This window comes from Pseudomonas sp. GW823-FHT02E01 (assembly GCF_058797535.1).
Window position 1 is genome coordinate 169,849 of record NZ_JBXAJS010000007.1, and the last position, 82,084, is coordinate 251,932.

Annotated in this window: 73 protein-coding genes (1 of these 73 cut by a window edge); 39 read left to right on the top strand and 34 right to left on the bottom strand. The window is 60.7% G+C overall.

All coding sequences use genetic code 11. From position 1 onward, the window contains the following. The 3 genes in view from hemL to AC1RDQ_RS18745 are tightly spaced (at most 31 nt apart) and all read right to left on the bottom strand, a layout consistent with a single transcriptional unit that may run on beyond the window. Positions 1 to 595: the start of a glutamate-1-semialdehyde 2,1-aminomutase gene (gene hemL, locus AC1RDQ_RS18735; RefSeq protein WP_056728829.1), read on the bottom strand. Its footprint begins 689 nt before the window's first position; the window shows 595 of its 1,284 coding nt (coding positions 1-595); it begins with the start codon at positions 593 to 595; its stop codon lies off the left edge, out of view. Positions 596 to 605: 10 nt separating this feature from the next. Continuing rightward, complete coding sequence (thiE, locus tag AC1RDQ_RS18740; RefSeq protein WP_057713170.1) at positions 606 to 1,229, bottom strand: thiamine phosphate synthase; 624 nt, start codon at positions 1,227 to 1,229, stop codon at positions 606 to 608. Between the two features lie 31 nt (positions 1,230 to 1,260). After that, on the bottom strand, positions 1,261 to 2,058 hold the full coding sequence (locus tag AC1RDQ_RS18745; protein ID WP_057713171.1) for a hydroxymethylpyrimidine/phosphomethylpyrimidine kinase: 798 nt from the start codon (positions 2,056 to 2,058) through the stop codon (positions 1,261 to 1,263). 395 nt (positions 2,059 to 2,453) lie between these two features. On the opposite strand from AC1RDQ_RS18745, the gene AC1RDQ_RS18750 reads away from it, so the two are divergent. From AC1RDQ_RS18750 to AC1RDQ_RS18765, 4 genes are all read left to right on the top strand, one after another. Next, positions 2,454 to 4,838: a 7TM diverse intracellular signaling domain-containing protein gene (locus tag AC1RDQ_RS18750; protein ID WP_492587854.1), complete on the top strand. Its 2,385-nt coding sequence runs from the start codon at positions 2,454 to 2,456 to the stop codon at positions 4,836 to 4,838. A gap of 74 nt (positions 4,839 to 4,912) precedes the next feature. After that, positions 4,913 to 6,562: an acyl-CoA dehydrogenase family protein gene (locus AC1RDQ_RS18755; RefSeq protein ID WP_492587855.1), complete on the top strand. Its 1,650-nt coding sequence runs from the start codon at positions 4,913 to 4,915 to the stop codon at positions 6,560 to 6,562. Between the two features lie 164 nt (positions 6,563 to 6,726). Then, positions 6,727 to 8,226 carry an AMP nucleosidase gene (gene amn, locus AC1RDQ_RS18760; protein WP_223500225.1) on the top strand — a complete coding sequence of 500 codons (1,500 nt, stop codon included), beginning with the start codon at positions 6,727 to 6,729 and terminating at the stop codon, positions 8,224 to 8,226. 72 nt (positions 8,227 to 8,298) lie between these two features. Beyond that, positions 8,299 to 8,934 (top strand): pseudouridine synthase, encoded by a 636-nt coding sequence (locus AC1RDQ_RS18765; RefSeq protein ID WP_340314685.1) that lies wholly within the window; start codon positions 8,299 to 8,301, stop codon positions 8,932 to 8,934. On the opposite strand, the gene AC1RDQ_RS18770 is transcribed toward AC1RDQ_RS18765, so the two are convergent. Together AC1RDQ_RS18770 and AC1RDQ_RS18775 are read right to left on the bottom strand one after the other, a co-directional pair. Next, positions 8,929 to 9,138, bottom strand: coding sequence for a DUF2788 domain-containing protein (locus tag AC1RDQ_RS18770; protein ID WP_008022976.1), 210 nt, complete (start codon positions 9,136 to 9,138; stop codon positions 8,929 to 8,931). The two genes, AC1RDQ_RS18765 and AC1RDQ_RS18770, sit on opposite strands and share 6 nt — an antisense overlap. Positions 9,139 to 9,351: 213 nt before the next feature. Continuing rightward, on the bottom strand, positions 9,352 to 9,831 hold the full coding sequence (locus AC1RDQ_RS18775) for an Lrp/AsnC family transcriptional regulator (RefSeq protein WP_007937367.1): 480 nt from the start codon (positions 9,829 to 9,831) through the stop codon (positions 9,352 to 9,354). A 437-nt stretch (positions 9,832 to 10,268) separates the two neighbouring features. Between AC1RDQ_RS18775 and AC1RDQ_RS18780 the strand changes: the two genes are divergently transcribed. Continuing rightward, entirely contained in the window at positions 10,269 to 11,312 is a 1,044-nt protein-coding gene (locus tag AC1RDQ_RS18780) for a DUF6515 family protein (RefSeq protein ID WP_492587856.1), read from the top strand. Here AC1RDQ_RS18780 and AC1RDQ_RS18785 read toward each other — a convergent pair. Both AC1RDQ_RS18785 and AC1RDQ_RS18790 read right to left on the bottom strand, forming a co-directional pair. Then, positions 11,306 to 12,202, bottom strand: a complete 897-nt coding sequence (locus tag AC1RDQ_RS18785; protein WP_057713176.1) for a cation diffusion facilitator family transporter — start codon at positions 12,200 to 12,202, stop codon at positions 11,306 to 11,308. The genes AC1RDQ_RS18780 and AC1RDQ_RS18785 overlap by 7 nt on opposite strands. 42 nt (positions 12,203 to 12,244) lie before the next feature. Then, positions 12,245 to 12,664: a hypothetical protein gene (locus AC1RDQ_RS18790; protein WP_057713177.1), complete on the bottom strand. Its 420-nt coding sequence runs from the start codon at positions 12,662 to 12,664 to the stop codon at positions 12,245 to 12,247. Positions 12,665 to 12,773: 109 nt separating this feature from the next. Between AC1RDQ_RS18790 and hrpB the strand changes: the two genes are divergently transcribed. Beyond that, the gene (hrpB, locus tag AC1RDQ_RS18795) at positions 12,774 to 15,290 is read left to right on the top strand and encodes an ATP-dependent helicase HrpB (protein ID WP_492587858.1); all 2,517 of its coding nucleotides are present in this window, start codon (positions 12,774 to 12,776) and stop codon (positions 15,288 to 15,290) included. Positions 15,291 to 15,418: 128 nt separating this feature from the next. Here the strand turns inward: hrpB and AC1RDQ_RS18800 are convergent, their stop codons facing one another. After that, a complete protein-coding gene (locus tag AC1RDQ_RS18800) occupies positions 15,419 to 16,339 on the bottom strand; it encodes a LysR family transcriptional regulator (protein WP_057713179.1) in 921 nt (306 codons plus the stop codon). A gap of 227 nt (positions 16,340 to 16,566) precedes the next feature. Between AC1RDQ_RS18800 and AC1RDQ_RS18805 the strand changes: the two genes are divergently transcribed. From AC1RDQ_RS18805 to AC1RDQ_RS18825, 5 genes are all read left to right on the top strand, one after another. Further along, positions 16,567 to 18,057, top strand: coding sequence for an aldehyde dehydrogenase (locus AC1RDQ_RS18805; RefSeq protein WP_492587859.1), 1,491 nt, complete (start codon positions 16,567 to 16,569; stop codon positions 18,055 to 18,057). A 21-nt stretch (positions 18,058 to 18,078) separates the two neighbouring features. Next, positions 18,079 to 19,449: an aspartate aminotransferase family protein gene (locus AC1RDQ_RS18810; protein ID WP_492587861.1), complete on the top strand. Its 1,371-nt coding sequence runs from the start codon at positions 18,079 to 18,081 to the stop codon at positions 19,447 to 19,449. A 390-nt stretch (positions 19,450 to 19,839) separates the two neighbouring features. Next, on the top strand, positions 19,840 to 20,826 hold the full coding sequence (locus AC1RDQ_RS18815; protein ID WP_057713182.1) for an ABC transporter substrate-binding protein: 987 nt from the start codon (positions 19,840 to 19,842) through the stop codon (positions 20,824 to 20,826). Positions 20,827 to 20,834: 8 nt separating this feature from the next. Continuing rightward, a complete protein-coding gene (locus AC1RDQ_RS18820; protein WP_007990681.1) occupies positions 20,835 to 21,638 on the top strand; it encodes an ABC transporter permease in 804 nt (267 codons plus the stop codon). Next, complete coding sequence (locus AC1RDQ_RS18825) at positions 21,626 to 22,459, top strand: ABC transporter ATP-binding protein (protein ID WP_492587863.1); 834 nt, start codon at positions 21,626 to 21,628, stop codon at positions 22,457 to 22,459. Before AC1RDQ_RS18820 ends, AC1RDQ_RS18825 begins: the two co-directional genes overlap by 13 nt. Before the next feature lie 144 nt (positions 22,460 to 22,603). Here the strand turns inward: AC1RDQ_RS18825 and AC1RDQ_RS18830 are convergent, their stop codons facing one another. Together AC1RDQ_RS18830 and AC1RDQ_RS18835 are read right to left on the bottom strand one after the other, a co-directional pair. Next, positions 22,604 to 23,683: an endonuclease/exonuclease/phosphatase family protein gene (locus AC1RDQ_RS18830; RefSeq protein ID WP_492587864.1), complete on the bottom strand. Its 1,080-nt coding sequence runs from the start codon at positions 23,681 to 23,683 to the stop codon at positions 22,604 to 22,606. Between the two features lie 66 nt (positions 23,684 to 23,749). After that, complete coding sequence (locus AC1RDQ_RS18835; RefSeq protein ID WP_492587865.1) at positions 23,750 to 24,424, bottom strand: YciC family protein; 675 nt, start codon at positions 24,422 to 24,424, stop codon at positions 23,750 to 23,752. A gap of 178 nt (positions 24,425 to 24,602) precedes the next feature. Between AC1RDQ_RS18835 and AC1RDQ_RS18840 the strand changes: the two genes are divergently transcribed. From AC1RDQ_RS18840 to AC1RDQ_RS18850, 3 genes are all read left to right on the top strand, one after another. Continuing rightward, entirely contained in the window at positions 24,603 to 25,379 is a 777-nt protein-coding gene (locus AC1RDQ_RS18840) for a DUF2076 domain-containing protein (protein WP_492587866.1), read from the top strand. 120 nt (positions 25,380 to 25,499) lie between these two features. After that, complete coding sequence (locus AC1RDQ_RS18845; protein ID WP_007990686.1) at positions 25,500 to 25,979, top strand: LabA-like NYN domain-containing protein; 480 nt, start codon at positions 25,500 to 25,502, stop codon at positions 25,977 to 25,979. A 22-nt stretch (positions 25,980 to 26,001) separates the two neighbouring features. Next, complete coding sequence (locus AC1RDQ_RS18850; RefSeq protein WP_057713187.1) at positions 26,002 to 26,607, top strand: 3'-5' exonuclease; 606 nt, start codon at positions 26,002 to 26,004, stop codon at positions 26,605 to 26,607. A 137-nt stretch (positions 26,608 to 26,744) separates the two neighbouring features. Here the strand turns inward: AC1RDQ_RS18850 and AC1RDQ_RS18855 are convergent, their stop codons facing one another. Beyond that, positions 26,745 to 27,200 (bottom strand): Lrp/AsnC family transcriptional regulator, encoded by a 456-nt coding sequence (locus tag AC1RDQ_RS18855; RefSeq protein ID WP_057713188.1) that lies wholly within the window; start codon positions 27,198 to 27,200, stop codon positions 26,745 to 26,747. A 165-nt stretch (positions 27,201 to 27,365) separates the two neighbouring features. On the opposite strand from AC1RDQ_RS18855, the gene yedA reads away from it, so the two are divergent. Next, a complete protein-coding gene (yedA, locus tag AC1RDQ_RS18860) occupies positions 27,366 to 28,307 on the top strand; it encodes a drug/metabolite exporter YedA (protein ID WP_057713189.1) in 942 nt (313 codons plus the stop codon). Positions 28,308 to 28,372: 65 nt separating this feature from the next. Continuing rightward, a complete protein-coding gene (rhlE1, locus tag AC1RDQ_RS18865; RefSeq protein WP_057713190.1) occupies positions 28,373 to 29,713 on the top strand; it encodes an RNA helicase RhlE1 in 1,341 nt (446 codons plus the stop codon). A 117-nt stretch (positions 29,714 to 29,830) separates the two neighbouring features. On the opposite strand, the gene AC1RDQ_RS18870 is transcribed toward rhlE1, so the two are convergent. Continuing rightward, on the bottom strand, positions 29,831 to 31,072 hold the full coding sequence (locus tag AC1RDQ_RS18870) for a TIGR03862 family flavoprotein (RefSeq protein ID WP_057713191.1): 1,242 nt from the start codon (positions 31,070 to 31,072) through the stop codon (positions 29,831 to 29,833). Between the two features lie 292 nt (positions 31,073 to 31,364). Next, a complete protein-coding gene (locus AC1RDQ_RS18875) occupies positions 31,365 to 32,285 on the bottom strand; it encodes a histone deacetylase family protein (protein ID WP_057713193.1) in 921 nt (306 codons plus the stop codon). Positions 32,286 to 32,364: 79 nt separating this feature from the next. Between AC1RDQ_RS18875 and AC1RDQ_RS18880 the strand changes: the two genes are divergently transcribed. The 3 genes from AC1RDQ_RS18880 to AC1RDQ_RS18890 all read left to right on the top strand — a co-directional run bounded on the left by AC1RDQ_RS18880 (position 32,365) and on the right by AC1RDQ_RS18890 (position 34,500). Continuing rightward, positions 32,365 to 32,934: a GNAT family N-acetyltransferase gene (locus tag AC1RDQ_RS18880; RefSeq protein WP_150813523.1), complete on the top strand. Its 570-nt coding sequence runs from the start codon at positions 32,365 to 32,367 to the stop codon at positions 32,932 to 32,934. Between the two features lie 106 nt (positions 32,935 to 33,040). Further along, positions 33,041 to 33,910 carry an acyl-CoA thioesterase II gene (gene tesB, locus AC1RDQ_RS18885; RefSeq protein ID WP_090451550.1) on the top strand — a complete coding sequence of 290 codons (870 nt, stop codon included), beginning with the start codon at positions 33,041 to 33,043 and terminating at the stop codon, positions 33,908 to 33,910. Beyond that, positions 33,907 to 34,500: an HAD family hydrolase gene (locus AC1RDQ_RS18890; protein WP_008052432.1), complete on the top strand. Its 594-nt coding sequence runs from the start codon at positions 33,907 to 33,909 to the stop codon at positions 34,498 to 34,500. Before tesB ends, AC1RDQ_RS18890 begins: the two co-directional genes overlap by 4 nt. Positions 34,501 to 34,643: 143 nt before the next feature. Here AC1RDQ_RS18890 and AC1RDQ_RS18895 read toward each other — a convergent pair whose 3' ends face one another. From AC1RDQ_RS18895 to AC1RDQ_RS18910, 4 genes are all read right to left on the bottom strand, one after another. Then, complete coding sequence (locus AC1RDQ_RS18895) at positions 34,644 to 35,603, bottom strand: alpha/beta hydrolase (protein WP_218497975.1); 960 nt, start codon at positions 35,601 to 35,603, stop codon at positions 34,644 to 34,646. Then, entirely contained in the window at positions 35,604 to 36,497 is an 894-nt protein-coding gene (ypfJ, locus tag AC1RDQ_RS18900; RefSeq protein ID WP_057713197.1) for a KPN_02809 family neutral zinc metallopeptidase, read from the bottom strand. Positions 36,498 to 36,723: 226 nt separating this feature from the next. Then, positions 36,724 to 37,557, bottom strand: coding sequence for an aldo/keto reductase (locus AC1RDQ_RS18905; RefSeq protein WP_492587867.1), 834 nt, complete (start codon positions 37,555 to 37,557; stop codon positions 36,724 to 36,726). After that, the gene (locus AC1RDQ_RS18910; protein WP_492587869.1) at positions 37,541 to 39,289 is read right to left on the bottom strand and encodes an FAD-dependent oxidoreductase; all 1,749 of its coding nucleotides are present in this window, start codon (positions 39,287 to 39,289) and stop codon (positions 37,541 to 37,543) included. The genes AC1RDQ_RS18905 and AC1RDQ_RS18910 overlap by 17 nt, the downstream gene beginning before the upstream one ends. Positions 39,290 to 39,464: 175 nt before the next feature. Here AC1RDQ_RS18910 and AC1RDQ_RS18915 point away from each other — a divergent pair, with 175 nt between their 5' ends. From AC1RDQ_RS18915 to AC1RDQ_RS18930, 4 genes are all read left to right on the top strand, one after another. Further along, positions 39,465 to 40,241 (top strand): IclR family transcriptional regulator, encoded by a 777-nt coding sequence (locus AC1RDQ_RS18915; protein ID WP_057713200.1) that lies wholly within the window; start codon positions 39,465 to 39,467, stop codon positions 40,239 to 40,241. 179 nt (positions 40,242 to 40,420) lie between these two features. Next, positions 40,421 to 41,476, top strand: coding sequence for a Gfo/Idh/MocA family protein (locus tag AC1RDQ_RS18920; protein WP_492587871.1), 1,056 nt, complete (start codon positions 40,421 to 40,423; stop codon positions 41,474 to 41,476). A 2-nt stretch (positions 41,477 to 41,478) separates the two neighbouring features. Continuing rightward, positions 41,479 to 42,294: a sugar phosphate isomerase/epimerase family protein gene (locus AC1RDQ_RS18925; RefSeq protein ID WP_218497979.1), complete on the top strand. Its 816-nt coding sequence runs from the start codon at positions 41,479 to 41,481 to the stop codon at positions 42,292 to 42,294. Positions 42,295 to 42,443: 149 nt separating this feature from the next. Continuing rightward, positions 42,444 to 43,322 (top strand): DMT family transporter, encoded by an 879-nt coding sequence (locus tag AC1RDQ_RS18930; RefSeq protein WP_057713203.1) that lies wholly within the window; start codon positions 42,444 to 42,446, stop codon positions 43,320 to 43,322. 127 nt (positions 43,323 to 43,449) lie between these two features. Here the strand turns inward: AC1RDQ_RS18930 and AC1RDQ_RS18935 are convergent, their stop codons facing one another. Further along, positions 43,450 to 44,787 (bottom strand): MFS transporter, encoded by a 1,338-nt coding sequence (locus tag AC1RDQ_RS18935; RefSeq protein ID WP_218497981.1) that lies wholly within the window; start codon positions 44,785 to 44,787, stop codon positions 43,450 to 43,452. A gap of 505 nt (positions 44,788 to 45,292) precedes the next feature. Between AC1RDQ_RS18935 and quiC the strand changes: the two genes are divergently transcribed. Both quiC and AC1RDQ_RS18945 read left to right on the top strand, forming a co-directional pair. Beyond that, positions 45,293 to 47,194 carry a 3-dehydroshikimate dehydratase QuiC gene (gene quiC / locus AC1RDQ_RS18940; protein ID WP_492587873.1) on the top strand — a complete coding sequence of 634 codons (1,902 nt, stop codon included), beginning with the start codon at positions 45,293 to 45,295 and terminating at the stop codon, positions 47,192 to 47,194. 102 nt (positions 47,195 to 47,296) lie between these two features. After that, positions 47,297 to 47,974, top strand: a complete 678-nt coding sequence (locus tag AC1RDQ_RS18945; protein ID WP_492587875.1) for a TetR/AcrR family transcriptional regulator — start codon at positions 47,297 to 47,299, stop codon at positions 47,972 to 47,974. Positions 47,975 to 48,010: 36 nt separating this feature from the next. Here AC1RDQ_RS18945 and AC1RDQ_RS18950 read toward each other — a convergent pair whose 3' ends face one another. From AC1RDQ_RS18950 to AC1RDQ_RS18960, 3 genes are all read right to left on the bottom strand, one after another. Further along, positions 48,011 to 48,865, bottom strand: coding sequence for a shikimate dehydrogenase (locus AC1RDQ_RS18950; RefSeq protein WP_057716559.1), 855 nt, complete (start codon positions 48,863 to 48,865; stop codon positions 48,011 to 48,013). Positions 48,866 to 48,870: 5 nt separating this feature from the next. Next, on the bottom strand, positions 48,871 to 49,311 hold the full coding sequence (gene aroQ, locus AC1RDQ_RS18955) for a type II 3-dehydroquinate dehydratase (protein ID WP_057713207.1): 441 nt from the start codon (positions 49,309 to 49,311) through the stop codon (positions 48,871 to 48,873). Between the two features lie 140 nt (positions 49,312 to 49,451). Continuing rightward, on the bottom strand, positions 49,452 to 50,363 hold the full coding sequence (locus tag AC1RDQ_RS18960) for a LysR family transcriptional regulator (RefSeq protein ID WP_090451530.1): 912 nt from the start codon (positions 50,361 to 50,363) through the stop codon (positions 49,452 to 49,454). 226 nt (positions 50,364 to 50,589) lie between these two features. Here AC1RDQ_RS18960 and AC1RDQ_RS18965 point away from each other — a divergent pair, with 226 nt between their 5' ends. Both AC1RDQ_RS18965 and AC1RDQ_RS18970 read left to right on the top strand, forming a co-directional pair. Continuing rightward, complete coding sequence (locus AC1RDQ_RS18965; RefSeq protein WP_150813511.1) at positions 50,590 to 51,018, top strand: DUF4160 domain-containing protein; 429 nt, start codon at positions 50,590 to 50,592, stop codon at positions 51,016 to 51,018. Next, the gene (locus AC1RDQ_RS18970; protein WP_090451526.1) at positions 51,015 to 51,485 is read left to right on the top strand and encodes a DUF2442 domain-containing protein; all 471 of its coding nucleotides are present in this window, start codon (positions 51,015 to 51,017) and stop codon (positions 51,483 to 51,485) included. The genes AC1RDQ_RS18965 and AC1RDQ_RS18970 overlap by 4 nt, the downstream gene beginning before the upstream one ends. A gap of 30 nt (positions 51,486 to 51,515) precedes the next feature. Here the strand turns inward: AC1RDQ_RS18970 and trmA are convergent, their stop codons facing one another. Together trmA and AC1RDQ_RS18980 are read right to left on the bottom strand one after the other, a co-directional pair. Further along, entirely contained in the window at positions 51,516 to 52,595 is a 1,080-nt protein-coding gene (gene trmA / locus AC1RDQ_RS18975; protein ID WP_429522115.1) for a tRNA (uridine(54)-C5)-methyltransferase TrmA, read from the bottom strand. After that, positions 52,592 to 53,887: an NCS2 family permease gene (locus tag AC1RDQ_RS18980; RefSeq protein WP_008050771.1), complete on the bottom strand. Its 1,296-nt coding sequence runs from the start codon at positions 53,885 to 53,887 to the stop codon at positions 52,592 to 52,594. The genes trmA and AC1RDQ_RS18980 overlap by 4 nt, the downstream gene beginning before the upstream one ends. A gap of 222 nt (positions 53,888 to 54,109) precedes the next feature. Between AC1RDQ_RS18980 and AC1RDQ_RS18985 the strand changes: the two genes are divergently transcribed. Both AC1RDQ_RS18985 and AC1RDQ_RS18990 read left to right on the top strand, forming a co-directional pair. Then, positions 54,110 to 54,556 (top strand): DUF4879 domain-containing protein, encoded by a 447-nt coding sequence (locus AC1RDQ_RS18985; RefSeq protein WP_492587877.1) that lies wholly within the window; start codon positions 54,110 to 54,112, stop codon positions 54,554 to 54,556. A 67-nt stretch (positions 54,557 to 54,623) separates the two neighbouring features. Continuing rightward, complete coding sequence (locus AC1RDQ_RS18990) at positions 54,624 to 55,175, top strand: DJ-1 family glyoxalase III (protein ID WP_492587878.1); 552 nt, start codon at positions 54,624 to 54,626, stop codon at positions 55,173 to 55,175. Positions 55,176 to 55,181: 6 nt separating this feature from the next. Here AC1RDQ_RS18990 and AC1RDQ_RS18995 read toward each other — a convergent pair whose 3' ends face one another. Next, positions 55,182 to 56,432: an MFS transporter gene (locus AC1RDQ_RS18995; RefSeq protein ID WP_008050777.1), complete on the bottom strand. Its 1,251-nt coding sequence runs from the start codon at positions 56,430 to 56,432 to the stop codon at positions 55,182 to 55,184. A gap of 472 nt (positions 56,433 to 56,904) precedes the next feature. Between AC1RDQ_RS18995 and AC1RDQ_RS19000 the strand changes: the two genes are divergently transcribed. From AC1RDQ_RS19000 to AC1RDQ_RS19010, 3 genes are all read left to right on the top strand, one after another. After that, positions 56,905 to 58,341, top strand: a complete 1,437-nt coding sequence (locus AC1RDQ_RS19000; protein WP_057713213.1) for a cytochrome ubiquinol oxidase subunit I — start codon at positions 56,905 to 56,907, stop codon at positions 58,339 to 58,341. A gap of 3 nt (positions 58,342 to 58,344) precedes the next feature. Continuing rightward, positions 58,345 to 59,352 (top strand): cytochrome d ubiquinol oxidase subunit II, encoded by a 1,008-nt coding sequence (gene cydB, locus AC1RDQ_RS19005; RefSeq protein WP_056728750.1) that lies wholly within the window; start codon positions 58,345 to 58,347, stop codon positions 59,350 to 59,352. Between the two features lie 86 nt (positions 59,353 to 59,438). Continuing rightward, complete coding sequence (locus tag AC1RDQ_RS19010; RefSeq protein WP_090451518.1) at positions 59,439 to 59,606, top strand: DUF2474 domain-containing protein; 168 nt, start codon at positions 59,439 to 59,441, stop codon at positions 59,604 to 59,606. 64 nt (positions 59,607 to 59,670) lie between these two features. On the opposite strand, the gene AC1RDQ_RS19015 is transcribed toward AC1RDQ_RS19010, so the two are convergent. Continuing rightward, positions 59,671 to 60,795, bottom strand: a complete 1,125-nt coding sequence (locus AC1RDQ_RS19015; RefSeq protein ID WP_492587879.1) for a methyltransferase — start codon at positions 60,793 to 60,795, stop codon at positions 59,671 to 59,673. 175 nt (positions 60,796 to 60,970) lie between these two features. Then, positions 60,971 to 61,684: an autoinducer binding domain-containing protein gene (locus tag AC1RDQ_RS19020; RefSeq protein WP_057713215.1), complete on the bottom strand. Its 714-nt coding sequence runs from the start codon at positions 61,682 to 61,684 to the stop codon at positions 60,971 to 60,973. Positions 61,685 to 61,990: 306 nt separating this feature from the next. On the opposite strand from AC1RDQ_RS19020, the gene AC1RDQ_RS19025 reads away from it, so the two are divergent. Then, positions 61,991 to 62,767: a ferredoxin--NADP reductase gene (locus AC1RDQ_RS19025; RefSeq protein WP_090451514.1), complete on the top strand. Its 777-nt coding sequence runs from the start codon at positions 61,991 to 61,993 to the stop codon at positions 62,765 to 62,767. 40 nt (positions 62,768 to 62,807) lie between these two features. Here the strand turns inward: AC1RDQ_RS19025 and mscL are convergent, their stop codons facing one another. Beyond that, a complete protein-coding gene (gene mscL / locus AC1RDQ_RS19030; protein ID WP_090451512.1) occupies positions 62,808 to 63,221 on the bottom strand; it encodes a large-conductance mechanosensitive channel protein MscL in 414 nt (137 codons plus the stop codon). 643 nt (positions 63,222 to 63,864) lie between these two features. On the opposite strand from mscL, the gene radA reads away from it, so the two are divergent. Continuing rightward, positions 63,865 to 65,232 carry a DNA repair protein RadA gene (radA, locus tag AC1RDQ_RS19035; protein ID WP_492587880.1) on the top strand — a complete coding sequence of 456 codons (1,368 nt, stop codon included), beginning with the start codon at positions 63,865 to 63,867 and terminating at the stop codon, positions 65,230 to 65,232. A gap of 129 nt (positions 65,233 to 65,361) precedes the next feature. Here radA and AC1RDQ_RS19040 read toward each other — a convergent pair whose 3' ends face one another. Next, complete coding sequence (locus tag AC1RDQ_RS19040) at positions 65,362 to 65,730, bottom strand: PilZ domain-containing protein (protein ID WP_057713218.1); 369 nt, start codon at positions 65,728 to 65,730, stop codon at positions 65,362 to 65,364. Positions 65,731 to 65,890: 160 nt separating this feature from the next. On the opposite strand from AC1RDQ_RS19040, the gene AC1RDQ_RS19045 reads away from it, so the two are divergent. From AC1RDQ_RS19045 to yjiA, 3 genes are all read left to right on the top strand, one after another. Next, positions 65,891 to 67,957, top strand: a complete 2,067-nt coding sequence (locus AC1RDQ_RS19045) for a carbon starvation CstA family protein (RefSeq protein WP_057713219.1) — start codon at positions 65,891 to 65,893, stop codon at positions 67,955 to 67,957. A 15-nt stretch (positions 67,958 to 67,972) separates the two neighbouring features. Further along, positions 67,973 to 68,170 carry a YbdD/YjiX family protein gene (locus AC1RDQ_RS19050; RefSeq protein ID WP_007895266.1) on the top strand — a complete coding sequence of 66 codons (198 nt, stop codon included), beginning with the start codon at positions 67,973 to 67,975 and terminating at the stop codon, positions 68,168 to 68,170. A gap of 162 nt (positions 68,171 to 68,332) precedes the next feature. Then, entirely contained in the window at positions 68,333 to 69,304 is a 972-nt protein-coding gene (gene yjiA / locus AC1RDQ_RS19055; RefSeq protein ID WP_057713220.1) for a GTPase, read from the top strand. A 122-nt stretch (positions 69,305 to 69,426) separates the two neighbouring features. Here yjiA and AC1RDQ_RS19060 read toward each other — a convergent pair whose 3' ends face one another. From AC1RDQ_RS19060 to AC1RDQ_RS19080, 5 genes are all read right to left on the bottom strand, one after another. Then, the gene (locus AC1RDQ_RS19060) at positions 69,427 to 70,107 is read right to left on the bottom strand and encodes a GntR family transcriptional regulator (RefSeq protein WP_150813499.1); all 681 of its coding nucleotides are present in this window, start codon (positions 70,105 to 70,107) and stop codon (positions 69,427 to 69,429) included. Between the two features lie 25 nt (positions 70,108 to 70,132). After that, the gene (locus tag AC1RDQ_RS19065; protein WP_150813498.1) at positions 70,133 to 70,837 is read right to left on the bottom strand and encodes a FadR/GntR family transcriptional regulator; all 705 of its coding nucleotides are present in this window, start codon (positions 70,835 to 70,837) and stop codon (positions 70,133 to 70,135) included. Positions 70,838 to 70,894: 57 nt separating this feature from the next. Further along, positions 70,895 to 72,208 (bottom strand): C4-dicarboxylate transporter DctA, encoded by a 1,314-nt coding sequence (locus tag AC1RDQ_RS19070; protein WP_057713223.1) that lies wholly within the window; start codon positions 72,206 to 72,208, stop codon positions 70,895 to 70,897. A gap of 276 nt (positions 72,209 to 72,484) precedes the next feature. After that, positions 72,485 to 73,738: a serine hydroxymethyltransferase gene (glyA, locus tag AC1RDQ_RS19075; RefSeq protein ID WP_057713225.1), complete on the bottom strand. Its 1,254-nt coding sequence runs from the start codon at positions 73,736 to 73,738 to the stop codon at positions 72,485 to 72,487. A gap of 249 nt (positions 73,739 to 73,987) precedes the next feature. After that, positions 73,988 to 77,836 carry a bifunctional diguanylate cyclase/phosphodiesterase gene (locus AC1RDQ_RS19080; RefSeq protein WP_492587882.1) on the bottom strand — a complete coding sequence of 1,283 codons (3,849 nt, stop codon included), beginning with the start codon at positions 77,834 to 77,836 and terminating at the stop codon, positions 73,988 to 73,990. 289 nt (positions 77,837 to 78,125) lie between these two features. Between AC1RDQ_RS19080 and ettA the strand changes: the two genes are divergently transcribed. Continuing rightward, positions 78,126 to 79,790, top strand: coding sequence for an energy-dependent translational throttle protein EttA (gene ettA / locus AC1RDQ_RS19085; protein WP_090451500.1), 1,665 nt, complete (start codon positions 78,126 to 78,128; stop codon positions 79,788 to 79,790). 347 nt (positions 79,791 to 80,137) lie between these two features. Further along, entirely contained in the window at positions 80,138 to 81,475 is a 1,338-nt protein-coding gene (gene gdhA, locus AC1RDQ_RS19090) for an NADP-specific glutamate dehydrogenase (RefSeq protein WP_057713228.1), read from the top strand. On the opposite strand, the gene AC1RDQ_RS19095 is transcribed toward gdhA, so the two are convergent. Continuing rightward, positions 81,472 to 81,966, bottom strand: a complete 495-nt coding sequence (locus AC1RDQ_RS19095; RefSeq protein WP_057713229.1) for a GreA/GreB family elongation factor — start codon at positions 81,964 to 81,966, stop codon at positions 81,472 to 81,474. The genes gdhA and AC1RDQ_RS19095 overlap by 4 nt on opposite strands. Positions 81,967 to 82,084: the final 118 nt, after the last annotated feature.

The following is an 82,084-nucleotide window of genomic DNA, read 5'->3' on the forward strand; positions in this document are numbered from 1 at the left end:
CCACGTCCTGGCCGACTTCGGCGAGCATGGTTTCTACCGCGTCGATGTCGTTGAACGGCAGGGTCAGGGTGTGTTTGGCGAATGCCGCCGGTACACCGGCCGAGCTCGGTACGCCTTGGGTCAGTGCGCCGGAACCGGCCTTGACCAGCAGGCTGTCGGAGTGACCGTGGTAGCAGCCTTCGAACTTGATGATGCTGTCGCGGCCGGTGAAGCCACGGGCCAGGCGAATGGCGCTCATGGTCGCTTCGGTGCCGGAGCTGACCATGCGCACCATTTCCATCGACGGCACGAGGGAGCAGACCAGGTCGGCCATCTGCGTTTCCATCTCGGTCGGGGCGCCGTAGGACAGGCCGTGCTCAAGCTGTTTGCGCACGGCGTCCAGCACGTCCGGGTGGCTGTGGCCGAGAATCATCGGGCCCCAGGAACCGACGTAATCCACATAGCGCTTGTCGTCTTCGTCGGTGACGTAGGCGCCTTCGGCGTGCTTGAAGAACAGTGGCGTGCCGCCGACGCTCTTGAACGCGCGAACCGGCGAGTTCACGCCACCGGGAATGTGTTTCTGGGCATTGGCAAACAGCGTTTCGGAACGAGACATGATCGGGCTCTCAGACTTTTAGTAATTCATTGAATGCGCGGGCGCGGCGGGTTACTTCAGCCGTGCTCTCGGCGCCAAACAGGCCATGCACCACGGCCAGCAGGTCGACACCATGGGCCACCAGCGGCGCGGCGTTTTCCAGGGTGATGCCGCCGATCGCGCAGATCGGCAGGTGCAGTTTGCTGCGTGCCTGGTCGAGCAGGTCGAGACTGCAGGTCGGGGCGCCGGGTTTGGTGTTGGAATTGAAGAAGCGGCCGAACGCGACGTAGCTGGCGCCTTCTTTGACGGCCTGTTCGGCGAGGTCGAGTTGCGCATGGCAGGTCGAACCGATGATTGCATCGCGACCCAGCAGGGCGCGGGTCGGAGACAATGGACCATCAGTTTGACCCAAGTGCACGCCGACATTCAGGCGTGCGGCCAACTCAGCGTCATCATTGATGATCAACCGGGTGTTGTAGCGTTCGCATAAATCACGCAAGGCTTCGGCTTCGCGCAGACGACGGGCTTCGTCACTGCTCTTGTCGCGGTATTGCAGCAAGGTGACGCCGCCTTCCAGCGCCGCCTCCACGTACTTGAGCAGCTTACCGTCCAGCAAATGGCTGTCGGTAATGGCGTACAGGCCACGTAGTTTCATCGGACAAGCCTCACCGCATTACAAATAGAAGTTACGAGCAGAAATCCAGTGGCAAGCGGCGCGGCACGAACTGGCCTTTGCCTAGTTGCTCGGCATCACGCAGGGTGCGCCATGTGTAGTTAAGCGCGGTCTGCACGGCACTGGCGAGGTTTTCGCCCTGGGCCAGACGACCGGCCAGCGCACTGGCCAGGGTGCAACCGGAACCGTGATAACTGCCCGGCAAACGCTGGCAGGTAAAGGTTTCGCGCAGACCGTCGCGGCTGTACAGGCGATTGTGGATTTCGGTTTCGTCGCCATGGCCGCCGGTGATCAGCAGGTGTTTGACGAACGGCAGGAGTTTTTCTGCGCACTCGTCCGCGGTGCCTTCGGGCAGTTCGGCGAGGATGCGGGCTTCGGGAAGGTTGGGGGTCGCAATGATCGAAAGGGGCAGCAGGCGTTCGCGCATGGCGTAGCCGACCTCGTCCTTGCCCAGGCGTCCGCCGCCGCCAGCGCGCAGCACCGGGTCGCAGACCACCGGCAAGTGCGGGTGCGCCGAAAGCAGTTCGACCACGGTGTCGACCATTTCCAGGGAACCGAGCATGCCCAGTTTGACGGCGGCGACTTCGGAGTCGTTGAGCACGGCATTGGCCTGGGCCAGTACCCACTCACGGTCCAGGACGCGGAAGTCAGTGACATTGACGGTGTCTTGCACGGTCAGGGCGGTGACGGCCGGAGCCGCATGGCAACCCTGTGCGAGCAGGGCTTCGATATCTGCCTGCAAGCCGGCGCCACCACTTGGGTCGTGGCCGGAGAGACAGAGGACAACGGGGCGAGAGCTGTAGATATTCATGGTGCGCGAGCTTACCACCAAACCTGTTTTTCGGGTGTTGTGGCAGTGTGTTTGGTCGATACATTGTGGCGAGGGGGCTTGCCCCCGTTGGGCAGCGAAGCGGCCCCAGTGACCCGTCAGGTTCATCGAGTCGGCTGGTTTTACGACTGCTTCGCAGCCGAACGGGGGCAAGCCCCCTCGCCACAGTGATATTCCTTTCATTGATAATCGTTCGTTGGTGTTGCTGGAACGCCCGTTCTAGAGCCTTTGTAGGAAAAATTTCTGTGGTTCTCATTGGCCATCAACGGCTATGCTAGAGTGGATCCAAACCAATAACAGGTGATACCGGTTTTACGTCTGCTCAAAAGGAATGGGGGGCTTCCTGACAGAACCGGACAGGCCACGCTGGGGCTTCAATGCGCTATTTGCTGATGTTGCTGTTGTGTTTGCCCCTCCTGGCAAACGCCGTCGAGTTCGATGAGTTCACTCAAAGCCTCCCCTTGGGCCGAACCCTGCAGGTCTATGAGGACGCAGGTGGTCAGGCGACCATCGCGGATATCCGTGCGCAAGCGGCGGCCGGCAACTTCAAGCCGCACCACAAAGATACGCTTAACGCCGGGTACTCGCGTTCGGTGTTCTGGCTGAAAATCGACCTGCATTACCGTCCAGCCAATCCGGCGGCGCAAAGGACCTGGCTGCTGGAACTGGCCTATCCGCCCCTCGATCATCTCGATCTCTATTTGCCTGATGCGGCCGGCAACTATCAGTTGGTCAGGCAGACCGGCGATGCCTTGCCCTTCGCCAGCCGCGAGATTCGTCAGAACAACTATCTGTTCGACCTGACGTTCAAGCCGGACCAGGCCGAAACCGTATTCATGCGCTTGCAAAGCGAAGGCTCGATCCAGGCGCCGGTAACCTTGTGGTCGAGCACCGCCTACCTCGAAGAGCAGCCCGTGCGCCTCTACGTACTGGGGCTGATCTACGGCGTACTGCTGGGGATGCTGGTCTACAACCTGTTCATCTACCTCAGCGTGCGCGACACCAGTTACCTCTACTACATCTTTTATATCGCCTCGTTCGGCTTGTATCAGCTGTCGGTAAACGGTGCGGCCGTGCAGTATTTCTGGCCGGACAATCCGTGGTGGGCTAACGCTGCGACGCCGTTTTTCATCGGCTGTGCGGGGCTGTTCGGCAGTCAGTTCGCCCGCAGTTTCCTGCAGATGGCTACCCACAGTCGCTGGCTTGACCGCTTGTTGCTGGCGCTGGTTGCCTTCAGTGGGCTGGTGATCGGCCTGTCATTGATGACCAGCTATGCCCTGACCTTGCGCCTGGCCACGGCCCTGGCGCTGACATTCACCGTGGTGATTTTTGCCGCCGGGATCTTTGCCTGGCTGCGGGGCCTGCGGGTGGCGCGGTATTTCATCATTGCCTGGTCGGCGTTTTTACTCGGTGGCATCGTCAATACGCTGATGGTGCTTGGATACCTGCCGAACGTGTTCCTGACCATGTATTCCAGTCAGATCGGCTCGGCCATCGAAGTGGCGTTGCTGTCCCTGGCGCTGGCCGACCGCATCAACGCGATGCGCGAGCAGCAGGCTCAAACCCTGTTCGACGCCAGCCAGAAGCTTGAAGTCCTCAACCAGCAACTGGCTCACAGTAACAAGCTCAAGGACGAGTTCCTTGCCACCCTGACCCACGAATTGCGCACGCCCATGAATGGTGTGATCGGTTCACTGGAGCTTATGCAGACGGTCGAGATGGACCAGGAACTCGAGTACTACCAGCAGACGGCTTCGGGGTCGGCGCGGGACATGATGCGCATGGTCAACGGCATCCTCACCCTCACCGAACTGCAGGCCGGCAAACTCAAGGCCTCGGCCGACACCTTCAGCTTGCGTGGCGTGGTCGAGGCACTGCGCACGCAGTTCGAGGGCAACGCATCGAGCAAGTCGCTGGACTTCAAGGTCGATGTCGCGCCAGGTGTGCCGGATCGCTTGCTCGGCGACAACGTCAAGATCGCGCAGTGCCTGGAATGCCTGCTGGATAACGCCATCAAATTCACAAAGGTCGGCGGTCTGGCGCTACGGGTGACCGGCAAGACCATCGAGCCCGACCGGCTGGCGTTGACCTTTGCGGTGATCGACACGGGCATTGGTTTCACCGATCTAGGGGAGGCCACGATGTATCAACGGTTCTTCCAGCTCGATGGCTCGATGACCCGTGAATACGGTGGCCTGGGGGTTGGCCTGGCGATTTGCCGACAGTTGGTCGAATTGCTCGGTGGGCGACTGACTCATCGCTCCGAGCCAGGGCGCGGCAGCCGGTTTCAGCTGGATGTGGAAGTCGGGTTGCCGGCGGCCGAACGTCCGGTGACGCCGTTGATGACCCGGGATTTTCCGCGCCTGCGCTTGCCCCAGGATTGTGCCGTGCTGTTGGTGGATGACAACGGCATCAGCCAGTTGGTGATGCGCGGCATGTTGCTCAAGCTGGGCTTTCGCGTACGTACGGCCAACAGCGTCGATGTCGCGCTCGATCTGTTGCAACGCGAAGTGTTTGACGCAGTGCTGGTCGATTGTCAGTTGCCGCTGCCGGACGGTGAGTCGGTGTGCTGCCGGATCCGCGCGTTACCCGGTTATGCCGAGCTGCCGTTGTTCATGATCGCCCTGAGCGGTGACCGAGAACGCTGCCCGACCGGCGCAGTGATTGATCACTTGAGCAAACCGGTGAAATTCGAAGACTTGCAGGCCGCGCTCTACCGCCGTGTGCTCTGCCCGAAACAGGGCGAAAGCGCCGACAGTTAGGCGTATATGACACTTTGATCGGCCGAGGGGCGGTGCTTAACTGAAGTCCCTTGGCCGACCAAAGGAGCCCTGTCATGAACCTGCATCAGTTCGCCGAAACCCACGAAGTCACCAACCAGCCACCGTCACTGGACGGCGCCAACCTGTACCGCATTGACTTGCCGTTGCAGGAATGGTCGCGGCGCTTCGGGGCCGGTTGGGCCGAATCGCGGATCGACGCCTATGGCGCGCTGGCCGGTGGCCCGTTGATGGAAGCCGGGTTCCTGGCCAATCAGAACAAGCCGGTGTTCAACAGCCATGACCGGTTTGGTCATCGCATTGATCTGGTGGAGTTTCATCCGGCCTACCATCAATTAATGCGCACGGCGGTCGAACATGGCCTGACCTCGCTGCCCTGGGCGCACCCGCAGGACGGCGCCCATGTCGCCCGCGCATCCATGACCTATCTGCACAGCCAGGCCGAGGCCGGCAGTGGATGCCCGCTGACCATGACCTTCGCCAGCGTTCCGGCCATGCGCCTGCAACCGGACCTGGCGCAAAAGTGGCTGCCGAAAATCCTCGCCACCGAATACGACCCGCGCAATGTCGGCATGGTCCACAAGCCCGGAGTCACCATCGGCATGGCCATGACCGAGAAGCAGGGCGGTACCGACGTGCGGGCCAATACCACCAAGGCCTATCCGGTCGGCGCCAGCGGTCCGGGCCAGGCCTATGAACTTGTGGGGCACAAGTGGTTTTGCTCGGCGCCGATGTGCGACGCCTTCCTGACACTGGCGCAGACCGACAAGGGCCTGACCTGTTTCCTGTTGCCGCGCCATCGTCCGGACGACACGCGCAATCAGTTCTATATCCAGCGCCTGAAGAACAAGCTCGGCAACTGCTCCAACGCTTCCAGCGAAGTGGAGTTCCGTGGAGCATTGGCGTGGATGGTCGGTGAAGAGGGCCGTGGCGTTCCGACGATCATCGAAATGGTCGCCATGACCCGCTTCGATTGCATGGTCGGTTCCAGTTCGCTGATGCGTCAGGCGCTGACCCAGGCCAGCCATCACTGCGCTCACCGATCGGTTGGCGGCAAACTGCTCAGCGAACAGCCGTTGATGCAGAACGTGCTGGCGGATCTGGCGCTGGAAAGCGAAGCGGCCCTGGCGTTGAGCCTGCGCATGGGCCGGGCGCTGGATCATCTGGATGATTCGCAGGAAGCCAAATTCGCCCGCCTGGTGACGGCGGTGGGCAAGTACTGGATCTGCAAACGGGCGCCGGCGATGATCAACGAAGCGGCCGAATGCATGGGCGGCGCGGGTTATGTCGAAGACAGCATCCTGCCGCGGCTTTACCGCGAGGCGCCGGTGAATTCGACCTGGGAAGGCTCCGGTAACGTGCAGTGCCTCGACGTGCTGCGTGCCCTGTCGAAAGAACCAGGCGTGCTCGATGCGCTGTTCAGCGAGTTGGGCGATGGCCATGGCGACAAGCGCCTGGCTGCGCACATCCATCAATTGCAGGTGGCCTTCAAGGACACCAGCGACATCCAGTACCGCGCCCGGCAACTGACTGAAGACATTGCCCTGGGACTGCAGGCGAAGCTGTTGCTGGAAGCCGGTAATGCGGTGGTCAGTGATGCCTTCATCGCCAGTCGTCTGGATGGCGGCGGCCGAGTGTATGGCGCGTTACCACGAGGCCTGGACGTGGAAGCGATTGTCGCCCGTTCGACTCCGCAGGGCTTCTGATCAGCGCCGTAAACTCCTGTGGGAGCGAGCTTGCTCGCGATGACGGATCAACATTCAACAGTGATGTTGACTGATGCGCCGCTATCGCGAGCAAGCTCGCTCCCACAGTTGTTCTCTGTACTCAGTCAATGCCACTGTTCCCGTGAAGCGACGATGCAGGCAAGATGAAGGTCTGCAAGTCAGAACACAGGATGCTGATCGTGACCGAAGCTTTTATTGTCGTTCAAACCGCCGAGCAAGCCGTGGATCGGCTTGCACTCTTGCACAATCGTGCAACCACCGCGCTGAGCCAGGCGCTCAAGCGCTACCTCAAGGATCGCGTCGAGCCCGATGCAGAACAGCGCTCGATGTTCCGCTATCCCGAATTGCGCCTGACCTATCACTGCCAGGGCGAAGTCCCGCAGACCACCCGTGCCTACGCCAAGGTCCAGCTGCCGGGCACCTACAGCGTCACCGTCACCCATCCCTCGGCTTTCCGTAAATACCTGCTGGAACAGCTCGTTCCGCTGATGCACGACTTCACCGTGACCGTGGAAGTCGGTGTCAGCCAGCAGAACATCCCGTATCCGTATGTGGTCGAGCAGGGCGATGAGCTGGCGGGTTCCGGTGTCACTGCCCCCGTGCTGGCGCGGGTGTTCCCGAGTACCGACCTGTCGGCGGCGACCGACGGCATTGCCGACGGTCTGTACGATTGGGAAAACACCGATCCGCTGCCGCTGGCGCTGTTCGATGCCGCGCGGGTGGATTTCTCCCTGCGCCGACTGGTGCATTACACCGGCAGCGACTGGCGGCATGTGCAGCCGTGGATTCTGCTGACCAACTATCACCGCTACGTCGATCAGTTCATCGTCCATGGTCTGGAGCAACTGCGCAACGACCCGCGTTTCGTGCGCATGGTGCTGCCGGGCAACGTGATCATCGAAAAGAGCATGGATCACGGCGAAGCCTCGGCGATTGCCGCCGGGGTGGTCTGGCACCGCTACCAGATGCCGGCCTATCACCTGATTGCCAGCGATGGCCACGGCGTGACCCTGGTGAACATCGGTGTCGGCCCGTCCAACGCCAAGAACATCACCGACCACCTGGCCGTGCTGCGCCCGCACTGCTGGCTGATGATCGGTCACTGCGGCGGCCTGCGTCAGTCGCAGACCATTGGCGACTACGTGCTGGCCCACGCCTACATGCGTCGCGACGGGATTCTCGACCGGGTGGTGCCACCGAACATTCCGATTCCAGCCCTGGCCGAAGTGCAGATGGCGCTTCAGCAAGCGGCGGCCAACGTCACCGGCGAGAAGGGCGACGAACTGAAGAAACGCCTGCGTACCGGCACCGTGCTGACCTACGACGACCGTAACTGGGAGCTGCGCTGGGCGCAGGAACGGCCGCTGATCAACCTGTCCCGCGCCGTGGCGGTGGACATGGAAAGCGGCACCATTGCCGCGCAGGGTTATCGCTTGCGAGTGCCGTACGGCACGTTGCTGTGCGTCTCGGACAAGCCGCTGCACAGCGAAATCAAGTTGCCGGGCTCGGCCAACGCTTTCTATGAGCGCGCGGTCAGCCAGCACCTGAAGATCGGTATCGAGGCGGTGGATCTGTTGCGCACCGAACTCAACTCACTGCACTCGCGCAAACTGCGCAGCTTCGACGAGCCGCCGTTCCGCTAACGGTTTGTCATGGTCATTTGGCGGTCAGGGCACTAGCATTAGCAGCCCTGACCGTTAGATGTTGTTTTGCCCATGTCGCGTCCATCTCGTCCACCTTCCCGTCGCCCCGGCGCGAAACCATCCCCATCAGCCCCGCGCCGTGTCGCCAAGGCGCCACCAGCCGAGCCGAAGCTGATCCTGTTCAACAAACCTTTCGATGTGCTGACGCAATTCAGCGACGGCGAAGGGCGCGCGACCCTCAAGGATTACATCGATGTGCCGGGAATCTATCCGGCCGGACGACTGGACCGCGACAGCGAAGGCTTGTTGCTACTGACCAACGACGGCCAGCTTCAGGCGCGGATCGCCGACCCGAAACACAAGCTGGCCAAGACCTATTGGGTGCAGGTCGAGGGCGAGCCGAACACCGAACAGTTGCAGCGCTTGCGCGACGGCGTCGAATTGAATGACGGCATGACCTTGCCCGCCGAGGCACGGCAACTGGACGAGCCTGAGCTGTGGCCACGCAATCCACCGGTTCGCTTTCGTAAAAGCGTGCCGACCAGCTGGCTGGAGTTGGTGATTCGCGAAGGGCGCAACCGGCAGGTGCGGCGCATGACCGCTGCGGTCGGGTTGCCGACCTTGCGCCTGGTGCGAGTCAGGATCGGCGACTGGACGATCGAAGGGCTCGATCAGGGGCAGTGGAAAGAAGTACCGGCGCGCTTATAAAGTGCCGGATTCGATCAGGCCGATGACCACACTTTTGATCACGAATGCAGCAACACCAAGGCCGAGCACGAAGAACAGAATGAACGAGCCAAAGCGCCCGGCCTTGGACTTCTTCGCCAGATCCCAGACGATGAAACCCATGAAAATGATCAGGATCGTGACCAGTCCGGTCATCATCCACTCTTCGAATACTGCAGGATCCATCGAACATCTCCAGCACAGGCGAGGCTAAAAGGGCGCGGCGAGTATACGCCGCACTGGCTTCGTGCAGTATTGACCTGCGTCGGTGTGTCGCAGTCATTCGTCGCCTGTGCCGGCCCCATCGCGAGCAAGCTCGCTCCCACAAAGTTTTGTGTTGACCGCAGTATCGTGATCCATACAAAACCTGTGGGAGCGAGCTTGCTCGCGATGGCGTCCTCAGCTGCGCAGATGAGTCAAAGGCAGTTCGGTGCTATTCAACACCTGATTCAACACAAAACTCGAGCGCACGCTGGTCACGCCTTCAATCCGCGTCAGATGCCCCAGCAGCAGTTTCTGGTAGTGATCCATGTCCGGCACCACGACCTTGAGCTGATAGTCGGCATCCATCCCGGTCACCAGGCTGCATTCGAGCACTTGGGGCAGGGTGCGGATGGCCGCTTCGAAGTTCTCGAAACGCTCCGGCGTGTGACGGTCCATGCCGATCAGCACGTAAGCGGTCAGGCTCAGGCCGAGCATCTTGCGGTCGAGCAGGGCGACCTGGCGGGAAATGTAACCGTCGTCTTCCAGTTGCTTGACCCGCCGCGAGCACGGCGAAGGCGACAGGCCGATGCGCTCGGCCAGCTCCTGGTTGGAGATGCGTGCGTCGCGCTGCAATTCCGCCAGAATACTCAGGTCGTAACGGTCGAGCTTGCTCATCAATCGGTCCTTTGTCGTAACTATTGCGGAGGATTATGTATCTAGGGTTAAAAATTGCGCAAGTGATGTTTAATTCAGCAATCTTCGCAATCCTCTGCCGGCGCTCCCGGCCTATTCTTATCACCAGAATCACTGCTCGGACAAACAGTCCAGTGCGGCTCGCCGAATCAGGCCCGCCGCGGTCGCCACCCCCACCGGGGATGTGCCGGCCCCCGAGCTACACACTGTCCAGAAGACGGCGTGAGGTGAGCCGACGCCACAAGTGTCGAGCCAGGACGAAGTTCTCTAAAGGGAGGCCGACGGGTCTCCCTTTTTTCTTGCGTGGAATTTGACCCGCTGGCCTCAATAAATAAGTTGCGTGACAGATAACCTGTCGCAGAACCGGCCAGCGCTTTCCCAGTCTTAAGTACAGGCCCTTGCCCGCAATGAGGTAAAGCATGAAATCGCGCATCTGGCGTTTGGCCGGTGTTGGTTTGTTGTGTGTCAGTGTCTCGGTGCAAGCGATGGCCGATGAGCCGCAAAACCGTGGCCATGATGGCGGGCAACGCGGCCAGGGTGGGCATCAGGGCGATAACCAGGGCCGTGGTGGCGGTGACCAGCCGCATCCGCAAAACGGCCAGCAGCAGAATCAGCCCCGGGCGCAGAACAAGGACAACCGCCAGAAAGAGCACGGCGCCCAGAATCAACGTCAGGACAATGACCAGAGGCAGAGCCGTCCAGCACCGGATTTCAACAGCCAGGTGCGCTCGCCGCCGCCACCGCCGCAGATGCCGGCCACTGACATGCCAATCCAGCCCCGGCCCGACACCGTGCGCCAGACCCAGGAGCCGCAGCGCGGTTACTACCAGGACCAGCCACGTCGCAACGATGACAAACAGCGCTGGAGTGGTTACACCGTCGCACCGTCCTATGACAATCACGGGCAGGGGCGCCCGAGTGGGCGCGGCAACGGCTGGGGGCCTGGCCCCAGGTATCGTCCCGGTCATGTGATCGACCGCTTTCCCGAGCGCGACTACCGCGTGCCTTACCGTGGCATGGATTACTTCTATTCCGGTGGCTACTGGTATCGCCCGCTGGGCCCGCGTTACGTGGTGGTGCAGCCACCGCGCGGGATTCGTGTCAGGTACCTGCCCGATTACGCCGAGCAGGTATGGATCGGCGGGGCGCTGCTGTTCCTGGCGGCCGGTTCCTATTACGCCTATCAGCAAAGCACTCAGGACTACGTCGTGGTCGAACCGCCGGTTGGCCAACCGCAACCACCCGCTGGCAACAGCGGTTATGACGTGGAGGCGTATCCAGCCAACGGGCAGTCGCCGGAGCAGGTCAGTCGGGACGGTTACGAGTGTTATCAATACGCGGTGCAGCAGAGTGGTTTCGATCCACGAACCGCCACCTACCAGCCAGACCCGTCGGTGGTGCAAGCCTACCGACAGGCCCAGGGCAACTGCCTGAGCAGTCGCGGCTATCAGGTGACTTACTGATCCCGCGCGGCTTTCACCACTTCCTGAGGGTCGGCGTGCACCAGCACTTCGGCCCGCGGGTAGGCGGTGTGAATGGCGGCGGCAGCCTGATCGCTGATGCCATGGGCAACGGATAGCGTCAGCTCCCCCGGCAGCTCCAGATGCAACTGCACAAACCACTGGTTGCCGGAGATCCGCGTGCGCAGGTCATGGGCACCCAATACGCCGGGGACGCTGCACGCCAATTCCAGCATGTGCTGGCTGACCTCCGGCGGCAGTTCTTCATCCATCAACACGGCGAAGCTCTCCCGGGCGATCTGCACCGCGCTCCACAGAATGTAGACGGCGATTCCCAGGCCGAACCAGGGGTCGACCTGATGCAGTCCAAACCCGGCCAACACCAGCGCGATCAGAATGCTGCCGTTGAGCAGCATGTCCGAGCGGTAGTGCAGGGAGTCGGCGCGCACCGCGTTGGAGCCGGTGGCCTTGACCACCCGATGTTGAAACATCAACAACGCCAGGGTCAGCACGAGGGAAAACACAATCACGCCGATACTGATCCACGGTGCGCCCACGGGCTCGGGATGCTTCAACCGATCGTAGGCCTGCAACGCGATCAGTACCGCACTGCCGCCGATGAACAACGCCTGGGCCATGCCCGCCAATGACTCGGCCTTGCCGTGCCCGTAGCGATGATCATTGTCGGCGGGGCGCAGGGCGTAATGCACCGCCAGCAGGTTGAGCAATGACGTGACGCCGTCGAGTGTCGAGTCGGTGAGCCCGGCGAGCATGCTCACCGAGCCGCTCAACCACCAGGCGATGGCTTTGGCGACGATCAGGATGCATGCCACCGCCACCGAGGCACGGGTCGCCAGCCGCAGCAGGCGGGCGTGTTCGGAGCTGGAGGTCATAGGGGCCATCGTTCCTTGAAGAGTCCTTTCGCGCGTAGGGATTTACGCGGCGGGTTGCAGGCCGAACATCGCCAGTTGCTGGGCGTTGCCTTTGCTCTGGATCAGGCGTGGATCGTCCAGCGGGAAGCTGCGACCCAGTTCGCTTTCCAGAATAGTCTGCAACTTGCGGTTATCGACTTTGCCGTCGGCGCCGATGGCTTCCTTGAGTTTTTCCGGTGCAACTTGTGCGGTCTCTCCCGGCGCGTAGTAAATCGCGCCGGTGGCGAAGTCCACGGCAAACGCAATCAGGCCGGGAATGATGTAGAACAGCAGGCCCACGGCGTCGAGCGCGGCGATGGCCGGGTCGATCTTGCCTTCGATCTGGCCACGGCGATCCGGGTAGAAGATCGAACCGCAGGCGGTCACCTGAGTCAGCAAGGTTGCGACCAGAACACCGCCAATCAGGCGAAAGGGAGCACGCATATGAAATCTCCTGAGTAATCTCGAAACGAAACGTCGTCGGTATGAATTAAGACCCTGACGAACGCCTTGCAGTTCGCCGTTATACTCGCCGCTCTGTTTGGGAGCCAGCATGATTTCTTTGCCGATCGATGAAGTTTTACCCGCCTTGCGTGAAGCCCTCGCTACACGCCACGAAGCCGTGCTCGAAGCGCCGCCCGGCGCCGGTAAAACCACCCGCGTGCCTTTGGCCTTGCTCAACGAACCGTGGCTGGCCGGGCAGACCATCCTGATGCTTGAACCCCGCCGGTTGGCGGCGCGGGCGGCGGCGGAGCGGCTGGCCAGTGAACTGGGGGAGAAGGTCGGCGAAACCGTGGGCTATCGCATTCGGCTCGACAGCAAGGTCGGTCCCAACACCCGCATTGAAGTGGTCACCGAAGGCATCCTCACCCGGCGTTTGCAGGACGACCCGGCGCTTGAGGGCGTGGGCCTGCTGATCTTCGACGAATTTCATGAACGCAGTCTCGACGCGGATCTGGCGCTGGCCCTGAGCCTCAATGGCCGGGAACTGTTCCGTGACGATCAGCCGCTGAAAATCCTCTTGATGTCCGCCACGCTCGAAGGCGAACGCTTGGCCGGGTTGCTCGACGACGCGCCGATTCTGCGCAGCGAAGGGCGCATGTTCCCGGTGGCGATGCGCTGGGGCCGACCGTTCCAGTCCGGTGAATTCATCGAGCCGCGTCTGGTGCAGACCATTCTTGAAGCCTTGAACGACGAAACCGGCAGTGTGTTGGTGTTCCTGCCGGGGCAGGCGGAAATCCGACGTGTGCATCAGCAACTGGCCGATGCCTTGGGCGAAAACACTCAGGTTCTACTGTGCCCATTGCACGGTGAACTGGACCTCGCCGCGCAACGGGCAGCCATCGATCCGGCACCGGCGGGCAAGCGCAAAGTGGTGCTGGCCACCAACATCGCCGAAACCAGCCTGACCATCAATGGCGTGCGCGTGGTGATCGATGCGGGGCTGGCTAGGGTGCCGCGCTTCGACCCCGGCAGCGGCATGACCCGTCTCGACACCCAGCGCATTTCCAAGGCCAGCGCAACCCAGCGCGCGGGCCGGGCCGGGCGCCTGGAGCCGGGCGTGTGTTATCGCTTGTGGTCCCAGGATCAGCACGAGCAACTGGCGGCCTATGGCAGTGCGGAAATCCTTTCGGCGGACCTCGCCGGGCTGGCCTTGCAACTGGGACGTTGGGGCGTAAAACCCGAACAGTTGGTGTGGCTCGACGTGCCGCCTGCCGCCGCCTATGCACAGGCTCAAGATTTGCTGGAACGCCTCGGAGCGTTGGATGGCGAAACGCTGACCCGTCACGGTCAGGCCATGGCCGAACTGCCGGCGCATCCGCGCATCGCGCATTTGCTGTTGCGCGGCCAGGCGCTGGGACTGGCGGACATGGCCTGCGACGTCGCGGCACTGCTCGGCGAGCGCGATATCTTGCGCGGCGCCGGGGCGGACTTGCACAGCCGACTGGTATTGCTGTCTGGCGAAGAACGCGCCGCACGGGGTGCCCAGGGTGGGGTGCAGCGCGCACGGCAACTGGCGCGGCAGTATCGTGGTTACCTACGGGGCAAAGCAGCGGAGCCGGTCAGCGATCCAGATCACCCGCGCTGGCTCGGCGCATTGCTGGCGCTGGCCTATCCCGACCGGGTCGCTCAGCAACGGCGCGCCGGTGGTGCGGAATATCGCTTGGCCAACGGACGTGCCGCACTGTTCGCCGAGGCCGATAGCCTGATGAAGCAGCCGTGGCTGGTGATCGCCGATCTGGGCAGTCGCCAGGGCCAGCGTGAAGAGCGGATTTATCTGGCGACGGATTTCGATCCGGCACTCTTCGATTCAGTGCTGGCCGAGCAGGTTCGCTGCGTCGATCAACTGGATTGGGATGAACGTGAAGGCGTACTGCGGGCCGAGCGTCAGCGCAAGGTTGGTGAACTGATCCTCAGTCGTGAACCGCTGACCGGTCTCGATGAAACCGCCCGCAGCCAGGCGCTGGTCAACCTGGTGCGGCGCAAAGGGCTGGAGTTGTTGCCGTGGACCCCGGAGTTGCGTCAGTGGCAGGCGCGGGTCGCCTTGTTGCGGCAACTGGACTTGGCCAGCAAGGGCGAAAGCGAATGGCCGGATGTCAGCGACGCAGCGTTGCTCAAAAGACTTGAGCACTGGTTGATGCCTTATCTGGGCAAAGTCTCGCGACTCAGTCACTTCGCAAATCTCGACCTGTCGAGCATCGTCCACAACCTGCTGCCGTGGCCGCTGCCACAACGCTTGGACGAGCTGGCGCCCCATCATTTGAGCGTGCCGTCAGGCTCGTCGATTCGTCTGGATTACAGCGAACAGCCGCCGATTCTCGCGGTGCGCTTGCAGGAGTTGTTCGGCCTGGCCGAGACCCCGCGCATTGCCGGGGGGCGGCAGGTGGTCAAACTGCATCTGTTGTCCCCGGCGCGGCGGCCGGTGCAGGTAACGCAGGACCTGGCCAACTTCTGGCGCAGCACCTACGCCGAAGTGAAGAAGGATTTGAAGGGGCGTTATCCGAAGCATTATTGGCCGGATGATCCGCTGGTGGCCGAAGCAACTGCGCGGATCAAACCCCGTAAATAACGGTTAACACCGGACTCTGTGGCGAGGGGGCTTGCCCCCGTTGGACTGCGCAGCAGGCCCTGCTTTTCAGGTGAAGAGTTGGGGCCGCTGCGCGACCCAACGGGGGCAAGCCCCCTCGCCACATGAAGTTACTGCGATCTTTCGGATTTGGCGGTGAGCTGTTCGCGGCAGTAGTCCGCAAACAACTGCGCCGGTTTGGTCAGTTGCCCGCGTTTGAGCCACGCCGCCACCAGTCCCGAACCGGTGACGTCTTCAGCGATGTCCACGCACACCACTTTCTGCCCGTCGTAGGTGCACTCCGAATGCGGTTTGGTCACCAGGATCGAGAACCCGAACCCCTGGCCAACCATGCCCCGCACCATCTCGATCGATGGCGAGCTGAAGGCGATGCGTGGCGTCAGGCCCAGCTCATCGAACAGGCTGACGAAGTAGGTCCGACTCGGCTGCACGTCCAGAAGAATCATTGGCTCCAGGCACAGGTCCCGCAGCGACACCTGTGCCTGCTGGGCAAAACGGTGATCGGCTGGCAGCAGCGCGTAAGGTCGTTGCGCCGGCATCAGCGGTTCGGTCTCGATGGTGCCGTCCAGATCGTGCTCGTAAAGGATCGCCAGGTCGAAAGCGCCGGAGGTCAGGCCCTGCACCAGCTCTTGTTGCTCGCCGTCGCGGATGCGGATTTCCACCCCCGGATACAACGCCGAAAATCCGGCGATCAATTGCGGCAGGTATAGCGGCGCGACGGTTTCGAAGCAGCCGATATCGATCTGCCCGGAGACCACATCGTTGTCGGCCAGGGCGTTCTGTTCGAACTCCTTGGCCATGCGCAGCAGTTCCTGGGCCTTGCGGTAGAAGCGTGCACCACTGGGGGTCAATGACACGCCCTGTGCATGGTGACGAATCAGCAGCTGCACGCCGAAGCTGTCTTCCAGACCTTTGATGGCCGTGGAGATCGAGGGCTGGGCGATGTACAGCTTGCGCGAGGCCTCGGCGACGCTGCCGCACTCGACGGTGGTGATGAAGTATTTCAGTTGACGCAGATTGTAGGCAGCCACAGCGAACCTCGGGGGGAGAACGGATCAGGCATCCTGGCAATTTGCGCGCCACCCCTATCCGCTCGGGTAGCGATTTGTTGTGGTTGAACAATAACCACATGCTGCGCCAGAAGGGAGATTGGCTACGTAGTTTTTTCTTGGCCTGCGAACACATTTTTACTGGTTTTCCACCGCTTGGGCCTGAGCGACTATCCAATACACAAGAATGTCCTCTGGAGCATCTGAACGTGTTCGAGCTTGAGTATTGGCAACGCAAGGCCGCTTCCGTGCGGTTTCCCGACCAGGCCATGATCGACGGCCAGTGCCGCCCGGCGCAGTCGGGGCAGACTTTCGCCGCGATCAACCCCGCCACCGGCCAATGCCTGGCCAACGTTGCCGCCTGCGGCGAAGAAGACGTGAACTCGGCGGTACACAATGCGCGGCAGGTTTTCGAGGCAGGCACCTGGGCTGCGCGCTCACCGACCGAACGCAAGCAAGTGCTGTTGCGCCTGGCTGACTTGATCCTCGAAAACCGTGAAGAACTGGCGCTGCTCGATTCGCTGAACATGGGCAAGCCCGTCGCCGATGCCTACAACATCGACGTGCCGGGTGCCGCGGGAGTGTTCCGCTGGTACGCCGAAAGCCTCGACAAACTCTACGATCAGGTCGCGCCGAGTGCGCAGAACGTGCTGGCAACCATTACTCGCGAAGCCCTGGGCGTGGTGGCTGCGGTGGTGCCGTGGAATTTCCCTCTGGACATGGCAGCGTGGAAACTCGCCCCGGCCCTTGCCGCCGGTAACTCGGTGATCCTCAAGCCGGCCGAACAGTCGCCGTTTTCCGCCCTGCGCCTGGCTGAGCTGGCGCTGGAAGCCGGTGTACCTGCGGGTGTGCTGAACGTGCTGCCGGGGCTCGGCGAGCAGACCGGCAAGGCCCTCGGCCTGCACCCGGGCGTCGATTGCCTGGTGTTCACCGGCTCCACCGAAGTCGGCAAATACTTCATGCAGTACTCGGCCCAGTCGAACCTCAAGCAGGTGTGGCTTGAGTGCGGCGGCAAGAGCGCCAACCTGGTGTTTGCCGATTGTCAGGATCTGGACCTGGCGGCCGAGAAAGCCGCGTTCGGTATCTTCTTCAATCAGGGCGAAGTCTGCTCGGCCAACTCGCGGTTGCTGGTGCAGCGCTCGATCCATGACGAGTTTGTCGAACGCCTCAAAGCCCAGGCTGAACGCTGGTTGCCGGGCGATCCGCTGGACCCGTCGAGCGCCGCCGGGGCCATCGTCGACAGCCGTCAGACCGCGCGCATCATGAAGTTCATCCAACAGGCCGAACAGCAAGGCGCGACCAGGATCTGTGGCGGTCGGCAGTCGATCTTCAACGGCTCGGACAACTTCATCCAGCCGACGATTTTCACCGGCGTGACGCCGGACATGCCGCTGTTTCGCGATGAAGTATTCGGCCCGGTGCTGGCGATTACGGCATTCGACGACGAAGCCCACGCCCTGCAATTGGCCAACGACAGCGTCTACGGTCTGGCGGCTTCGCTGTGGACCGACGACCTCAACCGCGCCCACCGTGTGGCGCGACAATTGCGGGCCGGTACGGTGTCGGTCAACAGCGTCGATGCGCTGGACGTGACCGTGCCTTTTGGCGGTGGCAAGCAGTCGGGTTTCGGCCGCGACCTGTCCCTGCATTCATTCGATAAATACACCCAGTTGAAGACCACCTGGTTTCAATTGCGCTGATAACAAAACGGAGAACTGGCGATGACCACACCACGTGATACCCGCGACTACCAGGCCGCCGACGCTGCGCACCACATCCATGCGTTCGTCGATCAGAAAGCCCTCAATGACGAGGGGCCACGGGTGATGGTCCGTGGCGAGCGCCTGCACCTGTGGGACAACGATGGCCGGCGTTACCTCGACGGCATGTCCGGGTTGTGGTGCACCAACCTCGGTTACGGGCGCAAGGACCTGGCCGCCGCGGCAAGCCAGCAGCTGGAACAGCTGCCGTACTACAACATGTTTTTCCACACCACCCACCCGCAGGTGATCGAGCTGTCCGAGCTGCTGTTCAGCCTGCTGCCGGCTCACTACAGCCACGCGATCTACACCAACTCCGGCTCTGAAGCCAACGAGGTGTTGATCCGCACGGTGCGTCGTTACTGGCAGGTGCTCGGCAAGCCCGAGAAGAAAATCATGATCGGCCGCTGGAACGGTTACCACGGTTCGACCCTGGCCGCGACGGCGCTGGGCGGCATGAAGTTCATGCACGAAATGGGCGGCATGATTCCGGACATCGAGCACATCGACGAGCCGTACTTCTTCGCCCACGAAGGCAACCTGACCCCGGCCGAATTCGGTCTGCGCGCGGCTCAGCAACTGGAAGCGAAGATCCTCGAACTGGGGGCTGACAAGGTCGCGGGTTTTATCGCCGAACCGTTCCAGGGCGCCGGCGGCATGATCTTCCCGCCGGAAAGCTACTGGCCGGAAATCCAGCGCATCTGCCGCAAGTACGATGTGCTGCTGTGCGCCGATGAGGTGATCGGTGGCTTCGGTCGCACCGGCGAATGGTTCGCCCACGAGTACTTCGGGTTCGAGCCGGACACCCTGTCCATCGCCAAGGGCCTGACCTCGGGCTACATCCCCATGGGCGGCTTGATCCTGTCGAAGAAAATGGCCTCGGTGCTGGTGGAGCAGGGCGGTGTGTTTGCCCACGGCCTGACCTATTCCGGGCACCCGGTGGCGGCGGCGGTGGCGATTGCCAACCTCAAGGCCTTGCGCGATGAAGGCGTGGTGACGCGGGTCAAGGACGACATCGGCCCGTACCTGCAGCAGTGCCTGCGCGAAGTGTTCGGCAAGCACCCGCTGGTGGGTGACATCCAGGGCACCGGCATGGTTGCGGCGCTGCAACTGGCCGAAGACAAAACCAGCCGCAAGCGTTTTGCCAATGAGAACGACATTGCGTGGCGCTGCCGTACGATCGGTTTTGAAGAGGGCGTGATCATTCGCTCGACCTTAGGCCGGATGATCATGGCACCGGCGTTGATTGCCAGCCGTGAGGAGATTGATGAGCTGATCAGCAAGACCCTGAAAGCGGTGGATCGTACGGCGCAGGAGTACGGCCGGCTCTGACATTTGTAGCGTTCTTGCGGGCCTCTTCGCGGGCAAGCCCGCTCCCACAGGTTATGTGTAATGCCCAAATATTGCGGCTGGCACAAACCCTGTGGGAGCGAGCTTGCTCGCGATAGCTATTGCTCAAACAACACATTTCCCAAGTCTTGCTCCCACCCTGTGCATCCCCGCCCACAGCGCCCTTTCGCGGTGCGCGCTAACGAGTTTTTTCATCGTTCGCATCCACATATTTCCTCATTTTCCTAATCCCGCCCTTGGGCCAACATCGATCTCGCCAGCCCGCCGAATGCTGCCCACCGAAGGGTCCCCGAGAGACCACAGGTTGCAGCCGATTCAGGGCTCGCCGTACTGCCCATGACAAAACTAAATCAACAGCTTTGGGAGTGCTCCATGATCAAGTCCTTGCTTACCCGCGTTGCCCATCCACTGGCGGTCACCGCCATCGCCGCGACGGTCGCCACCAGCGCCCAGGCCGGCACCCTGTCCATCGGTCATACCACCTGGGTCGGCTACGGCACCCTGTACCTGGCCAAGGACCTTGGCTACTTCAAGGAAAACGGTTTGACCGTCGAATTGCCGGTGGTCGAGGAGGCGGCGATGTACATGGCCGCACAAGCCTCCGGCGAGTTGTCCGGCTCGGCGTCGACCATCGACGAGGTGCTCAAGTACCGTCCGCAATTCTGCTTCAAGGCCGTGGCCGCGCTGGACGACAGCCATGGTGGCGACGGCGTGCTGGTGGGCAAGGACGTCAAGAGCCTGCAGGAACTCAAGGGCAAGGCCGTTGCGGTCAACGAAGGTTCGACCTCGCAGTTCTGGTTGTCCTATCTACTGAAAAAACACGGCATGAGCATGAGCGACATCACCGTGCAGAACATGACGGCTGACGACGCCGCCACCGCGTTCATCGCCGGTCGCGTACCGGCTGCCGTGACCTGGGAGCCGCACCTGTCGATGGTTCGCGACAAGAAGCAGGGCAAGGTGCTGATCGACAGCAGCAGCACACCGGGGGTGATCGTCGATGTGGTCGCACTGAACTGCAGCGTGATCGAAAAACAGCCGGAAGACGTCAAGGCCCTGGTGGCCGGTTTGTACAAAGCTGTGCAGTACACCAAGGATCATCCACAGGAAGCCTACAAAATCATGGCCAAGGGTGTCGGCGGTTACCTGGCCGATCCGAAGGAAATGGAAGCGGCCGCACAGGGCGTGCGTTTCTACGATCAGGCCATGAGCGAAAAACTGCTGGGCTCGCCGGGTAAACCGGGTGACAGCGCACCGCTGATCAAGCTGGCCAACGAGACCGCCAGCGAGCTGCAAGGCAAGCCCTACAACGTCAGCAATGACGACCTGATCGACAACCGCTTCGTCACCCCGCTCTAGGAGGCTGCATGTTCAAGCGCAATTCATGGCTGAGCCGCTGCATCACGCCCAAGACCGGATTACCGGTCTCGGTGATCTGGAGCGCGAGCGGCCTGGCCTGGGTGCTGTTGGTCGGCCTGTGGGCCGGGTTGTCCTACGGTGGCGTGGTGCCGGGCATGTTCCTGCCGACGCCGGGCGCGGTGGTCGAGGCCGCCGTGCGGTTAGGCCGCGACGGCACCCTTGGCCAACATGTGTGGGCCAGTGTCGAAGTGGTGATGGTCGGTTTCATCGTGTCGTCCCTGGTGGCGGTGCCCCTGGGCTTGTTGATGGGCAGCTTTCGCATCGTCCAGGCCTTCCTTGAGCCGCTGGTGAATTTCATTCGCTACCTGCCGGTGACCTCGTTCGTACCGCTGTTCATCCTGTGGATCGGCATCGGTCTGGAGCAGCGTGTGTCGGTGATCATTTTCGGCGTGTTCTTCCAGCAACTGGTGATGATCGCGGACGTGTCCAAAGGCATCTCCAAGGACCTGATCAACGCCTCCTACACCCTTGGCTCTAACCGTCGTGACGCGGTGCTGCATGTGATTGCCCCGGCGTCCTTGCCGGGCGTGCTCGACACCCTGCGGGTGACCATGGGCTGGGCCTGGACTTACCTGGTGGTGGCTGAACTGGTGGCCGCATCCAGTGGCCTGGGTTACCTGAGCCTCAAGGCCATGCGTGGCTTCCAGGTGGATGTGATTTTCCTCGCCATCGCGATCATCGGCCTGCTGGGCCTGGTCACCGATCAACTGTTCCGTTTCCTTCGTCTGAGGATCACCGCATGGGCTCAGTAACCGCCGCCCCTCATCGTTTTGTCGCCCCCCAGGCCGCCCCGGTGAACGCGCCACGGCTGAAGGTGGACAAGGTCAGCCTGAGTTACAAGAAACCCGATGGCGGAACCTTTACCGCGTTACAGGAGGTGTCGTTCGAGGTGCCGGACCAGCAATTCGCTGTGCTGGTGGGGCCTTCGGGCTGCGGCAAGTCGAGCCTGCTGTATCTCACCGCCGGCCTGGCCGAACCGACCTCGGGTGAGATTTACGTTGGCGGCCAGCAGGTCGAAGGCCCCGGCGCGGACCGCGGCATGGTGTTCCAGAGCTACACGCTGTTCCCGTGGCTGACGGTGCGCCAGAACGTCGAGTTCGGCCTCAAGCGGCGTGGCATGCCGGCGGCGCAACGCAAGGACATCGTCGACTACTACGTCAATGAAGTGGGCCTGAGCGGCTTTGCCGACAACTACGCCAAGCAGTTGTCCGGCGGGATGATGCAACGTGTCGCCATTGCCCGCGCACTGGCCAATGACCCGCAGATCCTGCTGATGGACGAACCCTTCGGCGCTCTCGACAGCCAGACGCGCCTGCAAATGCAGCAGCTGTTGCTGCGGGTGTGGGGCAACAGCAAAAAGACTGTGTTGTTCGTGACCCACGACATCGACGAGGCGATTCTGTTGGGCGACCGGGTGTATGTGATGGGGGCCAGGCCGGGGCGGATCAAGCAGATTCTGGATGTGCCGATCGAGCGTCCACGCAACCTGGACATGGTCATGGAGCGCTCGTTCATCGAGATGAAGCGCGAGATCTTCGGGCTGCTGCATGATGATCTGGAGGAGGTGCATTAAACCCGATTCCAGCCCGTGCACCATCCCTGTGGGAGCGAGCTTGCTCGCGATTGCGATTTGTCATTCAGCATTGATGTCGACTGACACGACGCCATCGCGAGCAAGCTCGCTCCCACAGGTTTTGTGTCTGGCTGGGGTGAGGTGTCAGGGCGCAACCGGCAGCAGAAACCGCGCAATCACCGGCAGGTGATCGGAGATGCGCAATGTATCGTCCTGCCGCACCATCGCCTCCACCCGTTTGATCCGCGGACTGTAGAACAGGTAGTCGACGGTCCGGTCCGGGCCGTTCAGTCCGGGGTCGTTCGGGTAGTGGGTCAGCCAGCGCTCGCGGTCGATACCACTGGCTTCGTTGTTGGTCGGGATCATCGGGTACTTGTCCCACAGCAGGTGTAACAGGCTGTCGGCGGAGTAGGGCGCGCGTTGTGCATCGGGCAGGCGCTGATACTGGCCCAGCGGCAGCAGGTTGAAATCCCCACCGATCAACCACGGCGTGCCACGGCTTTCGAGTTTATCGAGGGCCCTGGCCACGGCGTTCACCTGGTTTTGCAAGGTGTTGTCGGCTCGATTGGCGCGCTCCAGATGGGTATTGAGCACCGCTATTTGCCCGCCATCACTCAATGGCAAGTAGCTCACCAGCAAGGCGTCTCTGGGTTTGAATTGGCGGCTGACCGGATTGCCCGAGGCGACTGGCAGTTGCAGTCGTTCGGCATGCTCGATCCGGTAACGGCTCAGGGTTGCCAGTTGCCGGCCGACACTGCCGAAGATGTGCGGATTCGGCACGAAGTCGGCCTTCCAGTCGAACGCGCTGGTGCCACACGGATACAAGTCGGCGAGCCGCTCTTGCAGCAGCTTGAACTGGTGCTGGTAATCGCTGGCCTTGGCGCCGTCGTCCAGTTCCTGCAGCAGCACGATGTCCGGTTGTTCGTCACGAATCACCCGCGCCACTTCGTCAAGGCTGAAAGCCATGTCTTCCGCTGTGGGACGTTCGTCGGTGCCCGCGGCCAGGTCATTCCAGAATACGTAGCGCTTGCCGGCCAAGTACTGGACGTTCCAGGTCATCACCTTCAACGCCTGCCCGGGGACCAGGGAGGGGGCCTGGGCACTGCAGCTGACGGGCAACACTTCTTTGGCATCGGGGCGCCAGGTCAGGCTGTAGATCATCGCGGCGATCAGGCCGATCACGATCAGCAGGCCCGGCAGGATGTAGCGCAGTAGACGGGTCATGGCTCGGCTTATTAGCGTTACAGGATTGTTCCCGAGCATACCCGAGAGCGAAGGTCGCGCCCAAGGTCAGAGCGAGCTGTCATTTCTTTCAGGCAACGGGTTGATCAGCATGAACAGTCGGAACAGCACCACGCTGGTAAATAGCTGCAGGAAACTGTGGGCGCTGTCGATCAGCATGGAGACCACCGGGTTCTGAGGTTCGGGGTACGCCGCCAGCGTCACGCCTTTGAGCAGCCACAACGGCCCCATCACACACAGAATGCACAGCAGGATGCGCAAGAAATGCCCTTGGGTCATGCGCAGGCTTTCCTTCATGGCCGCCAGTGGCGCCAGGCCGCGCAACACCAGCAGGTATTCGCCAAACGCCAGGGTCACCATCAGGTAGATACCCGGAAGGAAATACAGCGACAGGCCCAGCAGAATCAGCACGGTATTGAGCGCGGTCAGCAGTGCGAAGCGCGGCCACAGGCTCGCCGCCATCGCCAGCAGGTCGCGGTTGCGCGGCGACTCGCCGCGGCTGCGGGCGTCGAGAAACAGGATCAGCGCAGCGGTGTACAGCGGGTACACCAGCAAGCCGACTATCACGCTGATGCCGGGGAAACTGTCCGGCTCGGTGGAGTGGTCGACCACTTGTTGCAGCAGCGCCTCAAGCATCACCAGCGGCAGGCACAGCTGCACGATCTGGCCCAGATTGCGCTTGAAGAAATACAGCGAGTCACGCAGGACATCTAACGGATTCATCAGTGGGTATCGCAGGTTGGAAGCAGTGGCTCACTTTAACCGATCAAGCGCTCGTAGACGCAAACGTAAACGTTCGGTAAATGTCATTGAAACATCTTGTTTCAGCCTCCATTAAGGTCGGGCACCTTATCCTCATTGGATAAAGGCAACGATTTTCCCGGCAATCTACGAGGTCGCCATGAACAGCGAAGAACAAACCCTGATCGATGGACTGTTTTCCCGGCTGCAGCAGGCCGAAACGGACTCAGCCCCGCGCGACGCCCAGGCCGAGGCGCGGATCAAGGAACACCTGACGCGCCAGCCGGCGGCAGGTTATTTCATGACCCAGGCGATTCTGGTGCAAGAGGCGGCGATCAAGAGCCTCGATGAACAGAACAGGCAACTGACCCAGCAAGTCCAGCAGTTGCAGGCCGAACTGCAACAGGCCAAGGCCCAGGCGACCCCGGCTCCAGCGCCGAGCAGCGGTGGCTTTTTGTCGAGCATCTTTGGCGGCAACTCTCGTGAGCCACAGCCTGCACCCATCCAGAGCTCACCACCCTCGAGCGGTGGCTGGCGCGAGCCGGGACGCTCGTCGTTCGGTTCGCAACCGCAACAGCAGAGCTTCGGTGCGCCACCGCAGAACTTTCCCCAGCAGGGCTATGCACCACAGCAACAGGCTCCGGCAGCGACCGGCAGCAGTTTCCTCGGTGGTGCGCTGAAAACCGCCGCAGGCGTGGCGGGTGGCGTGATGCTGGCACAAGGCATCAGCAGCCTGTTCCATCACAATCAGCAACCGGAAGTCGTCGAAGTCATCAAGGAAGAGCCGGCCCAGGTCAACGACCAGGGCAACAATGGCTGGGGCGATGACCAGCGCATGGCCGGTAACGACTCCTACAGCAACGATCAGGGCGGGTTCAGCGACGCGGACTACAGCGATGACTCGTTATTCGGCGGCGACGACGATTCTTTCGTCTGATACGCCATTCGTCCGGAGCGCAACCGCGCTCCGGGCCGATTATTCGCGGAACAATCCTCAGGGCTGGCATACTGGGCGACTTTTCGGGCCTGGTGCCTGATTCAGCCCTGAGGAAAGCCGGTGAAAAAAATCGCAGTGTTCGCCGATGTCCAGAACCTCTACTACACCGTGCGTCAGGCTTATGGTTGCCACTTCAACTACGCCGCACTGTGGGCTGACATCAGCAAGCAGGGCGAGATCGTCGAAGCCTACGCCTATGCCATCGACCGTGGTGACAGCAAGCAGCAGCAGTTCCAGCAGATCCTGCGCAACCTCGGTTTCACCGTGAAGCTCAAACCCTATATCCAGCGCAGCGATGGCTCAGCCAAGGGCGATTGGGACGTGGGCATCACCCTCGACATCATGGATGCCGCCGATCATGTCGATGAAATCGTCCTGGCCTCCGGCGACGGTGATTTCGACATGCTGCTCGAACGCATTATCAGCAAACACGGCGTACAAGCAGTGGCCTACGGCGTACCGGGCCTGACCGCCAACTCGCTGATACGCGCCGCCAGCCGCTACGTGCCGATCGAAGGCGCGTTGCTGCTCAAGAATTGATTTTTACGGAGTTGAACCAGGTTTGGAACGCATCGCAGTCATCGACTTTGAAACCACCGGGATCTCACCGAGCAGCAGTTGCCGGGCCACGGAAATCGCCGTGGTGATCCTTGAACAGGGGCGCATCGTCGAGCGTTACCAAAGCCTGATGAACGCCGGCGTGCGCGTCCCGGCCTTCATCGAGCAACTCACCGGTATCAGCAACGCCATGCTGCGCACCGCGCCGTCGGCGGAGCAGGTGATGAACGAAGTGAATGAATTCGTCGGCTGCACGCCGTTGCTCGCGCACAACGCCGCGTTCGACCAGAAGTTCTGGGACTTCGAACTGGGGCGAATCAAACGCACCCGCTTGCAGAACTTTGCCTGCTCGCTGCTGCTGGCTCGCCGCCTGATGCCCACCGCGCCGAACCACAAACTCGGCACCCTCACCACGTTCGCCAACCTGCCCCACACCGGCAAGGCCCACCGGGCCATGGCCGACGCCGAGATGGCGGCCAACCTGACCACACATCTGACCGAAGAGCTGCGGCAGAAGCACGGCTTGCGCGAGCTGTCCCATGACTTGCTGTGCAAATTGCAGAAAGTGCCGGCGGCGAAAGTGGGCGAACACCTCAAGCGTTATCGCTGATCCCGAAAACACCGCAAATCCCCTGTAGGAGCGAGCCTGCTCGCGATGAACCCGAGAACAACACGGGGTGTCAGGTTTCCCGCGTTATCATTGGCGACCATCGCGAGCAAGCTCGCTCCCACAGGGACATCATTGCCTCAGGATTTGCCATTCCCTTCAATGTGCCCCAGCGGCACCCGCTTCTCTATCGCGCTCGACAACACAATCGACGTCTTGCTGAACCCGAACGTGGCGATCCGGTTGATCAGCTCTTCCAGCTCCGGCATCGAGCCCACCGCCGCTTGCATGATCACGCAGGGATCGCCGGTCACCCGATGGCATTCGGTCAATTGCGGGATTTTGATCAGGTCGTCGTAGGCTTTCTGGTTGCCGTGCTGGTTCAGGCGCAGTTCGATCACGCACTGGATGGGCAAGCCGAGCTTGGCCATGTCGACCTTCGCCTGATAGCCGGTGATCACGCCGCTGGCTTCAAGCTTGGCCACGCGCTCGGCCACCGCCGGGGCGGACAGGTTGACCTTGCGCGCCAGGTCCGCGTAGGACGCGCGACCGTTTTCCAGCAGGGCGCTGAGCAGCATGCGGTCGTACTTATCCATCGGGGTGACTCCTGAAAATAGCCGACTTTCGAAAACACGGTTTATAGCGCTGAACTCCGTGTTTTGAAAAGTGTACCGGCGCTTTAAACAGGTTTTGTAACTTATTTTCCGGCTCCAGCCTTTCTAGAATAGCCGTTCACTTGTACTTGCCTGTGAGCTGCCTCCATGTCCGGCCTTCGTCGCTTTCCTTTACCCTTGATCGCTGCCTTCTTCGCCTTGTATGTGATTTGGGGCTCGACCTACCTGGTGATCCGCATCGGCGTGGAGTACTGGCCGCCGTTGTTGCTCGCCGGTATCCGTTTCGTCATTGCCGGGACTTTGATGTACGCCTTTCTGCGCTGGCGCGGGGCGCCGGCGCCGACCTGGGCACAGTGGAAGGCTGCCGGGATCATTGGCGTATTGCTGCTGGCGTGCGGTAACGGAGCGGTCAGCGTGGCCGAACACACCGGCGTGGCTTCTGGAGTGGCCGCTTTGGCGGTGGCAACGGTGCCGCTGTTTACCTTGCTCTGTGGCTATTTCTGGGGCGCGCGTAATACCCGTCTCGAATGGGCTGGCGTTGCGCTCGGAATGATCGGCATCGTCATGCTCAACCTCGGCTCCAACCTGCAATCGAGCCCGTTGGGTGCAGCCCTGCTGATTTTTGCGGCGGCCACCTGGGCCTTCGGCTCGGTGTGGAGCAAGCATTTACCGTTGCCTCAAGGGGCGATGGCCAGTGCCGTGGAAATGCTGGTGGGTGGCGTGGTGTTGCTGATCGGCAGTGCGGTCAGCGGTGAGCATCTGGACAAGGTTCCGCCGATTGAAGGCTGGGCTGCGCTGGCGTACCTGACTGTGTTCGGTTCGATCATCGCCTTCAACGCCTACATGTACCTGTTGAAGCACGTGCGTCCGGCCGCTGCCACCAGTTATGCCTACGTCAACCCGGCGGTGGCGGTGTTGCTGGGGATCGTGTTTGTCGGTGAGACCATTGGAGTCGAGGAAGCACTGGCCATGCTGGTGATTATCAGTGCCGTGGTGCTGATTGGCTTGCCGCAGTGGCGTCGTAAGCCGCAGCAGCCGGTGGAGAAGGTCGTGCCGACGGTAGTGCCGACAGAATCCCGCGTGAATTAGGGTAAACTGCGCGCCATTGCACTCTTGTTTCGCACAACCGCGCTGAATTTTCCTACGGTACTCCCATGACTTTCGCCACCCTTGGCCTGATCGAACCCTTGCTGCGCTCCCTCGAGACGCTCGGCTACCAGACTCCGACGCCGGTTCAGGCGCAAGCCATTCCGGCGGTGCTGGCCGGTCGCGACCTGATGGCCGCCGCCCAGACCGGCACCGGCAAGACCGCCGGTTTCGCCCTGCCGCTGTTGCAACTGCTGGCCATGGAAGGGCCGAAAGTCACCGCCAACTCGGTCCGCGCGCTGATCCTGGTACCGACCCGCGAGCTGGCCGAGCAGGTTCACGAAGCCGTGCGCCAGTACGCCGAAAACCTGCCGCTGCGTACTTACGCGGTGTACGGCGGCGTCAGCATCAACCCGCAAATGATGAAGCTGCGCAGCGGTGTCGATCTGTTGGTGGCGACCCCGGGCCGCTTGCTCGACCTGTTCCGCCAGAACGCGCTGAAGTTCAACCAGTTGCAAACCCTGGTGCTGGACGAAGCCGACCGCATGCTCGACCTGGGCTTTTCCGAGGAACTGGCGAACATTTACCGCGCGCTGCCTTCGAAACGTCAGACGTTGCTGTTCTCCGCGACCTTCTCCGATGACATCCGCCTGCTGGCCGGGCAGATGCTCAACGATCCGCTGACTATCGAAGTCAGCCCGCGCAACGTTGCTGCCAATACGGTCAAGCAATGGATCGTGACGGTGGACAAGAAGCGCAAGCCGGAACTGTTCGTGCACCTGATGCGCAAGGGCAAGTGGAAGCAGGTGCTGGTGTTCGCCAAGACCCGCAACGGCGTGGACGCGCTGGTGGAGAAACTTCAGGGCCTGGGCATCAACGCCGACGGCATCCACGGCGACAAACCCCAGGCGACCCGCCAGCGTGCGCTCGACCGCTTCAAGGCGAGTGAAGTGCAGATCCTGGTCGCTACCGACGTGGCAGCCCGTGGCCTGGACATCGAAGACCTGCCGTTGGTGGTCAACTTCGACTTGCCGATCGTCGCTGAGGATTACATCCACCGCATCGGTCGTACCGGTCGCGCGGGTTCGACCGGCGAGGCGATTTCCCTGGTCTGCGCCGATGAAGTGAATCTGCTGTCGGCCATCGAGATGCTGACCCGCCAGACTTTGAAGCGGCAGAACGAGCCGGACTTCGAACCCGAGCACCGCGTGCCGGACACCGATGCCAGTGGCCAGGTCGTCAAAAAGCCGAAAAAACCGAAGAAGCCCAAGGCTTCCGGTGGTGGCGGTGGTAAACGCAATCTGGGTCGGTGGGTTGATAGCGGTGAGGTTGCGCCGGCGGAGCCTTCGATCAAGCCTGTGCGCAAGGTGCCGGTGTTCAATACCGGGCCGCGCAAGCGTAAGCCTTGATTAACTTCGGCGTCTGTTAAGCCGCCATCGCGAGCAAGCTCGCTCCCACAGGGGATTTGTGATCGACACAATTCCAATGTGGGAGCGAGCTTGCTCGCGATGGGCGCGCTGCGGTCTTCAATCTTTGCGCTGTAACCACTCCACCATCCCCAACCCCGCCGCTCGCCCACTGGCGAAACACGCGGTCAGCAGATAGCCGCCGGTCGGCGCCTCCCAATCGAGCATTTCTCCCGCGCAAAACACGCCAGGCAGTTGCTTGAGCATCAAACGCTCATCCATCGCCTCAAACACCACCCCCCCTGCGCTGCTGATCGCCTCGTCCAGTGGACGGGTTTTCACCAGTGTCAGTGGCAAAGCCTTGATCGCGTTGGCCAGCAAGGCCATGTCGGCAAAGCAGTCGGCGCTGGTCAGTTCACGCAATAGCGCCGCTTTGACCCCATCGATGCCCAACTGACTGTGCAGGTGCTTGGCCATGGAGCGCGATCCCCGGGGTTTGCTCAACGCCGCTGCAACTTTATCCACAGGCCGGCCCGGCAACAGGTCCAGATGAATGGTTGCCGAGCCGTGCTGATTGATCGCTTCGCGGATCGGTGCCGACAGGGCGTAGATCAGACTGCCCTCGATCCCGGTGGCGGTAATCACACATTCGCCGAGTCGCGGCACGTCATCGTTAAGGCCGATGGCGATGTTTTTCAGCGGCGCGCCGGCGAATTTGCTGACCATCAATTCGCTCCAGGCCTGCACCTCGAAGCCGCAATTACTGGGTTGCAACGGCGCCAGTCCTACACCGCGTTGCTCCAGTGGCAGCATCCACGCGCCGTCCGAACCCAGGCGCGACCAACTGCCGCCACCGAGGGCGAGCAGGGTGGCATCGGCTTGCACGGTTGTTTCGCCTTCCGGGCTGTCGATACGCAATCCGCCACGCTCGTCCCAGCCGAGCCAGCGGTGGCGGGTGTGGATAACTACGCCACTGTCGCGCAGGCGTTTGAGCCAGGCGCGCAGCAGCGGCGCGGCCTTCATGTCGGTGGGGAATACCCGGCCGGAACTGCCGACGAAGGTCTCGATGCCCAGTTCATGAATCCACTGACACAACGCTTCGGCGCCGAAGCCGCGCAGCAGCGGGGCGATCTGCGGGGCGCGTTCGGCATAGCGTGAGAGAAATGCCGGGTAGGCTTCGGAGTGCGTGATGTTCATGCCGCCGACGCCGGCCAGGAGGAATTTTCGCCCCACTGAAGGCATACCGTCGTACAGGTCGACCTTGATCCCGGCCTGGCTCAACACTTCGGCCGCCATCAGACCGGCGGGGCCGCCGCCGATGATGGCGACGCGGGAAGGGGAGGAGGTCGAAGATCGGGTCATGGAGTGCGCTGCGGTTTTGGCGAATGAAGCCGGGCATTCTACCAGCCCAGACCTCTGTAGGAGCGAGCCTGCTCGCGATGGTCTTGAACGATTACGCGGGAAACCGGATGCCCGGCGGCGACGTTGCGTTTTTCGCTAGCAGGCTCGCTCCTACAGGGATCTTTGGTGAATTCGAGGGTTGGTTAAAAAACAACCACCGCTCTGTAGCCCAAGCCCCGCATGGCCTGTAGTCCCTTTCACTCAGGTTATCCACAGGCAGCTCCACAGGCATTGTGGGTAAAGCATCCACAGCTCAGTGACAACCTGATGACTGCCAGACGCGTTGCGCGCTGTGATGGAGGATGCCGTGACGGCGGGCCAGGGCCTGGCGGTCCTTGCTGTAGCCGCCGCCGATTACCCCGACCACCGGAATGTCACGGCCCAGGCAATGGCGCATCACGCTTTCATCGCGGGCGGCGACGCCTTCGTCTGTCAGCTTCAGATAACCCAGGGCGTCGTCCTTATGCACATCGACCCCGGCGTCATACAGCACCAGATCCGGCTGGTAGAGCGGCAGCAGGTAGTTGAGTGCATCGTCCACCACCTTCAGGTAGTCGGCATCGCCCATGCCTTTGGGCAGTGGAATGTCCCAATCACTTTCGGCCTTGCGTGCGGGAAAGTTCTTCTCGCAGTGCAGGGAAACGGTCACCGCTTCCGGGGTGTTATGAAGTATTCGTGCAGTCCCGTCGCCCTGATGCACGTCGCAATCGAAGATCAGCACGCGGTTCACCCGACCACTTTCCAGCAGGTAATGGCTGATCACCGCCAGGTCATTGAAGATGCAGAACCCGGCCGGGTAATCGTAGTGCGCATGGTGGGTGCCGCCCGCGAGGTGGCAGGCCAGACCATGCTCCAGCGCCTGCTCGGCCGCCAGCAACGAACCGCCCACCGCCCGCACCGTGCGTCGGGCCAGGGCTTCGGTCCAGGGCAGGCCGAGGCGGCGCTGGTCTTCGCGGGATAATTCGCCACTCATGTAGCGCTCGATATACGAAGGGTCATGGGCGAGGGCGAGAATCTCTGCGGGACACAGGTCCGGGCGCAGCAGATCGGCGTCGCGGGTCAGGCCGCTGGCCACCAGGTGATCGCGCAACAGGCGGAACTTGTCCATGGGGAAGCGGTGATCCGCCGGAAACTCTGGACTGTAGTCTTCGTGATAAATCAGCGGCAGTGGCATGGTCATTTCATGTAGGAATGAGAGACGGATCCTACCAGCGTTGTAGACTGGCGACATTGAAATGGAGGGGCGGGGCACGATGGAGCCAATACTGGAACTTGAAAGCGCTCGGCTGCTGTTGCGCCAGTGGCGCGATGAAGATTTACCTGACTTTGCGGCGATGTGTGCCGATCCGCAGGTGATGCGCTATTTCCCGGCAGCCTTGAGTCGGCTGGAGAGCGCCTCATTGATCGGGCGAATCCGTGGTCATTTCGCCGAGCATGGTTTCGGCCTATGGGCTCTGGAACGCAAGGACACCGGCCAATTCATCGGTTTTACCGGGCTCGGTGTGGTCGGTTTCGACGCGCCTTTCACCCCGGCCACGGAAATCGGCTGGCGCCTGGCCCGCGAGCACTGGGGGTTGGGTTACGCCAGTGAAGCGGCGTGGACCGCTCTGCGCTGCGGGTTTGACCGCTTGCTGCTGAGCGAAGTCGTGTCCTTTACCGCTGACAGTAACCTGCCGTCGCAGAAAGTCATGCAGGCGATTGGCATGCATCACGATCCGGCCGATGACTTCGATCATCCCAAGCTCTCCGTCGATCATCCCCTGCATCACCACGTGTTGTACCGCATCAGCCGTGAACAATGGCTGCAAACCTTGCATGGATAACCTGACACGGACGTTTACAATGGACCACATGTTGGCCCGGGCCAGAAACTGAATCGACCGCCGCAGCCAAGACTGCGCGGTATTGCGTTGTGTGAGGAGAGTCTGAATGAGCCAAGTGTTGGAAGATCTGGTCGACCTGCTGACGCTGGAGCCGATCGAAGAAAACCTGTTCCGTGGCCGTAGCCAAGACCTGGGTTTTCGTCAGCTGTTCGGTGGTCAGGTGCTCGGTCAGTCGCTGTCGGCGGCCAGTCAGACGGTTGAAGAGGCGCGCCATGTGCATTCGATGCACGGCTATTTCCTGCGCCCAGGCGATGCCGGGTTGCCGGTGGTGTATCAGGTTGACCGGGTGCGTGACGGTGGCAGTTTCAGCACGCGTCGGGTGACGGCGATCCAGAAGGGCCACCCGATATTCACGTGCAGTGCGTCGTTCCAGTACGACGAAGAAGGCTTTCAGCACCAGACCGAAATGCCGCAAGTGGTCGGTCCGGAAAACCTGCCATCGGAACTGGAGATCACCCAGCAGCGCGCGCACCTGATCCCCGAGAAAATGCGCGAAAAACTGCTGTGCCCGAAGCCGATCGAATTTCGCCCGGTCACCGAGAAAGATCCCTACAACCCGCTGCCCTCCGATCCGGTCAAGTACGTCTGGTTCCGCGCCGACGGGGCGTTGGCCGATTCGCCGGCGCTGCATAAATACCTGCTGGCCTATGCATCGGACTTCGGTCTGCTGGTTACCTCGATGCAGCCCCACGGCAAGTCGGTGTGGCACAAGGACATGCAGGTCGCCAGCCTCGATCACGCGCTGTGGTTCCACCAGGATCTGCGTGCCGATGACTGGTTGCTCTATGCGATGGACAGTCCGTGGGCGGGCAATTCCCGTGGCTTCTCCCGTGGCAGCGTGTTCAACCGCGCCGGGCAACTGGTGGCATCGGTCACCCAGGAAGGCTTGATCCGTCACCGCAAGGATTGGGCATGAGCCTGGCCGACGTGCGTCACTGGGTGTTCGACATGGACGGCACCCTGACGGTGGCCGTGCACGACTTCGCGGCGATTCGCGTGGCGTTGGCGATTCCTGCCGAACACGACATCCTGACCCACCTCGCCGCACTGCCGGCCGATGAAGCCGCAGCCAAACATGCGTGGCTGCTGGAGCACGAGCGGGACCTGGCCCTTGGTTCGCAACCGGCGCCGGGCGCGGTGGAACTGGTGCGCGAACTGGCCGGGCGTGGTTATCGCCTGGGCATTCTCACGCGCAACGCCCGGGAGCTGGCGCATGTCACGCTGGAGGCCATTGGCCTGGCCGACTGCTTTGCGCTGGAGGATGTGTTGGGCCGCGATGATGCTCCGCCCAAGCCGCATCCGGGCGGGTTGCTGAAACTGGCCGAAGCATGGAAGGTGCCGGCGAGCGAGATGGTGATGGTCGGTGATTACCGCTTCGATCTCGATTGTGGGCGGGCGGCGGGAGCGCGGACTGTGTTGGTGAATCTGCCGGATAATCCATGGCCGGAATTGACCGATTGGCATGCGGCGGATTGTGTCGAGTTGCGGCAGATGCTTTCAGCCTGATCAGGTGGTTGCCTGGTAAATCGCCATCGCGAGCAGGCTCGCTCCCACAATGATTCCCTGGTGTTCACAAATCATGTGTTCACATTGATTCCAATGTGGGAGCGAGCCTGCTCGCGATGGCGTCAGATGCGGCACTGCAAAACTTACTGACTGAACAACGCCCTTTGTCCCTCTGGCGAGGTAAACATCCCATCCCCGTTATGCCCGACCCCGGGCACTTCGATCAGTTGCTGGTTCAACCCCTTGGGTGCCAGCCGCTTCAGGTAGTCAAAGTAAAAACGCCCGCGGGCCAATCGAGACGGCCCTTGCGCCTTGGCTTCACAGCTCTTATCCAGCGCCGGATGATTCGGGTCGGTGTCCTGCTGCCCCAGCAGATAAACGACTTCACGCTTGAGGTAACTTTCCTGCAACTGTGCTGCGGTTTGTCCTTCGGCGTAAGCCGGTAAATCCGCCAGCCCGTACTTCCAGCGATGGAAATTCGGGCAACCGGCGTGGCTGAATGCCACGGGCCTGCGCTCATCGAAATAAGCGTAGGAGGACGGATTGGCGATCACGTAGCGCACCTGCACGCCGGCTGCATCGAGGTCGGATTGCGCGTGACCGAGCAACGCATAGCGCTGAACCACCTGCGCGCCGCCGGAGTGCCCGGCGATGACGATTTGCTTCACATCCGGAAACTGCTGACGGTCACCCAAGCGGGCGATGATTTCGTCGAGCGCCGCGTAGGAACTCAGCCGAAAGGGTGCCGTGGATTCGCCGCCGGCCATCCATTCATTGCCTTGCCAGCGCAAAACGGTGTCGGCCACCGGATGGACCGCAACGTCGGTTTCATTGAGGAATTGCGGGGCGATCACCAGGGTCGTTGCGCTTTGCCCCGCCAGTTCGGCCGCGTGCTCACCACTCTGCAGATAGGTTTGCGCATTGCGCAAGCGACCGTGGAGGATGATCAGCACCCGTTCGATTTTTGCCGGGGCGGGGCTGATGCCCACCGCGATTTCACCTGACTTCAACAGCAGGCGCCCTGAGCTGAGTTCCTTGACCCCATGCTCGGCGGCTTGGGACGTTGCGCAAGTAAACAGAACAACCAACAACCACTTCTTCATTTACAGATTTTTCGCCGCAAAGGTATCGCACTGGCCAACCTGGCCTTGGGCGAAACCGGTTTTGAACCAGCGCACCCGTTGCGCCGACGTACCATGGGTGAAGGAGTCCGGGACTACACGGCCCTGACCCTGTTGCTGCAAACGATCGTCGCCGATGGCGTTCGCGGCGTTCAGTGCTTCTTCGATGTCGCCCGGTTCCAGCCAGTTCAGGCGCTTCTGCGCATTGTTGGCCCAGACGCCGGCCAGGCAATCGGCCTGAAGTTCCTGGCGAACCAGCAAACCACCGTCACCTTCCATCTGCCGGCCTTGTTGGCGCGCTGCCTGAATTTTCGTGGACACCCCAAGCAGGGTCTGCACGTGGTGTCCGACTTCGTGAGCGATCACGTAGGCCTGGGCGAAGTCTCCCGCGGCGGAAAAGCGTTGGGACATCTCCTGGAAGAATGCCATGTCCAGGTAGACCTTCTGGTCGCCCGGGCAATAGAAGGGGCCGGTCGCCGAGGTGGCCAGACCGCAGGCCGAATTCACGCGGTTGCTGAACAACACCAGGGTCGGGTCCTTATATTGGCGACCGGCCTGCTGGAATATCGCGCCCCAGGTGTCTTCGGTATCGCCGAGGATCGAGCGCACGAATTCCGCGCTCTCATCATTGGCCGGCGGTGCCTGGCGACTCTGGTTGGTGGCGGGCGCCGATTGCTGCTCCATTTGCCCGGTCAGTTGTCCGAGGATCTGCAGTGGATCCTGGCCGGTGATCCAGCCGATGCCGACAATCAGGAGGATCGCCGTCAGGCTCAAACCCTTGCCACCACCAAAACGCATGCCGCCGCCACCACCGCCGACATCATCGCCACGGGCGTCGACCACGTTGTCGCTGCGTCGGCCTTTTTTCCATAGCATGTGGGAATCCTCTTCTGTTCCGGGTAAAGCTCCGTGCGATGAGTGTTGCTGCCAAGTGGGAGCGGCGCCAGTCCGATCGTCCGTCTTTTTTTCGCGCACAGGTTGATTCCCGGCTACTCGTGAAGAGTTGCCGAAAAGGTTTCAGGCTTGTATTGAACACGGATAACCCATCGAATTCCGTTGGGCGATGGGTTTTTATCGTGAGGGCGATCGCCGGTCTTGCGGATTATTCGTCAAATGCATCCCACACTGGCGCAAAGTCAGGGCTGACCTGGCGCTCGCGTTTGGACAGGCTGGCGATCAAGGCACGGTCTTCATCATCCAGTCGCACATCCAGCGCCGCGAGATTGGCCAGTTGATTGGGCTCGCTGCTGGCCTTGGGGATCGCGGCCACGTTGGGTTGATCGAGCAGCCATTTGAGCGCGACCTGCGTCGGCAGTACGCCGTGTTTCGCGGCGATCCGCCGGATGGCCGGAATGTCGGATACCTTGTTGCGTGCCAGTGGCGTGTAGGCTGTCAGCGCAAGATCCTGTTGACGGGCGTAGTTGAGCAGGGCGTTTTGTCCAAGCAGCACGTGGTACTCGACCTGGATCGCCGACAGCGGCGCCCCCAGTTCTTCGACGACTTTGCGTAGCAGGGGCAGTGGAAAATTCGCCACGCCAATGTTGCGCGCCAGGCCTTGCTCCTTGAACGACACCAGGGTTTCTATGGTGCGCGGCAAATCCCAATCGGTGGTTGGCCAATGGAGCATGAACAGGTCGACGTATTCGCTGCGCAGGGCTTTGAGGCTACGGTCCATGGAGTGACGCATGGCGTCGGGTTGCAGTTGGTCCCACCAGACTTTGGTCGTGACGTGGATCTGCTCGCGGGGTGTCGGACTGTTCGCCAGCGCCTGACCGACCGCGTCTTCGTTGTTGTAGGCCGCTGCCGTGTCGATGTGCCGGTAACCCAGGGCCAGAGCCTGCTCCACTGCTCGGGTGCATTCCTCGCCGAGCATTGGCCAGGTGCCGAGGCCGAGTTTCGGCATGTTCAAACCCTGAGCGTTAATGATGTGCTGCATGGTCGATCTCCTTTTCATAAGCAGTGACACCTGCGATATGGCGCGCGGCGATGTAGCCGAAGGTCAGCGCCGGGCCGAGATTGATGCCGCCAGCGGGGTAGTGACCGCCCATGATGCTGGCCATGTCGCCGCCCGCCGCGTACAGCCCGGCGATGGGTTGCGCCGCGCCATCCAGGACTTGGGCATGTTGGTTGACCTTGAGCCCGGCGAAGGTACCGAAGCAGCCCGGCTGGACTTTCACGGCATAGAAGGGGCCTTGTTCGATCGGTGCGACGCATGGGTTGGGCTGTTGCAGTGCGTCACCCTGCTTGCGGTTGTAGGGTGTGGAACCACGGCCGAATTGCGGGTCCTCGCCGTTGCGCGCGTGGCGGTTGTAGTCCGACACGGTGGTGCGCAAGCCAACCGGGTCGATGCCGCAGGCTGCAGCCAATTCCTCAAGGGTGTTGCCGGCTTTCAGATAGCCGCTGCGGATGAAGGATGACAGCGGCACCGGAAATGGCCGAGAGATGCCCAGGCCATATCGACGCTGAAAGCCATGGGTGCAGATCAGCCACGACGCCACTTCTTCACCCGGTGGGGCGGCGGCGACCATGGCCGTGACGTAGTCGTAGTAGCCGTTGGCTTCATTGACGAAGCGCTGGCCGTTGCTCAGCACCCCGATGATGCCCGGCTTGCCCCGCTCGATGATGTGCGGGAAGTGTCCCGTGCTGCCGTCGCTGTGCGGCACCTGCGAAACCGGTGCCCAGGCGACGGCGGACGCCATGTCGCTATTGACCCGGGCACCGGCACTTTCGCCCAGGCGCAGGCCATCGCCGCAAACGCCGAGGGGCGGCAAGGCCAGATGCTCATGCCCGGTCGGTGTGCGGGGGAACAGTGCCTTGCGGCGGTCGATGTCATTGGCGAAACCACCCGCGGCGAGCACCACGGCCTTGCGTGCATGGATGCGCACCGAGCCTTTGGCGGTGTTGACCACCGCACCTCGTACCTGGTCATTCTCGCGCAGCAATCGACTCACGGGCGCTGATTCCCAGAGCAACACACCGAGGTCATCGGCGGATTTCGCCAGGCGCGCCACCAAGGCCACGCCGTTGACCAGTTGCATCGCCCGGCCATGTACGGCGAGATCGAACAGGTGACGACTGAAACGCCGCGTAACGTGCCAGGCCGCCGACAGTGAACGGGTCAGGTTGAGGAATGCCGTGAGGTCCGCCCCCGCCATGATCGGCATGCCCATGAACGATGTTTCCCGCATGGTTTTGCGCAGACGCTTGAGCAGTGTGCCGACTTTTCGTGCGTCGTACGGGGCGGCGATCACCGAGCGTCCACCGGTGCCTGCCCCCGGCGTGTCGCCATGAATGTCGGCAATGGCGTTGCCGTCGGCGAATTGCAGCGAGGTGTACTGCTCGAAGAACGACACCATCCGCGGGCCGGCTTCCAGGAAAGCGTCGATCATCGCCGGATCAAAGCGCTCGCCCAGTTCGTGTTTCAGGTAAGTGCGCGGCAGTTCAACGTCTTCGACGATGCCTGCGCGTCGGGCCAGCGGGTTGCAAGGCACCCAGGCCCAGCCACCGGACCAGGCCGTGGCACCGCCGAACACCGGGTCCTTTTCTACCACTATGACTTTCAGTCCATGCCATGCGGCGGTCACGGCCGCCGACAGTCCCGCCGCACCGGAACCAACGATCAGCACATCGCAGTCGATGTCGGGAAGAAAGTACGCTTCGGCAGGCATTGTTTGAACTCCGGTGTTTTATTGTTTTGGAATCTTGTTCCAGAAAATATAAGAATCAGGTGAAGCCGAACAAGTCTTGAGGGTGTAAAACGGGCGGTTATCGAACGTTCAGTTCCAGATTTCGCATTCGTTCAGATGTCTTCTAGAATCGAGCAAATTTTGCGTGGAAGCGACCATGGCCGGCAGTCAGATCGAACGTGTTTTCAGTGTGCTCGAAAGCCTCACCAGCGATCCCCGTGGCCTGCCGATGCAGACCCTGGCAGAGCAACTGGATATCCCCAAGAGCGCGACCCATCGCCTGCTGGCCGAGCTGATCCGCCTCGGTTACGTGCGGCAGAATCCGGATAATCTGCGTTATCACCTCTCGACCAAACTGGTGGCGATGGGCTTCCGTTACCTGTCGAGCAGCGGTGCCGACATCGTGCAGCCAGTGCTTGACCGCTTGGCGCAGGAAACCGGCGAACTGGTGCGTCTCGGGGTGATCGACGGTGAGCGTCAGATCTGGATCGCCAAGTCCCAGGGCGCGCGCTCCGGTCTGCGTTACGACCCGGACATGGGCCGCGATGCGCCGTTGTTTTACACAGCCTCTGGGCATGCGTGGCTGGCCTGCATGAGCGATGCCGAAGCCTTGTCGCTGGTGGAGCGGCAGGGCGCAAAAGTGCCGGAACATGTGGGGCCGAACGCGCCGCGCTCGAACATCGAATTGCTCGAACGCCTGCGTCTGGCGCGGGACCAGGGCTACGCCTGGGTCGAGGAGAGCTCGGCGGTCGGCACTTCGGCGATTGCGGCAGTGGTGCGCCATCCCGCCGATGGGCGGGTGATCGGCGTGCTCAGCGTCGCCGGGCCGAGTGCACGGATGCCGGGGGCGCGGCTGCATGAGCTGGCGCCGTTGTTGCTGGCGTACACCGAGGAGTTGAGTGCAGCGAGCCTGGCGTCGGAGTTGTTCAACTAAGGCCTGTGCAAATCGACTACATTCGCGAGCAAGCCCGCTCCCACATTTTGAACAGTGTCCAGCTTGAGAAGCTGTGCGCTGTTCGAACACTTTCAGGATAGGTCTGTGTAAGAATCTGGAACCAGGTTCTAAATTATTGGAGTTCATCGCTCCAATAAAACTCACAAGAGGACCGTATCTTGAATTCGCCACTTCGCATCGCCCTGATCGGTGCTGGCAACATGGGCCAGCAGCACTACCAGCATCTGCAATCCTTGACTGAAGCGACGTTGTGCGCCGTGGCCGATCCGGGACCGCAGGCGGCCAGTCTTGCGGCGCAATGGGGCGTAGCCTGTTTCACCGATCATCGTCAGATGCTGGAGCAGGCGAAACCGGACGCCGTGATAGTTGCCAACCCGAACACGCTGCACGTCAGCACGGCCCTCGATTGCCTCGCGGCCGGCGTGCCGGTATTGCTGGAAAAACCGGTGGGCGTGCACCTGGATGAAGCCAGGGAGCTGGTGACTGCCTCGAAGGCGAGTGGCGTTCCGGTACTGGTCGGACATCATCGTCGCCACAATCCGCTGATCGTCCGCGCCCACGAGCTTGTCCACAGCGGCGCATTGGGTCGGTTGACCACGGTTACGGCGCTCTGGCAGTTGCGCAAGCCCGACAGCTATTTTGAAACACCCTGGCGTCGCGAGGCCGGCGCGGGGATGCTGTTGACCAACCTGATCCACGACCTCGATCTGCTGCGGCATTTGTGCGGTGAAGTGCGCCAGGTTCAGGCCATCACCAGCAACGCCATTCGCGGGTTTGCCAACGAAGATTGCGCGGCGGTACTGCTGCAATTCGACAACGGTGCACTGGGCAGCCTGACCGGCTCCGATGCGGTGGCTGCGCCCTGGAGCTGGGAGCTGGATTCGGGGGAGAACCCGGTGTATCCGCGTCATCCTGATCAACCGTGCTACTTGCTGGCCGGGACAGGTGGGGCGCTGAGCATTCCGCAGCTTAAACGCTGGCACTACAACGATGTCGATGGCGGCTGGCATCAACCGTTGCTGGCAACCCAGGAAAACTTCAGTGCCGATGAAGCCCTGCGTCTGCAGTTGCAGCACTTCGTGCGAGTTGCGCGCCGGGAGGTCGAGCCGCTGGTGAGTGCCGCCGATGCCGCGCGTACGTTGGCGCTGATCGAAGCCATCCGCGAAGCCGCCGAAACCGGGCGTGCCTGCGCGCCATCCTTGATCGAGGGGTGAGCATGAGCGAGCGTATCTTCTCCCTGGCCAGCCTGACCGTGCTGGAGTTATCACCGCCCGACATGGTCGAGGTCGCCGCGCGGGCCGGTTACAGCCATGTCGGCTTGCGTCTGGTACCGGCAACCCCGGAAGAGCACCATTTTGCCTTGGTGGCCGACCACGAACTGCGGCGCCAGACCCTGGCGCGTCTGCGCGATACCGGTATTCGGGTGCTGGACGTCGAAATTCTGCGTCTCAAGCCGGAGACCGTTGTTACCGACTTCGAGAAAATCCTGGCGGTGGGTGCCCAATTGGGTGCCAGTGAATTGCTGGTGGCCGGCAACGACCCTGATGAACAACGGCTGACGGAACATTTTGCCGAACTCTGTGATCTGGCGGCACTCTATGGGCTGCACCCGCATCTGGAGTTCATGCCCTGGACCGATGCGCGCAATCTTCAACAAGCCGCGCGAATCGTGGAAAACGCCGGGCGTGAAAACGGTGGCGTACTGGTGGACGCCTTTCACTTCGACCGCTCTGGATCGCTGTTGGAAGAACTGGTCAAAGTTGCCCCCTCACGGTTACGGTATGCACAGTTGTGTGACGTCGCAGGACCACGGCCGGTGGATATGGCGGAGATCTTGCGTCAGGCGCGTAACGAGCGGCGTTTCCCCGGCGATGGCGATTGTGACCTGCCGGGGTTGTTGCGCGGTTTGCCGGCTGACATTCCATTGAGCCTGGAGATTCCCACCGTGCAGTTGCTGGAGCAGGGCGTGAGTGGGTTGGAGCGGGCACAGATGGCGCTGGATAAAACCCGGGAATTGTTTGCGCGGCTGTAATCGGTGCTGCGCACCTTTCACTGGTAGGAGCGAGCTTGCTCGCGATGGTCGTCAACGATAATGAAGGCTGCCTGGAAAAACATGGCGCCCTCAGGTTCATCGCGAGCAAGCTCGCTCCTACAAAATAAGGATGTAATAAAGGAAACCCAATGACCGTCAGCACTCCGCTTTCCGGCGTCAATCAGCCCTTCAAAGGGATCCTGCTGATCATTGTCGCAACCTTCCTGTTTTCCACCCACGACGCCTTTTCCAAATACCTCTCCGGTTTCTATCCCATTGTCATGGTGGTCTGGGCGCGCTACGTGGTTCACACCTTGTTGATGGCCGGGATTTTCCTGCCGCAGTCCGGGTTGCGGGTGCTTCGCACCAAACGGCCATTGCTGCAGGTGATCCGGGCGCTGTGCCTGCTGGGCACCAGTCTGTTTTTCACCACGGGGCTGATGTACATCCCGCTGGCCGAGGCCACGTCGGTCAACTTCCTCGCTCCGGTATTGGTCACCGCGCTGTCGGTACCGCTGCTTGGCGAGCGGGTGACCCGGGGGCAATGGCTGGCGGTGATTTTCGGTTTTAGCGGAGTGCTGATCATCGTTCACCCCGGGGGCGATCTGTTTACCCCGGCGGTGTTGCTGCCGTTCTGCTCGGCGCTGTTTTTCTGCTTCTACCAACTGCTGACCCGCAAGCTCAGCGAGATCGACAGCCCGACCACCAGTAACTTCTTCGCAGGCTTGTGCAACACGCTGGTGATGAGTGCGCTGGTGCCGTTCTTCTGGCAGACGCCGAACCTGGTGCATGGCGCGATGATGCTGGCGCTGGGGGCTTGCGGGATGACGGCTCACCTGTTCCTGACCCAGGCTTTCCGCCTCGCGGCACCGGCACTGCTGGCACCGTTCAGCTATTGCCAGATCATCTTCGCCGGCCTGCTGGGCTGGCTGCTGTTTTCCCATACGCCGACACTGACCACCGTGCTCGGCATCGCCGTGATCTGCTGCAGCGGGTTGGCGGCGGCCTGGCAGCAAAGCCGCAAGTAGAAAGTAACCGGAAAACAACGGTGGGAGCGGGCTTGCTCGCGAAAGCGGAGTGTCAGTCACCATAAATATCGACTGACACTGCGCATTCGCGAGCAAGCCCGCTCCCACAGGGGCATTGCGCTTAACTTTAGTCAGTGACGGTCGGAATCTTGCGCGGTGCCATGAAGTACATCCAGATCAGCGCGATGAAGTACATCGCCGGAATCATGGTGAACAGCACGGTGTAGTTGTTGTTGGTGATGGTCAGGATGTGGCCGACCAGTTGGGTCATGAACATCCCGCCAATCGCCGCACACATGCCACCGAAGCCGAACACCGTACTCATCATGTGCTTGGGCGTGTAGTCCATCACCAGGCTCCAGATGTTCGCGGTCCAGGCCTGGTGCGCGCCGATGGCCAGGGAGATAGCGGCCACCGCGACCCACAGGTTGCTGGAACCGGCCGCCATGATCACGCCGATGATGCAGCAGGCGAACAGGAACATGGACATCAGTCGCGCCTTGATCGGGTTGACGCCGCGACCGATCAGGAACGAGGAGAGGATGCCGCCGCCAACGCTACCGAAGTCGGCAGTGAGGTAGATGATGATCAGCGGGATACCCATCTGGGTGACGTTGATGCCCAGGTTGTATTGCTGATTGAGGAACGGTGGCAGCCAGTACAGGTAGAACCAGAACACTGGCGCAGTGATCGAGTAGGCGAGGGCGAAGGCCCAGGTGCCGCGCATGCGCAGGATTTTCGAGAACGGCACGCGGGTTTGTTCCGGCTCGACTTCTTTCTGGATGTAGTCCAGCTCGGACTGTTTCACGTTCGGGTGGTCTTCCGGGTTGAAGTACTTCAAACCCCAGAACAACAGCCAGATCCCGCCCAGTGATGCCATGCACAGGAACGCGGCCTGCCAACCCCAGACGTGCAGGATCAGTGGCAGCAGCATCGGCGTGAACATCGCGCCGACGTTGGTCCCGGCATTGAAAATACCGGTGGCTACCGCACGTTCACCGGCCGGGAACCACAGGCGCGTGGTTTTCACGCAGGCCGGGTAGTTGGCCGCTTCGGTCAGGCCGAGGATGAATCGGCAGACCATGAAGCCGACCGCCGAAGTGGCCAGGCCGTGGGCACCGGTCGCCAGGCTCCAGAGCAGCACGGCGCAGAAGAACACGCGCTTGACGCCGACCCGGTCGATCAAACGGCCTTGCAGCACGAAACCGATGGCGTAACCGACCTGGAACCAGAAGTTGATGTTGGCGTAGTCCATCGCCGTCCAGCTCATTTCCTTGGCCAGGATAGGCTGCATCACGCCCAGGGCGGCGCGGTCGATGTAGTTCAGGGTGGTGGCGAAAAACACCAGCGCCAGCATGCCCCAACGGGTTTTGCCGACTGCCATGGCGCCGCGAATCTTGTCGCCGATGCCACCTGTGGCGGTGCTCATGGCAGGTGCCATGCGAGAACTTTGAGAAGGAATCATGTGTGCCATCCGTTCAATGACTGACAAGCGGGGCTCGTCGTGACTTCAAGGGCGCGTGATCAATCGGTCTGTCGCGGCGTGCGCGAAAGGGCTGATCGGCTGTGTTCGTCGGCTGACGGGTTATTCAGCGAGCGGCACGGTTGTGCCGGCGGAGCGCGGGGTTCGGATGGACGCCAGGCAAGGCGTAATGACGGTAGAGCGAGTGAGCAAGGCGTTGAATGAGCGCATGAGCGTATACCCGTTTTTTGAAATTTTTATGTGGTGTTCTGGGTCTTGTTGACCGGGGCCGACGATTTCAAGACCGGACCCAATGTGGTGTTGATGTTGCGCAGTGAACAAAAAATCGTCAATTCGCTATCGGCCATTGTGTTCGATAATCGCACGCAAAACTAACTGGGTAGTACACTTTAAATTGCTCAATGCATCGACCAGCTCAATAATCCGTCCACTCTTTTAAAAGCGGCGCAAATTCCCTGTAGCCGAAGCCTCCACCGGGAGCCGAAACATGCAGCGTTCCATTGCCACCGTATCCTTGAGCGGTACCCTGCCGGAAAAACTCGAAGCCATTGCCGCCGCCGGGTTCGACGGCGTCGAGATTTTCGAGAACGACCTTCTCTACTACGACGGTAGTCCACGGGAAATTAAACAGATGTGCGCCGATCTCGGGATCGCCATCACCCTGTTTCAACCGTTCCGTGATTTCGAAGGCTGCCGCCGCGATCGCCTGTCGCGCAACCTGGAGCGCGCCGAGCGCAAATTCGACCTGATGCAGGAGCTGGGCACTGACCTGGTGCTGGTGTGCAGCAATGCCTCGGCGGAGTCCATCGGTGATGAACAGGTTCTGGTCGACGACTTGCGACTGCTGGCCGAGCACGCCGGGGCACGTGGCCTGCGCATCGGATACGAAGCGCTGGCCTGGGGCCGGCATGTGAACACCTGGCAACAGGTGTGGAACATCGTGCGTCAGGCCGATCACCCAAGCCTCGGCGTGTTGCTGGACAGCTTTCACACCCTGTCGCTCAAGGGCGATCCAAGTGCTATCGCCGAGATTCCCGGCGACAAGATTTTCTTCGTGCAAATGGCTGACGCGCCGATCCTGGCCATGGACGTGCTGGAGTGGAGCCGGCATTTTCGCTGCTTCCCGGGTCAGGGTGAATTCGACTTGCCGGGCTTCCTCGCGCCGATCATCAAGAGTGGCTACACCGGGCCTCTGTCGCTGGAAATCTTCAACGATGGCTTCCGCGCCGCGCCGCCACGAGCCAACGCCGCCGACGGCTTGCGTTCGTTGCTGTATCTGGAAGAGAAAACCCGCGAGCGTCTGGCCCAGGAAGCCAAGCCTGCGGCCAACGCTGAGATTCTGTTCGAAACGCCCAAGGCCAGTGAATACAACGGTATCGAGTTTCTCGAGTTCGCCGTGGACGAAAGCCTCGGCGCGAAGCTCTCGCATTGGCTTGAGCGACTGGGTTTCGCCAAGGCCGGGCAGCATCGTTCCAAGAGCGTCAGCCTGATGCGCCAGGGCGATATCAATTTGATCCTCAACTCCGAACCTTACTCCTTCGGCCACAGCTTTTTCGAAGCCCACGGCCCTTCGTTGTGCGCTACCGCCGTGCGAGTCAAGGACAGCGCCAGTGCGCTGGCACGAGCCGTGGCTTACAAGGGTCAACCCTATCGCGGGCTGGTGGGCCCCAATGAACTGGAACTGGCGGCGGTGCGTGCGCCGGATGGCAGCCTGATTTATCTGGTGGACCAGGATGCCGACGTCTACGGTACCGACTTCAATCTGCTGGCGGATGCACCGGTCAGCGGTGGCCTCAAGCGCATCGACCACATGGCCATGGCGCTGCCGGCCGACAGCCTCGACAGCTGGGTGCTGTTCTATAAGAGCCTGCTGGATTTCGAGGCAGACGATGAAGTCGTGCTGCCGGATCCTTATGGTCTGGTGAAGAGCCGTGCCTTGCGTAGCCGGGACAGTTCGATCCGCCTGCCACTGAACATTTCCGAGAACCGCAACACCGCAATCTCACACGCGCTGTCGAGTTATCGCGGCTCCGGCGTGCACCACATCGCGTTTGATTGTGATGACATCTTTGCCCAGGTCAGCCGTGCAAAAGAGGCGGGCGTGCCGCTGTTGGATATTCCGCTCAACTACTACGATGACCTGGCGGCGCGGTTCGATTTCGACGACGAGTTCCTCAGTGAACTGGCCTACTACAATGTGTTGTACGACCGCGACGCCCAGGGCGGTGAACTGTTTCATGTGTATACCGAGCCGTTCGAGGGGCGGTTCTTCTTCGAGATCATCCAGCGTAAAAACGGTTATGCCGGCTATGGCGCGGCCAACGTCGCGGTGCGCCTGGCGGCCATGGCCAAATCCCGTAGCGGTGCATTGCGCCAGGCGAAGTTGTAGGTAATTCGTAAACGCGGGATTAAACGTGGGCCGCGCGGCTTCCTTCACTGTGCCGCGCAGCCCATAATCGCCAGCCTGTGCAGTGATGGCCGTGAGCCCGCAATGACAATGACTTCAGAACTCCCCGCAGCCTCCGTAGAACCTGGTGCCGAGCCGCGCAAGAGTCGCAAGAACAACCCGGAAAAGACCCGCGAAAACATCCTGCAGGAGGCGATTGTCGAATTCGTCCAGCAGGGGCTTTCCGGTGCCCGTGTCGATGCCATCGCCGAGCGCATCCACACCTCCAAGCGCATGATCTATTACTACTTCGGCAGTAAGGAACAGCTCTACGTCGAGGTGCTGGAGAAACTCTATGGCGATATCCGCAACACCGAAAACCGCCTGCACCTGGCAGAGCTGGCGCCGGTCGAAGCCATTCGGCGGCTAGTGGAGTTCACCTTCGATCACCATGATCGCAACGTCGATTTCGTGCGCATCGTCAGTATCGAGAACATTCACAACGCCGAGTACGTGAAGCGCTCCGATGCGATCAAGGCGATGAACAACACTATCCTCGATTCACTGGGCGAGATTCTGCGTCGCGGCGCCGAGCAGGGGCTGTTCCGTACGGGGCTTGATCCGCTGGACGTGCATTTGCTGATCAGTTCGTTCTGCTTCTATCGCGTCTCGAACCGCCACACCTTTGGTGAGATTTTTCAGATCGACCTGCCGGACGAACGTATCAAGCTGCGTCATCGGGAGATGATTTGCGAGTCGGTTCTGCGGTACCTGCAAGCCTGAGGCGAGGTGAGGGGGTTGCCCCCTCACTTCACTCATTCAGTCATTCATGCTCTGGAAATGCTCAAGCATCCGCTGGGCATCCGGGACTACGCCGCTGAACAACTCGAATGCTTTGACCGCCTGAAACACCGCCATGTTGCCGCCGTCCAGCGTCCGGCAACCGAGGGCGCGGGCGTTGCGCAGCAGTTCGGTTTCCAGTGGGAAGTAAACGATCTCCGCCACCCACAATTCGGCCCGCAGCAGCTCGACCGGCACGGGCATGCCCGGCAGTTTTTTCATGCCCATCGGCGTGGTGTTCACCAGGCCGTCAGCCTGTGCCATGGCATCGGGCAGGTCATACCCGGCCACCGCCCGACTGACGCCGAAATGCTGATTGAGGTTGTCAGCCAGATCCTGGGCGCGGCGGATGTCCACGTCAAAAATGCTCAGCTGTTGTACGCCTTCGCTCAACAACGCGTGGGCCACCGCCGCACCTGCGCCACCAGCGCCCATCTGTACGACACGTTCAACGGCAACGCCTTTCAAACCCCGGCGAAACCCCTCGGCAAAGCCCAGGCAATCGGTGTTGTGGCCGATGCGTTTGCCATCCTTGAGCACCACCGTGTTGACCGCACCGATACCGCGGGCCTCCGGCGAAAGTTCGTCGAGCAGCGGGATGATTGCCTGCTTGCATGGAAAGGTAATGTTCAGCCCGGTGTAGTTCATGCGCTCGGCAGCCATCAACAGGTCGGGCAGGGCGTTGCTGTCGAGCTTCAACTGATCAAGATCAATCAGGCGATACAGGTAGCGCAGCCCCTGGGCATCGCCTTCATGCTCGTGCATGGCCGGTGTGCGGGACGCCTGGATGCCGGCGCCAATCAGCCCGGCCAGTATCACGTGGTTCTGAGTCACGGCGATCACCCCTTCAAACGATGACTGAAGTGTTCCAGCGCCAGGCGATAGCCATGACTGCCAAAACCGGCCATCACCGCCGTTGCAATGGCGGATACGAACGAATGGTGGCGGAAGGGCTCGCGGGCGTGCACGTTGGACAAGTGGACTTCGATCACCGGCAGTTCGCTGGCGACCAGGGCGTCGCGGATGGCGACCGAGGTGTGGGTCCACGCGGCAGGATTGATGACGATCCCGGCGCAGCGACCGCGGGCGGCGTGAATCCAGTCGAGCAATTCGCCTTCATGGTTGGTCTGGCGAAACTCCACCGCCAGGCCGAACTCTTCGGCGGCGCGTGCGCACAGGGTCGAAATGTCTGCCAGGGTTTCGTGGCCGTAAGTCGCCGGTTCACGGGTGCCGAGCAGGTTCAGGTTCGGGCCGTTGAGCACCAGAACGATAGGGGGCATCGGAATCTCTCCACTTGTTATTTTTGGAATCGGCCGAGGGCTTCAGCCTGTGGAGATAAATTGTACTAACTAGTTAATTTGGTCAATTGAAGTGAAGGTATGCAGGCTGTTTGTGGGCGGTGATCGGACACTTTCGCAGGTCAGCGCGGCAGGTGCTCCACGAGGAAATCGATAAACGCCCTCAAGCGCAGCGGTACATGGCGACTTTGCGGGTACAGCAAGGTAAACGGCCGCGATCGCCCGCCATAGGGCTTGAGCACTTCCACCAGCGAGCCGTCGGCCAGTTCCTTTTCCACGATAAAACGGTAGGTCTGAAACAACCCCGCACCGTGTTTGGCCAGGGTCACACCGCCCAGCACATCGTCGGAGCAACTGAGGTTGCCCTCGGCCAGAATCTCCCGGGGCACGCCTTCATCGTTGAACAGCCAGGCAATGCGTCGGCCGCTGCTGGGCAATTCGTACTGGATGCATTCGTGGTTTTCGAGGTCGTCGAGGGTTTGCGGAGTGCCGGCCCGTTTCAGGTAATCAGGACTGGCGATCATCACCAGGGCGGCATCTTCCAACGGTCGGGCGATCAGGCCGGAATCCGGGATGGCTCGCACGCGAATCGCCATGTCGTAGCCTTCGCCGACGAAATCGATGTTGCGATTACTGATGTGCGACTCGACCTTCACCGCCGGATAGCGCGCCCGAAATTCGGGCAACAGCGGCAGAATTCGATGATGCGCGTAGGTGGTCGGAATACTGATGCGCAACGTACCGGACGGCACCTGCTGCTGGCCCATCACCTCGCGCTGGGCCTCGACCAGTTGCGCAAGGGCCTGGCGACATTCTTCGTAATAACGGCGACCACTGTCGGTCAGCTTCACACTACGTGTGGTGCGCGCGAACAGGCGCACACCAAGGCGTTCTTCCATGCGCGACACCGAACGGCTCACGGCAGCGGGGGTGACACCGGCCACCAGCGCCGCGGCAGTAAAACTGCCGGCCTCGGCGGCCAGGCAAAACAGCTCGATGCTACCCAACTGAAGATCGTCGAATTGTCGCTGCATGATTGATTACACCGGGGATCAGATGAAGAAGCTGGACCAGTATTTATCAGGTGCCAGCGTCGTAATGAAAGGTTTTCTTACCATTGCACGCGGTGTTCCTCAGGGCCGGGTAACGCCAGGACGCTAGTCTGAGGACGCAAGAATTGATTCGACGGCCAATGCCAACGGTCGGATTCTCCAGGGAATGTCGAATCCTCGGACTCATAAACCTAACGGATGGGTTAGCATGAAGGTATGTAATCACAAGGGACTGTCGGTGGTGATCATGTTGCGAGACGAGCATTGTCCGCCTCATGCGCATGTGGAGGCGGGTACATGGAGTGCGAGGTTCAGGTTCAGCTTTTGGCACAACGGTGTCGAGCTCTGGGATGTAGTTCCGCTTTCGCGTCGGCCACCGTTGGCAGTGCTTGAGGGATTGCGCCAATCGCTCCAGCAGCCTGCCCATTTGCGGCGCGCCCGGGGCATCTGGTGGCGAAAATTGCAAACGGCTTGTCTTGATAATCAATTGTGGGACTGGCAAAGCAATGAAGTCGTTGTGGTGAAAAGGGTTGTCAGTACGACCAACATGATTGGGTCGGCTTGCTACGAACCTGAATCGAACAAGACGTTGCTGTCCCTGATAGGCACACAGGAAAGTGTAGAGATCGAGTTATGAAAACGATAAAAGCCAAGGTTCAGGCCGATAATCCCGTAACGGAAAGCAGCCTGGACAAAGCCATTGAACGTGGCGAGTTACGTAGAAAAAATAGCCTGCAAGCGACGGCGGTTACCTACCTGCCCCCCTGTCTGGCCGTCAGCTTTGAAGACGGCAGCGGCGTATTGTTGCCCGTAGCCAACTATCCGGAGTTCGATGATTTTGAGGGCGAGGAACTTGCCAGTCTGACTGTTGGCTACGCGGGTACTGCCCTGTGCCATGAAGGCAAGGACCTGCATGTATCTATTGCCGGGTTGATTTCTGCGAGCAAGCCCCTGATGGCCATGGCGGCGTCGGTCGTTGCTTCGCGCAATGGTCGCCAGAGCAGCGCCGCAAAGTCTGAAGCTGCGCGGGCCAATGGCAAGAAGGGCGGGCGCCCGCGCAAGGTCGATGTTGTCTTGCCGGTACCCACAAAAAAGCCGTCGTGAAGACGGCTTTTTTGTGCCTGGCAGGTGTCATCAACGCCGGGTCAACATCACCCCGGATTCCATGTGATGGGTCCACGGGAACTGGTCGAACATCGCGCATTGGCTGATGCGGTGGGTGTCGTGCAGTTGGGCGATGTTGGCTGCCAGGGTCTGCGGGTTGCAGGAGATGTACAGGATGTTGTCGAAGCGCCGGGTCAGCTCGCAGGTGTCCGGGTCCATGCCGGCGCGGGGCGGGTCGACGAAGACGCTACCGAACTCGTAGCTCTTGAGGTCGATACCGTGCAGGCGGCGGAACGGACGCACTTCGTTCAGGGCTTCGGTCAGCTCTTCGGCGGACAAACGCACCAGGGTGACGTTATCTACCGCGTTTTCGCTGAGATTGCTCAAGGCCGCGTTGACCGAGGTCTTGCTGATTTCGGTGGCCAGCACCTTGCGCACGCGGGTGGCGAGGGGCAGGGTGAAGTTGCCGTTGCCGCAGTACAGCTCCAGCAAATCATCGGAGCGATCGCCGAGCGCATCGTATGCCCAGTTGAGCATTTTCTGGTTCACCGTGCCGTTGGGCTGGGTGAACGCGCCTTCAGGCTGGCGATAGCTGAAGGTGCGGCCGCCGACTTCCAGCTTCTCGACCACGTAATCGTGACCGATGACTTCGCGCTTGCCCTTGGAGCGGCCGATGATGCTGACGTTCAAGTCCGTCGCCAGTTTCGACGCCGCTGCATGCCAGTGCTCGTCCAGCGGGCGGTGATAGCACAGGGTGATCATCGCGTCGCCGGCCAGAGTGGTCAGGAACTCCACCTGGAACAGCTTGTGGCTCAGGGGCGCGCTGGCTTGCCACGCTGCCTTCAGCTGCGGCATCAACTGGTTGATGCGCAGGCTGGCAATCGGGAACTCTTCGATCAGGATTGGCGTGCGTTTGTCTTCCTGGGAAAACATCGCGTAGTGACGCTCGCCGGCCTCGCGCCACAGGCGGAACTCGGCGCGCAGGCGGAAGTTTTTCAGCGGCGAATCGAAAACGGCTGGCTCCGGTGCATCGAACGGGGCCAGCAGGTCACGCAGGCGCGTGACCTTTTCTTCGAGCTGAACGGCGTAGGCCTGGGAATCAAAAGTCATGCGTTGAACCAACCCAGCTTGATCACGAACAGAATCGACAGGATCACCAGCGCCGGGTTCAGCTCACGGCCACGACCGGACATCAGCTTGATGGCGGTCCAGGAAATGAAACCGAAGGCGATGCCATTGGCGATGGAGTAAGTGAACGGCATTGCCAGCGCGGTGATCACCACCGGCGCGGCGACGGTAATGTCGTCCCAGTCTATTTCGGCCAGGCCGGATGTCATCAGCACGGCGACGAACAGCAGTGCCGGCGCGGTGGCGAAGGCCGGAACGCTGGCGGCCAGTGGCGAGAAGAACAGCGCCAGCAGGAACAGGAACGCCACCACGATGGCAGTCAGGCCGGTGCGGCCACCGGCACTCACGCCGGCGGCGGATTCGATGTAGCTGGTGGTGGTCGAGGTACCCAGCAGGGAACCGGCCATGGCGGCGGTGCTGTCGGCGATCAGCGCGCGGCCCATTTTCGGCATGTGACCGTCCTTGCGCATCAGACCGGCGCGCTTGGCCACGCCGATCAGGGTGCCGGAGTTGTCGAACAGATCGACGAACAGGAAGGCGAAGATCACGCTGACCAGACCGATGTCCAGCGCACCCTTGATGTCCAGTTGCAGGAAGGTCGGTGCCAGGGACGGCGGCATCGACATCACGCCGCCGAACGGAGTGAAGCCCATCACGATGGAAATGATAGTCACCACCAGAATGCCGATCAGCACCGCGCCGCGCACGGCAAGGGCTTCGAGGGCGACGATCAGGGCAAAACCGAGGGTGGCGAGGATCGGGGCCGGTTGTTTCAGGTCACCGAGGCCGACCATGGTCGCCGGGTTGCTGACCACGATGCCGGCGTTGTGCAGGGCGATCAGTGCCAGGAACAGGCCGATGCCGGCGGCAATCGCCGAGCGCAGCGGCAGCGGGATGCTGTTGATGATCCATTCACGGATGCGGAAGATCGACAGCAGGAAGAAGCACACCGCCGAGATGAACACCGCGCCCAGCGCCACTTGCCAGGTATGGCCCATGTGCAGGACCACGGTGTAGGTGAAGAAGGCGTTAAGGCCCATGCCCGGTGCGAGGGCGATCGGGTAGTTGGCGATCAGGCCCATGGTCGTCGAGCCGATGGCAGCTGCCAGACAGGTGGCGACAAACACTGCGCCCTTGTCCATGCCGGTCTCGCCGAGGATGCTCGGGTTGACGAACAGAATGTAGGCCATGGCCAAAAAGGTCGTGACGCCCGCCAGAATCTCGGTCCGCACGTTGGTGTTGTGTGCCTTGAGTTGAAACAGCCTTTCCAGCATGTCTGCTCCCCGTGGCGCGCCGGGCGCCGTGAATGTATCGACCTCAACAGCAAAGCACAGGCAGCAGAACGCGCCTGGAAATTACTGTGGGCCGGAAAAAGCCGCGCATCATACCAGTAGCTTGGGAATATGGCTGCTTTGGCGGTGATCGTCGTCGATGTTTTGCGACAAAGCCAAGTGCGCCATACTGCGCGCTGGTTTTTTGGGGTGGATGGGTCCTGCATGAAAAAGCGTCTGGTTGCCGCCCTCGGAATAGGGTGGGCGTTGTTTCTCGGGGCGCAAACGGCCATGGCGGCCTCGGCTCCACCTCTGACGCAATTGAAAGTGCTCAAGGTCGCGTCGCCGTCCTGTGGTGTCGAGAGCATCGACGAAGGGCAAACCCGAACTCGCTGCGATCACATTGGCCCGAACATCATGGTCTACGTGCTGGAAGTGGGTTATGGGCGTGAGGCCCATGTCGCCCTGGACGGTTTCGAGGTGAATGGCACCCGCACACCAGTTTGTGCGTTCAAGAACGGCAACCTGACCAGCTGCACTCCCGGGGAAAAAACCGTCGGCTATTTGTATGCCCTCGATCTGGCGGGCAAGCAGGAAGGCACGCTGACCTTCAGCAATACCTCGATCAACGCGCCCGGCAATACGATGTCGACGCAGCTTTATATCCAGTAACCGCACGTATCGAACAAGGGTCAGAAAGCTGACTACGCTTAAAAGATCATTCCGTGGACAGTACCCGATGACCTTTAGAGCCTTGATTGCCCTTGCCGAGGGCACCGACGACCTGCAAACCGTGACCCTGATCGACGTGCTGCGCCGCGCCAAAATAGAAGTGGTGGTGGCCAGTATCGAAGGGCGGCGCATGCTCACTTGCGCCCGCGGCACTCGCCTGACGTCCGATGCGATGTTGGTGGACTTGCTGGCGCAACCCTTCGACCTGATTGCCTTGCCCGGTGGAGCGGTGGGTTCGCAGCACCTGGCAGCCCACCAACCCCTGCAACAATTGGTCAAGGATCAGGCGGCGGCCGGTCGCCTGTTCGCCGGCATCGCCGAAGCGCCCGCCGTGGCACTGCAGGCCTTTGGCGTATTGCGTCAGCGGCGCATGACCTGCCTGCCCTTGGCTAGCCATCAACTGCTGGGCTGTAACTTCGTCGATCAACCGGTAGTGGTCGATGGCAACTGCATCACCGCCCAGGGCTCGGCTGGCGCATTGGCATTTGCCCTGGCGCTGGTGGAACAACTCTGCGGAAAAGCCACTCGTATGGCCGTGGCGGGGGAGTTGCTCGTTTAGAGAGTGTCAGACCTTCGCCTCTTCCTTCTCTTCATCTTTAGCCACGTGCATGCGATCGCGGCTGGCCAGTGTCGGGAACAGTTTGACCCACACCCCGGTCACCACCAGCGTGCCGATCCCGCCCATGACCACCGCTGGCACGGTGCCGAACCAGTGGGCAGTCAGTCCCGATTCGAATTCGCCCAACTGGTTCGAGGCACCGATGAACAGTCCATTGACGGCGCTGACCCGGCCGCGCATTTCGTCCGGGGTTTCCAGTTGAACGAACGAGGCGCGGATCACCATGCTGATCATGTCTGCCGCGCCCAACACCACCAACACCGCCAGGGAAAACCAGAACGAGGTCGACAGGCCGAAGGCGATGGTCGCCACGCCGAAGATGCCCACGGCCGTGAACATCACCCGTCCGACGTTGCGTTCCACGGCAAACCGCGCCAGGAACAGCGACATCAGCAGCGCGCCTACCGCCGGCGCCGAGCGCAGCAGGCCAAGCCCCCACGGGCCAGTCAGCAGAATGTCCTTGGCGAACACCGGCAGCAGCGCTGTGGCGCCACCCAATAGCACCGCAAACAGATCGAGGGAGATCGCCCCGAGAATGTCCGGACGACTGCGGATGAAGCGAATGCCCGCCAGCAGTGAGTCCAGCGTGGCCTTGCCCTTGTTCAGCGGGGTTTGTCGGGCCGGCAGGTTGAGCATCAGCGAACAGGCGATGACATACAAAAGCACCGTCGGGCCATACACCCAGACGCTGCCGAAGGCGTAGAGCAAGCCGCCGAGGGCTGGAGCGACGATGGTTGCCGATTGCTGGGCCGATTGTGCGGCGGCCACTGCACGGGGAAACAACGCGCTGGGCACGATGCTGGGCAACAGGGCCTGGGTGGTCGGCATTTCAAAGGAGCGAGCGGCACCGAGCAGGAAGGCCAGGATAAAGATCATTTCCCGGGTGACATGGTCGGTGGCGCTGCCGATGGCCAGCGACAGGGCGATCAATGCCTGGAGGGACTGGCAGATCGCCGCGACCTTGCGCCGGTCATAACGGTCGGCGACGTGCCCTGTGTGCAGCATGAACAGTACGCGCGGGGCGAACTCGACCAGGCCGACCAGACCCAGGTCGAGAACATTGCCGGTCAGTTGATACAGGTTCCAGCCGATGGCCACGGTGAGCATCTGGAAGCCGCTGGCGGTAAATACCCGGGCCAGCCAGAACGCGAGAAAAGGGCGATGGTGACGTAACAGCAAGGGCTCTTGGCTGGGCATCTGCGGGAAGATCTGGGGAGAGGGGAGTGGCGAGATTATCACCAACCTGTAACAAAAAGTTGCCGTGACAAAAGATTTAGTTAGCCAGGCATTGATTTTCATGTGGGAGCGTGCTTGCTCGCGAAGGCTGAGTGTCAGTCGACATTGATGTTGAAGCTGATGCCCCCTTCGCGAGCAGGCTCGCTCCCACAAGGAGATATGTTTCTGCCTGTTACCCAGGCCGTGAGGCAACTTGTCACGCGGCAAAAGACCACGCGGTTCATCCCCGAAATTGGGACTACTCTTTCAACGTTGATTGATCCAGATCAAAACCCACAAAAGGAATTGATCCGGCGGCCGCAAGGCCAGACTCCCTGCGTTGTGATGCGTGCAAAAAAAAAGAACAAACAGAGATTCGCCACACTCCATATCCGTGGGGGCCGTGGGTGCAGGCTTCCAGCCCGCAGCCGTACTACCTGACAGAGGAAGACTTATGTTCGGTTTAGAGGCACTTGATCTCGCCCGAATTCAGTTCGCGTTCACCATCTCGTTCCACATCCTGTTTCCGGCCATCACCATCGGCCTGGCGAGTTACCTGGCGGTACTCGAAGGCCTGTGGCTGAAAACCCATAACGACACCTACCGCGACCTCTACCATTTCTGGTCGAAGATCTTTGCCGTCAACTTCGGCATGGGGGTGGTTTCCGGGCTGGTAATGGCCTATCAGTTCGGCACCAACTGGAGCCGCTTCTCGGACTTCGCCGGTTCCGTGACCGGGCCGTTGCTGACCTATGAAGTGCTCACTGCATTCTTCCTCGAGGCCGGGTTCCTCGGTGTCATGCTGTTTGGCTGGAACAAGGTCGGGCGTGGCCTGCACTTCTTCGCCACCGTGATGGTGGCCATTGGTACGTTGATCTCCACGTTCTGGATTCTCGCTTCCAACAGCTGGATGCAGACCCCTCAGGGCTTCGAGATCGTCAACGGTCAGGTCATCCCCACCGACTGGCTGGCGATTATCTTCAACCCTTCGTTCCCGTATCGCCTGATGCACATGGCCACGGCAGCCTTCGTCGCCACGGCCTTCTTCGTCGGCTCCTCCGCGGCCTGGCATTTGCTGCGCGGCAAGGACAATCCGGCGATCCGCAAAATGCTCTCGATGGCCATGTGGATGGCATTGATCGTCGCGCCGATACAGGCGGTCATCGGCGACTTCCACGGTCTCAATACGCTCAAGCATCAGCCGGCGAAAATCGCTGCGATCGAAGGCCACTGGGAAAACAAGGGCGACGAGGCGACGCCGCTGATCCTGTTCGGCTGGCCGGACATGAAGGAGGAGAAGACCAAATTCGCTGTCGAAATCCCGTACCTGGGCAGCCTGATTCTCACGCACTCCCTGGATAAACAGGTGCCGGCGCTCAAGGAGTTCCCGCCTGAAGACCGGCCGAATTCGACCATCGTGTTCTGGTCGTTCCGGATCATGGTGGGGCTGGGCTTGCTGATGATCTTCACCGGATTGTGGAGTCTGTGGCTGCGCAAGCGCGACACCCTCTACACCTCGCGGCCGTTCCTGTACCTGGCGCTGTGGATGGGGCCGTCCGGCCTGATCGCGATTCTCGCCGGCTGGTTCACCACGGAAATCGGCCGTCAGCCTTGGGTGGTCTATGGCCTGATGCGTACGGCGGATGCGTCGTCCAACCACAGCTTCATGCAGATGAGCATCACCCTGATCCTGTTTGTCGTGGTTTATTTCGCGCTGTTTGGCGCCGGTCTTGGCTACATGATGCGCCTGGTGCGCAAGGGGCCGAAGATCGACGAAGGCAAGGAAACCAACGACGGTGGCCCCGGCCAGAAACGCACACCGGCCCGTCCGCTGTCCGCCGCCGACGACGATCACGCCGATGCCGGCCACAGCCTGACCAAGGAGATTTGAATCATGGGTATTGATCTTCCGCTGATCTGGGCCGTGATCATCATCTTCGGCATCATGATGTACGTGGTCATGGACGGTTTCGACCTGGGCATCGGGATTCTCTTCCCGTTCATTCCGGGCAAGACCGATCGCGATGTGATGATGAACACCGTCGCCCCGGTCTGGGACGGCAACGAGACCTGGCTGGTGTTGGGTGGCGCGGCGTTGTTCGGCGCGTTTCCGTTGGCCTATTCGGTGGTGCTCTCGGCGTTGTACCTGCCGCTGATCCTGATGTTGATCGGGTTGATCTTCCGCGGCGTGGCCTTCGAGTTTCGCTTCAAGGCCAGGGACGACAAGCGCCATCTGTGGGACAAGGCGTTCATCGGTGGCTCGGTCACTGCGACGTTCTTCCAGGGCGTTGCGCTTGGCGCGTTCATCGACGGGCTGCCTGTGGTCAATCGGCAGTTCGCCGGTGGTTCACTGGACTGGCTGACACCGTTCACGATGTTCTGTGGTGCGGCGCTGGTCGTGGCGTATGCCTTGCTCGGTTGCACCTGGCTGATCATGAAGACCGAAGGCAAGTTGCAGGAGCAGATGCATGACCTGGCACGGCCATTGGCCTTCGTGCTGCTGGCGGTGATCGGCATTGTCAGCATCTGGACCCCGTTGGCCCACACGGATATCGCCGCACGCTGGTTCACCATGCCGAATCTGTTCTGGTTCATGCCGGTGCCGATCCTGGTGCTGGTGACGATGTACGGACTGATTCGCGCCGTGGCCCGCAACGCGCATTACACGCCGTTCCTGCTGACTCTGGTGCTGATCTTCCTCGGTTACAGCGGGTTGGGCATCAGTCTGTGGCCGAACATCATCCCGCCGTCGATCTCGATCTGGGACGCCGCCGCGCCGCCGCAAAGCCAGGGCTTCATGCTGGTGGGCACGCTGTTCATCATCCCGTTCATCCTGGGCTACACCTTCTGGAGCTACTACGTGTTCCGCGGCAAGGTCACCCATGAAGATGGTTACCACTAGTCTGCTGCACAACGAATCTGTGGGAGCGAGCTTGCTCGCGATGGCGTCCTGACAGACGCCATTGATCTACATCGGAGGATTTATCAATGAACGGCAAACATTCCCTGCACGACATTGAAGAAGCCGAAAAAAAGCCGCTGTGGCAGCGGCTCGGCTGGTTGGCCCTGATCTGGGTCGGCAGCGTGGGCGCCTTGTTCATCGTCGCCAGCCTGATGCGTCTGTTCATGAGCGCAGCCGGCCTGACCACGCACTGAATATCTCTCCCGTGGCCTCGAGGCACGGATTTACGACCCTCCTGCCGGAGGGTTTTTTTTCCTGTTACTTGCGCGCCTTGAGGATCACGAACTTCGGATTGGCCGCCACTTGCTCCACACCCCGAAACAATCGCGCCAGCTTGCTGTGGTAACCCAAGTGACGATTGCCGACGATGTACAGCGCGCCGCCTACCACCAGCGCTTCGCGCGCCTGCTGGAACATCCGCCAGGCCAGGAAGTCGCCCACCACCTGTTGCTGGTGAAACGGTGGATTGCACAGCACGACGTCAAGCGATTGCGGTTCCTGGCCGGCCAGGCCATCGCCGGCACGCACGATCATTTCCCGTTCGCCCAACGCTGCGCGCCAGTTTTCGGCGGCCGATTGCACGGCCATGTACGACTCGTCCACCAGTGTGTAGTGGGCCTCGGGGTTTTGCAGGGCGCTGGCGATGGCCAGGACGCCGTTGCCGCAACCGAGATCGGCGACCCGCGCCGAACCGAGGTTTTTCGGCAGGTGTGGCAAAAACGCCCGGGTACCGATGTCCAGGCCTTCGCGGCAAAACACATTGGCGTGGTTGAGCAGTTCGATGGCCGGTTCGTCGAGTCTGTATCGCGTTGGGTAGGGCGACACCGCCGGAGTTTTGTCTTCAGCGGTGGCAATCAATAGCCGCGCCTTCTTCACCGCCAACGAGGCTTGCACGGGGCCGATGTAACGCTCCAGCAAGTCGCCCGCCGCCCGGGGCAGATGCTTGATCATGGCTGCGGCAACCACTTGGGCGCCAGGTGCCAGTTGACCTTGCAGGCGGATCAGTTGTTCTTCCAGCAGGGCCAGGGTTTTCGGTACACGGATCAGCACGCAGTCGAACGGCCCGGCAGGGGTTTCGCTGGCGGGTACGCTCGGCACGGCATCAAAGGCCAGGCCGTTGCGCACCAGGTTCTTTTCCAGACCCTGGAAAGCCAGGAACGAATCACCGCTGCTGACCACCCGTACCTTGCCCACCAGGCTGGCCGCCAACGCGCCGAAACTGTCATTGAGCACCAATACCCGGGTGTCCGAAGCCGGCTGCTGTTCGGCCAGATGATTGAGCAGGTATTCATCGGCCGCATCGAAAGCTTGCAGCGGTTCATTCTGCTGTTCGGGCTGGCGGATCAGGTCGAGGCTGGCGAAGGGTGTTTCGAGCAAAGGCATGGGGCGGGGCTCTGGGTAATCAACGGATGTCCCGCTGCCCGAAGGCGGTGGAGCGGGCGGAGCCGTCCGAGTGTAATACGTCGTGAAGGTTTACACGCCATCACTCAGGAGGGACCGCAAATGGTACGTTTTTTTTGCCTGGATTACTCGCAGGTTTTCCCGCAGCCGGGCGCTTTCAGATGGCTCCGGACCGGGCCGCGGCAATGACGGCCGCCATCTTGTTGTTGACGCCGAGCTTCTCGATAGCCCTGTGCACATGAAAGTTGATTGTGCGCTCACTCAAACTGAGGATCCTGGCAATTTCATAGGCCGTCTTGCCATCGGCCGACAGTTTCAATACTTCGAGTTCCCGCCGTGACAAGGGGGGAGCCTGGGGGCGAGCCGGTTTTCTCGGTTGCCTTGCGATCGCCAGCGCGTGCAAATGGCGAGTGATGAACACCGAGAATCCAAGATGCTCGTACAGCTCATAGGCTGAAATCGGGCAGTGGCTTCTGGCCAGGCTGAGAATACTGCGCTGACCGGTTTCCTCATCAAAGATCGCCTGGGACCAGCCATGCTGCAAACCTTGTTGCTGCAGCAAGTGCCATAGCCATGGCGTCTTGGAAAAAAGCTCTTCGCTCCAGAGAACAGGCAGCGTTGAACGATTGCAATGCGCCACTATCGGATCTATTTGCGTGGCGTTGTTTTTTTCATATTGAGTGTTCCACTCATGGGGGAAATTATTCAGGTTCACCGCACTGCTATCGACTCCGACTGAGTTCGAAGTAATTGAAAAGCCACAAAATTTATATCCAAGGTTTCTAGCGAAGTTGAGCGCGATTCGATAGGCGGTTTTGATCTCTTGCGTGTGTGACAATTGCTTGAGCTGTGACTCCTTCCAGATTTCCATACAAGGGTCTCTCCATCACCGTTTCTTCTGGGCGCGATCTTGGATCCAAGATTCGGCACGTCACGAAGTGTAGGATAATTCCTACGGTGATGCTGCGACAATTTTGCTCTTTTGACTGTTGGAAAAGTGTATTTCAGGTTCTTAGGCAATCGATGGGATATAAAATGCCATATGTCATTTTATAATGATGGGTGTGCGCCACATTTGGTAAACAGTCACTAGTGCAGATTAATGTCACTACAAACTGTCGGTGGTTACGCTGCTTTCTTTGCGGGACACTGGGGTGTCTTTCGATTGGAGCCTTCCATGTCCGTCAGTGAAGAAAAATTTACCCGTCAGACCTTGCTTGAGGTTCATCCGCTGACCCAGAGCCTGTTTACCTTGCGTGCCACCCGGGATGCAGGGTTTCGTTTTCGGGCGGGGCAGTTTGCCCGGTTGGGCGTCACCAAGGCTGACGGCAGCACGGTATGGCGCGCCTATTCCATGGTGTCCTCGCCTTTTGACGAGTTCCTCGAGTACTTTTCCATTGTCGTACCGGGCGGTGAGTTCACCAGCGAGCTGAGCCGACTGGGTGTTGGCGATGCATTGTTGGTCGACCGCCAGGCCTTCGGTTATCTGACGCTGGACCGGTTTGTCGATGGGCGTGATCTGTGGTTGTTATCCACAGGCACGGGCATCGCGCCGTTCCTGTCGATACTCCAGGATTTCGAAGTCTGGGAGCGATTCGAGCGGATCATTCTGGTCTACAGCGTTCGCGAAGCGCGGGAACTGGCGTATCAGGAGCTGATCGCAGGGCTGGCGAAGCGTGATTATCTGGCGGAGTACGCCCATAAACTGCAATTGATCACCACGGTCACTCGTGAACAGCATCCCGGCTCATTGAACGGGCGGATCACCGCGCTGATTGAAAACGGCGAACTGGAGCGGGTCGCGGGTGTTGCGCTGACGCCTGAGCATTCACGGGTCATGCTGTGCGGCAATCCGCAGATGATCGATGATACGCGCAAGCTGCTTAAACAGCGGGACATGCACTTGAGCCTCAGCCGGCGACCTGGTCAGGTGGCGGTGGAAAATTTCTGGTAAAAAAAGGCGCCTCGAAGGCGCCGTTTTTTTGCTAATGCCGTCAAGGCCGGTTGTTCTGGGCCTTGAGCAAGTCGCGGATCTCGCCCAGCAACTCTTCTTCCTTGCTTGGAACCGGCGGCAGGCTAGGGGCCACGGCCTCTTCGCGCTTCAGGCGGTTGATGACCTTGACGCCCATGAAGATCGCGAGAGCGACGATGACGAAGTCGATGATGGTCTGGATGAATTTGCCATAGGCGAGCACCACCGCCGGAATCTCGCCGTCCGCTGCCTTGAGCGTTATGACCAGATCACTGAAGTCCACGCCACCGATCAGCATCCCGATTGGCGGCATGACCAGGTCACCGACAAACGAGGTAACGATCTTGCCGAAGGCCGCACCGATGATGATGCCGACGGCCATGTCGACCACGTTGCCTTTGACCGCGAAGGCCTTGAACTCATTTAGCACGCCCATAGTTATTTCCTTGTTACAGATGAGGTTGATGAGCGCAGTGTAAATCAGCAAATCGCATTCTGCTTGAATCAACTGCCTGCCGTGCTCGCCAGCAACCGACACCGGGTGGTGTTGAAAAATTCACCGATGGATCTCATCTGTGGAGCGGCCAGGCCTTGCGCGGTGTTTTGCATGCGATGTTTTTTCAACGATATGGCTTCGTTTGTGTGAGCAAACCAAGGTTGAGGGAGGCTACCCCTGAAACGGGACGTTAAAGTTGATCGGGTAGTTAGTGGTCAGGGGCGGTATTGAAATTGATTGCAGTTGTAGCGATATTAACTGTTTCGTTAGTTTTGGGAGGCTAACAAGTAGCGTGCTTCCCTGAATTAATCACTGTGCTCTGTGTGAGTGTTTCAGAGTTGTACATTAAGTGTGTAAGTGAATAAAGTTTGTATAAGTTTTCAGGTTGTTCAGACAGGCATGCCCTTAGAGTTTGTTGAGTATATTGAACGAAAAACTTATACAAGGTTTTGTTTGGCGGGTGTTTATCAATATACCTGATTTTTTATGGGGGTATTTGTAATCATCAAAAGGGTTGCGAAGTATCCGGCCGCACTCGCGCGCTTGAGCTGAGCTATCATCGCGTTTTTTTCCGGGAGTTCCGATGGCCAAGGCCAAGCGCATGTACGGCTGCACCGAGTGCGGCTCAACCTTCCCCAAATGGGCCGGCCAGTGCGGTGAGTGCGGAGCCTGGAACACGCTCACCGAAACCATGGTGGAAAGCGGCGGGGCAGCCGCCTCCAGCGGTCGTACCGGCTGGGCCGGCCAGCAGGCGCAAATCAAGACCCTGGCCGAAGTCAGTGTCGAAGAAATTCCGCGCTTCTCCACCGCTTCCAGCGAGCTCGACCGGGTTCTGGGTGGTGGTCTGGTGGATGGCTCGGTGGTGCTGATCGGTGGCGACCCCGGTATCGGCAAGTCGACCATTCTGTTGCAAACCTTGTGCAACCTCGCCAAGAGCATGCCGGCACTGTACGTCACCGGTGAGGAATCCCAGCAGCAAGTGGCCATGCGTGCGCGGCGCCTGGGGTTGCCCCAGGATCAACTGCGGGTCATGACCGAAACCTGCATCGAAGCCATCATTGCCACGGCCCGTCAGGAAAAGCCCAAGGTGATGGTGATCGACTCGATCCAGACGATCTTTACCGAGCAACTGCAATCGGCACCGGGCGGTGTGTCCCAGGTGCGTGAGAGCGCAGCCTTGCTGGTGCGTTATGCCAAACAGAGCGGTACGGCGATTTTCCTGGTGGGCCACGTCACCAAGGAAGGCGCGCTGGCTGGCCCTCGGGTGCTGGAACACATGGTCGACACCGTGCTGTATTTCGAAGGCGAGTCCGACGGGCGCCTGCGTCTGCTGCGGGCGGTGAAGAACCGTTTCGGTGCAGTCAATGAGCTGGGTGTGTTCGGCATGACCGACAAGGGCCTGAAAGAAGTCTCCAACCCCTCTGCGATTTTTCTGACCCGTGCCCAGGAGGAAGTCCCGGGTAGCGTGGTGATGGCAACCTGGGAAGGCACGCGGCCGATGCTGGTGGAGGTACAGGCGCTGGTGGACGACAGTCACCTGGCCAATCCGCGTCGGGTCACGCTGGGGCTGGATCAGAACCGGTTGGCGATGTTGCTGGCGGTACTGCACCGTCACGGTGGCATTCCGACCCACGATCAGGACGTGTTTCTCAACGTGGTCGGCGGGGTCAAGGTGCTGGAAACGGCGTCCGACCTGGCGTTGATGGCGGCGGTGATGTCCAGTTTGCGTAACCGACCGTTGCCCCACGATCTGCTGGTGTTCGGTGAGGTCGGGCTTTCCGGTGAGGTGCGTCCGGTGCCGAGCGGTCAGGAGCGATTGAAGGAAGCCGCCAAGCACGGGTTCAAGCGGGCCATCGTACCCAAGGGCAATGCGCCGAAAGAGGCGCCGGCCGGGTTGCAGATCATTGCCGTCACGCGTCTGGAGCAGGCGTTGGACGCGTTGTTCGAGTAACTCACAGACGAAACTCAAAACCTGTAGGAGCGAGCCTGCTCGCGATAGCGGTGTGTCAGCCAGCCGCAATGTCGGCTGTCAGATCGTAATCGCGAGCAAGCTCGCTCCCACAAGGGCATCCGGTGGCGGCTAGATCTCGATCAGCGCACCCAATTCGCGCTCCAGTTCCTGCGGATCAGCGAGGTTGAGCTCGATCAATCGCCGAAGGCGCTCGATGGACTCCAGACTGATGTGCAGGCAAACAAAGCCGAGCTGACCATGGTCGTCGTGGGCCAGTTGCACATCCATGGTGATGTCGGCTTCTTCGCTCAGATGAATGTCGACCAGAAAATCCTGCTGCGGATTGCCCTGCCAGTGTTCGGGTCGTTCAATCAGCAAGCCCTTGAGCGACAGGTCAATCAACTTCACCGGCCAAGTGGACTCCCCCTGACTCAGCTCGGTTCGGGCATCGAACGCAATACGTTTGAAGCGGCGACGTTCGGCAGGGTACTCGCTCATGGCGCGATCCTCGGAAATGTACGCTGACTATAGACCCGCATGATCAAAGGCTGCCAGCGCGTGCAGGTGTCCAGACCAATGTCGGGCTATGGCCATTGCCGTCAGGAGAGCTAAACTCGGGATTGCTGTCTTTCTTGTCCACTCTGGCTGGAATAATAAAATGAAAAATAATAATAGCCCGCTACGCCATTTGCCTTGGCTGGTGCTGGCAATCGTAGGTGCGTGTGCGCTGGGTGTCGTGGCATTACGCCGAGGCGAGGCAATCAACGCCTTGTGGATTGTGGTCGCTGCCGTGGCCATCTATCTAGTTGCCTACCGCTACTACAGTCTGTTCATCGCTAACAATGTCATGCAACTCGATGCGCGACGGGCCACTCCCGCTGTGCTCAACAATGACGGTCTGGACTACGTGCCGACCAACAAGCACATTCTTTTTGGTCACCACTTCGCGGCCATTGCCGGCGCGGGGCCTTTGGTCGGTCCGGTGTTGGCGGCGCAGATGGGCTACCTGCCCGGCACGCTGTGGCTGATCGCCGGCGTGGTGCTGGCCGGTGCGGTGCAGGACTTCATGGTCCTGTTCATGTCCACCCGCCGCAACGGTCGTTCCCTGGGCGACATGGTCCGCGAAGAAATGGGCCGCATCCCCGGCACCATCGCGCTGTTCGGCTGCTTCCTGATCATGATCATCATCCTCGCGGTGCTGGCGCTGATCGTGGTGAAGGCCTTGGCCGAAAGCCCTTGGGGCATTTTCACGGTGATGGCGACCATCCCGATCGCGATGTTCATGGGCATCTACATGCGCTACATCCGCCCGGGTCGCATTGGTGAAATCTCGGTGATCGGCGTATTGCTGCTGCTGGGCTCGATCTGGCTCGGGGGGCAGATCGCCGCCGATCCGGTGTGGGCCAAGGCCTTCAGCTTTACCGGTATCCAGATCACCTGGATGCTGATCGGCTACGGTTTTGTCGCGGCGGTATTGCCGGTGTGGCTGATCCTGGCGCCCCGTGACTATCTGTCCACCTTCCTGAAAATCGGCACCATCGTTGCCCTGGCCATCGGCATCCTGGTGACCATGCCCGAGCTGAAAATGCCGGCCCTGACCCAGTTCGTCGACGGCACCGGCCCGGTATGGAAGGGTGGTCTGTTCCCGTTCCTGTTCATCACCATCGCCTGTGGCGCGGTGTCGGGTTTCCACGCGCTGATTTCCTCCGGCACTACGCCGAAGCTGCTGGATAACGAAACCAACGCTCGCTACATCGGTTACGGCGGCATGCTGATGGAATCGTTCGTGGCGATCATGGCCATGGTTGCCGCTTCCGTGATCGAGCCTGGCGTGTACTTCGCCATGAACAGCCCGGCGGCCGTGGTCGGCGGTGATGTGGTGGCCGTTGCGACAGCCGTCAGCAACTGGGGCTTTGCAATCACCCCGGAAGCCCTGCAAGCGGTGGCCCACGACATTGGTGAAACCACCATCCTGGCCCGTGCCGGTGGTGCGCCGACCCTGGCGGTCGGTATCGCGCAGATCCTGCACAGTGTTCTGCCGGGCGAGAACACCATGGCGTTCTGGTACCACTTCGCGATCCTGTTCGAAGCGCTGTTCATCCTGACCGCAGTGGATGCCGGTACCCGTGCCGGTCGCTTCATGCTCCAGGACTTGCTCGGCTCTTTCGTCCCGGCGCTCAAACGCACCGAATCCTGGACCGCCAACCTGATCGCCACCGCAGGCTGCGTGGCGATGTGGGGCTGGTTGCTGTACCAGGGTGTGATCGATCCGTTGGGTGGCATCAATACCCTGTGGCCACTGTTCGGTATCTCCAACCAGATGCTGGCCGGTATCGCGCTGATGCTCGGCACCGTGGTACTGATCAAGATGAAACGCCAGCGTTATGTCTGGGTCACCATGTTGCCGGCGGTATGGCTGTTGATCTGCACCACGACAGCGGGCTTCATCAAGCTGTTCGACGCCAACCCGGCGATCGGCTTTCTGTCGCTGGCCAAGAAATACAGCGATGCCTTGGCCAACGGCCAGATCCTCGCCCCGGCCAAGGACATCACCCAGATGCAGCACGTGATCTTCAACGCCTACACCAACGCAACGCTGACTGCGCTGTTCCTGTTCGTGGTATTCAGCATCCTGTTCTATGCACTCAAGGTCGGCATTGCCGCCTGGGGTAAAAAGGAACGTACGGACAAAGAATCGCCATTCCAGGCGCTGCCGGATGCGTAACCAGAGGATTGCAGCATGTTCAATGACTTGAGTCGCCTCGGTAAATACCTCGGTCAGGCCGCGCGCCTGATGGTCGGCATGCCCGACTACGACAACTACGTCGAGCATATGCAGACCAAGCACCCGGACAAACCGGTGATGAGCTATGAGATGTTCTTTCGGGAGCGTCAGGAAGCCCGTTACGGTGGCAAGGGTGGGCCGAAATGCTGTTGATCCGGTTGTCGGATTAACAGCCATACCTGTGGGAGCGAGCTTGCTCGCGATGGCGGACTGTCAATCAACAGTGATGTTGAATGTTAAGCCTCTATCGCGAGTAAGCTCGCTCCCACATTTGTTTTGTGTTGTTTTTTCACTGTGTGAAAAAGGAGATCCAGTTTGTCCTCTCCCATCCCGGTCACGATCCTCAGCGGCTTCCTCGGCGCCGGCAAGACCACTTTGTTGCGTCACCTGCTCAAGGCCGAGCACGGCCTGAAAATCGCCGTGATCGAGAATGAATTCAGCGATGCCGGTATCGATACCCAGTTGTTGGGCGATGAGCCGGTACAAGTGATGACACTGTCCAACGGCTGCGTTTGCTGCACCATCCACACGGACCTGACCAAAGCGCTTTATCTGTTGCTCGAGCGTCTGGACCAGGGCGACATCGCCTTCGACCGCCTGGTGATCGAATGCACCGGCCTGGCCGACCCGGCGCCCGTGGCACAAACCTTTTTCATCGACGAAGAGTTGCGCGAGCGCTATATCCTCGACGGCATCATCACCCTGGTCGACGCGGCACATGCCGACTTGCACCTGACCCAGACCATCGCCCAGGCGCAGATCGGTTTCGCCGACCGCTTGCTGGTGAGCAAGCGTGACCTGGTGGACGAAGCAAAATTCACCGCGTTGAGCGAGCGCCTGACCCGTATCAACCGACGCGCCCCGATCCGCGTGGTTGATCACGGAAAGATCGACCTGGCCGAATTGCTCGACGTGCGCGGCTTCAACCTCAATGCCGACCTCGGTGGCGGCGTGAGTTTGCGCCCGGTCAGCCAGGCCCCGTCCATCGACCGCATTTCCAGCCTGGTGCTGCGCACTGAAAAAGCGCTGGATATCGACAAGCTCAGCGAGTTCATGAACGAGTTGCTGGAGGAGCATGGCAAGCAGTTGCTGCGCTACAAAGGCGTGTTGAACATCCTCGGCGAATCGCGTCGCATGGTGTTTCAGGGGGTGCTGAAACTTTATGGTTTCGACTGGGATACCGAGTGGGCTGAAGACGAAGTGCGCGAGAGCGTGATCGTGTTCATTGCCGATGACTTGCCGGAGGAAAAGATTCGCGAGGGATTTGCGCGGGTGGCGGCGGTCTGAAGTTTTATGGCGTCTGTGAGGACGCCATCGCGGGCAAGCCCGGCTCCCACAGGTTTCTGGTTGAACACAAAGTCTGTGCTTGGCCTCGAACACTGTGGGAGCGGGCTTGCCCGCGATGCGATCTAGCCGGCAACACAATGTTCACGGGGTGTATTGAGCAGTGTCTGCTCCAGATGATCCAGATGCCGGTTTATCAGCATGACCGCTGTCGCAGCATTTCCACGTTCAACAGCATCAACAATCGCCAAATGCTCCTGCCACGCGCAAAAACTGTGCGTCTGCTCCTCACACTGCGCAATCGCCAATGACGTCAGCGGCACCAGACTGCCAAGAAAATGCGCCAGCGGTGCATTTCCAGCCATTTCGGCCAACTGCAAATGAAACTCTCCCGACAAACGAATCGCCTGGCCACGCTCGGCGCATTGACGCTCGTTATCGACCAGTGTCCGCAGGCGCTTCAAGTCTTGCGCGCATGGCCGCTGACACGCCAGCCGTACCAGCATGATCTCGGCCAGACGCCGGGCATGCAGTGTCTGCCGGGTCTGCTCGGCATCAAGTTCGGCGACGCGGGGACGATGGTTGACTCGAAGGATGATGATTTGCTGGTGGGACAGTCGCGTCAGCACATCACGCATGTCGCTGCGCCTTGCACCGAACATCTGCGCCAGGCTTTCTTCGGTAAAGCGACTGGCTGAATGGATGCGCTGCTCGAAAATGGCATCGAGGACCCGCGAATACAGATCATCCACCGAAGGGCGGACGGGCAGGGTAGCGAGCGTTTGTGGCGAAGCGAAGCTGTTCATGGCCAATCTCCAGTTCGAAGAGGTTTCAACTGCCGAGGTTGTCTTCCGGGATGTTCAGTTCGATGCCCATGCGCTGGCCTTCGCGCAAAATGTGCCGACGCATCTCGGCGCTGGCCTGGGCGCTGTTCTTGCTGCGGATCGCCCGCACCACGGCTTCGTTTTCTTCAAGGCGTTCAGCCAGATGCTCCGGGGAGTTGCGCAACACTTCGGCGCTTTGCTTGAGGGCATTGCTGGTTTGCTGGACCACGCTCTGGAAGATCGGGTTTGACGTCAGCGTGAACAGCTCTTCGTGGAACGCGATGTAGGCGCTTACGCCGGCTTCACTGTCATTGGCCTCCAGGGCTTCACGCATGTCCATCAGGGTCAGGCGCAGTTGCCCGACTTCCTTGCTGCTGATCGACTGCGCCACGAGGCCGACGATGAATGGTTCCAGGGTGTAGCGCAGTTGCAGCACGTCTTCCAGGCTCGCGGCGGCCACCGCGCTGTCGTAGGGCTGCTCATCGCTGAGACTGGCCTCAAGTACGACGACGCCTTTGCCCGGCATCGAACGCACCAGGCCAAGGGTTTCCAGGACGATGACCGCTTCACGCAGGCTTGGGCGGCTGATACCCAGTTGTTCGGCCAGCTCGCGTTGCCCCGGCAGCATTTCGCCGGAGCGCCACTGACCACGGGCCAGCGCGGCCCGAAGCTTTTCTACGACTGAATTGACGACCGTTGAGGTGGTAATCACTGTGTGCTCCATGGATAAAGGCAGGGGAACCCGCCATCTGGCGGGCTCCCACATGATTCAAAACTCCTGCTGATGCGCCGGCGCGACCGGTTTTTTCGGCTGGAAGGTATAACCCATCTGGCCGGAAAGCACCTTGTTCGCACGCTGGATATCGATGTCCTTCTCCCAGCGGGCGATGGCCACGGTGGCGACACAATTGCCGATCAGGTTGGTCAGCGCGCGGCCGATGCCCATGAACCAGTCCACCGCGAGCACCAACACCAGGCCGACCACCGGAATCGCCGGGATCGCCGTCAAGGTTGCCGCCAGAATCACCAGTGCCGAGCCGGGAATCCCGTGGGCACCTTTGGAGGTGATCAGCGACACCAGCAAAATGGTCAGCAGGTCAGTCATGGCCAACGGCGTGCCGGTGGCGTTGGCGATGAACACGATGGCCAGGGTCAGGTAGATCGAGAAACCGTCGAGGTTGAACGAGTAACCCGTTGGAATCACCAGCCCCACCGTCGAACTGCCGATGCCCAGATGTTCGAGCTTGCGCATGATTTGTGGCAGCACGGCGTCGGACGAAGCGGTGCCCATGACGATCAGCAACTCTTCGCGCAGGTACTTGAGCAATGGCCACATCTTCAAGCCGGAGAGGCGCATCACCAGGCCGAGAATCAGGGCCACGAAGGCCACACAGGTCAGGTAGAAGAGGCCGACCAGGCTGCCCAGGTGTTGCAGCGAGTCCAGGCCATATTTACTGGTGGTGAAGGCGATCGCGCCGAATACGCCGATCGGTGCCAGTCGCACGATCATGCCCATGATGCGGAAAATCACGTGGCTGAGTTCATTGATCAGCCGCGAAATACCCGATGCCGCCTCGCCCACCAGATTCAGTGCACTGCCGAACAGCACGGAGAACAACAGGACCTGCAGGATGTTGTTATCGGCAAAGGCACCGATCACCGACGTCGGAATCAGGTCCATCAGGAACTGTGTGGTGGTGTGCATGTGCTGTCCGCGCTGGGCAATGTCGCCCATGTCGGCTGCGGAAAGCTGCTCCAGGTGAATGTTCGCGCCGCTGCCGATGCCGGTGCTGAAGGCGAACACCAGGCCGATCACCAGGGCGATGGTGGTCAGCACTTCAAAGTAGATCACCGATTTGAGGCCGATACGGCCGACCTTCTTCAGGTCGCCGGCACCGCTGATGCCGCTGACCACTACGCAAAACACAATCAAGCCAATGAGCATTTTGATCAGCTTGATAAAACCGTCACCGAGCGGTTTGAGCTGAGCGGAGTATTCGGGAAGGGTCAGCCCACAGACGATGCCGAGCACCAGTCCGAGAACCACTTGGAGGAAGATTGAACGCGAGCACCATCTGAGCATGGGAGGAATCCTGGTCGGCGTCCTGGCTGCCGTGCGCAAGGCGCATCGACTTCAGGACTTAATTATTGTGGTCTTACCGGTATGTCCAGTGCAGGCTCAGTCTAGGCGCTATTTTTAGGTGTTCGCAAGTAAAAATTAGAAAATTGGCATGACCGGTCTTACCAGTTGCTAGGCGAGTCCGGTTTAGAGCCTTTCACACGGCTGAATAAAAAACCGGGCAAAAAAAAACCGGCCATCTCTGGCCGGTTTCTTATGACTGCGGTTTAGCGGGGCTGATTAAGCGCCGTATACCGGCAGCTTCTTGCAGATAGCCTTGACCTTCTCACGAACCGCATCGATCACCGCTTCGTTGTTCAGGTCAGCCAGGATGTCGCAGATCCAGCCAGCCAGTTCCTTGCACTCTGCTTCCTTGAAGCCACGAGTGGTCACAGCCGGGGTGCCGAAGCGCAGGCCGGAGGTGACGAACGGGGAGCGTGGGTCGTTTGGTACGGAGTTCTTGTTCACGGTGATGAACGCTTTGCCCAGAGCGGCATCGGCGTCTTTACCGGAGATTTCCTGCTTGATCAGCGACAGCAGGAACAGGTGGTTCTGAGTACCGCCCGACACTACGTCGAAGCCGCGCTCGATGAACACGCCGGCCATGGCCTGGGCGTTCTTCACCACTTGTTGCTGGTAAGCCTTGAACTCAGGCTGCAGCGCTTCCTTGAAGCAGATCGCCTTGGCTGCGATCACGTGCTCCAGCGGGCCGCCCTGGGCGCCCGGGAATACCGCGGAGTTCAGCTTCTTCTCGATGTCGGCGTTGGCGCGAGCCAGGATCAGGCCGCCACGTGGACCACGCAGGGTCTTGTGGGTGGTGGTGGTCACCACGTCAGCGAATGGAACCGGGTTCGGGTAGACGCCAGCGGCAACCAGGCCGGCCACGTGGGCCATGTCGACGAACAGGTAGGCACCTACCTTGTCGGCGATTGCACGGAAGCGCGGGAAGTCGAGGATCTGCGAATAGGCAGAGAAACCGGCCACGATCATTTTTGGCTTGTGCTCAACGGCCAGGCGTTCGACTTCGTCGTAGTCGATCAGACCGTTGGCGTCGATGCCGTACTGGATGGCGTTGTACAGCTTGCCGGAGGACGAAACGCTGGCACCGTGAGTCAGGTGACCACCGTGGGCCAGGCTCATGCCCAGGATGGTGTCGCCGGCCGACAGCAGGGCCAGGTAAACGGCGCTGTTGGCTTGCGAGCCTGCGTGCGGCTGAACGTTGGCGTAGTCGGCGCCGAACAGCTCTTTGGCGCGGTCGATAGCCAGCTGCTCGACGATGTCTACGTACTCGCAACCACCGTAGTAGCGCTTGCCCGGGTAACCTTCGGCGTACTTGTTGGTCAGTACCGAGCCTTGAGCTTCCATCACCGCAGGGCTGGTGTAGTTTTCCGAAGCGATCAGCTCAATGTGCTCTTCCTGGCGCTGAGCTTCTTGCTCCATGGCGGCAAAGAGATCGGCGTCGTACTTGGCAATAGTCAAATCACGGCTGAACATGGCGGTCCTCAAGGATCGGGGGCGGAAAAGGGGGGCATTCTAACCTAATGGGTTTTAGATGGCATATGAAACGGCATCATGTCGCAGACAAGCGGGCTTCATGACGGGGTCAGCGGTGATCGTGCCGGTCTCATCGCGAGCAAGCTCGCTCCCACAGGGCTCTCGGGTGTACACAAAGTGTGCGAACACTGTAGATCCACTGTGGGAGCGAGCTTGCTCGCGATGAGGCCAATTGCCGCGCCGCAAATCTCAATCGAGCATGAACAGGGCATCATTGCTGAACTGCCCTTCGAACCGCCCCGCCGGCATCGGCCGACCGAACAGATAACCCTGTACCTCGTCGCAACCGTGCTCCCTCAGGAAATCCAGCTGCTCATGGGTCTCCACGCCTTCGGCGATCACTGCCAGGTTGAGACTGTGGGCCATGGCAATGATTGCCCGGGCAATTTGTGCATCCTGCTCGCCGCTGGGCAGGCCATCGACAAAGGTGCGGTCGATCTTCAGAACGTCGATCGGGAACTGCTTGAGGTAGTTGAGCGATGAGTAACCGGTACCGAAATCGTCGACCGCAATGCTCAGGCCGAGGTTTTTCAGGCCGTCGAGGATCTGCATCGCCTCGCTGACTTCGCGCATCAGGATACTTTCGGTCAGTTCCAGTTCCAGGCACGCCGGTGGCAGGCCGGTTTCCTTGAGGATGGTGGCGATGCGCGTACCGAGCTGGCCGTCGGAGAACTGTCGCGCCGAGATGTTCACCGACACCTTCGGCACCCGTACCCTGGCCTGATGCCAGGCCTTGAGTTGACGGCAGGCTTCGCTGATCACCCAGTCGCCGACATCCACCACCAGCCCGAGCTCTTCGAGCACCGGAATGAAATCCCCCGGCGGCACCAGCCCGCGGCGTGGATGACGCCAGCGCAACAGTGCCTCGGCACCGGTCAGGCGCTTGCCGTCACCGCTGAACTGCGGCTGGTAATACAGCACGAATTCGTTCTGTTCCAGGGCATGGCGCAAGTCGCTTTCCAGCTCCAGACGTTCCAGCGCACTGGCGTTCATGTCCGCCTGATAGAACTGGAAGTTGTTCTTGCCACGCTCCTTGGCGTGGTACATCGCAGTGTCGGCATTCTTCATCAACTGGCTGAGTTCGTTGCCGTCCTGCGGACTCAGGGCGATGCCGATACTGGCGGTGACGAAGAACTCGCGGCCTTCGAGCACGAATGGTTTCACCAGGCTGGCGAGAATCTGTTCGGCCACATGGATCGCCCGGTTCAGGGCGATTTCACGGTTGGCTCGCGGTTGCAGGAGCAAGGTGAATTCGTCACCGCCCATGCGCGCCACGGTGTCGTCATCGTCGACGCAACCGAGCAGGCGCGTGGCCATTTCCTTGAGCATGCGGTCGCCGGCGGCGTGGCCCAGGGAGTCGTTGATCGGCTTGAAACGGTCGAGGTCGAGGAACATCAGCACCACCCACGACTTCTGCCGTTCGGCCGATTGCAGTGCCGTGTGCAGTCGATCCTGGAACAGTGAACGGTTGGGCAGGTGGGTCAGGGCGTCGTAGTAGGCGAGGCGGTGAATCCGTTGCTCGCTGGCCTTGCGCTCGCTGATGTCGCTGAAGAAACACACATAACTGGCCAGGTCGCCTTCGTCGTCGAGTACGGCGGTGATCCCGACCCAGGCCGGGTAGTGCTCGCCGTTGCGACGCTTGAGCCAGACTTCGCCTTCCCAGGTGCTGTGCTGGCCCAATTGCTTGAGCACGTAACGCAGATGGGCTTCTTGCTGGTCGTCGACGGTCAGCATGTTCGGCAGTTGGTCGAGGACCTGCTCCACGGCGTAACCGCTGACACGACTGAAGGCTTCGTTGGCCTGGACGATGTAGCCGGCCGGGTCGGTGATCAGGATCGCCGAGGTCGAGTGTTCGAATACCGTGGCGGCCATGCGCAGATCTTTTTCGGCCCGGCGTTGCTGGCTGATGTCGCGGCCGACGCCGAGCACGCCTTCGAACGTACCGTATTCGTCCCAGACCAATACCAGGCGCAGTTCGATCGGGATCTTGCGCCCGTCGGCCCGCAGGCAGTCGAACAGGAACAGTTGGGTTTGCACCTGGCTGCGCAACAGCGCCAGTTGGTCCGGTTGATCCAGCGCTTTGCTGACCCGGTCCATCAGGTGGTAGATGCCGGTCAGCTGTTGCGGGTTGGCGATGGTCGATTGCCAGCCGTTCTGGAAAATCCACTCGGCGTCGTAGCCCAGCACTGCTAGCACCGAAGGGCTGACGTAATTGAGGTTAAGGCGGCTGTCGGTGGAGAAGATCACGTCGCTGATGCTTTCGGCAAGCATGCGGTAGCGCTGCTCGCTGTCGCGCAGCGATTCGCTGGCTTCGATCTGGTCGGTGATGTCCTTGGCCACGCCGATGATCCGCGTGACCTGGTCGTCCTTGTCCCGCGCCAGTGCCTGCTCGCGAATCTCGAAGCGTCGCCACTGGCCGTCCCGATGGCGGAAGCGCAACTGGCACTGCATTAACTGGCGATAACCGGCCTGGCGCTGGATCTGGCGAGAGCGGTGGTAATAGTCGGCGTCTTCGGGATGCAGGAGGATTTCCCAGAAGTATTCGCCCATCTGGTGCAGTTCGTTGCGGTTGTAACCCAGGGTCTGGCCCAGATGGTGGTTGCTGTAGATCATGCGCTGGCTGATCACATCCTGCACATACAGATGATCCGGCACGGTGCGCACCACGTCCGACCAGAACCCTTCGCGCTCCTGCAGCGACAGCTCGATGAGCTTGCGACTGGTGATGTCAGTGATGCTCAGGATCACCGCATTGTAGTCGTCCGGGGTTTGCGGCAGACACAGCACCAGCCACAGGTGCTGGATGCGGCCGCTGGCGTCCTGCAGCTTGATTTCCAGCTCAAGCTGTTGCTGCTGGTTGAGCATCGCGTCGAGCACCTGGTTGCCGATGGCGGTGCCATCCTGCGGATTACCGTCGATCAGCAATTTCCAGGCTTTGTCGGCGCTATCGACATTAAGCAGTTGCAACGCTACCTGGTTGACCTCGGTGATCCGCAGTTCCTTGAGCAATGGTCGGCGTTGCTCCGGGATCGCCAGCCACGCTTGCAGTTGCTCACTGCCCTGCAGTTGTGCCTTGTCGAAAAAGACCTTGAGCCCGGACATATCGAGGACGCATAAGGCCACGCCGGTGCCTTCGAAAATGTCCTGGTAACGCCGGCGGCCTTCCTTCAACTGGCGCTGACGCCGGCGCGTGTTCAGCAAGGCGAGGAACGGCAGCATGGAAAACGCCAGGCCCAGCAGACATTTGCCGATGAACGCCGGCAGCAGCTCTTCCAGCACGCGCTGACGGTCGAACAGGCCGCGCAATTGCCAATCGCTGCTGCTCAGCGGAACCGTCAGCACGCTGTTGGCGACATCGTCCTCGGTCAGCGTGCCCGGATTGACCGAAGGCAGCGCTTCGTCGCGGCTGATGATCTGATGACTGATGCGGTTCTCCACCAGCCACAACGGGCGGCCACCGGCCTCGCGTTGCTTGGTCAGGGACGAAAAGAAGGTGGGCGTCAGGCGCAGGACCCAATAGCCTCGGGAACTGCCGCTGGCCTGATGCAACAATAAATGCACCACGGAACCGTCGGTGGCATTGCTGAAGTAGTGCGCCTGGGCGTGGCTGCGCCGTACCAGTTCACCCAGGTAGTTGTTGTCATCGCTGTCGGGAGCGCTGTCACTGATGACTCTTCCCGAGGGACTGAGCAACGCCAGGCTGCGCAGATCAGGCAGCGACTGTTGCAGCTTGCGCAACAGGGCCTGCAGTTCATCGGCGCCCTGCGTTTGCTCGACGATCGGCAACAGGTTGAGGGCGATCTGCGCGTTGAGCGCCATGTTCAGGCTGACCTGCGCGGCCAGATCGGCGGTGTAGTCGATGGTGTACTGACGCTGGTTCTTCTGGGTTTCGCGCAACTGGTCGAGCAACTGCCAGAACAGCAGGGCCAGCAGCAATAATACGAGTGTTGCCAAGGTGCCCTTCAAAGTTCCGCGCAGGGGGGAGCCGGGCGCTGTGGCCGGCGCACTGGAAGTCGGAGGCGGAGGGGCAATGGACAAGCTGTAATCCTGCGGTTTGGCTGGACTGGCGCGACGTGCACTATAAGCCGGACGCCCGAAGGGCGGCTAGCATGCCTTGAGTTGTGGCGAAGTGCCAGCCCCTGTCCGTCGGCTGGACTGCCACCGGTCATTAAGGTAGCTTTGCGGGTTACGCGGGAGCGTTCCAGCTCCTAGACTCAGACTTTTTTCAGCGCGCACGTCTTGATCTCCTCAAGCGGGTGACGCGCACAGTCTGGCCGGGCATTGCCTGCGCTCCAATCATTCATCAGTCACTGACCCTAGGTTCTCCATGGCTCAATACGTATTCACCATGCATCGGCTGGGCAAAGTTGTTCCGCCGAAGCGGGAAATCCTGAAAAACATTTCTCTGTCGTTCTTCCCCGGCGCCAAGATCGGCGTGCTCGGCCTCAACGGTTCGGGTAAATCCACGCTGCTGAAAATCATGGCTGGCGTCGACACCGAGTTCGAGGGCGAAGCCCGTCCGATGCCGGAGCTGAACATCGGCTACCTGCCCCAGGAACCACAACTGGATCCGACCAAGACCGTGCGTGAAGTGGTCGAGGAAGCGGTCAGCGTGATCAAGGACGCCCAGGCACGCCTGGACGAGGTCTACGCCGCCTACGCCGATCCGGATGCCGACTTCGACAAGCTGGCCGCCGAACAGGCCAAGCTCGAAGCGATCCTGCAGGCCAGCGACGGCCATAATCTGGAGCGTCAGCTGGAAGTTGCGGCCGATGCACTGCGTCTGCCGGCGTGGGATGCCAAGGTTGAAGTCCTCTCCGGTGGTGAAAAACGCCGTGTGGCCCTGTGCCGCCTGCTGCTGTCCGCTCCGGACATGCTGCTGCTCGACGAACCGACCAACCACCTGGACGCCGATTCCGTCGCCTGGCTGGAGCACTTCCTGCACGACTTCCCGGGCACCGTGGTCGCGATCACGCACGACCGTTACTTCCTGGACAACGTTGCCGGCTGGATCCTGGAACTCGACCGCGGCGCGGGCATTCCTTACGAGGGTAACTATTCGGGTTGGCTGGAAGCCAAGTCCGATCGTCTGGCTGCCGAATCCAAGCAGCAGTCGGCTCACGAAAAAGCCATGAAGGAAGAACTGGAGTGGGTGCGCAAAGGCGCCAAGGCCCGCCAGTCGAAATCCAAGGCTCGTCTGCAACGCTTCGAAGAAATGCAGTCGCAGGAATTCCAGAAGCGCAGCGAAACCAACGAGATCTACATCCCGGCCGGTCCACGCCTGGGCGACAAGGTCATCGAATTCAAGAACGTCACCAAGGGTTATGGCGATCGCGTATTGATCGACAACCTGTCGTTCTCCATGCCTAAAGGTGCCATCGTCGGCGTTATCGGCGGTAACGGTGCCGGTAAGTCGACCCTGTTCCGCATGCTGATGGGCAAGGAAACACCGGATTCGGGCAGCATCGAAGTCGGTGAAACCGTGCAGCTCGCTTGCGTGGACCAGAGCCGTGAGGACCTGGACGGCAGCAAGACCGTGTTCCAGCAGATCTCCGACGGTTCCGACCAGATCCGCATCGGCAACTACGAGATCCCGTCGCGTACCTATGTCGGTCGCTTCAACTTCAAGGGCGGCGATCAGCAGAAGTTCGTCAAGGATCTGTCCGGTGGTGAGCGCGGTCGCTTGCACCTGGCCCTGACCCTGAAAGAGGGCGGCAACGTCCTGCTGCTCGACGAACCGTCCAACGACCTCGACGTCGAAACCCTGCGTTCCCTGGAAGAGGCCTTGCTGGACTTCCCGGGCGCCGCCATTGTGATCTCTCACGATCGGTGGTTCCTTGACCGCGTCGCGACGCACATCCTGGCGTACGAAGACGACTCGCAAGCGGTGTTCTTCGAAGGTAACTACAGCGAATACGAAGCTGATCGCAAAAAGCGTCTCGGCGAAGCAGCTGCCCAGCCGCATCGTGTACGCCACAAGAAGCTGGCCTGATTTCAGGTTGGTTGCATAAAGAGCGGAGCCTTCGGGCTCCGTTTTTTTTGCGCGTTTTTTCAGTGATACCGCGGCGCATTCATCGCGAGCAAGCTCGCTCCCACAGGGGAATGCATTTCAAACTGTGGGAGCGAGCTTGCTCGCGATAGCGATCTCCGTTGTGGTGCAAAAGCCAGATCTTGAATCCCTGTTCGGGTGCAAAAAAGGCCAGAAAGCCGGAATAATTTATATCCTGTGCACCATTTAATTTCATGAATGCGACATTCTGCTCTGTTCCTGTGCGTGAATCGTTTGTTACAGTCCGGCTCAATCTCCTCCAACGACAATAAATTTGCCGAGACTTTTCCATGATCGAATCCGTCGAATCCTTCCTTGCGCGCCTGAAAAAACGCGACCCGGACCAACCCGAATTTCACCAGGCTGTCGAAGAAGTCCTGCGTACCCTGTGGCCGTTTCTTGAAGCCAATCCGCATTACCTGACCTCCGGCATCCTGGAGCGTATCTGCGAGCCGGAGCGGGCGGTGGTGTTTCGCGTGTCGTGGGTCGACGATCAGGGCAAGGTCCAGGTCAATCGTGGTTTCCGCATCCAGATGAACAGCGCGATCGGCCCGTACAAGGGTGGCCTGCGTTTCCACCCGTCGGTGAACATGGGCGTCCTGAAATTCCTCGCGTTCGAGCAAACCTTCAAAAACTCCCTGACCTCGCTGCCCATGGGCGGCGGCAAGGGCGGGTCGGACTTTGATCCGAAAGGTAAAAGTGATGCGGAAGTCATGCGCTTCTGCCAGGCCTTCATGAGCGAGCTGTACCGCCACATCGGCGCCGACGTTGACGTACCGGCCGGTGATATCGGTGTCGGCGCGCGGGAAATCGGTTTCCTGTTCGGCCAGTACAAGCGCCTGAGCAACCAGTTCACCAGCGTGCTGACCGGCAAAGGCCCAAGTTACGGCGGCAGCCTGATTCGCCCGGAAGCCACCGGTTTCGGTTGCGTGTACTTCGCCGAAGAAATGCTCAAGCGTCGCGGCCTGGCCGTGGAAGGTAAGCGCGTAGCGATCTCCGGTTCCGGCAACGTCGCGCAATACGCGGCGCGCAAGGTCATGGACCTGGGCGGCAAAGTGATTTCGCTGTCCGACTCCGAAGGCACGCTGTATTGCGAAAGCGGTTTGACCGAGGAGCAATGGCTGGCGGTGCTGGAGCTGAAGAACGTACAGCGCGGGCGTATTCGTGAACTGGCCGACCGTTTTGGCCTGGAGTTCCGCGCAGGTGAGCTTCCGTGGAGCCTGAGTTGCGACATCGCGCTGCCGTGCGCGACGCAAAACGAACTGGATGCCGAAGCCGCTCGCACCTTGCTGCGCAACGGCTGCATCTGCGTGGCCGAAGGCGCGAACATGCCGACCACCCTTGAGGCGGTGGACCTGTTCATCGAGGCGAACATTCTGTTTGCGCCGGGCAAGGCATCCAATGCCGGCGGCGTGGCGGTGAGCGGGCTGGAAATGTCGCAGAACGCCATGCGCCTGGCGTGGACCGGTGGCGAGGTGGATAGCAAACTGCACGCGATCATGCAGTCGATTCACCACGCTTGCGTGCATTACGGCGAAGAGAATGGCCGGGTCAACTACGTCAAGGGCGCGAACATCGCCGGCTTCGTCAAAGTCGCCGATGCCATGCTGGCCCAAGGCGTCGTCTAAGTCGGTTCGATACGGATCACTTCAATCAGTTGATCCCCGGCGGGGCGCTGCCACAGCACTTCGTCGTTGAGTCGTGCGCCGAGCAGCGCCCGACCCAGCGGTGAACTCCAATTGATCAGGCCGTGGGCGGCATCGGCCTGATCTTCGCCCACCAATTGTACCCGGCGTTCGGTGGCGTGTTCATCGGCGTAGGTCACCCAACTGCCGATCTGCACTTTCTCGGTCGAAGTCGCGGCGGGAACCACTTGAGCGCTGCCCAGGCGCTGCTTGAAGTAACGCAAATCACGTTCGAGATCCGCCAGGCGCTGCTTGTCGGCCTGTTCGCCTTTTGCCGATTGTTCGGCGTGCAGGGATTGCAGTTCGGCGACTTTTCCCTGCAACAGGTTCAGGCCTTGCGGCGTGACGTAATTGGTCTGCGCGCTGACCTGCCGTTCGACTGGCTGATCGGCTTGCGCGGCGGCACTATCTTCATTGACGAAGGCACGGCTCATGGAATTCTCCCGGTATAGGATTTGGGCCATGGTCGCAGGCATTTGGTTTCACTGGATGTCTGAAAGCGACTTACGGCGAGTGATAGCCTGTCTGCAACCGACGATTCTCAGTGGGAGG

Bases quoted from the DNA above. Each gene is read 5' to 3' on its own strand.
- thiE (WP_057713170.1), bottom strand. From the start codon at position 1,229: ATGAAACTACGTGGCCTGTACGCCATTACCGACAGCCATTTGCTGGAC.
- AC1RDQ_RS18745 (WP_057713171.1), bottom strand. From the start codon at position 2,058: ATGAATATCTACAGCTCTCGCCCCGTTGTCCTCTGTCTCTCCGGCCAC.
- AC1RDQ_RS18750 (WP_492587854.1), top strand. From the start codon at position 2,454: ATGCGCTATTTGCTGATGTTGCTGTTGTGTTTGCCCCTCCTGGCAAAC.
- AC1RDQ_RS18755 (WP_492587855.1), top strand. From the start codon at position 4,913: ATGAACCTGCATCAGTTCGCCGAAACCCACGAAGTCACCAACCAGCCA.
- amn (WP_223500225.1), top strand. From the start codon at position 6,727: ATGAAGGTCTGCAAGTCAGAACACAGGATGCTGATCGTGACCGAAGCT.
- AC1RDQ_RS18765 (WP_340314685.1), top strand. From the start codon at position 8,299: ATGTCGCGTCCATCTCGTCCACCTTCCCGTCGCCCCGGCGCGAAACCA.
- AC1RDQ_RS18770 (WP_008022976.1), bottom strand. From the start codon at position 9,138: ATGGATCCTGCAGTATTCGAAGAGTGGATGATGACCGGACTGGTCACG.
- AC1RDQ_RS18775 (WP_007937367.1), bottom strand. From the start codon at position 9,831: ATGAGCAAGCTCGACCGTTACGACCTGAGTATTCTGGCGGAATTGCAG.
- AC1RDQ_RS18780 (WP_492587856.1), top strand. From the start codon at position 10,269: ATGAAATCGCGCATCTGGCGTTTGGCCGGTGTTGGTTTGTTGTGTGTC.
- AC1RDQ_RS18785 (WP_057713176.1), bottom strand. From the start codon at position 12,202: ATGACCTCCAGCTCCGAACACGCCCGCCTGCTGCGGCTGGCGACCCGT.
- AC1RDQ_RS18790 (WP_057713177.1), bottom strand. From the start codon at position 12,664: ATGCGTGCTCCCTTTCGCCTGATTGGCGGTGTTCTGGTCGCAACCTTG.
- hrpB (WP_492587858.1), top strand. From the start codon at position 12,774: ATGATTTCTTTGCCGATCGATGAAGTTTTACCCGCCTTGCGTGAAGCC.
- AC1RDQ_RS18810 (WP_492587861.1), top strand. From the start codon at position 18,079: ATGACCACACCACGTGATACCCGCGACTACCAGGCCGCCGACGCTGCG.
- AC1RDQ_RS18815 (WP_057713182.1), top strand. From the start codon at position 19,840: ATGATCAAGTCCTTGCTTACCCGCGTTGCCCATCCACTGGCGGTCACC.
- AC1RDQ_RS18820 (WP_007990681.1), top strand. From the start codon at position 20,835: ATGTTCAAGCGCAATTCATGGCTGAGCCGCTGCATCACGCCCAAGACC.
- AC1RDQ_RS18825 (WP_492587863.1), top strand. From the start codon at position 21,626: ATGGGCTCAGTAACCGCCGCCCCTCATCGTTTTGTCGCCCCCCAGGCC.
- AC1RDQ_RS18830 (WP_492587864.1), bottom strand. From the start codon at position 23,683: ATGACCCGTCTACTGCGCTACATCCTGCCGGGCCTGCTGATCGTGATC.
- AC1RDQ_RS18835 (WP_492587865.1), bottom strand. From the start codon at position 24,424: ATGAATCCGTTAGATGTCCTGCGTGACTCGCTGTATTTCTTCAAGCGC.
- AC1RDQ_RS18840 (WP_492587866.1), top strand. From the start codon at position 24,603: ATGAACAGCGAAGAACAAACCCTGATCGATGGACTGTTTTCCCGGCTG.
- AC1RDQ_RS18855 (WP_057713188.1), bottom strand. From the start codon at position 27,200: ATGGATAAGTACGACCGCATGCTGCTCAGCGCCCTGCTGGAAAACGGT.
- yedA (WP_057713189.1), top strand. From the start codon at position 27,366: ATGTCCGGCCTTCGTCGCTTTCCTTTACCCTTGATCGCTGCCTTCTTC.
- rhlE1 (WP_057713190.1), top strand. From the start codon at position 28,373: ATGACTTTCGCCACCCTTGGCCTGATCGAACCCTTGCTGCGCTCCCTC.
- AC1RDQ_RS18870 (WP_057713191.1), bottom strand. From the start codon at position 31,072: ATGACCCGATCTTCGACCTCCTCCCCTTCCCGCGTCGCCATCATCGGC.
- AC1RDQ_RS18875 (WP_057713193.1), bottom strand. From the start codon at position 32,285: ATGCCACTGCCGCTGATTTATCACGAAGACTACAGTCCAGAGTTTCCG.
- AC1RDQ_RS18880 (WP_150813523.1), top strand. From the start codon at position 32,365: ATGGAGCCAATACTGGAACTTGAAAGCGCTCGGCTGCTGTTGCGCCAG.
- tesB (WP_090451550.1), top strand. From the start codon at position 33,041: ATGAGCCAAGTGTTGGAAGATCTGGTCGACCTGCTGACGCTGGAGCCG.
- AC1RDQ_RS18890 (WP_008052432.1), top strand. From the start codon at position 33,907: ATGAGCCTGGCCGACGTGCGTCACTGGGTGTTCGACATGGACGGCACC.
- AC1RDQ_RS18895 (WP_218497975.1), bottom strand. From the start codon at position 35,603: ATGAAGAAGTGGTTGTTGGTTGTTCTGTTTACTTGCGCAACGTCCCAA.
- ypfJ (WP_057713197.1), bottom strand. From the start codon at position 36,497: ATGCTATGGAAAAAAGGCCGACGCAGCGACAACGTGGTCGACGCCCGT.
- AC1RDQ_RS18905 (WP_492587867.1), bottom strand. From the start codon at position 37,557: ATGCAGCACATCATTAACGCTCAGGGTTTGAACATGCCGAAACTCGGC.
- AC1RDQ_RS18910 (WP_492587869.1), bottom strand. From the start codon at position 39,289: ATGCCTGCCGAAGCGTACTTTCTTCCCGACATCGACTGCGATGTGCTG.
- AC1RDQ_RS18915 (WP_057713200.1), top strand. From the start codon at position 39,465: ATGGCCGGCAGTCAGATCGAACGTGTTTTCAGTGTGCTCGAAAGCCTC.
- AC1RDQ_RS18925 (WP_218497979.1), top strand. From the start codon at position 41,479: ATGAGCGAGCGTATCTTCTCCCTGGCCAGCCTGACCGTGCTGGAGTTA.
- AC1RDQ_RS18930 (WP_057713203.1), top strand. From the start codon at position 42,444: ATGACCGTCAGCACTCCGCTTTCCGGCGTCAATCAGCCCTTCAAAGGG.
- AC1RDQ_RS18935 (WP_218497981.1), bottom strand. From the start codon at position 44,787: ATGATTCCTTCTCAAAGTTCTCGCATGGCACCTGCCATGAGCACCGCC.
- quiC (WP_492587873.1), top strand. From the start codon at position 45,293: ATGCAGCGTTCCATTGCCACCGTATCCTTGAGCGGTACCCTGCCGGAA.
- AC1RDQ_RS18945 (WP_492587875.1), top strand. From the start codon at position 47,297: ATGACAATGACTTCAGAACTCCCCGCAGCCTCCGTAGAACCTGGTGCC.
- aroQ (WP_057713207.1), bottom strand. From the start codon at position 49,311: ATGCCCCCTATCGTTCTGGTGCTCAACGGCCCGAACCTGAACCTGCTC.
- AC1RDQ_RS18960 (WP_090451530.1), bottom strand. From the start codon at position 50,363: ATGCAGCGACAATTCGACGATCTTCAGTTGGGTAGCATCGAGCTGTTT.
- AC1RDQ_RS18965 (WP_150813511.1), top strand. From the start codon at position 50,590: ATGAAGGTATGTAATCACAAGGGACTGTCGGTGGTGATCATGTTGCGA.
- AC1RDQ_RS18970 (WP_090451526.1), top strand. From the start codon at position 51,015: ATGAAAACGATAAAAGCCAAGGTTCAGGCCGATAATCCCGTAACGGAA.
- trmA (WP_429522115.1), bottom strand. From the start codon at position 52,595: ATGACTTTTGATTCCCAGGCCTACGCCGTTCAGCTCGAAGAAAAGGTC.
- AC1RDQ_RS18980 (WP_008050771.1), bottom strand. From the start codon at position 53,887: ATGCTGGAAAGGCTGTTTCAACTCAAGGCACACAACACCAACGTGCGG.
- AC1RDQ_RS18985 (WP_492587877.1), top strand. From the start codon at position 54,110: ATGAAAAAGCGTCTGGTTGCCGCCCTCGGAATAGGGTGGGCGTTGTTT.
- AC1RDQ_RS18990 (WP_492587878.1), top strand. From the start codon at position 54,624: ATGACCTTTAGAGCCTTGATTGCCCTTGCCGAGGGCACCGACGACCTG.
- AC1RDQ_RS18995 (WP_008050777.1), bottom strand. From the start codon at position 56,432: ATGCCCAGCCAAGAGCCCTTGCTGTTACGTCACCATCGCCCTTTTCTC.
- AC1RDQ_RS19000 (WP_057713213.1), top strand. From the start codon at position 56,905: ATGTTCGGTTTAGAGGCACTTGATCTCGCCCGAATTCAGTTCGCGTTC.
- cydB (WP_056728750.1), top strand. From the start codon at position 58,345: ATGGGTATTGATCTTCCGCTGATCTGGGCCGTGATCATCATCTTCGGC.
- AC1RDQ_RS19010 (WP_090451518.1), top strand. From the start codon at position 59,439: ATGAACGGCAAACATTCCCTGCACGACATTGAAGAAGCCGAAAAAAAG.
- AC1RDQ_RS19015 (WP_492587879.1), bottom strand. From the start codon at position 60,795: ATGCCTTTGCTCGAAACACCCTTCGCCAGCCTCGACCTGATCCGCCAG.
- AC1RDQ_RS19020 (WP_057713215.1), bottom strand. From the start codon at position 61,684: ATGGAAATCTGGAAGGAGTCACAGCTCAAGCAATTGTCACACACGCAA.
- AC1RDQ_RS19025 (WP_090451514.1), top strand. From the start codon at position 61,991: ATGTCCGTCAGTGAAGAAAAATTTACCCGTCAGACCTTGCTTGAGGTT.
- mscL (WP_090451512.1), bottom strand. From the start codon at position 63,221: ATGGGCGTGCTAAATGAGTTCAAGGCCTTCGCGGTCAAAGGCAACGTG.
- radA (WP_492587880.1), top strand. From the start codon at position 63,865: ATGGCCAAGGCCAAGCGCATGTACGGCTGCACCGAGTGCGGCTCAACC.
- AC1RDQ_RS19040 (WP_057713218.1), bottom strand. From the start codon at position 65,730: ATGAGCGAGTACCCTGCCGAACGTCGCCGCTTCAAACGTATTGCGTTC.
- AC1RDQ_RS19045 (WP_057713219.1), top strand. From the start codon at position 65,891: ATGAAAAATAATAATAGCCCGCTACGCCATTTGCCTTGGCTGGTGCTG.
- AC1RDQ_RS19050 (WP_007895266.1), top strand. From the start codon at position 67,973: ATGTTCAATGACTTGAGTCGCCTCGGTAAATACCTCGGTCAGGCCGCG.
- AC1RDQ_RS19060 (WP_150813499.1), bottom strand. From the start codon at position 70,107: ATGAACAGCTTCGCTTCGCCACAAACGCTCGCTACCCTGCCCGTCCGC.
- AC1RDQ_RS19070 (WP_057713223.1), bottom strand. From the start codon at position 72,208: ATGCTCAGATGGTGCTCGCGTTCAATCTTCCTCCAAGTGGTTCTCGGA.
- glyA (WP_057713225.1), bottom strand. From the start codon at position 73,738: ATGTTCAGCCGTGATTTGACTATTGCCAAGTACGACGCCGATCTCTTT.
- ettA (WP_090451500.1), top strand. From the start codon at position 78,126: ATGGCTCAATACGTATTCACCATGCATCGGCTGGGCAAAGTTGTTCCG.
- gdhA (WP_057713228.1), top strand. From the start codon at position 80,138: ATGATCGAATCCGTCGAATCCTTCCTTGCGCGCCTGAAAAAACGCGAC.
- AC1RDQ_RS19095 (WP_057713229.1), bottom strand. From the start codon at position 81,966: ATGAGCCGTGCCTTCGTCAATGAAGATAGTGCCGCCGCGCAAGCCGAT.